The sequence below is a fragment of the Winogradskyella sp. genome (genome assembly GCF_045105575.1).
Lineage (GTDB): Bacteria > Bacteroidota > Bacteroidia > Flavobacteriales > Flavobacteriaceae > Winogradskyella.
In genome coordinates this window covers 57,672-173,014 of record NZ_JBGCDQ010000010.1, presented here as the reverse complement: position 1 = coordinate 173,014, position 115,343 = coordinate 57,672, and the positions used below count along the sequence as shown (strand labels likewise).

The following is a 115,343-nucleotide window of genomic DNA, read 5'->3' as shown; positions in this document are numbered from 1 at the left end:
GCATTTAAAACAATGTTTCTACTATCATATAATGCAGCTGCTTCTACGCCTACAGATCTTGAACCATCAAAACCAGCGGGTTTTAGAATATTTAAAAGACCATTTTCTATGGTTTTGGTATTAAAAATTTGATTATATCTTAAGCCAGTACCTATAAAAAGATAACGTGTAAGCATGTTTTTTAAGAAGATTGGCTCTAACAACAACTGATAATAGTTATATTCTTCTTCATTTCCTTCTTGGCTATCCCTTCCTAATCCATAGAATAATCTGGGATAGTTTTGAAATCGAATATTCCCTTCTATAACCCATTTTTCTTGATTAGTAAAAATCTCAAAGCCCGAAAATATTATAAATTGATTGTTTAAAGTATATCTAAGACTAATAGGCATGTTAGAAACTCTAGTTTCCTCACCACTACCATTAAATTTGAATAAGAATTTAGCACCAGTGCCAAAACCAAAATTAGTTTCTGGCGAATAGCTAACAATTGGTGCTAAAATAAACTTTGAAAGGTAACGTGTAGAATCTTTTTTAACCGCACTTTTGTTAGGGTAGAATGTAAAAAAATCTTTTACTTTTTTAAAACCCTGTGCTTCAACAGATGTAACTGAACTAAAGAAAATGGTAATAAGAAGTACTAAAATTTTAAACCTAAGCAATTTAGTCATAATAGAATTCGGGTCTGAACATCAAAATTAACACTATAGTATCTCAATTATTGATACACATATGTTTTTAATTGACTGAAATACTTTAAAAAATAATTTATAACACTTTACTTTAAACCACTAAGGACTAAAACTGGTAGCTTTGTACTGTGAAAATCCTTTTTCAAAATTATATCGTCTTCCCAAAGTTTCTTAAAAAAACCTCTTTTTCGTCTTACAACACACAATAAATCTGGAGAATTAGATTTATAATGCTCTAAAACAGCCTGAAACGTTGTTGGTCTTTCAGCTATTGTTGTATTTGTAATCATTTCTTTAAACTCATCAATAAGTTCAAAATCACCTTCGTTATGATAAGGTGTTTTTACCAAAAGTATATTAACAATAGCCTTAAACTGATTTTTTATAGCTTGCAATGGATATAATACACCTTCATTCTTAATAATGGCAGACTTTAAAGCTACCAAAACCTTAACAATAGGTTTGTAAACATAACCTTCTGGCACAATTAAAGCTGGTATCTGTGTACGTTTTACAATTTTCCCAGAGGTCTTTCCTAAATACACTTCATCTTTAATTGAGTTGGTTCTAGGTTCAAGAATAATTAAATCAACATTTAAAGCGTCACAAACTTTTTCGAGCGTATCGATTAGTTTTCCTTTAAAAGTCTTGGTAATAATCTCGACACCTTTAGTGTCTATAGAAGAAATATGCGATTCTAAAAATGACTTAGACTCACGTTCTAAAATATGATCTATTTTTATCATGGTACCTGCTTTGGTATAAACATTATATATTTGAACAACATATAATTTAGCACCAAATGCTTTTGCAAAATCTACTGCATATTGTAAATGCGATTGTGCGTTTTTTGAAGACCCAACAGGAACTAGTATCGTTTTCATAACTATGAATTTGAGAACAAAAATACACATTATAAATGATTCGTAAAGCAGAAGACATAGATATTGAAGCTATAATGAACCTAACAAAAGCTTGTGCTAAAACAATGATAGCCAAAGGTATTTACCAATGGAACGAGCATTATCCCAATCCATCAGCTTTTAAAAATGATATAAAACGACACGAACTCTATGTCTTAGAAATAGATGCCCAAATTGCTGGTACTATTGTTATTTCAACTTTTAAAGATGAAGAATACATTCCCATAAAATGGTTATCTGAGAATGAAAACAATATATACATTCATAGACTTGCTATTCATCCAGATTTCCAAAGAAAAGGCTATGCAAAACAGTTGATGGACTTTGCAGAACACTACGCTATAGAGAACAGCTACAGTTCTATAAGATTAGATACCTTTTCTCAGAACAAAAGAAACCGAAATTTTTACGAACTTCGTGGTTATAAACGCTTAGGAGATATTTATTTTCCTAAGCAAAGTGAATTTCCTTTTCATTGTTATGAATTAGTCCTTTGAACACAGCCATTACATTAAAACAAATTAACAAACTCGCCATACCAGCGTTAATTTCTGGTGTGTCTGAACCTATTTTGTCATTAACGGATTCTGCAATTATTGGCAATATGGATTTTAATGCTACTGAATCTTTAGCAGCTGTTGGTATTGTTGGTACATTTATGTCTATGCTTATTTGGGTTTTGGGCCAAACACGTAGTTCAATTTCATCTATTGTATCTCAATATGTAGGCGCTGATAATCTTGAAGCTGTAAAAAACTTACCAGCTCAAGCTATTTTCTTAATCACGTCTTTGAGTATCTTAATTATTCTAGCAACTTATCCTTTTGCTTCGCAAATTTTTCAATTTTATAATGCATCGGATACTATTCTAAATTATAGTGTAGATTACTATCAAATTAGAGTGTTTGGCTTCCCTTTTACTTTATTTACAATTGCTGTTTTCGGAACTTTTAGAGGTCTTCAAAACACCTATTATCCAATGCTAATTGCGATTGCTGGAGCTGCTTCAAATATTATCTTAGATATTATTTTTGTTTATGGTATTGCAGACTTAATTCCTGCAATGCATATTAAAGGCGCTGCTTATGCTAGTGTTATTGCTCAAGTTATCATGGCTTTACTTTCAGCTTATTATTTATTGAAAGAAACTGATATTCCGTTATTGGTTAAGTTCCCTTTTAATCCTGAAATAAAACGTTTTACTTTAATGATTCTCAATTTATTTATTAGAACTATTGCACTAAATGTAGCTTTATATTTCGGAACAAGCTTTGCTACCAAATACGGAACAAACTACATCGCTGCATACACTATTGCCATAAATCTTTGGTTTTTAGGCGCATTTTTAATTGATGGCTATGCAAGTGCTGGTAATATTTTATCAGGAAAACTTCTAGGAGCAAAAGACTATAAAAACCTAATTGATTTAAGCAATAAACTTATTAAATATGGAATTATCGTTGGTTTAATATTAAGTATGGTTGGTGCTCTATTTTATTATCCTTTGGGTCGTATGTTTAGTAATGATGCAAATGTTTTAAATGAGTTCTATAATGTCTTTTGGATTATACTTTTAATGCAGCCCTTATGCGCTTTAGCCTTTATATTCGATGGTGTTTTTAAAGGTCTCGGAAGAATGAAATACTTAAGAAACGTATTACTGTTTTCAACACTCTTAGTATTTATTCCTGTTGTATTTTGGACAGATGCTTTAGACTATAAACTTTATGGTATTTTCTTCGCTTTTACACTCTGGATTATTGCGCGTGGACTGCCATTAATAATAAAATTCAGAAAAACGTATAAACCCCTTGCCCAAAACACTTAAATTTGATGAATTAATTGGGTTAAATTATAAATATGGATATTCTTGGCTTTTTAGGAGGAAATGGCTTATTCCTAATCTTAGGGTTAGTACTTATTATTGTATATTTCTATAACCGAAACAAAAGACGTTAATGAGCAACATACGTATTACAAAACAGTTTTCTTTTGAAACAGGTCATGCACTTTATGGTTACGATGGTAAATGTAAAAATGTACATGGTCACAGTTACCGATTAGATGTCACAGTTATTGGCACACCAATTTCCGATAATACCAATGTGAAATTTGGAATGGTCATTGATTTTAGCGATTTAAAAAAAATCGTAAAGGAAGAGATTGTAAATGTTTTTGACCATGCTACTGTGTTTAATAAAAATACACCTCACGTTGAATTGGCTAAAGAATTAGCTGATAGAGGTCATGATATTATCTTAGTAAACTATCAACCAACAAGTGAAATGATGGTGATTGATTTTGCTAAAAAGATAAAGAAACGTTTACCTAACAACATAAAATTACATTCTTTAAAACTTCAAGAAACTGCTACCAGTTTTGCAGAGTGGTTTGCTAGTGATAATGATTAAATCCAATCACATAAAAATTCCCGAAGGAAAAAAAATATACTTCGCATCAGATAATCATCTAGGTGCACCAACAGTGGAAGCTTCTCGTCCTCGCGAAAAAAAATTCGTAGCTTGGTTAGACGAAGTAAAACACGATGCTGCAGCTATTTTTTTATTAGGCGATTTATTCGATTTTTGGTTTGAATATAAAACCGTTGTTCCAAAAGGATTTACTAGAACCTTAGGGAAACTAGCCGAAATCAGCGACTCTGGTATTCCTGTTCATTATTTTGTTGGCAATCACGATTTATGGATGAATGGTTATTTTGAAGAAGAACTCGGTATTCCAGTATATCATAAACCTCAAGAGTTTACCTTTAACGATACTTCATTTTTTATTGGTCATGGCGATGGTCTAGGTCCAGGTGACAAAGGTTATAAACGCATGAAAAAAGTCTTTATAAGTCCATTCTTTAAATGGTTATTTAAATGGGGGCATCCAGATATTGGTATGCGAATTGCGCAATATCTATCTGTTAAAAACAAACTGATCTCTGGAGATGATGATGCTAAATTCTTAGGTGAAGACAACGAATGGCTTGCGGTTTACAGTAAACGTAAACTAAAAGAAAAACATCGTGATTTCTTTATTTTTGGACATAGACACTTACCTCTAGAAATTGAATTGAATAAAAAATCCAAGTATATTAATCTCGGTGACTGGATTCAGTATTATACTTACGGTGTTTTTGATGGTGAAAATTTCGAATTAAAAGTCTTTCAAAAAGACTAATACTTCATTTACAGATTGTTGTTAAACCTTTATCATAATCTATAGTCTTATATAAAATCAACTTTATGAGAACCAACAAATTCAACCTAATATTTACTGCTCTTATATTACTTTTTTCATGCAATGACAATTCTTTAACTCCAGAAGATAATCCTGAAAGCAGTAAACCAAATATATTGCTCGTTATAGCAGATGATATGGGTTTAGACGCTACTCCTGGTTATAGTATAGGAAACATAAAACCAAATATGCCTAATTTACAAGGTATGATGACTTCTGGCATTAAATTCAACAACTTGTGGTCCAACCCAACATGTTCACCTACACGAGGTACTATTATCACAGGGAAATATGGCTTTAGAACGAATGTGACAGAAGCTGGAGATTTAATGCCAACTTCAGAAGTATCATTACAAAAATATTTAGATAATACTAATTCTGGATATGCACATGCCGTTGTGGGCAAGTGGCACATAGGTAATAACGATGTTAATCATCCAAATAGCATAGGTGTTGATTATTACGCAGGTAATTTAAGTGGTGGCCTACCATCTTATACAAATTGGAGTTTAATTGAAAACGGAGAAACAACAACGTCTGCAGAATATGCAACAACAAAATATACTGATTTAGCTATTGATTGGATTAATGACCAAACACAACCATGGTTTTTATGGTTAGCTTATAATGCAGCGCATACGCCATTTCATTTACCACCAAACGATTTACATTTTCAAGGTAATTTACCTTCTGACCAAGCGAGTATAGATGCTAACCCTTTACCATATTATTTAGCTATGCTCGAAGCTATGGATACAGAAATGGGTCGTTTAATTAGTTCTATGTCCCAAGAAGAAAGAGATAATACTGTCATTATTTTTATTGGAGATAACGGAACTCCTAATCAAGTGGCTCAAGAATACGCTAGCAATCGTGTTAAAGGGTCGTTATTTCAAGGAGGTGTGAATGTACCAATGGTTATTTCTGGTAAAAATGTGACAAGAGTCAATGCTATTGAAGATGCTTTAATTAACACCACAGATTTGTTTGCTACAATTTCTGAATTAGCGGGTAATTCAACTTCCGAAATCCATGATAGTAAAAGCTTCAAAGAGATGCTAACCAGTTCTAATGTAACAACAAGAGATTATGTATATGCAGAACGAGGTCCTGTTGGTGCGCAAGATTACACTATTAAAAACTCGACGCATAAATATATGTATCTCAATAATGGTACAGAACGTTTTTATGATTTAAGCGACAATCCGCTTGAAAGTCCAAGTCTTTTAAATGCTAATCAATTGCCATTGAGTGCAGAAAATAGTGCGATTATGGATGAGCTAATAGCAGAATTGAATAGTATTAGAAATTAAGTCTCTTCTTCTTTTTCATGTTCTGAAATATCTTGTTGTAAATCGAGTTCGCGTAATGACTTATTTTTAGCACCTATAATAACAACTATAATTAAGGTTATTGTACCACCAAGCATCACTGCCAAAGGTGCACCAAAAATTCGTGCTGCAATACCACTTTCTAAAGCACCCAATTCGTTAGAAGACCCAACAAACATAGAGTTAACAGCACCCACACGACCTCTCATGTTGTCTGGTGTTTTAAGTTGAAGAATGGTTTGACGCACAACCATAGAAATGCCATCAAAAACGCCTGAAAAGAAAAGTGCGAGAACACTTAACCAAAGTAATTTTGAAGCGCCAAAAACTATCATACACAATCCAAATCCAAAAATAGAAATGAGTAATTTTTTACCTGTGTTTTTGGTAATAGGAATGTATGTTGTCGCTAACATGGTAATAATACTACCTGAAGATAATGCTGCATTTAACAATCCAAAACCTCTGGGTCCTGCGTCTAAAATATCTTTTGCAAAAACGGCGAAAATAGCAACTGCGCCTCCAAATAAAACAGCAATCATATCTAAAGTTAAAGCACCTAAAATGACTTTATCATTGAACACAAAACTAAGACCTTCTTTTAGACTTTCCTTAACCGTTTCTTTAGCATCTTTATTTAAAATTGGTTTTTTATCAATTTGAAAAACCAAAACTAGTGCTAACATGACCAATAAAAATATAATACCAAGCGTATAATGTACACCTATCCAAGCAATTAAAAACCCACCACATAAAGCTCCAAAAACACTAGCACCTTTCCATGTACTACTGCTCCATGTCGCAGCATTTGGATATATTTTTTTAGGAACAAGCAAAGCAATTAATGAAAAAATTGTTGGCCCAAAAAAAGCTCTCAAAACACCACCAAAAAATACAAGACTATAAATACTGTATAAAATTGTAATAGTTTCCCATGAGGATTCTATGGTCTCTGATGTTAACCAAAACAATCCAAAACTTATGAAAGAAAATAATGTTATACACAGCATAAAAAGGTTTCGTTTTTCCTTTTTATCCACAATATGTCCTGCAAATGGTGCCAATAAAAAAGCAGGTAAAAATTCACAAAGACCAATAATTCCTAATGATAATGGGTCTTTTGTGAGTGCGTAAACTTGCCATTCAATAACCACAAATTGCATAGACCAACCAAAAACTAAAGCAAAACGTAATAATAAGAAGATGTTGAATTCCTTAATTCGCAGTGCTGCGTATGGATCATTTTTTGCCAAAGGTTAGCTGTTTATTAATTTAAACTCAACACGTCTATTCTCTTGTCGTCCTTCTTCAGTTTTATTATCTGAAATAGGTTTAGAGCTTCCAAATCCAAATGATTTAATTTTAAAAATGTCAAGACCTTGCGAAATTAAATAATCTGCCACAGCTTTTGCTCGTTGTTCAGATAATTCTTGATTTCTAGTTTCTAATCCTGTATTATCTGTGTGACCATAAATTTCAATTTTTAAATTTGTGTTTTCACTAAGATGGTTATAAAGTTGATCCAATTCTTCGATAGAAACTTCTAACAACTCAGCTTTGTCAAAATTGAATAATACATGTTTAAAAGAATAAACCTCATTAGTTTTAATGATTGGTTCTTCTACAATTTTGACTATTTCTTTTGCTTCTTCTTTTTCTATAGACTCTATTGAAATATCATCTATATAGTAGTATGCAAATTGATGTCTAGCCTTTGCTGTTCTTAAAATTTCTTGTACTTCAATCTTTTTATTACTATTAAAATTCCCTATTGAAAAATGAATCTCATAGCCTTCAGCTTCAAATTCTAATGAAACTTTCATCCAATTTTCTCTATCATTATAAAACGTTTCAGATTCTAAAGTATATAGTCGAAAACGATTTTCTGCATATTTTTGGGGTTTAATATACGTTTTAGAAATAGTTCTATAAGTTCTTTTTTTATTAGTTAAGAGAGAACCTTCTTCTTTATTTTTAACTGTAGTAAGTCCTAAAAACTCTTCTGTAAATAGTACTTCAATATTTTTTAGTGCATCTGTAGAATTTTCAGCCAAGCTTATATAAAACGTAAGTTTATACCTCTTTCCTAGCTGTAAAGGTTCTCTTAGTTTTCCTTGTATATATTCTCTGTAGTTATCTGGTGAAAAAAGATAAAACCCTGCATAAGACCTACCTTCCTTAGGTGTTTGAAATCCATTATAGTTTTTATAACCAACGGTTTCGCTACAAAAGCTAAAAAAATCTGTAGTTCCTAAATTGGGAATCGACCAGTCTTTTACATTACCAGCAAATCTTCCAATATGCCAAGGGCATCTATTATAGGCTTCAAAACTTGGATTTAATACTAGGTTTTGGCTCGTTGAAATAACACTGTAAAAAATGAAAAGAATTAATATTAGTTGTTTCATGTGGTATCAACGAAGAGGTAGTCAATTATATTTTATACCTATCAGGTTTTGAAACCCTACAGGATTGAATTAAGCTTTTATATCCTTCAACTTCAGCTGTAAACTCACATTACCATTCCAATGGTTTTCGTCTATAGAATATGCTGCGCTGAACAATTTTTTATCTTTTATGATGTCTATTTTGTCCCCTAATCCAAAACCAATACAGACAATTTTGTCATTAAAAGATTGTGTGGCTGTAAACCTAATATGCTTATCATCTTCACCAACACATTTTCCGTAACCTGTATCTTTTATGTTTTGCGACATAAAGGTTGGCGACATGTTAGCTGGTCCAAAAGGCGCGAATTGTTTTAAGATTCGCATTAATTTATCATTGATTTCCCCTAATTCTATTTTTAAATCAACTTTGAGTTCTCGCGTTAATGATTTTGGGTCTATGGTTTCTTTAACAACACTTTCAAACTTTGCCTTGAAGGCTTCATAATTTTCTGGAAGTAAAGTTAATCCTGCAGCATATTTATGGCCACCAAATTGTTCAATATATTCAGAACAGGCTTCCAACGCATTATAAACATCAAAACCTGAAACAGAACGTGCCGAAGCTGCTAGTTTGTCTCCACTTTTGGTAAACACTAAAGTTGGTCTATAATAGGTTTCTATTAAACGTGAAGCCACTATACCAATAACGCCTTTGTGCCAAGTCTCATCGTAAACAACGGTTGTAAATCCTTCTTTTTCGTTATTTTCTTCTATCTTATTTAAAGCTTCTTCAGTTATGCGTTTGTCAGTTTCTCGACGGTCTGTGTTAAATTGGTCGATATCTACGGCATATTCTGCTGCTAAATTAAAATCAGTTTCTGTTAAAAGTGTTACAGCATGGTTGCCATGCTTCATTCTGCCCGCTGCATTGATTCTAGGCGCGATTATAAAAACTACATCTGTAATCGTTAACTCATCCTTTTTAACTTCGGCAATTATGGCTTTCATTCCTGGTCTTGGATTGGTATTAATGACTTGTAAACCAAAATAAGCAAGTGCTCTATTTTCTTCTACAATAGGAACAATATCTGCACCTATCGCTGTGGCAACTAAATCTAAATATTCTACTAAATCTTCAACCGTTTGACCTTCATTTGAAGCTAATGCTGTAATGAGTTTAAAACCAACACCACAACCACACAATTCTTTAAAAGGATACTCACAATCGTCTCGTTTTGGGTCTAAAACCGCAACGGCTTCGGGTAATTTATCTCCTGGTCTGTGATGGTCGCAAATAATAAAATCTATGTCTTTTTTTTTAGCATAAGCGACTTTATCTATTGCCTTAACACCACAATCTAAAGCAATGATTAATGAAAAATCATTATCATCGGCAAAGTCAATGCCTTTGTAAGACACACCATAACCTTCGTCGTAACGATCAGGAATATAAGTTGCAACACTATCGATTCGTGTTTTTAAATAGGAAGACATTAAAGCCACAGAAGTAGTTCCATCGACATCGTAATCTCCATATACCAAAATGTTTTCACCATCTTCAATGGCCTTTTCGATTCGTGCAACGGCTTTATGCATGTCTTTCATTAAGAATGGATCATGAAGCTCATTAAAACTTGGTCTAAAGAATGTTTTGGCAGCTTCGTAAGTATCAATGCCTCGTTGTAACAACAAAGTCGCAACGATATCGTCTACTTGAAGTGCTTTTTTTAAGTCTTCAACTTTTGATGTTTCTGGTTTTGGTTTTAATGTCCAACGCATAAAAAAAAGCCCCTTTAATTAACTCGGTTTTTTTATTTAAATTAATATCTCATTAAATCTTCGATTTCCCAAAAGGGGAAAACTGTTCTACATCTAATCTCATCTTTTCGTCGCTATATGATAAATAATATTAGTTTCAACCTTAGCAAAACGTCTAAACATCTCCATAACTCCGCAGTATTTTTCAACAGAAAGGTTTACTGCACGTTCGCACTTTTTTTTATTTAAATCTGAACCGTAAAAATGGTAATCCACCACAACAGAATGGTAATATCGTGGATGCTCTTCTGTCAATTCTCCAGACACTTCTATTTTAAAATCATCTATTTCCTCTTTCATTTTATCTAATGTAGAAATCACGTCTAACGCAGAACAACCTGCCAAAGAGGATAACATCATTGCTTTAGGTGATAAGCCAAAACGTTCGTCTTGTCCTTCAATGTTTGTATCTATAATTACAGACTTTCCACTTGGATTATCAGATTCGAAGGTTAGTCCACCTTGCCAGTGTGTTGTGATTTTATCAGCCATGTAATTGAGTTTTGAAGTTATAAGTACTTAGAGTGCCTAAAGTTAAGAAGTTCTAGGTTTAAAAAGATTATAAAACTGTAAAGTTTAGTTGCAATGCGTGTGGACTTTAAGTACTTTAGACATTTATAACTTTTTAACTTAGAATATGGCATTAGTAACTCCGTTATCTGCAGAGCACGATTTAGAAACAAAAGAATTGGCTGAATTCTTTAATGAAACCCTTGGGTTTTGCCCAAATTCCGTTTTAACCATGCAGCGCAGACCTGCAATAAGTAAAGCATTTATTAACTTAAATAAAGCTGTAATGGCCAATGAAGGCAGAGTGACCTCAGCCTTAAAACGAATGATTGCTTGGGTAAGTAGTAATTCTACTGGTTGCAGATATTGCCAAGCACACGCGATTAGGGCTGCGGAACGTTATGGTGCAGAACAAGAACAACTCGATAATATTTGGGAATACAGAACACATCCTGCTTTTTCGGATGCAGAACGTGCTGCGCTCGATTTTAGCCTAGCCGCTTCACAGGTGCCAAATGCAGTAAATGCTGATATTAAAAAACGTTTATACAACCATTGGAATGAAGGCGAAATTGTAGAAATACTTGGCGTAATTTCATTATTTGGTTATTTAAACCGTTGGAATGATTCTATGGGAACTAATATTGAAGAAGGAGCTGTTGAAAGTGGAAACCAATATTTAGGAAAACATGGTTTTGAGGTTGGTAAGCATGACGGGAGTCAGTATTAATTTGTCATTCCTGTGAAGGCAGGAATCTTGATTATTAAATGAATTAGATTGAATCTCGCCATAAAAGGCGAGATTTTCCTTTTAAGGATAAAAGGGAAATTTACTGTCCTTTTTTTATTCCCGCACTTATGATACCTTGGTTTCAACAATAAAGTTAAAATCATTTTTTCATGTCTTAATAGGCACTAATTGAATGATTTACTTTAGCTCAAAAATAAAATCATAATGGAAATATTTAAATCTGCATCTGTAATTATAGCTTTGATAATTGGTGGTTGTTTCATTGTTTTCCTGATATGGATATTGGTTATGGTACATCAACTTAAGTCTATATCTAACCCAAAGATTGAAGCATTAGGTGATTTTTTTAGTAAGCTTCCTGTAAAGAAGTTTTTTGGTTTATTATCAAATAACACGATCAATAAAAATGAAAAGTAGTTTAATTTATGACCCTATTTCTGGTTCTGGTGGGTTTTTTACACTATCAATAACGTTTCTACTTTTTTCTGCAACTCAGAAACCACCAATTCCTCAAACCAAGGATTCTTGCTTCTCCAAAACCGATTAGTTGGTGATGGATGCGGAATAGGAAAATACTTTGGTAAATAGTCTTTGTAATCACCAACCGTTTCCGTTAGCGTTCGTTTTGCTTTATCTTTTAAATAATATTTCTGCGCATACGCACCAATTAATATTACCAATTCTACATTAGGCATTTTATCTAATAAAGCTTTGTGCCATTGCGGAGCACATTCTGGTCTTGGTGGTAAATCGCCTGTTTTTCCTTTTCCTGGATAACAGAATCCTATAGGTACAATGGCAAAATTTTCTGGATTATAGAATTGAGCTTCTGTAACATTCAACCATTTTCTTAGTTGTCGTCCACTTGGATCGTCCCAAGCTTTTCCCTTTTCGTGTGCTATTCTGCCAGGTGCTTGGCTTAATAACACAATCCTAGCATTTCTATGCGCACTTAGAATTGGCAGAGGTGCTAATGGCAAATGTGCCTTGCAGATGGTGCAGCTTCGAATCTCTTTAAGTAATTCTTCCATTATTGTTTAATCTATAAACAAAATATAGGCAATATTGTTTTTTAAAAAAACAATCACTTCTTCCCTCCAACCACAATAACAATTTCTCCTTTAGGTGGTTTACTGGTATAATGCTCTAAAACTTCTTTTGCTGTTCCTCTGATCGTTTCTTCGTAGAGTTTGGTTATTTCTCGCGATACTGAAACTTGTCGGTCTTCACCAAAATACTCGCAGAAATGCCCAAGCGTTTTAATTAATTTATGAGGAGATTCATAAAAAATAATGGTTCTAGTTTCTTCAGCTAGTAGTAATAACCTGGTTTGTCTTCCTTTTTTAACAGGAAGAAATCCTTCAAACACAAACTTATCGTTGGGTAGTCCACTATTAACCAAAGCTGGCACAAATGCTGTTGCACCTGGTAAACAATCCACTTCTATTTGGTTTTCTACACAAGCACGCACCAATAAAAATCCAGGATCTGAAATGGCAGGCGTACCAGCATCACTTATAACGGCAATTGCTAATCCTGCTTTTAGTTTTTCAATTAAACCATGTACTGTTTTATGCTCATTATGCATATGATGGCTTTGCATTTGGGTAGTGATTTCAAAATGCTTTAAAAGTTTTCCTGAAGTTCTGGTGTCTTCTGCCAAAATTAAATCCACCTCCTTTAAAACATCAACCGCTCTAAAGGTGATATCTTTTAAATTTCCTATTGGTGTTGGAACGAGGTAAAGTTTACTCATTACTATAATATCAATAAAAACTAATTAAACCTACCCTCAACAATCTCAATAAAACGCTCTTCGTATGCTTCTTTGCCTGTCCAATTATTATAATCTGGTTTTACCATTTCTATAATTAATTTTCGAGCGTCATCTAAAGAATGTATGGTATTAATTTGAGAAATTACGCGGTCGTAATCTTCATTTTTACCTTCAAACAAATGCTTAATAAAAGCCAATTTATCGTTGAGACCAATATTTAAACGCTTCCCTTTAAGCTTATCATTAAGTGATTTCTTTTGTGATACTGCTTCGCGTTTTTGAGCTTCTTCAATAGGTTCAAACTCCGGAATCTCTTCAAAGCCAGATGTAATCGTTTCAAACTCTAATGATGTTGATGTTTTTATTTCATTTGGTAAAGCCTTTTCTAAAAGCGTATCTACAGGCTCGGTTTCTTCTGGCATATGTGCTACCATATCCTTAATTTTCATCATTACAGGTTCCATGATACCATCATCTTCAATCTCATCTAAATTGACATAGGTTTTATCCTCCACTTCAATATTATCACTTACTTTATTATTAAAGGCCGTATCTAACATATCAAAAAACGAAGAATCATTACCTATAGTTGGCATATCATCTTCAAAATTTTCTTGTGCAAATTTTAGAACGGTTAATTTTTCATATAATTTAGCCACTTCCTCATGCAGTTTATTAACATCTTCTCTACCTGTTAGCTTTAGAACCCTATGTGCAATACTAACTAACTCTGATTCTAATTTCTTTATCATTTTGATCTCAATTTTTATGTTTTAAAATGACGCATTTTTAAGCGCTTCTTACTCTCAAAATTCAAAAGAAAAAATAAGTCTCTATTGGTATAAAAAGAGAATATTATTTCTTTCTGTGCTTTTCGTAAGTTTTACTTTTGATTTTTAATAAATTTGCGTGACCTTTATAAGAATCGAATATCGTATTCGATTTAGTGCTAAAATTACAAAATGTTTCTCGAAAATACAGTAAATCAGAAAGAACAATTTGGGTGGATTGAAGTCATCTGTGGATCGATGTTCTCGGGTAAGACCGAAGAACTCATTCGTCGTCTAAAACGTGCGCAATTTGCTAAACAAAAGGTGGAAATCTTTAAACCTTCTGTAGATGTGCGTTATGATGAAGACATGGTTGTTTCTCATGATGCTAACGAAATACGCTCCACTCCTGTACCTGCAGCTGCTAATATTCCTATTTTAGCAGATGGCTGCGACGTGGTTGGGATTGACGAGGCGCAATTTTTTGATGATGAAATTGTGCGCGTCTGTAACGACTTAGCCAACAAAGGTATTCGTGTTATTGTGGCTGGTTTAGATATGGATTTTAAAGGTAATCCATTTGGACCTATGCCAAATCTCATGGCTACAGCAGAGTATGTTACTAAAGTACATGCTGTTTGCACAAAAACTGGAAATTTAGCACAATACAGTTACAGAAAAGCACTAAGCGAAGAATTAGTATTACTCGGTGAAGTTGACGAATACGAACCGTTAAGTCGAGCAGCTTATTATAAATGTATGCATCGCGATAAAATAAGGCAACTCAAAGTAAATGAAGCGGAAGAAGTAGATGCTAAAGACCAAAATCAAAATGTCTAAAGCACAAGAAACTGTTCTGGAAATTGATTTGAGTGCGCTGACACATAACTTCAATTATTTAAAATCTAAATTACAACCACAGACCAAATTTTTAGCTGTGGTTAAGGCTTTTGCTTACGGAAGTGATGCGGTAGAAATTGCCAAACACCTCCAAAAGCTTAATGTAGATTATTTTGCTGTGGCTTATACCAAAGAAGGTGTTGCCTTAAGAGATGCTGGGATTAGGACTCCTATTTTGGTACTTCACCCGCAATCTATCAATTTTAAAACGCTTATTGACCGTTGTTTAGAACCTAGCCTCTACAGTGCTCATGTTTTAAACGAATTTATAAAAACTGCCGAAGGCCAATATCAAAAACACTATCCTGTTCATATAAAATTTAATACAGGCTTAAATCGTTTGGGTTTTGGAGAAAGTGATATTGATGCCATTGTTTCTAAACTCCAAAATACAAGCTCTGTTATTGCAAAGTCTTTATTTTCTCACTTGGCAGCAAGTGAAGATACTGCGGAATTAAACTTCACAAATTTTCAAATTGAGACCTTTAAAACGATTTCGGAAACATTTCAAAATAAAGTAAACTATCAACCTTGGTTGCACCTTTGTAATACATCTGGTGTTATAAATTATCCTGAAGCACATTTAGATATGGCGCGCTGTGGCATTGGTCTTTATGGTTTTGGAAATTCCGCTGATGAAGACCAAAATCTAAAACCGATAGCACGTTTAAAATCTCTTATTTCTCAAATTCACACGATTAAAAAAGATGAAACTGTAGGTTATAATAGAGCTTATAAAGCTGAAGGCATTGAACGAACAGCAACCATACCAATTGGTCACGCAGATGGTATCAATAGAATTTATGGTAACGGCAAAGGCTTTGTAGTTATAAATAAACATAAAGCACCAATTATTGGAAATGTTTGTATGGACATGATTATGGTTAACATTACCAATATAGATTGTAACGAAGGAGATGAAGTTATTATCTTTGATAACATTTATAAAGCCAGTGCCTTTGCTGAAGGTGCTAACACCATTTCATACGAAATTTTAACCTCTATTTCGCAACGTGTAACACGCAGCATTATATACTAAAAAGTATTTTTTTTATGTTTTGTGACTTTTTTAACTATATTGTATCCTATTAACACATTAACTAACTAATTAAAAACATTAAATCATGTTAAAAGAATTTAAAGATTTTATTATGACAGGCAACGTTATTGACTTTGCCGTTGCTGTAATTATGGCTGGTGCTCTTGGCGCCGTTATAAACGGTTTTGTTTCAAAAATTGCTATGCCACTCATAGGCCTAGTAACTGGGGGAAAAAGTTTCTCTGACATGTTCTGGACTCCAGGAGATGAAGTTTACGCTACAGTTGCCGCTGCTAAAGAAGCAGGTGTTGCTGCAGTAGAGTATGGTGCATGGATTGATACTATCGTTAGCTTGCTTGTAGTTGGACTTGTAATGTTTATGCTTGTAAAGGCTTATAACAAAACTAAAAAACCAGTAGAAGAGGCAGCTCCAGCAGGACCTTCTGAGCTTGATATCTTAATGGAAATCAGAGACTCATTAAAAAAATAAAACACGTATAGCATCATCGCTACACTATTATTTTTAACTAAACCCAGACTGTAAAGGTCTGGGTTTCTCTTTTTATGGTATTTATTATTGCATAACCAATAATTAATTGCCCTAATTTTTATCACATTTTTAAGACTTAATTCCTCCTTTACTTAAAGAAATACTATAATTTTAAACCCTTAAATAGTTTTGTTATGAAAGTAGCCATTGTAGGTGCAACAGGTTTAGTAGGTAGTGTAATGCTCAATGTTTTAGAAGAACGAAATTTTCCAGCTGATGAATTATTATTAGTGGCATCGGAACGTTCTGTAGGTAAAAAAATAAGCTTCAAAGGAAAGCAAATTGAAGTGATAAGTATTCCTGCTGCAATTAATGCGCGTCCAGATATAGCACTATTTTCTGCAGGTGGTAAAACATCTTTAGAATGGGCACCAAAATTTGCAGATGTTGGTACAACGGTTATTGATAATTCTTCGGCTTGGAGAATGGACCTATCTAAAAAATTAATTGTTCCAGAAATTAATGCAAAAGAACTTTCTAAAGACGATAAAATTATTGCCAATCCCAACTGTTCTACCATACAAATGGTAATGGCCTTAGCTCCGCTTCATGCTAAATATAAAATAAAACGTATTGTGGTTTCTACCTATCAATCCGTTTCAGGTACTGGTATTAAAGCGGTTGAACAAATGGAAAATGAAATTTTAGGTAAAGAAGGAGATATGGCTTATCCTTATCCTATTCATAAGAATGCCATTCCGCATTGCGATGTTTTTGAAGAGAACGGCTATACCAAAGAGGAAATGAAATTGGTTAGAGAAACTCAAAAAATATTGAATGATTCCACTATTGCGGTAACTGCTACTGCGGTAAGAATACCAACTGCTGGTGGACATAGCGAATCTATAAATGTAGCGTTTGAAAATGATTTTAATATCAAGGATGTTAAACAGTTACTAATGGACACAGATGGTGTCACTATACAAGATAATTTAGAAACGAACCTCTACCCAATGCCAATGTATGCTAATGGCAAGGACGATGTTTTTGTTGGTCGTATAAGACGCGATGCTTCGCAACCAAATACATTAAATATGTGGGTAGTTAGCGACAACCTAAGAAAAGGAGCTGCGACCAATACCATACAAATTGCGGAATATCTTATAAAACACAATTTGGTTTAACAAAATTAGAAGCAGTAATAAATAATTTCAAAAACAGCTATTAGCTCCACCTTGTTAGAGCAATGTTGTGGTATTTATAACCATCATCAATTCAATTTTTGAGAAGTTTTTTAAAACTTAACTAATTAACTACTCGCTAATGTTTTATATTTGAGAGAACTATTGTTTTATTTTCAAAAAAACTGTTTATGAAAAAAATACTTTTTGTTACTGCTGTACTTTCTATTTTTACCTCTTGTAAAAACGAAACTAAAACTTTGAATACAACGACTATAAATTATCCAGAAACTCAAAAGGTAGATACAACGGACACTTACTTTGGCGAAGTTGTACCAGATCCTTACCGTTGGTTAGAAGATGACCGAAGCGAAGCAACCGAAAGTTGGGTAAAATCTCAAAATGAAGTTACTTTTGGCTACCTAGACAACATTCCATATCGCAACGCTTTAAAAGAACGCTTAACAAAACTTTGGAATTATGAAAAAATGGGATCCCCTTTCGTTGAAGGAGATTACACCTATTTCTACAAAAATGATGGGTTACAAAACCAATATGTGATTTATAGATATAAAACAGGTGATGATCCGGATACTGCTGAAATATTCTTAGACCCTAATACATTTAAAGAAGATGGCACTATCTCATTGGGTGGCACTAGTTTTTCTAAAGATGGAAAAACTTTAGCTTACGCTATTTCTGAAGGAGGAAGCGACTGGAGAAAAATTTTAGTGATGAATACGGAAACTAAAGAAATTGTAGAAGACACCTTAGTCGACATTAAATTTAGTGGTATGTCTTGGTATAAAAACGAGGGTTTTTATTATTCTAGCTATGATAAACCTAAGGGTAGCGAATTATCTGCAAAAACCGATCAGCATAAAGTCTATTATCACAAATTAGGTACAAAACAAACTGAAGACGCCTTAATTTATGGTGGTACACCTCAAGAAAAACACCGTTATATCTATGGTGGTGTTACCGAAGATGATCGTTTTTTAGTGATTACACCTCGTGTATCCACTTCGGGCAATAAACTATATATAAAGGATTTAACAGTTTCTAATGCACCTTTAGTTGAAATACTTGGTCATACCGATTCTGATTCTAATATTATAGAAAATGTAGGTTCTAAGCTTTTCATTATGACGAACTTGAATGCACCTAACCAAAAAATTGTAACGGTAGATGCTTCAAATCCAAGCCCTGAAAATTGGGTAGATTTTATTCCTGAAACTAAAAATGTCTTAAGTCCATCCACTGGTGGAGGTTACTTTTTTGCCAAGTATATGGTTGATGCTGTTTCTAAAGTCTTGCAATACGATTATGAAGGAAAACTCATTAGAGAAGTTGAATTACCAGGTGTAGGAACTGCTGGTGGCTTCGGATCTAAGAAGAAAGAAAAAGTATTATACTATTCATTTGCTAATTATATCACTCCGGGAAGTATCTATAAATACGATATAGAAAAAGGCACTTCAGAATTATTCCGTAAACCAAGTATTGACTTTAATCCAGAAGATTACGAAAGCAAACAAGTCTTTTACAAATCTAAGGATGGCACCAAAGTACCTATGATAATTACGCACAAAAAAGGGTTAGAACTCAATGGAAAAAATCCAACCATTCTCTATGGTTATGGCGGATTTAACATCAGTCTAACACCAAGTTTTAGTATTGCTAATGCTGTTTGGATGGAACAAGGCGGCATTTATGCTGTACCAAACTTAAGAGGTGGTGGAGAATATGGAAAAGCGTGGCATGATGCAGGCACAAAACTTCAAAAACAAAATGTATTTGATGATTTTATTGCTGCGGCAGAATACCTAATTTCAGAAAATTTTACATCTTCAGATTACTTAGCGGTAAGAGGCGGGTCTAATGGAGGATTATTGGTCGGTGCAACAATGACGCAACGCCCAGATTTAATGAAAGTAGCCTTACCTGCTGTTGGAGTTTTAGATATGTTACGTTACCATACGTTTACCGCTGGTGCTGGTTGGGCTTACGATTATGGTACAGCAGAAGATAACAAAGAAATGTTTGATTATCTTAAGGGCTATTCGCCAGTTCATAATGTGAAAAAGGGAGTCGAATATCCTGCAACAATGGTCACCACTGGAGATCATGACGATCGTGTGGTACCAGCACACAGTTTTAAATTTGCGGCAGAATTACAAAGTAAACAAACAGGAAACAATCCTACCCTGATTAGAATAGAAACAGATGCAGGTCATGGAGCTGGGACTCCAGTAAGTAAAACCATAGAACAATATGCCGATATTTTTGGTTTTACACTTTATAATATGGGATTTAGCATATTACCGACCAAAATCGATGAAAAAGTAAAAGGATAATTATAATTAAGATTACTTTAAAAAGACTTGGAAATAACTAGTCGTAATATTTGCACCTATATCGCTTATCTACTTGTATTTTAAAATTAATAAATAGGCAAGATTTAAAGTTTTTAACCGTTTTTTACTCTTAAAATACAACTTCTTTAAATGAGCTTTTTTGTTATAATTCTAACAATAGTGCTATTTTAACAACCTATCACATTTAAATTAATAAAAAAAGCCTTAGATTTATCAACTATTCTTGACATTAAGGGTAGGGATTTTAAGGACTTAATTGTCTTATAAATGTGATATCTATTAGTGCAAATGAGAAAAAAATACGTTCTGTTTTTATTTCCTTTTTTGATTCTGTTTTGTTGCGATAAAGATGATGGCGTAACACCATTACTTATTGAGACAAACGCAGATGAAATAACAGTGGTTCAAAATTTAGAAAGTGAAATTTTCATCTTCGCAAATGATTTGTACATTCCTACAAGCGGTACACTCACCATAAGCAATCCTTCAAAAGGAAATGCTTTTATTATAGATCTTAACAATACACCCAATAATCCAAGTGACGATTTTATAAAATACATCCCTAATTCTAATACTGTTGGTACAGATAATTTTGAATATACCATATGCACTAATTCAGGTGATTGCGCCACAGAATCCGTAACGATTAATATTATCTCTAGCTCTAATGTACTGTTTGATTTAGAAGGAATGCCTTTTCAATCCCTTTCGGACTATGGTTTCTTTGTAGGAGATTTAAAAAATCTTGAACCCACATTTGGTGTGCTTCCTTACGACTTAAATTCTGCGCTATTTAGCGACTATTCTAAGAAAAAACGTTTTATCTGGATGCCCAATAATAGCAAAGCCACATTTGTTAGTGACGCTGAAATCTTAGATTTCCCAGTTGGCACCATCATCATAAAGAGCTTTTACTACGACAATGTATTACCAGCAAATAACACGCAAATTATAGAAACTAGACTCTTAATAAAAAAAGAAACTGGTTGGATTTTTGCAAATTACACATGGAACGCTGAACAATTAGATGCTACTTTAGATATGAATGGTAGTTTCGTAGATGTGCAATGGCAACAAAATAATGAAGTGAAATCTGTACAATATAGAATTCCATCAGGCGCAGAATGCCACACCTGCCATAAAGTAATGGAAGTCTCAAAACCGATTGGTCCTAAACCAAGAAATTTAAATTTAACCTATAACTACGATGATGGAGCTGACAACCAATTAGATAAGTGGGTCAGTATTGGTTATTTAGAAAACACACTTCCTGATAACATAGCAACAATGCCAAATTATTACGATACTGGTGAGTCGCTTGAAAATAGAGTACGAGCCTATGTAGATATTAACTGTGCACATTGCCACTCAGAAGAAACGCACTGTGCCTACAGACCATTACGCTTAGATTATTCTGATACAGACAACCTCACCAACATGGGTGTATGCGTCGATGCTGATACAGATCTTGGATTTGACCTTGGACATATTGTAGAACCTGGTGACGCCAGAAACTCAGTTTTGCACTATAGATTAAACTCTACGGAGACCTCAAATAGAATGCCTTTATTATCGCGATCCATTGTTCATGTAGAAGGCGTAGAACTTATAGAAGCATGGATCAACTCCTTAGACACAAATTGTAATTAAAATAATTAATATGAAAAAACTATTACTCCTTACTGTACTTTTTAACTTTATTTGTGCTTACAGCATCGCACAAGAGTTAAATCAATCAGCAAATTGGCCAAATACCCAATGGTCACTAACAGGAACTTACGACGTAGACCATCTCGATGAAGACCCAACAACCTCTGCAAACGGATCCTTCTCGTTTGATGATAACCTCGCAGGTGGTGCTTCAATAAATTATGTGGCCGCAGAGTCTCCGATTATTGATCTTAACGCTGCTTTTACGGCTAATGAAACTGAAATAACAGTAACTTTTCCATATGTACTTAATATTTTTCAGAATGAATCTTTACAGCTTCAATACTGGGATAGTGATGCTAGCGCATGGATAAACTGGGGAAATGTCCTTAATGATAACTCTTCGAGTCAAGTTGATTTTTGTGCTAGTACATCCACCAACCATACCAGCCCTGGTTTAGATATTACGTCTTTTACCAATTCGCAATTAACTGGTTTTAGATATAGAATTCATTACAATGACAATAGCTCATTTGGTTGGGGATTTTGCATTAATTCACCTTTAATTACGTCTTCCATGCCGCCTGCTTGTCCAAGTGTCAATGGGTTATCTATAAGTAATATTAATTCTTCAAGTGCTACGGTAAACTGGACGCCTGGTGGATCTGAAACCTCTTGGGAATTTGTAATTCAACTAACAACAGATGCAGTACCAACATCTGGAACGACTTTAAATATCAATTCTAATAACCTAAATGGACTCTCTCCTGAAACAAATTATACGGTTTATGTAAGAGCCAACTGTAATGCAGGTGGTTTTAGCAATTGGGAAAATGCAAGCTTTACCACAGGTGTTGATACGTCTGGTTTTCCTATAACCTTTACTGCAAATCCGATTAATACAACTGGTGCCTATGACATTGCTCTTGTGGATCTAAATGGCGACTTTTTAGACGATGTGGTTTCAGTAAGTGCTAGCAATATCAATGTACATTATCAAGTAGCTTCTGGTGGTTTTAATATGGCTAATATCGCAACACCAAATGCAGATTTTTCTCCAAACTGGAGTTTAGCTGCTGGTGATTTTGATCGTAATGGCTATAATGATTTAGTCTATGGAGGCGGATCTGGTGTTACCTTCATGCAAGCCAATGATACTGGTACAGGTTATACTGAAATTTCAGGACCAGACTACGTGTTTTCGCAACGTTCTAACTTCGTTGATATTAATAACGATGGTCACTTAGATGCCTTTGTTTGCCATGATGTGCAAGCCAATGTCTATTATATTAATGATGGCTCAGGAAACTTAAATTTCTTTCAAGGTCAAAGTCCTGGAGTCGTTCCAAATGGTTTAGGCTTAACACCTGGAGGTGGGAACTATGGTACGGTTTGGATTGATTATGATAATGACAGAGATATGGATTTATTCATAGCAAAATGTAGAGGTGGTTCTACAACCATTAGTACTAATGAATTATGGAGAAATGATGGTAATGGAGTATTTGTAAACGTTGCCGATAGTAATGGTTGGTACAACACTAATTATCCTGGTGTTGGACATGATAATTCGTCTAACCTCGGAGATAATGTACAAACATGGTCTTCTGCTTGGGCAGATTTTGATAACGATGGAGATATGGACGTCTATGTTGGTGCAAGTAGTGGTACTAATGGAGACTCAAAACTGATGCGAAATAATGGAGACGGTACGTTTACAGATGTTACCGCTGGTTCTGGAGTTTTAGCTGCACAAATGGGAATAGAAAATGCGCCTGCGGATTTTGACAATGACGGTTACATAGACGTTTTAACTAACGGAGATATTTTATTTAATAATGGAGATTTTACATTCACCAATTATTCAGCCAATATGCCACCAACAGGAGCTATTGGAGACACTAATAACGATGGTTTTTTAGATGTTTTTCGCAGTGGTAATATTCATTTAAATAATACCAACGCTAACAATTGGGTAAAGATTAATACCATCGGAACCCTAAGTAATATTAATGGTATTGGTGCTAGGATTGAAATAGAAACCGTGTTAGGTACTCAGATACGCGATGTAAGAAGTGGTGAAGGTTTTGAGTTTATGAGTTCTCTAACCACACACTTTGGTCTTGGTACATCTGCAAATATTGATAGCATCACTATTTATTGGCCATCTGGTACAGTCGATGTTATTGACAATCCAGCCGCAAATACAACTCACAATATTACAGAGGGTTCTGCACTTAGCGTTATCGATGAAACACTTGTTGATGTTAGTATATATCCTAATCCTGTTGGAAATGAACTCAACATTAAAACACAAACAAACGTTGTTGACAAAATTGCAACAATCTTTGATATCAACGGAAAACGTGTACTTAATATGAAACTGACTAACACCACTATAGATGTTTCGAGTTTAACAAGTGGTATCTATTTTTTAAGATTAGAATCTGAAGGAAAAATTATGAAACGAAAGTTTATAAAGAAATAAACGTATTATTCTAAATAGAGAAAACCGTTTGAGAAATCAAGCGGTTTTTTTGTTCCATTATATTTCGAAACATTATTTTTGTACCATGCTCCAAGTAAAAGACGTTTCATTCGGATATACGAAAACCAAAGTTTTAAAAGCCATTACCTTTAATGTTGAAGCTGGTAAAAACTTAGCTATTATTGGTGAAAGTGGCTCAGGAAAAAGTACCTTATTAAAACTAATTTATGGTGAACACGATTTAAAACAAGGTGAAATTTTTTGGAAAGACGAACAAATTCTCGGCCCAGAATACAACTTGGTTATCGGTTACGAATTTATGAAGTACGTTACCCAAGAATTCGATCTAATGCCTTACACTTCGGTGGAAGAAAACATTGGGAAATACTTATCGCGCTTTTATCCTGAAGAAAAACAAAAACGCACCCATGAACTTATTGCAGTTGTAGAACTTGAAGCTTTCGCCAAAACCAAAGTGAAAAACCTAAGTGGAGGTCAAAAACAACGTGTTGCTATTGCAAGAGCTTTAGCCAAAGCACCCGAAGTTTTATTATTAGACGAGCCCTTTAGCCATATTGATAATTTTCAAAAACAAGGCCTAAGACGTAATGTATTTAACTATTTAAAATCAAATAATATAGCATGCATCGTTGCCACACACGATAAACACGATGTACTCGGTTTTGCAGATGAAATGATTGTACTCAACCACTCTAAAATCATTGCGAAAGACACACCACAAAACCTGTATAACAATCCTCAAACGCCTTTAATAGCTTCGTTTTTTGACGAATTTAATGTCATTGAAAATCATGGTATTGTGTATGCACATCAAATTAAAATTGTTGAGCACTCTGATTTAAAAGCTGTTGTCAAAACTTCTTATTTTAATGGAAATTCTTGGTTGATTGAAGCAGAATATAATTCTGAATCTATTTTTATTGCGCATCGAGTAAATGTGCAAAAAAATGAACAAATCTTTTTTGATTTGGTCTAATTGACGAAGTGATGCCTTATGGTTGTATTATGGCTGGCGATTGGCAGAAGAATGCACCTTGGAAAAACAAAAGACGTCAAGATAAAAAGAAGAGACATTAAATTATTAATAAAAAGACCTCACAGGTTTTAAAAACCTGTGAGGTCTCATAAAATAGATTTTAATTTATACAGCATTCATATATACAAATCTATATGCCTATAAATCATTTATCAAACCGCTTCAAAAGCGCAGGCAAATAAAAGATATCCGTAATCAAAGCCACAGCAACCGTTACAGCACAAAGCAAACCAAAATCTCTAACCGAAGGAGTAGCACTAGAGGCAATGATTAAAAAGCCAGCCACTAGAGCAAACGTCGTAGAAAGCAAAGCACCACCTGTGTAGCGCATGGCGGAATTCATTCGTGTTTCTGGCGAACTTTGATCTCCTTTATGACTCCGTCTGTATTTATACACCAAATGAATGGTGTCGTCCATCGCAATACCCAACATGATTGGTGTAATCATCGCTGTAGTAACATCTAACGGAATGTTTAATAAATTCATTAAAATAGCCAAAATCGCTAAGGGCAAAATGTTCGGGATTAAAACTAAAAACGTAGTTCTCAAACTTTTTATAAAAACTAAAAGACATAAAAAGGCCACAAAAAAGGCAGCAAAAAAAGATTTAAACTGGGTTTCTAAAATGAAATTATTGAGCTGTGCAAAGACAACAGCAAAGCCATTTATTTTTAGTTTATAAACATCTGTATCTACAGAAGTATCAAAATCTTTTTGAATATCTACAATGAGTTTTTCGAGTTGCGACGTTCTAATTTCTTTAAAACTAATGGTAATTCCTGCAGAGGTAAAATCGTCCGAAAACAATTTAAAAAACCGATTCGCTTTATGATCAACTTCTAAGAAAGTTTCTTGAATTTTGGTTTCCGAGACATTACTTTGAAATAATACAGGCGAGCGTTTCTCTAAAAACGACTTAATATTTACTACGGAAACAGGTGTTTCTATTAAAGGGTTTTCTTTGAGCTTATTCTGAAAACGTTCTAAGTCTTTGATGGCATTAGCACTCAACATCTTTTGACCATCTATAGTTGAAATATTTAATTGCATCCGCGCACTTCCGTTTAAGTGACTTTCAATCAGTCGTAAATCTGTCTTTTCAGTTCCTGCTGCTAAAAGATCGAGAGAATTGGTATCGATTTTCACCTTAAAAATAGAAAATACACCAAACAGCAATACTAAAGTAAATACCGTAATAATACTCGTTTTATACTGCGATGTAAAACCATTCAGCCAGTCGATAAATTTGTGTTGCGAATAAGATTTTATATTTAAAACTGGTTTTGAAGCTTCAAAATTAAGGGTCATAAAACTAAACCCAATAATAGTGATGAGATACACCAAAATAAAACTAAGCACTAAACCTACGCAGGTAAAAATGCCCATATTTTTAAATGCTGGTAAAGGAGATAAATACAACGCAAAATAGCCGACAAACGTGGTCAACGTAGTGTAAAAACAGGGCATAAAACTCTTACGAATGGCCAAAGCTAATAATTCAACTTTAGACAGCATGTTATGGGTTAACCCTTCTTTATGATAAATGTTGATAATATGAACCGCATCACTCACACTATACACCATAAGAATGGTTGGAATAAGCATCGAAATCATGTTGAGTTCAAACCCAAACGAGGTAATAATGCCAAACAATAAGGTTAAAGGTATAGCAACCGACAATAGCGCAACGATAAGATAACGCTTGCTCGGCAGCATAAATAAAAGCATCAACGTAATTACCAAAACGGTTAGCACACCAAAAATTAAACTCTCTTTATAAATCCCCTTACTATAAGCTTCGTTTAAAACAGGAGGTCCTGTTAAATGATAATCTGGAAATTGCTGAGCTATGATCCCTCTTACCTCACCAGCAATTTCTTTTCTATTGATTTCTATAGAAGGAGTGGGAGTCAATTGAATATAAAAAAATAGATTTTTATAATCTTCTGAAACCAATTGAGAGGTAACGCTCGGTAATTTAGAAAACAGATTTTTTAGACCCTTTTCGCTGCGTTTAGAGTTGTATAAATTGTCAAAATTTATTTTGTTATTGGCATAAATAGGATACTGTGCTTTTGCTAAACTGAATGAGGTATTGACGTAAGGCAAGCTATCAACGCTACTATGTAATTTAAAAAGTTGCTCTATTTCAGTTTCATCTAGTGCATTTTCAACAGGAAACATGGCTACAAAGATTTCATCAGAACCGAATTTTTTCTGAAAATCAATATAGGCTTTATAACTAGGATCGTCCTCTAAAAACCAAATGGACAATGAGTTATCGACACTTAAATTTTTGAAGGTTTGGTACGCAGAAATAGCCATTAAAATTGCCAAAACAACACTGATGACCATTCTAAATTTTATAATGAACGCTATACTCTGGCGTAATTTTTTCATAACTTCGAAATGGCATAAGTTCCATAAGTTCCATGGTGACTTAAAGACATTCCTATATTAAGTTTTTTAGAATTATGGTAAAGTAACGGAATTCCAAATTCAGATTTTACAAGTTTTACTTCGTGTTTCAACACATCGTATTGTTTAGATACTTTTGAAATTAAAGCCTCTTTAAGACGTGCACTTTGATGTTTCACTTCGTTTGATTCTAAATGAATACCTACTGAAGTCATTGGTTTTATATCTAAACGCGCTTCCGAAAGGATATATTGCTGCGTCATTTCTGTGTTCAAATAACATACAAAGTCCTTAAATTGAACCATTCCTTTCAATCCATCAATGGTACATTCAAACCGTTTGGGATTATAAAAGCGGCTGGGTTGTAATTGTGTGAATAATTTGTAGGCTGCTTCCTTCATACTCCATAAGCGCCAAACCATTAAAAATGAGTTTTCAGCATCATGAATACATTGCTGTTCTTTTAGTGTGAATAGCTTCTCTAAAAAACGAGGACGTTGCCAGTTAGATTTTAAGCTTGCTTCTTTAATATCAACAATATCGTTACCTACCATTAGCTGGCGAGCTTTGTATTGATAATTTCCATAGCAGATTTTACATCGAGCATTTTTTCCATGTCTTCGTTTTCTAATCGAATATCAAATTCGTCTTCGATATCTAAAATAATATCCACAAGATTTGCTGAATTTATTTTTAAATCTTGCACAAAATCGGTGTCCTCAGACAAGGTTTTAAAAGCAGCTTCATCTTGAACATAAGGTGCAACAATGGTTTTTAATTTTGTGATTAATTCGTCGTTAGTCATAGTCTTTTTTTGAAATGTAAAGTTATAATTTTTCGTCTGAAATTTAGACCTCACAGGTTTTAAAAACCTTTGAGGTCTTCCAGCAATAAATAACACTTAAATAAAGTCGTCGATTTTTAGGTTGATCTAGAAAATGAATCTCGATATATTTTTCTTTGTTCTGTTTAAAAACAGCCTAAAGGACACTAATATTACAATTTAAATTTCTTAAAAATAACACAGGCATTCACATCTCCAAAACCAAAACTTGCCTTGGCAATAACGTCAAAATTCAAATCTATTTTTTCTGTTGGAATACATTTCGAATCTATCAAGCTTTCAATATCAGGATGCAAATCATCGCAATTTATATTTGGTGCTACAAATTGGTCTTTCAATTGAATTACACTAGCCACACATTCAATAGCACCTGCTGCTGCTAAACAGTGCCCAATCAACGATTTTGTTGAATTGATATATGGAAATTGATTGCCTTTTCTATTCAAAGCTTTTATCCAGTTCTCCATCTCTAAACCATCTTTTGAAGTTGCTGTTAAATGACCGTTAACCACTTCAATAGCATCTGGTTTTAAATTTGAATTTTCAATGGCATTTTTAATACAACGCTGTACTGCTTTTGCATTTGGTGCGGTTAATGTGCCTCCTTGACGCTGACCTCCTGAATTCACTTCACCACCTAAAACCTCAGCATAAATAGTAGCACCACGTTCTAAGGCGCTCTCAAGAGACTCTAAAACCAATGCTCCCGCTCCACTTCCTGGCACAAAACCACTGGCTGTAGCACTCATTGGTCGTGAACCTTGTTCTGGGTTATCATTGTGTTTATAGGTCATTACACGCATGGCGTCAAAACCTCCCCAAAGATAAGGACCATGATCACTACAACTGCCCACCAACATGCGTTTTGCTTTACCACTTTGAATGCGGTCGAATCCCATTAATAAGGCTTCCGTTCCAGTAGTACAAGCCGAAGAATTTGTAGTCACCTGATTGCCCAAACCTAACATACCACCAAGATAAGCCGAAATGCCACTTGCCATGGTTTGTACTACTACTGTGCTGCCTAAACGTTTCACTTGCTTATCATCTAACTTGTAAATGGCTTCTCTAAATTTTTCAACGCCAGAGGTTCCTGTTCCAAAAATTAGACCTGTATAGTAGTCTAATTCACTTTCAGAATTCATCTCAAAACCTGCATCTTTCCATGCGTCAATGCCTGCTATGCAACCGTATAAAATTCCTGAACTGTTAAACCCACGTAATTGTAAATCTGTAAAATATTCTGATTTTTTTTCGTCTGAAATATTTGGGATGCCTCCTATTTGGCATGAAAAATTCAGGTCTTTTAGTTGTTGATGGAATGTGATTCCTGATTTTCCAGCCTTTAAAGCTTGGGTAAAGTCTGCAACTCCAACTCCGTTTGGTGCGACTACTCCTAATCCTGTGATGACTACTCTTTTCAATACTTTTGAATTTAAGACCTCACAGGTTCTCAATCCCGATAGCGATCGCGGACTGTGAGGTCTTTATAGATTAAACTTTTATCATTCCTGAAATTTTTCCTCTTGCTACCAATTCTCCTTTTGCATTTAGCATCTTCACTTTACACTTTAACTTATTAAAACGAAAAACCTCTTTTTCTGAAATTACAGTCACTTTTTCATTTGGCAATACGGGCAAATAAAAATCCATTTGGTGTGATGTCAAAGCTATTTTTGGTTTTTTAGAATCCTTTTTTGGTTCCTGAGGGTAGTCGAAAGACAATTGGTCTTTTAACAAATAAATCCCTAAGCAGACCAAACCAATTTGAGCCATACATTCGGTGAGAATCACTCCAGGTGTTATTGGATTGTTTTTAAAATGACCTTCGTAAAACGATTCGTCTTTTTTGAATGTGTAATGGCCTGTGATTCCATTTTCTGAAATAGCATCGATACCTTCTACAAATAGAAAGGGTTTTTGATAGGGTAATTGTTTTATGATTTGTTGATTTGTCATATTAATTAAGACCTTTCGACTGCGCTCAAGGTGACATTTCGTTACTATTTTTTCTTAGGTTATTCTCACTTCAGACCGTTCAACTTTTGACTTCGACTACACTCAGCCACCAAAAAAACCTGAAAGATCTCGGTCTTTATTAAATTTCCTTAAGAAAGATGCTCACCACCATCCACAGGAATAACGGTTCCGGTAATCCAAGCGGCTTCGTCTTTACTTAATAAATAAACGGCATTTGCTACGTCTTCTGGTAAGGTTAAACGTTTATTCGGATTACGTTTTAAGGTGTGTTCTATAATTTTATCACTGCCAGGAATCATGCGTAATGACGATGTATCCGTAACACCTGCTTGTATGCAATTGGCTTTTATTCCGAACGATGCAAACTCTAACGCCATATTTCTAGTAATAGCTTCAAGCGTGACTTTTGCTGCTGAAACTGCAGCGTAATTTTGCCACGGTTTGGTATTGCCTTCACTTGTGAAACTTACAATTCTGGCATCGTCGGCAAATAGTTTGGTATCAAATAAAGCTTTGGTCCAATCGTATAGGCTAATCGCCATAGCATTTATGGTTAGGGCAAAATCATCATTTTTTAATACTGGATTTTCATCAGAAATCATGGGTTTTAAATTGCCTTTAGCAACGCTATGTACTAAAATTTTTATCCTATGATTTTCTCCAAAAAGGACTTTTAAGTCTTCAATAACAGCATCTCTTTTTTCAGGTTTAAAAGCATCTGTATTAAAACTCTTAAATTGAATATGCTCTTGTTTTATAATCTCAAATTCTGCTTGAATTTCGTCCTCTTGCATTCTAGAATTACGGTGAACAATGCAAATATTTAAACCGTGTTTGGCTAGCTTTTTAGCTGTAGCTAAGCCTAAGCCACTACTTCCACCGAGAATTAATGCCCATTCATTTTTATTTTGAAATTCTTTTATCATTTTTTTAGTTAGCAGACCTCACAGTCCGCGATTGCTATCGGGATTAAAAACCTGTGAGGTCTTAGTTCGTGATTTAATGAGATACTGAAACAAGTTCAGTATCACAAAACTTCTTTTTGTCACCACTCCAACAAAATCCGTTGTGCTGAAAAACCTGGGCCAAAACTGAGCATTATACCTTTATCTCCTTTTGGTAAATCTCTGTCCATAAAACGCTCCAACACGTATAATACAGTTGCGCTACTCATATTGCCATAGAGCCTTAAAACCTCTTTAGTATCGTCTATATTTTTACCCAAAGCACCAAATAAATCTTCAACGGTTTGCACTATTTTTTTTCCTCCAGGATGAAATACCAAATGGTCTATATCATCAATCGTTAAATCATTTTTTTCTAAAAATGGGTGGATAATTTTTGGGAAATGGTCCGCGATGGTTTGCGGTACGGTTTGGTCTAAAACCATTTGTAGTCCTGTATTTCTAAGTTTAAAACCCATCATATGCGTCGCATCAAAGAAATGATACATAGCTTCATCCTTAATTTCTGGCCCTTTTTCATCTTCGTAAGACGATAAAATAACACTGGCACAACCATCACCAAAAATCGCTGCACTCACAACATTTACCATAGAATAATCATCTAACTGAAAGGTCGACGTTGGCGATTCTACTGCGATAACTACGGCACGCTTATTAGGATTAGATTTCAAAAAATTCTTAGCGTATAAAATGCCAGACACTCCTGCTGCACAACCCATTTCCGTTACAGGAAGGCGTACAATATCTTGTTTCATTTTTAAGCTGTTAATCAAATACGCATCTAACGACGGAATCATAATCCCAGTACAACTTACAGTAATGATATAATCAATATCTGTAGGTTGCAACTTCGCTTTATCTAAAACTTTTAGCAAGCTTTTTTCAGCCAATTTGATAGATTCTCTGGTGTAAATATCATTTTTTTCCTCGAAAGAGGTATTTAAAAACACCTCTTCAGGATTCATAATAGAGTAGCGTCTATCAACTGCTGCGTTTTCAAAAATCTTCAGAACTTTGCGTTTAAAACGATCTTCTTGACCTTCTAACCACAATTCTACAAAAGGTAAAATATCTTTTGTTTCTCTCGTATATTGTGGTAATTGTTTTGCTACTGCTGTTATTTTTACTGCCATATTAATTTCCTGCGAAGGCAGGAATCTTTTTTAATTAATATAAAATTGTGGTGTGTTTTTATATACTTTTATAGTCTTCACTCTCAACTCTTAACTCTTAACTCTTAACTCTTAACTCTTAACTCTTAACTCTTAACTAAAAATAAGCCATTGGTATCGAAATGCCCATTTCCATTTGATTTGAAAATTTAAATTCAATGATTTTGACATCTTTTCTAAATCCTCTCGTTTAAACGCTCTTAAAATAGAGGTTAATCCATCTTGCACAATCATATCGTTTGAAATGGTAATACCTAATAGCTTAAACAAACCATAAGCAATGGCACTGCGTTGCAAATCATTGACCACAACACCTAAGGTAGCGTTTGTTGAAAGATTATCCAACAAGGCTAAGATTTCTTTTTCTTTAAAATGATGTAAAAACAACGTTGTCAGCGCAATATCGTAATCTGAATCTTTAAATTCTTGAGAAAAAATATCTTGATTTCTAAAACTCAATTCCGGATAATCAACAGATAATTCACCTGCGTAATCAATGGCGTCTTGGTTGGCATCGATACCTACAAGCTTAAATTTGAAATTGTTTTTACGTCCAAAATCCGCCACCAATCTCAAAACATCTCCATGACCACAACCCAAATCTATAATAGTATACGTTTTGTCTTTGGATTGGTTTTTAAGCAATTTTTGAATACCATCTAAGGTCACACGATTACCGCCTAGCCATTTGTTAATACTTCCTAACTTATCTAAAGTATCGCGCATCAACTCACCTTTTAGGGTGAAATCGTCCATGATTTCGGTTTTATTACTTCGATATGTCGTATTTATAAATAAGCTCAAATTTTGTTTTTTGTTTTTTTGCTAGACCTTTAAGGTTTTGACTTCGACTGCGCTTAGTCACAAAAAAAACCTGCTAGGTCTCAATTATTAATAATCATCGGTTTACCGTGCGTCATTTTTATAATGAAAGGCATCAAAAATGGAAACCATTTCAAGACCATCAGAAGTTTCGGTGCCAACCAATTTTGGCGAAACAAATAAGCAATAGTGTGTCCTGCTTTTAAACGCAAACCAAAGGTTTTTTTCCAGCGTTTGGTATATGTTTTTTCTAAGGCATCTCGTTTTTTGATTTTTCCTACAAGATAATCAATAATCGGTTCTGATGCTAATTGTGCGCTTCTAATTGCCATTCCCATTCCGTTTCCACATAAGGGATGAATCATTCCAGCGGTATCACCACACATAAGGATATGATTTTCTATTGGGTTTTTTGTTTCAAAAGAAATCTGACTAATCGTAAGCGGCTTTTCAAACTCTGATTTTGTGCTATTAAAAATAGCTTTTAATTCTGAATTTTTAAACAAAACTTCTTTTTGAAACGTCTCAATATCTTTATATTTTTTGAAGGCTTCAAAATCCGTGATATAACATAAATTAATATGATTATTTTCCACTTTTGAAACGCCACAATAGCCTCCTTTAAAATTATGAAGTGCGACTTTATTTTCAGGGAAATCTCCTGACACATGAATTTTTACACCTAAATATGGCGACTTCTTTTTTATAAATTCTCGTTTAAATTGTACATCTAAATTAGAACGCTTGCCAAAAGCACCAATAACAATTTTAGAATGAAACTGGTCATCGCCTTTTGTTTCAACTTGAAATATATCTGACTCAAAATCGACATTTGTTACCACATCTTGAAGTACAGTAACTCCATTTTTTAGAGCCAATTTATAGAGTTGTAAATCCATTTCGAAACGACTCATTCCGAAACCACCTAAAGGTAAATTTGCCTTGATGCTTTTGTTATTGTGTGTGGTTAATTCGAAATTTGAGATTTTTTTTGCACCAAATTCAAAAGGATTAAAACCTAAAAATTCTAAATATGGTAAGACTTCATTAGAGATGTATTCTCCACACACTTTATGCTTAGGATAGTTGTTTTTCTCAATAAGTAATACTTTAAATGAATTCTTTGCCAAATGAATAGCACTTGTTAATCCTGCTAAACCACCTCCAATAATGATTACATCGAAATTGTTAGCTGTCATTTAAAACTTCTGATAATGGATGACTTTGATTCTTACCGTTTTACTCATAACAAAACTGCTGCCACCAACATCAAAATCTCTTCGATTTATCTCAAAATTTGATGTGATTTTATAAGCTGTTTCAGTTTTTGAAACCGTAAGTTTTATATTGATAAGTTTGGTGATTCCTTTTATTTTAAGATTGGCTTTTACAGTATATTGATTATCGGATACTTTTGTCACCGATTCACTTTGTAACGTAATTGTAGGATGTTTTTCGACATTAAAATAGTCTTCTTCTAACAAATGTTCGTCACGGCTATCGATTCCTGTTTCTAACGACGCCACCTTTATTGAACCAGAGATACGTTCCAGCGTTGCGGTAGCTTCATTAAACTTGGTGGTTACCGAAAATGAATTAAAATATCCATCGACATCTATTCCTAAATTACTAATTTCAAAGTCAATACGCGATTTGTTTTGCGAAAACCCAGTTAAGGAAACGCAAACAAGAACAATTAAAAGGCAACATGTTTTCATAATATACATCTGTTGTGTGAAGTTAAGGCACAAATGATAAAGACGAAAAGTGTTTTAACGTTTTTCTAAAGAATTTCTAAAATTTCAAAATTTGTGTCTCTAAATGAGATGCGATCACCAACACGTTTTGATAGCAATAATTTAGCTATTGGTGTTGCTGCTGATATGGCATAAAACCTAGAATCTATTAGTTCAATTTCGCCAGCACTAATGGCAATAAAGTAGTTTGATTTTGTGGTTTTAACCACACTTCCTAAAGCCACTATTTGATGCTTTGAAAGCTTGTTAATCTTCTGAAGTATTTGTTGTTGTTTTTCAATTTCAGCTAATTGATGACCTGCCTTTTCACGTTCTAATTGCAACATGGCTCTGCCTGTTTCGTGTTTATCACCAGCACTACTTTTAGTTTCTGATTCTAGGGATTTTTGAATGTCTGAAATCATTGTTTTTACCACTAACAGTCTATTATCGATAAAATTTAAGCAGGCTTTGTATAACTCTTCTTTTATTATCATTTTTGAGCTTTTAAATCGAATTTACCATAAAATCGCATTTGATTAACAATCCACTGTTTTCTGTTCTGAATATAATTAGAAGCCGGATTTGCGCGATACACTCTTGGGTTTGGTAATATTGCCACAATTGCCGAAGCTTCATGAGCACTTAAATTAGCCGCTGATTTTTTAAACCAATAATTTGCTGCTTCCTCGGCTCCATAGATGCCATTTCCCATTTCAATACTATTTAAATATACTTCGAGAATTCTTTCCTTGCTCCATAGTGTTTCAATCAAGAATGTGAAGTATGTTTCTAAACCTTTTCGCAACCAGCTCCGTTTTGGCCATAAAAAGACATTTTTTGCGGTTTGTTGGCTGATTGTGCTTCCGCCTTTAAGTCGTTTTCCTTTTTTATTCTGCTCGTATGCTTTTTCAATAGCTTCTATATCAAAACCGTTATGGCTTAAAAATTTTTGGTCTTCACTGCAAATAACTGCCAATTGAATGTTTTTAGAAATTTTATCTATAGAAACCCAATTGTGTTTTAAGGTTTTATGTTTGTCGGTGCTTTCAAAATAGCGAATCACCATTAACGGTGTTATAGGAACAGGCACATATTTGAATAAGACGACTAAGCCGACCGAAAATACAATGAACCAAAACACTACTTTAGCTAAAAATCGAAAAATTCTTTTCATAAATTAAGCTACTAAATTGGCTAAATCTTTTCCGATGGTACTACCGATGGCGACTCCCATACCACCTAATCTTACTCCACAAAATACCTTATTACTTAATGGTTTTACTATCGGCTTTTTTTGTTTACCGACTCCCATAATACCAGACCAACGCTGGTCGATTTGAAACTTTGTTGTTTGTAAAATAGTTGTTTTAAGTAATTCTTCAAGCTTATTTTGAATAATTTCTGTTTGCGCTAATTGTGTGGTTTCTTCAGTCTTAAAATCGAGATTACGACCTCCACCAAGTAAAATTCTATTGTCTATATTTCTGAAATAATAATAGCCTTCGTCTAAGTGAAATGTGCCTTTGATGTGTAAATTATCAATCGGTTTTGTGATTAGCACTTGTGCTCTGGCAGGTTTTACATCTTCATTTAAAAGTTGAGAAGCAAAACCATTGGTGGCAATTAAAAGTTTTGTGGTCGAAAACTCAAAGGTGTTAGTTCTAACCTTTATCGTATTTGCATCTTCGGAGAATTCTTGAACAGCTGTATTATTCAAAATTTTAACACCCAACGATTGTACTTTGTGTAAAAGTGCCTCCATCATTTTACCTGTATCAATCTGACCTTCAAACTGGTTGAAACTATAGTTTGCTTTTATATTTTTAAATTTGAAACTATTCTCTTTTAATGAAAACACATCTGCTTTAAAAATTGGCTTTAGTAATTTGTTCATGGGTTCTTGTTGTGCTAAACAAGTCTCATAAAGTGCAGTATCGTCGTTTAAAAATAGTTCGTAGCCACCTAATTGCTGGTAATCCATTCTTTTATCACCAATAGTTTCACGAAGTAATTGCAAACCATTCATTCGATTTTGAACAAGTTCTAAAACCTCGTCTTCTGCGTGCGATTTTAAGTCGTCAATAATTTCGCTTAAACTACCAAAACAGGCAAAACCTGCGTTTTTTGTGCTTGCGCCTTGTGGAAGGATTCCTTTTTCAAGAATTAAAATTTTAGATTTAGGAAAGCGACGCTTCAATTGTAAAGCACAATTAAGTCCTACAATGCCACTGCCAACAATTGTAAAATCAACGTTAGTTAACCAAGTTTTTATTTCCCAATAGGATAGATTCATAGCATAAAAAAAGCTCCTTAGATTTAAGGAGCTTTTAAAGTATTAATTAAATTCTTATTCTACGATGATTTTCTTTGTCACTTTTTGAGCACCATCAGAAATCATCAACATATAAACTCCAGATTGTGCGTTATTAAGTTGAATGACTTCGTCAAATCTACCAACATTATTAAAACTTTGACCGTAAATTTTACGTCCTCTAATATCATATACATCAATTGAAATGGCTTCTCCCGATTGCGGATTAAAACCAATATTAAATTCGCCGTTATTAGGATTAGGATAAATAGTGAGCTCGCTTAGTTCATTATCTTCTATACTTAACGTTTCTGTACATATTTCTATTGACCAATTGTTTAGAGTCCCTGTATCGCCAGAAAAGAAATCTGCAATTAAAATCGTCCAATCTCCTTGCGCGTTTAATCCTGTAAATGCGGATAATGGTTCTACTGGATTATACGTATTACCTGCTCCCGTTAAAGCACAATCTATGGCTGCAGCACCATCTTCAAATTCGATAAGTATATCATCGTTGCTTGTGCAATTTCCTGACCATACATTAACCTGCGTAGTGCCATCTGGATGGGTTAATCTCACCAATAAATCTCCGACATAAGTATGACTGATATCTACATTGAACTTCACAGACTCTATAGTAACGTTATCAGGAACATTAAGTGTTCTTACTAAAGGAGGTCCATTTGCTGGCCCAGTTGTACCAGTACCATCCGCAATAGCTAAATTGACATTACTATCACTATACGTAGTACAATCTATGGTTACACCAATAGCAAAGTTATTACTATTGACATTAAAAAATATACTATTAGCCGCTTCTACCATAATTCTACAATTAGAAGAAGCTACATTTGGCACTGTAATATTGTGTGATCCGTCATTTGGTGTGTTTGATGCTAAAACGGTATCAAACGTTAAGCCTCCATCTGTAGATAGTAAAATGTTTACGTTAGCCTCATTGACATTATTGCCTGTTGTTCCTGCAACATCCCATGTTACGGTTTGTGTTGACCCTATATCCCAAGAAATTCCACTAGTGTTTTGTGACGTTACAATAAAAGGGCCTGCTGCTGCTCTTACGGTGGCTGTTAGCGCCACATCATCTGTCTGCCCTCCACGAGCATCATTATCTCTTACAGTTAGTCTATAATTTATATTTCGACTAACAGTGGCTAGTTTTTCCCAAGTGGTTGATATGCCACCACTTAAAATAATATCTGAAAGTCTCGGCACATAACGCACAGGATTTGATGTTCCTTCAAAAGATCTTACTAGAGGTCCTGACGATGTTGTTTCTGTAGGTAAGCCTGATGGTCCTAAATCATATTGCTCCCATGTATATGTTAATGTTGCTAATCCATCTGCGTCAGTGGAATTACTTCCATCTAATTTATAAGGTGTGCCTTGAGGAATATTAAAATTAGTACCTGAAGCAGCTGCGACAGGCTCAATATTTCCAGTAGGAGTTCTGTTAACTGGACAAGCACCAGTGCTTAACACGTGATTCCAAATACGATTTAAACTTCCTTGATGAAAATAAGCATCACTTCCTATTTGAATATTGTCAGAACCACAAATACCAGCATAAGCCATTATCGTAGAGCCACTACCTGGCTCATAAGCATTTGACGCTGATCTATTTCCACCTGCACAATTACCAACATTACCGTTAAAAGTGTGTGGAGCACCGAACTGATGTCCTAACTCGTGAGCTACAAAGTCAATATCGAAAGCATCGCCTACTGGAGATGAAATGCCTGTAACACCACTTGCTTTTTGATTCGTATTACAGGTGACACCTAAACCAGCTAAACCTCCTGCTCCAGTGCTAAAAGTATGACCTACATCATAGTTGGATGCACCTATGGTAGAATTTATAACACTTTGACTCTGTCCTATCAATACATTTGTAGAATCATTGTTAAACGGATCAGTAGTAGCGTTAGTAAATAATATACTTGAATTATTACCAACCAAAGTCATTGTTATGGATAAGTCTCTCTCAAAAACACTATTTACTCTAGTTATGGTTACAACTATTGCTGCTAAAGCTCCAGCAACTGTTCCACCATGGAAGGCGGCGTATTCACCAGTACAAGCAACTGCAAGACGATAGTCTCTTAACAAACCATCGTTTGCGTTTCTAGCCATAGAAATCGACTCTTCGTAGGCTCTATTCATTAAATCATTATCAATAACTCCACATTCGAAATCAAAATTTCTTGCTTTTAAGTTTTTCTTTGAATAAACAGTATAGATATCTCCGTCCTCTGAAAACGGATCGATAAATTGTGTACCACTAGAAGTGCCTAAAAACATAGCATGCAATCCTTTTGGAGTGATACTAAATCTAATTATTTCTGATGGATTATCAATACCCTGTCCTGCATAACTTCTAATGTTAGGGAACTGTTCTTGAAGCTCTGATTCCATTATTGAAGCTTCAAATACTCTAAATTTATTTAGTTTACCATCTGAATTTGGAAAAGAAATAACAGTGTTTCCTATATTTTCCCTGTTTCCGACATTTTGCAAAGCACTCTTTAAAGCATCAATATCTAGTTGAAAGTACTTTTCAGTTTTCAGTTCAATTTTTCTCGAAACTTGTTCCGTCCCTTTAGCTTTCATTTCGGAGACACTTGTCCATAATTCATTTGAATTTTGTGAATGTGTCGTTAAAGAGAAACACATTACGACAAATGTTGCCATTTGTATCAGGTAATTTTTAATCATAATTGTTGTTTTTATTCCTGCTAAAGTTAATACAATTATTCTGTGTAATCAAAAAAGTATGATGGGTCTATGTAAAGCGTCTTTAGATCGAAATTTTTAGAAACAAAAAACCCAAACTTTTCAGTTTGGGTTTATGAATTAATCTTCAGTTTCTTTCTTTATCACGAAGTCTTCCATAAACTTCGTCGTATAATTACCAGCTAAATAATCTGGATGTTCCATTAATTGTCTATGGAAAGGAATCGTCGTTTTAATACCTTCAATAACAAACTCATCTAAGGCACGTTTCATTTTATTAATAGCTTCTTCTCTTGTTTGTGCCGTAGTAATCAACTTTGCTATCATTGAATCATAATTTGGCGGAATGCTATAACCTGCATAAACGTGAGTATCTAAACGTACTCCGTGTCCTCCTGGCGCATGAAGCGTTGTGATTTTTCCTGGTGACGGTCTAAAATCATTAAAGGGATCTTCTGCATTAATTCTACATTCAATTGAGTGTAAATTTGGCGTGTAATTTTTACCTGAAATTGGCACTCCTGCAGCGACTAAGATTTGCTCGCGAATTAAATCGAAATCAATCACTTGTTCCGTAATAGGGTGTTCTACTTGAATACGCGTATTCATTTCCATGAAGTAAAAATTCCGATGTTTATCCACTAAAAATTCTACGGTTCCTGCCCCTTCATATTTAATGTATTCAGCAGCTTTTACAGCGGCTTTACCCATTTTTGCTCTTAACTTATCCGTCATAAAAGGAGACGGCACTTCTTCTGTTAATTTTTGATGACGTCTTTGAACAGAACAATCGCGTTCTGATAAGTGACAGGCTTTACCACGTGAATCACCAACAATTTGTATTTCAATATGACGAGGCTCTTCTATGAGCTTCTCCATATACATATCGTCATTTCCAAATGCCGCTTTAGATTCTGCACGAGCAGATTCCCAAGCATTTTGAAGATCTTCTGGTTTCCAAACGGCACGCATGCCTTTTCCTCCACCACCTGCAGAAGCCTTAAGCATTACAGGATATCCTGTTTCTTTAGCCACTTTTTTACAGTCTTCAAAATCTTCAATTATACCTTCACTTCCTGGAACACATGGCACTCCGGCTGCTTTCATTGTTGCTTTTGCATTGGCTTTATCACCCATTCGGTCTATCATCTCTTCAGATGCGCCAATGAATTTAATACCGTGCTCCTCACATATTTTTGAAAACTTAGCATTCTCAGATAAGAAACCGTAGCCAGGATGAATAGCGTCTGCATTTGTAATCTCAGCAGCAGCAATAATATTAGATATTTTTAAATAGGATAAATTACTTGGTGGTGGTCCAATACATACAGCTTCATCTGCAAATTTAACATGAAGACTTTCTGCATCTGCTGTAGAATAAACCGCTACCGTTTTGATACCCATTTCTTTACAGGTTCTAATAACTCTAAGCGCTATCTCACCTCTATTGGCAATTAGTATTTTTTTAAACATAACTTTTAGGTATTTAAAATTTCAAATTCCAAATTCCAATATATATGGAATTATGCTTTGGAATTTTAAATTTGGTTATGATGGATCTACCAAAAATAATGGTTGATCGAACTCAACAGGAGAAGAATCATCTACGAGTACTTTTACAATTTTACCAGAAATTTCTGATTCAATCTCGTTGAATAATTTCATAGCTTCTATAACACAAAGTACATCTCCCTCTTTAATATCGGTACCCACTTCAACAAAAACTGGCTTATCTGGTGATGGCTTGCGATAAAATGTACCAATTATTGGTGACTTTATAGTGATGTATTTTGAGTCTTCTGCATCCGCAGTTGCGGCAGCAGAAGTTTCTGCTGGTGCGCCTGCCTGAGGCATAGGAACTTGTTGCTGCATTACTGGAGCAGCCTGCATTGGCATTTGTTGCACAATAGTTGTATCGCTTTCTGAACCTGTTCTAATGGTAATTTTAATGTCGTCCATTTCTAACTTAACCTCACTTGCGCCAGATTTAGCTACAAATTTTATTAAGTTCTGAATTTCTTTTAAATCCATAATGTTTAGATTTTTGTTAGTTAGTTTATTGTTAGGAATTATAAGCCCATTTAAAATAAATAGAGCCCCAAGTAAATCCACCACCAAAGGCGGCAAATATTATTTTATCACCTTTTTTAAGTTGTGATTCGTAATCATATAATAGTAAAGGTAAAGTAGCTGAAGTGGTATTACCATACTTCTGGATGTTCATCATCACCTTGTCATCTTCTAAATTTATTCTCTTAGCCGTGGCATCAATAATACGCTTATTAGCTTGGTGCGCTGCCAGCCATTCAATATCATCATTAGTTAAATGGTTTCTTTGCATTATTTTTTCTGAGACATCCGCCATATTAAAAACGGCATTTTTAAAGACTGTTTTTCCATCTTGAAAAATATAATGTTTACCTTCATTAAAGGTTTCCTCCGTAATTGGATAAGACGACCCTCCATAAGTTGCTTGCAGAAACTCTCTTCCTTCTCCGTTACTTCTCAATAATTCGTCTTGTAAACCTAAACCTTCTTCGTTAGGCTCAAAAAGTACAGCGCCTGCTCCATCACCAAATATGATGCACGTTGCTCTGTCTTTATAATTAATAAAGGATGAATTTTTATCTGCTCCTATTAAGAGAATCTTTTTGTAGCGACCAGATTCTATGTATGCTGATGCTGTTGACATTCCGAAAAGAAAACTAGAACATGCTGCTTCTAAATCATATGAAAAGGCATTGACCGCACCAATTTGCGTTGCTGTATAAGCTGCGGTTGCAGCAGCTTTCATGTCTGGTGTTGCTGTACAAACAATAACCAAATCGATTTCTTTTGGATCTAAGTTTTTTTTCTGAATAAGGTCTTCGGCTGCTTTTATAGCTAGAAAAGAGGTGCCTTTTCCTTCTTCCTTAAGAATTCTACGTTCTTTTATACCTGTTCGGGATGTGATCCACTCATCGTTAGTTTCGACCATAGTTTCTAATACCTTGTTTGATAAAACAAAGTCAGGTACATAGCCTCCGACAGCTGTAATTGCCGCTGTGATTTTACTCATTCTTAGGGTTTAGATAATTAAAAGTATGCAAAATTGATAAAAACAACCCTGTTTTATTCAATTTTTGTCATTTTCTGGCAAATATTAACGCAAAGTAAGTGGTTTTTGCGCTATTCAAAAAATTATAACAAAAAAAACGCCCACAATGGAGCGTTTTCTTGTATGCATGCATAGTACTTATGCTACGTTTTCTTCTTCAACAGAGTTGTCAATCAATACTTGACCTCTGTAATATAATTTACCTTCGTGCCAATGTGCTCTATGGTATAAGTGTGGCTCACCAGTCGTTGGGCAAGTTGCTATTTGAGGTACAGAAGCTTTATAATGTGTTCTTCTTTTATCTCTTCTTGTTTTCGATATTTTACGTTTTGGATGTGCCATTTTAACTGTTATTTATCCGTTAATAGTTTTTTTAAATTATTCCAACGAGGATCAATGCCCTCAGATGATTCTGTTTTGTGGTCCTCACTAGGACTTAATTCTTCTAATTTTGAAAGTATATCTGACTGTAATGTACCGTCTTCAATGCCTGGATGAATTCGCTTTATTGGAACCGCCAAGATAATTAGCTCATAGATATATTGTGCCACATTGATTTCGTATTCGCCATGTGGTACAATTAATATGTCTTCATTATCATCGTTATACTCGTTTCCGAACTTTACAACGAGTTTAAAGTCGTCTTTAATACTTTGGTTGTAAGGTTCATTTGTGATATCGCAATTGAGGTTTATAATTCCTGTAGCCGAAAAATACAACTCTAAAAGGGTTGATTTTTTTTCGAATTTAAGATCAATGTTTACATCAACTGCATTGAATTCATCGTATTCAAAATGTGTTAAGAACGTATTATCAATTTGAAAATCAAAATGATGCTCTCCGACTTTTAATCCTACAAAAGGAATAATATAATCTTTTAATGCCTTCATTTCCCCATTCATTTTGAGCCTGCAAATATATAAATTTTTAATTACCCACAGCCTAGATATCAACAAATTTTGTTTATAACTATCGAGACATCTTTTTTAATGGGTTTTTACTATAGTGATTGTGTGCCCTTCTGTTTCTAAAAATTTGAATTGCAGTAAAAATAGCCTGTTTCAGTGAGCTTTCATCAGCTATACCTTGTCCAGCAATTTCATAAGCCGTACCATGATCTGGCGAAGTTCTTACCTTATCTAAACCTGCAGTATAATTAACACCTTGGCCAAAAGCAATGGTTTTAAAAGGTATTAAACCTTGATCGTGGTAAGATGCCATAATAGCGTCGAAATTCTTATAAGTATTAGAGCCAAAAAAGCTATCCGCAGAGTAAGGACCGTAAACTAAAGTACCATCGGCTTTTATTTTCTCTAAAGCTGGCTTTAAAACCATATCATCTTCGTTACCAATAACACCATTATCTCCAGCATGCGGATTAATTGCTAAAACTGCTACCTTTGGTTTTCTAATACCAAAATCTTGTTTTAAAGACTTTATCACTGTTGCTAGTTTTTCTTTTATAAGTTCCTCTGTAATAGCATTGGTAGCATCTTTCAAGGGCACGTGATCTGTTAAAAGACCAACACGTAATCCTTCTGAAACCATAAACATTAAGCTTTTACCATTTAGGGCTTGTGCTAAATAATCGGTATGTCCTGGAAATTTAAAAGTATCAGATTGAATATTATGTTTATTAATAGGTGCCGTAACCAAAACATCTATAGCATCTTCTTTTAGAGCGTTGGTTGCAGCTTCTAAAGATTTAATAGCATATTCGCCTATTTTAGTATCCTCTTTACCAAAATCTACATTTACAGCTTCGTTCCAGACATTAACGACATTAACTTTACCCAAAACAGCTTTATCCACTGAATCTATGTTGTGAAAATTAATTTTACTCTTAAAATGGTTCTTAAAAAACTGCATCGTTTTGCCTGATGCAAAAATAACTGGAGTGTTTAATTCTAAAGATCTTGGGTCTTCATAAGCTTTTATAATAATCTCAGGTCCAATACCATTGAGATCTCCTATTGATATTCCGACAAGGACAGATTCTTTTTGCTTCATAGGTACATACACGATTATGTTATAAAATTTTATTTGCGATTTATAATCGCTTCGCTACTTTAAAAATTATTTGATATAACTTTGCAATTTCAAATCTAGTAGAAGTTATGCATTTTAATGCTTGTTTTGATTTTAAACGCTTTTGTTTTCCTCAAATTTCATTACAAAGTTACAATGCTTAATTTAAGTTAACTAAATAAAGTACAATTTATGTTTACAGGTATTATTGAAGATCTTGGTATTATAAATAGAATAGTTAAAGACGGTGGCAATATTCATATTACCGTAAATACATCTTTAACAAACGAATTAAAAATTGACCAAAGCGTAGCGCACAATGGAGTTTGTTTGACCGTTGTTAACATAGATGGCTCAGAATATACCGTGACTGCCATCCAAGAAACCTTAGATAAAACCAATCTAGGAATGCTTAAAACTAAGGATACTGTTAATATAGAGCGTGCTATGAAACTTGGTGATCGCTTAGATGGCCATATTGTTCAAGGACACGTAGATCAAACGGCAAAGTGTATTGGTAATACCGTTAAGGATGGTAGTTGGATTTTCACTTTTGAATACGATAAAGCGTTAAACAACATAACTATTGAAAAAGGCTCTATTACTGTCAATGGAGTAAGTTTGACAGTCGTTAATTCGGAATTAAATTCTTTTTCAGTGGCAATTATACCCTATACTTATAACCATACGACTTTTAAAAATTTAGACATCGGCGATACGGTAAATCTAGAATTTGATGTAATTGGGAAATACGTAAAACGCCTGAACGATTTGCGACATTAAGCCGTTTTCTTGGAAAATTTATAGGTTTTGTAAATCCCATAGACCAATGCGGCCAAAAATAAAGCAATCACTCCTCCATCAATTGGGAGTCCTGGAGGCGGAGGCGGCATAGGCGGAGGCGGCGTATTTTGAGCTATAGCTCCGAAACCTATAAAAAAGCCTAAAATTGAGGTTACTATATTTTTATTGTGCATTCTACTAAATAAGGTGTAAAAGTATAAAAAAAAGTGGGCTGACAAAATTTATTTTATTAAAAAACATCTACCAAAGGCAAATTTTTCCGATGTAATACTTAAAATGTGATCAAATTTAGGAAAGAAACTCACATTTCTTACTAACGTTATTTACAAATATAATACTAATTACGGTTAAACTAAACATTAAAAACGTTCAAAACTTTAAATTAGTATTTCAATTGTTTTATTACCAAATAAGTTGAAAAATAAAAATGCTTCACGAAACCCTCGGGTTGTTCTCATAAAAAAATAATATAACCATAATTTTATCTCATTATAGCTCTTACGAATGGCGATAATAACCGTTATAAATGCGTATTATCTAATATTGTCTCAATAACTATTATAAAATGTGATTTAACATTACATTTGAGTTGGATGTATGCTTTTTTAAAATTGGTATTTATATACATAATAAGCAAATGTTCAATCTTTAACAGCCTTATGAATTTTAGCACAAAAAAAACTTTTATTTTTACAAAAACTTAGGCATCTCTTACTTTTTGATACATCAACTTTTAAGGAAAGTAAGCAGAGCCAGCACATTTTAAATGAAAATAAGCATTTCTCAGCCAACATTGTTTCCTTGGATAGGATATTTTAACATGATAAAAAACACTGATGTTTTTGTGTTTCTTGACAATGTTAAATTTAAAAAACAGACTTGGCATATGAGGAATCGTTTAAAATCTAGTTCTAAAATTGATGAAACTGAATTTTGGATTAGAATTCCCACCAAGTTACCAAAAACGGATACCTTAATAAAAGACGTTTTTATTGATAACAATCAAGATTGGAGACAAAAACATCTTGATAATTTTCAATATAACTATGGCAATAAATACGAAGACATTACATTTCTTAAGGAATTGTATGAAAAAGAATGGGACAAAATAGCCGATTTTAATATTGCATTTATTACAAAGTGCTGTGAGTTTTTAGAAATAAAAACGAAACTCGTGAGAGCCTCTGAAATTAATGTGAAAGGTAAAAAAAGCCATTTGGTATTAGATATTTGTAAACAAATGAATGCAAATACTCTAATCGCAAATAGCGGTTCTGAAAACTATTTAGATAAGGATAAACAGATTTTTGATAAGGAGGGTATTGAAATATCTTATCATAATTACAACGCCAAAAAATATAACCAACAAGGCGAACAATTTTTTAAAGATTTATCGGTATTAGATTTATTGTTTTCGGAAAACGAAAATTCAAAGCTATTTATTTAACCACCCAATATCAATTACACTTTTAACCCTATTCAGCACTATTTTATTTATCATTTTTTTGCAAGAAAAATGTGGTTCTTAGCAAATAACAAAAACTGTATGGGTTTTGTATAGTTGTTAACCACACATTATAGACGAAACGCAGATTATGCTTGATTTTAAGCAACGCTATGTTGTAAAAAAGAGTTAAATTTAAAATCAAGTTTTAAGGTGTTAAAAGTTTAATTTATAGAACTTATTAAGTATCGAACTAAATTCACCTCAGTATCATTTTTTCAATTACTATAGAATAAAAACATTTACCCAAAACTGATCTTTTATAATTAGATATATTGATCGTTAAAGTATTAAACATTAAGATTATTAAGACCCTATATGATGCATATAAATAACTACACAATTTCAAAAATCATCAAACCGAATACTTTAAAATTCTTTTCTGCTTTTATTGGTCTTATTTTTCTTTCGAGTTGCGCCTCATCCAAAAAGCTAAATTATTTCAATGACGAAGATAAAAATGAGCCCATTTTAAAACAAGATATTATTAATTACGCACCTACCGTTCAATATGGTGATATGCTCAATGTTAATGTCACCTCTATAGAACCTGAACTTGCCATACCCTTCAATATAATGGAAATTCAAGATAATCGAATGATTAGACAAATACCATATCTTGTCAATGCAGATGGTACTATTAATTTCCCTGTTCTGGGTAAAATTAAGGTAGACCAAATGACCACACAAGAAGTGACTCGTTTAATTCATGAGCGTCTGCTACCTTACTTAAAAGACCCGACAGTTACTGTACAGCTGATGAATTTTAAAGTATCTGTGCTAGGAGAAGTATCAAATCCTGGGAGTTTTACCATATTAAACGAGCGTATTAACATCCCAGAAGCACTGGCGTTAGCGGGAGACCTTACTATTTATGGCAAACGAAAAACTATAACACTAATTAGAGAGCAAAATAATACCCGTGAGTTTATACCCATTGATCTAACGGATAAATCCATTTTTAGTTCACCGTATTATTACTTATCTCAAAATGATATTCTTTACATAGAAAGTAATAAAACAAGAGTTAATTCTTCTAAAGTTGGGCCAAACACTTCGTTATTAGTGTCCTCACTATCTATTTTAATTTCATTAGCAGCTATTCTCATCAATTAAAATATAGATTTATGGATACACCTACCAATCATTCTCCTCTAACCAATGATAAAATGGATTTAAAAGATGCTATAAAAACCTATTTAGCGTATTGGAAATGGTTTGTGTTAGGCGTTGTATTATCCTTTATTGCTGCAAGCACTTATCTGTATTTTAAGGCATACAGTTATGAAGTTTCTTCTACAATTTTAATCAACGATAATAGTAACAGTAGCAACGGAAATTCTGAAATTTCTGTTTTTGAAGACTTAGGACTTTTTGCTGGTCCACAAACCTCTCTAGATACAGAAATTGGTGTCTTAAAATCAAAAACCTTAATTGAACGTGTTGTTAAGGAACTAGGGCTGAACATCACCTATTACATTAAGGATGACATTAAGTTTAAAGAACTTTATAAAGACGATATTCCAATAACAATTAATTTTTTCATGTCTGATGTCGACTTTAATAATCTAAGTCAGGTCTTTTTCTTTAAAGCGACGTCTGCTTCAGACTTTGTGCTATATGACGAAGACGAAAACATCTTATGTAAAGGTACGTTTGGCAACAAAACTAGTTGCGACTTTGGAGAATTTATAGTAACGCCAAAAGACATCAATGCCATTAAAAAAAATCAATCAATTCTCATTAAAATAGGTTCGATAGAAGAAGTCGCTATTGCCTATAAAAGGCGAATAAACATTACCGCAGATGGCCCGAAATCTAATCTTTTAACGTTGTCTTTAAAAGACGGGATTAAACTAAAAGCAAGAGAGGTTATAGATAGTTTAATAAGCTATTATAACCAAGATGCCATTGCATTTAAGACTGAAATGTCTCAGGATACTGATAAATTTATAAATAGCAGAATCGACGATATTTTAGTGGAACTCAATAGCTTTGACGAAGGTGTTGAAACCTATAAAGTAGATAACAAACTGAGTAATTTAGATTCTGAATCAAACCTAGTTTTACAATCCAATGCTTCAGTAGAAAACCAAATTGTAGAACTGTCATCACAGATAAGAATTATCAACTATCTCATTAACTATTTACAAAAAAATAAAAATGAAATCATTCCACCTAATATTGGTCAGGTTAACGAAAATGCCAATCAAAATGCCATACGATATAACAGCCTCTTACTAGATCGTAAACGGTTATTGAAAGGAGCGAACGAAGAAAACCCAACTATTATTAACCTAAATGAACAAATTGCAAGTTTAAGATCGAGTATAGAACAAAACCTTCAAAATACACGATCATCATTGTTGTTTTCATTAAACCAAGCAAGGTCTCAAGAAAACAGCCTCAACTCTAGGATAGCTGCTGTTCCAAAAAAGGAGCGAGACATGGCAGATATTCAAAGGCAACAAGAAATTTTTGAAACACTATACCTTTATTTGCTTCAAAAACGAGAAGAAAACTCCATCTCTTTGGCAGTTACCACACCTTATGCACGGATTATTGACAGAGCTTATGGAAGTTCATTACCGGTTTCTCCAAGCAAAAAAGTTGTTTTTATCATTGCGCTATTAGTGGGTTTAATCATTCCTTTTGTATTGGTTTACATTAAACTGATATTTGATGATAAAGTACATTCGCTTAAGACTATAGAAAACACTATTGATGCACCAATCCTTGGTATTATTCCAAAATCAACATCTAAACACAAAATCGTTAGTTTAGATAATAAACAGCGAGGTGCTTCAGAATCCTTTCGTCTGTTAAGGACAAATGTAAGTCACCTACTCCAACAGGAATCCGACAAAGGACAAACTATTTTTATCACTTCTACCATAAATAATGAAGGTAAAACGTTTGTTGCACTAAATTTAGCCACTTCATTTGTGCACTTAAATAAGCGTGTATTACTTATAGATGCTGATATTAGAAATCCTAAATCTGGAATTACGACACACATAAAGACCAAACAAAACGCTGGACTAGCAGAATTTTTAAATAATGAAAACGTACAACTTGCTGATCTTATAAAAAAAGATGAGCAAACAAATTTAGATATATTAAGCTCAGGGCAATTACCAAAAAACACACTCGAGTTTTTATCGAATGGAAAATTTGAAGCGCTTATGGCATTTGCCAAAAGTAATTACGATTATATCGTCGTTGATACCTCATCTGTAAACACAACCGCTGACACCTTATTACTCGGGCAATTAGCCGATGTTTTTATATATGTCGTAAGAGCTAATTATTTAAATCAGCAAATGCTCGAAATACCAAAAAAGTTGCATCAATCGAGTACTTTAAAAAATCTAACCGTGCTAATGAATTATGGCACTGGTTATGGAAAAACTCAGTTTTAATCCTTCAATAAAAGGGGTTTGAATGTTTTTTATTGAAGAAACCCAAGAGTGCCCTAAAAATTATTGTTGGTAAAACAGATAAATAGATATGAATTTTAAATTAAAATGTTACGTGCAGCGTTTCTTTTCGTCCATTCCGAATGGAGAAAAGTTAAACTATCTATTTCAAAAAAATATTACCAAAACACTTCCCGTATCTGATCCTAAATTTTTGTTTAAAGTAGAGATGGCCGTGAAACATCACGACAACTTTAAAGCCTTTAATAAGGTAGAGCATCCTAGTGATAATTATTACGAATTTGGTGCTGGTTGGGACTTAATCATACCGATTGCAGTATGTCATCTAGGCTATGATGTAGATGTTATTGATATTAGAAAACTACTTGTTAATGATCTTGTGGTAGACAGTATTGAACGTTTTAATAATTCTGAATCAAAATTTCCTTTAACGGTTGTAAAAAAGGAACCGATTAACAAAGACCTCTCAAATTTAAAGGAAGCACTAGGATTAAAATATCACGCACCTGTGGATGCTAGAGCTACAAAATACAGCGATAATCATTTTGATTTTTCGTCTTCAACATCAACTATGGAGCATATTCCACCTGATGATATTTTAAAGATTTTAAATGAAACTTATAGAATTATGAAAAAAGGAGGCATACTTTCTATGGATATCGATTATATAGATCATTGGGCTTATTTCGACTCTAGTATTTCATATTATAACTTCTTACAATATTCTCCTAAAGCGTGGGCAAAACTAAATCCAGACCTCAACTATCAAAACAGATTACGACATAAGGATTATATGGATATTATTGCTCAAACACCTTTTGAAGTTGTAAAAAACAACCCGAGATTACCCAACGACAATCAGAGCAAATCACTAAGAAATTTGTCACTTGCCGACCAATACAAAGATTATTCTTTTGAGGAATTAGAAATTACAGGAAGTGAAATTGTATTGCGAAAATAAACAGCTATTAAACCAACCGCTAAAAAAGCTGTAAAAGCCAGAATTAGCAAATTATTAAAGGGATTAAAAAAATTATTATGACAAAAAAAGAACAAATAGACAGAGATGGTTACATCCTAATAAAGAATGTATTTACTCCTCAGGAAGTTGATGTATTAAGACAAAAAGGTGTAGAAGATCAAAATCATGAAGGTGATTTATTGTCTTCAGATAAATTACACAGTGTATTAATGGATGAGCGTATCTTAAACATTTTTAAAGAGTGTTTAAACAGTGATAAATTATACTATTTCGCTGACAGTAATTTATCTGTGGACCGACCTGGTAAAGGTGGGTTTCATAAAGATTCTACTAACAGACATAAAAAAGATAGTAAAGAATTTACAGATGTTAATTACTCATTATTGAGAGCAGGAATCTATTTGCAGGATCATGCCAATTCGTCTAGAGGTCTTTGTCTTAGATCAGGATCGCATTTACATCAAAGTTGTGGTATTGGAAAAATAATTAATGTGAAAAGTGAAATCGGAGATGTGGTTATTTGGAAACTCAGCACCACACACTCAGCAAATGCACAAGTCATCTCAATGTTTCCTAACACATCCTTTCATCCCTTAATTGCTCGATTTGTACCAGATTTCTTAAAACAAGAAGCTGCGAGCCCAAGAGTTGTGCTGTTTATGTGCTTTGGTTTAAAAGACGACTACGCAAATGAATATATAGAATATCTTAAAACAAGGCAATATGCAGTTGATAGATGGGAAAAATCTCAATTATCTCAAGACAGAATTGCAAAAATGAATGCTTTAGGTGTCGACATTTATCAAGATTTCAACATCGATGAAATTGACCAAGATAAAGTCAACGTATTATACAAGCAGTTATAGTATTTACAATAAAACTCAAGTACTTGACTTTTATGAATTAAAAGCATTATGAAAATAAGATATATTAAATCTGCCTGTGTTGCTGTTGAAACTAAAGGTGTAAAAATATTAACAGATCCTTGGTTGGTTGATGGCGAATACTATGGTTCTTGGTGTCATTATCCAGAATTACAATTCGATCAAGATTACTTTGATGGTATGGATTATATCTATATTTCTCATATTCATCCAGATCATTTTAGTAAAAAAACATTTGAGCTTTTAAACAAAGAAATTCCTGTTCTTATTCATCAATATGCCAGCCCATTTTTAAAAATGAATATTGAGCGACTTGGTTTTAAAGTCACAGAATTGCCGCATAGCAAAAAAACAGAATTAATAAATGGTGTGACGATAGAAATTCTCGCTGCAGACAATTGTAATCCGGAGTTGTGTGCCAAATTTATGGGTTGTGGCATTGTTGAAACGAAGTTTAAATCCACACAAATCGATTCACTTGCCATAATTTCAGATGGCGAGCACAACGTTTTAAATCTAAATGATTGTCCTTACGATTTGGCCGAAGAAGCTGTTAGCGTTGTCCTAAAAAAATATAATAGCATCGATTTTTTACTCGTCGGTTATGGAGGTGCTGGTCCTTATCCGCAATGTTTTCATTTAACGGATGACGAAAGAGCACAAGCAGAAGCATCAAAAAAATTACAATTTTTATCGCAAGGCGAAAAGTATATAAAACTCATTAACCCTAATTTTTATATGCCATTTGCTGGTACCTATACGCTTGCTGGTTCTTTATCTGAATTACAAAACAAAAGAGGTGTCCCAGAACTTCATGAAGCGGTAAACCATTTTTTAGATTCAACAGTAATTAATCAAAAACAGTCTAAACCTGTGTTACTAAACACCTACGAATACTTTGATTTAATCACACAAACCCAGTCTAAAAGCTACATTCCTGTAAATAAAAAAGAAAAACAAACTTACATTACAAATGTTCTAAGCAAAAGAAAACTAGAATATGAATACGATGATGAGCCAGACATGGATGCTTTGTTAGACCTTGTTCCTGCAGCTAATAAACGAATGAATGCTAAGCGTGAAGAAATAAATTTTGTGTCAGATACCAGCGTTCTCGTGAAGCTAAAAGAAGCGCTTTATGTAAAACTGAATTTTGATGGTTCGGACTATGAAATCATAAAAAGTACAGAAGGAATAAGTGCCTTTGTAGAATATGACGTATCCTTAAAACTCTTAAATAGGATTTTAAAAGGTCCGAGATATGCGCATTGGAACAATGCAGAAATCGGTTCTCATATTAAATTTAGAAGAGTTCCAAATACATTTGAACGCGGACTATATCATGCCATGTGCTTTTTTCATGCTTAACCCATACCAACAAGCCAACAAATACGACTTCAGTTAATTCATTTTGTCGCTATTTGTTAATTTACAACTATTTATGAAAAGATTATCTGGTTTTCTGTTTTTCACCCTTTTTTGTGTCTCTTGTTCGCAGAAAGCAACGCATTTAGTGGAGGATTTTGAACCGTTATTAGCTAATGGAAATATTAATGTTGTCATAGAAATTCCGACAGGAACCAATGAGAAGTTTGAAGTTGAAAAAACAACCGGAACACTTCAACTTGAAACCTTAGAAAACGGTCAACCAAGACGCATTAATTACTTACCATATCCATTTAATTATGGCATGGTGCCAAGAACTCTATTGCCTAAAAAACTCGGAGGAGATGGAGATCCTTTAGATGTCTTTGTTTTAGGAAAGCCGATTGAAAAAGGAACTGTTATAGAGTGCAAATTAATTGGTGTACTTAAATTATTAGACAGAGGAGAACAAGATGATAAATTAATTGCTGTGAGTGAAGGCTCAATATTTTATCATATTAACGATCTTAAAACGCTAGATGAAGAATTTCCAGGAGTCTTAGACATTTCAAAAATTTGGTTTATAAATTATAAAGGAAAAGGAAAAATGCAGTTTAAAGGCTTTGGTGATACATCGGTATCAGATCATATTCTTAAAACTAGTATTACCGTATACAAACAATTACACAAAAAATAATTATTCAACATATGATAACATTTTTACAAGACTCAACATCAACAGTAGCACCTGAAACACCTGCCATTGGTTTAGAAGAATTTATTGATTTTAACTTAACCAACCCTATTGATATTCCATTAGGCAATTTTGTGCTCAATTTATTTCTCACCATTTTATTAACGGTAGCGACCTCTTTTTTGTATGCTAGATACGGAGATTCACTTTCTAACAGAAAAAGCTTTGCCAATAATTATCCATTAATTGGTATTGCTACATTTTTAATTATTTCAATTATTAAATCCTCTTTAGCCTTATCCTTAGGTTTAGTAGGAGCACTTTCTATTGTGCGTTTTAGGTCTGCAATTAAAGAACCCGAAGAATTAGCTTATATCTTTTTTACCATTGCCATTGCTTTAGGTTTTGGTGCTAACCAAATCTATGTCACTATTATAGGCTTCTTTGTTTTTGCAGCCTTTATAATTATAAAAAAGACAAAAGGTAAAAAACAGCGTTACGACTTAGTAAAATTTATCATTATAGAATCTAAAGAAGATGTAGATATTGTTACTAATATTTTAAAACCAAACGTTGAAAATCTTTCCTTAAAACGATTGGAAACTAATGATGGTTTAAATGAATATATTTTTAACGCAGAAATCACCTCTTTTGAAACCTTAACCATCTTAAGAAAAGGCATTCTAGAGAAAGACCCTAAAGCGAAGTTTGTATTAATGGATCAATCTGGATTGAATAATATATGATTCGCATTAAAAAGAACGATACAGGGTTAAATTCTATTCGAGGTGTCTTCAGAAAGAAGTACGTTTTGTTTGGTGCTCTAGTTTTTGGTTCGTTCGTATCTGGGTTTATTTTATTTCTTGCACTCTACCGATTTGGTGTATTAACAAAATTGCAAAGCATACTTTTTTAAATTTCTAAAATGAAAATTATAGCAAATAAGACTTTATTTAAAACATCTAAACTAATGGTGTTTTTAATTCTGTTGTTTTTCTTTATCGGAGGCATGCTTCTGGCTGCTTATGCTTCAAAGAACGCAAAAATGTCTTATTTAAGTTTAAATTCTGAATATATTAAAAAAACTGGGCTGGACTTTATTAGTAACGCTATTGAAGCCGATTCAGAAGGAATTGAAACCTATTACCTCGATGTTAAATTTAAAGAATGGCGAAAATTAGCCGATCAGAGAAATAGTGTTTGGAATTATACTAACATGATTAAGCATCGCCCTTTTCAATGGAATGATTCTATTGAAAAAGTAGAAATCAAAGGTAAAATACGTTTTCAAAATGAAGTGAAAAAAGTAAAACTGAAGTTGCTTGGTCTCAACTTTGATCATTTTGCTGAACCCAAAAAATGGTCCTTTAGAATTTCAATTAAAGGAGATAACACGCTAGATCGCCAAAAAAAATTCAACTTATTAATACCACGATCTCGAGGTTATGTCACTGATTTTGTAGGACAAAATTACCTTAAAGAACTAAACCTAATTGCTTTGCGAGTAAAACCAGTAAAGCTTGTGGTAAATGGAGATGATTTCGGAATTTATTACAAAGAAGAATTTTATGATAAACGCTTGGTAGAGCACAACAAATTTAGAGAATCTGCCATACTTCGTTTGACTAATTATGAAATTGATATCTCAGTAGGGAAATACGAAAAGTATAAAGCTATTATTGATAAATTTCAGAAGAAAATAGATTTGGTAAAACATAATAAAGCTGATATTTCAGAAATATTTGATATCGATAAAATGGCAGATAGGATGGCTTTAAGTCTGTTATTTGGCGATTACCATTCTCTTATAGATTTTAATCAGCGCTATTATTTAAACCCTTTTACAGCAAAATTAGAACCTCTAGGTAGAGAGTGGCAATTAACGCAATACGCTAATGAAACTAGTGTTTTTGAAACCATTAAACATATCAAAAACACCGAATACGCGTTATACAAAGCGTTATTTGAAAATAAATTGTTTTTACAAAGACTCAACGAAAGTATTAACAGGCTAGCGTCAGAATCTTTTCAAAAAAATATGGATGCTAATTATTTAGAATCAATTGAACACCTTAAAAAGACGCTCTATTCTGAATATGTATTTTTTGAAACTCCTTTAGCACTAATAAGTAAAAACGCAGAAGTCTTAAGAAGTAAAAGTGCTTGGCTAAATTCAAACATTGAAACTAAAACACACAAAACCTTAGATACCGTATTAAAATATGCCGAAATATCTAATGATACTATACTGATTAACACTTCCTTTTCTATAAAAGAACAACTTCATATTCCCTCTGGTTATAAAGTGCTTATTTCACCTGGTGTGAAAGTATTGTTTGAAGAAAACGGTCAAATTTTATCAGAATCACCTTTTATTGCCCTTGGTACAGCTCAAGATTCCATTCGGTTTGAGGCTAAAACACCTCATAATAACAACGGAGGCATTCTATTTTTAAACACTAAAGGATCTCAATTTAAATATGTAAAATTTAAGGGGCTCAGTAATTATAGTGATGCGTTTAGAACACTTCCAGGATCTGTGTGCTTTTACGAGTCTAGCGTTTCTTTTGATGATACCACTTTTGATACCAGCTATGGAGGCGATGATTTGCTTAATATTGTTAGGTCTGATTTTACTATTACGAACTCAAAGTTATTAAACTCTAAAGCAGATGCGCTCGATTCAGATTTTTCTAACGGCACTATAACCCATACGCTCTTTAAAAATATTGGAAATGATGCCATTGATGTTTCTGGCACAAAACTTAATTTATCTCATATCAACATCCATAAAATTGAAGACAAAGGCATTAGTGTTGGTGAGGATTCTCATATTACAGGTACAGATATTACCATTACTAACAGTAGTTTAGCACTAACAAGTAAGGATTTATCGACCTTACATTTAGATGGAGTACAAATTAATAATTGCGATGTAGTTTTTACAGTTTTTGAAAAGAAGTCTGAATATGGACCCGCTTTAATTAATTGCCAAAATACAACTTATACCAACTATAAAGAGGAATATTTAGTGCAGTTTAATAATACACTAATGATAAACTCAAAAGACATAAAAATTAAAGTTAAAGATGTAGAATCTCAATTATACGGAGCTATTTATGGAAAAAGCAGTAAATAATACCTATCGTTTTGAACGCAAAATTGTTGTAGACTCTCATTCTTATGATGATTTAATCTATATGTTTAAAGCTAGAGGGTTTTCAAAATTATTTCCAGAACGAAATATTTGCAATCTGTATTTAGATGACTTAAATCATAGTGCCTATTTTGATAATATTTTGGGTAATTCTAAACGTTTAAAACATCGTATTAGATGGTACGGTAATTTATTCGGAACCGTTAAAAAAATAACACTAGAACAAAAAATTAAACGCGGTAATGTGGGTTTAAAAAAGAATTTTAAAGTAGAAAAAGAATTCGATTTCTCACCAACACTAACCTTTAGTCAGCTTACCAAATTAGTAAGGCATGTGATACATGACTTAAGAGACAACATCTTTGTTGATATCCTGTATCCAGCTTCAATTAACACCTATACAAGATCTTACTACAGTGATGCTTTTAACAGGTTTAGAATTACTTTTGATAAGGACATCAAATACTATTCGTTTCAAAACCGCATCAAATTAGAAAAAACAGATCCAAGAATTATTATAGAAATAAAATATGATAACGAAAATGATCTCTTAGCTAGTCAGATTTTAGAGTTTTTCAACTTTAGATTGAGTAAAAATTCTAAATATGTAAATGGTGTAGAATGTACTAAATATTAGCATCTATTTCTTTAAAAGATAATTGCCAATAATGAGCATATCTAATCCTGTAGAAAAGAAACAACGAATAGCATCTTTTGGTGACTCTACAACAGGCTCTCCTTGAATATTAAAACTGGTATTTAAAACCACTGGCACACCTGTTTTGTCTCCTAAGTTTTTAATTAAATCGTAATATCTAGGATTTAATGCACGCGTTACGGTTTGTAAACGTGCACTACCATCAACATGTGTTACCGCTGAAATGAGTTCTCGTTTATCGGCTAAAACATGACACACTTTTAACATAAACGGAGTTTCCACATCGATATCAAAATAGTCGTTTTTAGCCTCTAAAATAGTTGAAGGAGCAAACGGACGAAAGGCCTCTCTAAATTTTACCTCAGCATTAATTTTTGTTTGCATCTCCGGAAAAGTTGGGTTGGCTAAAATACTTCGGTTACCGAGAGCTCTTGGCCCAATTTCCATTTTTCCTTGAAACCAGCCAATTATTTTACCTTCTTGTAATAAAGAAGCCGCCTTTTCAGAAATATCTTCTACGTATTCATAATTTAATTTTGAACGCTTTAATACCATTTCTATCTCTGCATTGCTATAAGACGTGCCAACATATGGATCTAAGTGCACAAAATTTCTTGGTTTATTAAAAATACCATTGTACAGATAATAAGCAGCTCCTATAGCTGTTCCGTTATCTCCAGCAGCTGGCATGACGTAGATATCTTTAAATTTACTTTCACGAATAATTCTTCCATTCATAACACTATTTAGTGCTACACCACCAGAAACCACTAAATAATCTTTCTTAGTTTTTTTATATAATACATCGCAAATTTCCAATACTCGGTCTTCTAGTACTTCCTGAAAAGCCGCTGCGATATCCATATGCCGCTGCGTAAATGCTTCCTTAGGTTTTCTGCGTTCCCCAAACTTTTTATAGAATTTTGGAGATAAACGTTCTAAACTTAAGCGCTGAAAATTAAAATAAGTTAAGTCGAAATGTAATTGGCCATTGTCATCTACCCAAACGAGTTTCGCAATCTCTTTTTTATATACCTCTGGATTACCCATTGGTGCCAAACCCATTGTTTTACCTTCATCATAATAAGGTTTAAACCCACAGAAATAAGTTACAGCAACATAAAATGAACCTAAAGAATTTGGAAAGAAACTTTCTCCCAAAACCTCTAACGTATTGTCAGTCCCTTGACCCAGCCATGTGGTTGCCCATTCTCCAGAACCATCGATGCCTAATAACGCTGCCTCTTTATAAGGAGATACAAAAAACGATCCTGGTGCATGGCAATTATGATGTGGAATAAAGTGAACTTTTGGGCCTTTCTTTTTTGAAACCCAAAACGTTTTATACCATTTCCAAAAATGGCGTTGTTTTTTTAAACCGTGCCCAATTTCGTTACTCAAAAACGCTCTAAGCGTACTGATGCTATTGATATGAAATGCCCAATAAAACAATTTTTTAGACGCGTTATGCAAAGGTTTTATAGAAACCGCAATATCATCTATATCGCTATAATTCAATTTTGCAATTTCAAGACAACGTTCTATTGCTTTATGCGGAAAAGCGGCTGTGTGTTTGTCTCTATTTAAGCGTTCTTCTTCTATTGCAACGATCAATTTACCGTCCACAACGATGCATGCTGTTGAATCGTGGTAGAAGTAATTCAATCCTAGAATAATCATGGTATGATCTTTAGTTTTAGACGCCAACTCTTAGCGAAGATATGCATTTACAACATGTGATGCCAATAAGGTTAATAGTAACTTTTATTAATAGAACCTTATTTAACATCTTTATTATAAAGTAAGGTCTTAATATCTACACTCAATTTTTCTGTAAATAATTCTGATCCCTTTTTATTAAGATGCTGCGAATTGAAGAAATAAGCCTTGTTAAAAGTTAATTCGTCCTCAGAATAATCTAAAAATGGCACATCGTATTTTCTAGAGACAGCTTCTAAATAATCGAACAAAACTTGTCGGTCTAAATCGAAGGGAATAAATTCATGATATACAGGTGTGTACACTAAGAATAAGTCAATGTTTTTACGTTTACATTCTATGATGTACTCCTCAAATAAATCGCATGTGGATTTAGCAATAGTGCTGTTTATACCGTTTTTATTCGTTTCTTTAAACTTATCGAAAGAACCATCCCAGGTTAGATCCTTTTGTATGTATCCTTTTTCTAAATTAGATGTTGCTATATGAACATTAACCGAAGAAAATATACCGTCTATAACTTCTAATGGCTTACCCGAATATTTAAACAGCGGTAAATTATAATCAATGAATGAAAATCCTTCATATTTTTTTGTCGTTTCCTTAACTTCATCAATACCTAAGTAAGGTGCAAAACGTATGTAATTGTATAATTCTCCTTCCGCTTTACGTAGCGAAGCAAAATCCATGGTTTGAATTATTATTTTAGGAACCGTATTCTTTTCCTCATAAAGATCGTATTGCAATTTTTGAATCACAAAATCATTGCCATCAATACCAAGATTATATGAATTTACATTTAAAACAGAATCGATAATCCTCGGTGACAACTGCAGATACGACTTAGAATTTCCGTTAATAATAAGATCTGCGTTGATACTGCCTGCATGAAGTCTTGTAATTTTATCAAAAATAACCATATTACTCTTTCGTAGTCCACTGGTTATGGCTTGGTCTAAAACCAAAAACAGCGCTAATAAAATGAGCCCTAGAATTATAATATTTATTAAAAACTTTTTCATTTGTTATCTAAAATTGAAAATAAATAAATTCTTGAGAACTACCAGACAAAACGACGATAGCTAAAACAACGACTGCGTATACAGACCATCTTAGTGCTTTAGATTTTTTATGGCTTAAATATGATAACGCATGCTGACCTTCTCTACCCATCCACTCCACAATTAAAAAGATAATAATTGAAGCTAGCGTTATAAAACACTCAAATTTAACACGAGATGAATTACTAAAATGAGGGACTTCAAAAATAGAGGATGAGAAAATAGTAGACATATAATCAACAGCATGTGTCATATTTTCCGCCCTAAAAAATATCCATGATAAAACAGTTAAGCTAAACGTTAGTAAAACTTGAGCGAACTCTTTTATACTAGGAAAAAAACGTCCTTGTGCTACCACATCTAAATTATTCCTGTTATTTTTTGTGAGCAATAATGGTAAAAAATAGATGGCATTTAAAGCTCCCCAGACTATAAATGTCCAATTAGCACCATGCCAAAAACCACTCACAATAAAAATGATAAATGTGTTTCTAATCTTCATCCATAAACCACCACGACTGCCTCCTAAGGGTATATACAAATAATCTCTAAACCAAGTAGATAACGAAATGTGCCATCGTCTCCAAAATTCTGCAATATCTCTAGAAAAATAGGGGAAGTTGAAATTCTGCATTAAATCAAAGCCAAAAAGCCTTGAGGTACCAATAGCAATATCAGAATAGCCTGAAAAATCCCCATAAATTTGAAACGTAAAAAATAAAGCACCTAATACCAGTGTACTCCCTGAAAAATCTGCGGAATCATTAAAAATTAAATTGGCATATTCTGCACAATTATCTGCAATGACCATCTTTTTGAAAAGTCCCCAAAGAATTTGCCGCATACCATCCGTAGCCAGCTGATAATTAAACGTGCGTTTTTTATAAAACTGCGGTAGTAAATGCTTAGCACGCTCAATAGGACCAGCTACCAATTGTGGAAAAAAACTAACGAAAGCAGCAAAGGCAACGACATCTTTAGTCGGCTCTAATTTTTGCTTGTAAACATCTATGGTATAACTCAATGTTTGAAACGTATAAAAACTGATACCAACAGGCAAAATAATATTAAGCGTATTGGCTTGAATTTCTGTTCCAAAAAATGAAAATGCAGAAGTAAAATTATCTAAAAAGAAATTATAGTATTTAAAAAAACCTAGAAATCCTAAGTTAACTAAAATGCTCGTCCATAATAACACCTTACGTTTAGATCCCTTCTTTTCTTTAGAAAGTGCCAAACCAACAACGTAATCTACTAAAGTACTAAATAAAATAAGTGATAGAAATCTCCAATCCCACCAACCATAGAAAACATAACTTGCTACTACAATTAACGCGTTTTGTAGCTTCAAGTTTTTATTTGCAACAAACCAGTAGAGCATAAAAACTATTGGTAAGAAAACCGCAAAATCAATGGAATTAAAGATCATATAGGGAGTCTATACTTTTACGTTTGTTCTAAGAATTGCTTTTCTTTTATTTTGTATTTTTCTCACCAAATCTTCTTTACGGCTTGCTAATTCTGTTGTTAGTATTTTCATCAGTATATGTACCATACTCATATGAATATCCTCTGAAATCTGCATGTCATTGATATTAGCATTTACAGTATGATGTGCTAGTTCTTTTAATTGACCTCCGTCAAAACCTGTCCAACCAATGGTTTGTCCACCGTTTTGGTTCACAAATTCAATAGCTTCAATAACATTTCTAGAATTACCGCTTCCGGAAATACCAATAATAACATCACCTGCATTGAAAAAATTCTTTAATTGTTCAACAAACACAAAATCATAACCTACGTCGTTAGCATAAGCAGTAATGGTTCCTAAATTATCGGTTAGTGGTATAATTTTAAATCGTTTTTCTAAGCCGTAACTCACTCCTTTATTGATGTCGCAGGCAAAATGAGATGCCGTTGCAGCGCTGCCACCATTACCACAAATAAAAATGTTGTTTCCATTTTCATAAGCTTCTAATAAAACGTTTGCACAATTCTCAATATCCCTTACATTGAGCTTGTTTAGTGTCATCGTTAGGTTTTCGATGTACTGGTTAATTTGGTTTTTCATGTTACATAAATTTTGAGTTATTAATAGCAATACTTATCTGTTGTAATGAATGACTTTTGTCCCTTCAAAATTGAATTTGAATTCGATCTCCTCTAGGTCCTTCATTGCATTTTTTACGTTTTGTTGATGTTCTTCTTTTACATAGAATAACAAAAATCCGCCTCCGCCTGCTCCTAACAGTTTCCCTCCAGTGGCTCCGTTTTTTATGCCTATGTTATAATAATGGTCTATTCTTTCATTAGATATTTTTGCAGCGAGTTCCTTTTTATACATCCAACCAGAATGTAATATGTCTCCCATAGCATCAATATTTCCTTTTTGCAATTCTCTTTTTAAATCTACAGAAAGTGCTACCATTTTATGCAAAGAATTCACCTTCTCTTGATCCTTTATAGTATTCTTTTTTTGCTCAATTAAAATTTCACTTGCCGACCTTGTTGTCCCTAAATAGAACAATAACAAATTATCTTCGAGTTGTTTAATTTTTTCTTGTTTCAAAATGACTTTTTCAACTGCAACGGTATCATCTTGATTAAATTTGATAAAATTTAATCCACCAATAGCACAGGCATATTGATCTTGTTTACCGATAGGTTCTTTTAGCTTATCTATCTCAACCTCACAAGCATATTTGGCAATATCCTCTAAAGACATGAAATTATTGTTATATGTGCTACAAAGTGTCGTTAAACCTGCTGCAAAGGATGAAGAAGAGCCTAAACCAGTACCAGATGGAATGTCTGCACTAGAATTAAAGTCTACACCAGAAATATTATAGTCTTTAAAAACTTGTTTGATGATTCTATGTTTTATATCGTCAACATTATCTACAAGCTCATTTTGAGAATACTTTAATAAATACTTATTGCCATGAAAATAAGGATGCATGGATAAATAAATGTATTTATTAATGGCAACACTTAATACAGAACCACCATGATTTAAATAATACTCTTTTAAATCGCTGCCTCCTCCTGCAAAACTTATCCGTAATGGTGTTCTTGTTATAATCATATTTAGTTCTTTGTTAGGATGTGATTTGTAGCCTCGTTGAGATTGTTAAACATATAATCTGGTTCTAAGTCACTAAATCGGTGCTTGTCATTTCCAGCATGGCCTGTTTTAAGCAAAATGGTATTGGTATTTGCGCTTTTACCAGCTTTAATATCTGTATATCTATCTCCTATAAACCAAGATGTATTTAAGTCTATATTATATTTTTCTGAAGCCTCTATAAGCATGCCTGGTTGTGGCTTGCGACAAGCGCATTCCATTTTTAAGGCTTTTACTTCTCCTTCAAAACCAGTTTCAGGATGATGAGGACAATAGAATAAATCATCTAAAAAGGCTCCTTCGTTTCCTAAAAGCGTATCCATTTTTTTATGAATCAGCTCTAACTCACTTAGGGTAATAAAACCTTTTGCAATAACTGGTTGGTTTGTAATGACAATGACGATATAATCTGATTTGTTAAGATTTTTAATCGCATCAATTACTCCTTCAATAAGTTCGAAATCGTCAATATGCCGAAGCTGATCGACTTCTTTATTAATGACTCCATCACGGTCTAGAAATACCGCTTTTTGTTTATGGCTTCTATTTAATCTGGCTACTTTTCCACTTACTAAATCCCCTTCCACTTTTGTAAAGCGCTTTGGTGTGCCCATATCCTTGATGTATTCTGTGGTTTTGTAAGCGTATAAGTTTTCCGATTTTATAACTTCTGGAAAAATGTGTTTTCCAAAATCAGTTGCTTCATCTTGTACAATGTAATTAAACACCTTTGGCGATAAAATGTACAAAGCCGCATTGACCATATTTGAATAATGCCAACCAGATTTATGTGGTTTAGACAAGAATGCTGTGACTTTATTACTGTCGTTGATTTCTATTAAATCACTATCGTAAGGATGATCGTTTGGATGGACCAAAAGGCTACCAACGGACTCTGAGTTTTCAGTATCGAAAGCGATAAATTTTTCTAAGTCAATATCCATTATCGTATCTCCATAAAACACCATAAATCGCTCATTTAAAACAGTTTCTAATTGTTTTACAGCTCCAGCTGTGCTCAATGGTTTATCCTCTATAACATGTGTGATATTGACACTAAATTTGCTTCCATCACCAAAATAATCGATAATCACTTGAGACAAATGACCAGAAAGCATGTAAATATCGGTAAGACCATAGCGTTTTGCAAGATCTACTTGGTGCTCTAATAATGGTTTTCCATTAATAACCACCATAGGTTTAGGAATCTCTTTGAGCCCTAATCTTGTGCCTTTTCCTCCTGCGATTATTACTAATTTCATGGTCTATTTAAAATCTAGGGTTAGAATGTATTGAATCGCCTTTCTTACAGCTTCGTTTGATGTTGTTGCGGCTTTCCATCCCAACGTGTTTATTTTAGTGAGATCGTAATTAAATTCTGGTACGTCGCCAATCCAGCCTCTATTTCCGCCTGTATAACGAATACTTGCCTCTAGTTTCATTTCTTCTATAACAAGCGCAGCGATATCTTTTACTTTGGTTCTGGAATTCACTCCAAGGTTGTAAATATTGATATTATCTGAAGTGTTATGCCAAACAAATAGAATCGCTTCAACAAGATCTTTCACATATAAATAAGGCTTGTACTGTTCTCCATCTCCTAAAACTTCGAGTTCCTTGTTGTTTTTATTGAGCTTTTTAATAAAATCGAAAATGACACCATGTGTTGCGCGTTCTCCTACCACGTTTGGAAATCTGACAATCCAAGCTTTAATACCATAATTTTCAACAAATGACGATATAAAAGCTTCACTCGCTAATTTACCAGCTCCGTAATGCGATACTGGTTTTAATGGCCCATAACCTTCGTGTAAAACATCTGCTGTATCTCCATAAATTGCAGACGTTGATGAAAATATAATCTCTTTGGTTTTGTGTTTTTTCATCATCTCTAAAACCTTGTACGTTGTCATAAACGTATGGTCTTTATCCACATTTGGATTGTCATGGCTTACTGCGATATCTGAATTTGCAGCTAAGTGAATAACGATATCAAAGTTTCCTTCGGTGAAAATAACATCGAGATAATCTGACAATAAATCTTCTTTTATAAACTTAAAGTTTTTATGGTGTAAGAGATGTTCAATATTATTCATTCGGCCTAATGACAAATTATCAATAACCGTAATTTTATTATCATTAATTAGGGCATCACAAAGGTGACTTCCTATAAAACCGGCTCCACCAGTTACTAATATTGATTTCATTTGTTTTTATTTATTATTTTTCAATAAGCATGGTATTCACTATCAATAATTTCTTTGATAATAACTTAAACTTGCTCATTTCACTTTCTAATTATTTGTTTCAATTTTTATTTCCTTTTTCCCTTTTAAACCACTTAATAGTTTACTACCAGCTAATTGTGATCTTGTTTGTACTGAAAGCATGGAAAACACTTTAAATGCCATAATACTGACACTTGCATAGATAGGATTCCATAAATATGGTACGTGTTTAAATCTTGCTTTAAAATTAAATTTCCAATGCAGTTCGTTTCGCGATTCTTCAATATCTAGTACTCTATAATTCACTAAATGTTCATCTATATTTGCAAAGAGACATTTGTTTCTTATTAATCTTAGCCAGAGTTCTAAATCTTCAGAACAGGTGAATTCTTCATTGTAAGCTCCAAATTTTTGCAAGACTTCCATTCTTAACATTATAGAGGGATGCGCCACACCTGTGGTAAACAAAAATGACTTTTTAATCCCTTTATGATCCGTTTTATATTTTCGTTTTGAAATGACATTATTATACTTGTCTATTAAAGTAAGGTTAGTCCCTAGCACATCTATATTTGGGTGCGCTTCTAAATATTTTACTTGTTTTTCAAACCTACTGAGCTCGCAAAAATCGTCACTGTCAATTCTTGCCATGTACTTACCAGTGGCGTATGAAATTCCTATATTTAAAGATTTTACAAACCCCATTTTTTCTTTATTCGCTATAATTTTAACCCGATCATCTTTAGATGTATGTGTTGTGATGAACTCTAAATTGACATCTCCAGGTTCAAAAACTAAGATTAACTCAAACGCTTTATAGGTTTGGTTTAAAACACTATCTATGCACTTGATAAAATTATCTTTATCCTCGTTATAGGTGGTCATTATTACACTAATCACTGGGCTCATATGCATTGGTCTTTAATTAAATATGGTTTGATAAGGGTAACCACCATGCGTGCCTAGCTCCAGAAAGATTTCAAGTTCAAAAAACAATAAAGCAGCTGCTAAAACACCAAGCTTTAAGGTTAAGTTTGTTTCATTTTTTATGTAAATAGGAAGCACTAAAACTTTGAGATAAACCAAGTAAAATGCCACTCTTGTAATGATGTGAAAATCTAAAGTGATTAAAAAGAAAACCGTACCGAAGAGGTAAATATTTGTTAATAATGGTCTATTAATTTTACTCTGGTTAATCGCTGTGTAGAGTCCGAAAACAACCCAAAACATAACAGCCAAACCGCTTCCCAATTTTTCAATAGCAACAACGTGTTTTGAATCGCCACCAAAACGTTCGCCATAAAAAGGAATAATAGAAATTAGGTTACCTAATATGTTTTGAAAAAGTCCTCTAGAATAAAACAAGAAACTCACTATAATCGCTGCACACCAAAGCCAGGATGGTAATGGTTTTCTGTACATAAAATAAACTGGCAACATTATTAAGGCGGAATAATGAAAGAGTACTCCTGCAGTAATCATTACAAAAGCATACTTGTAAATTTCACGCTTCTCTATAAATTGAATAGCGTATAAGAAAACTGCAATAGCAATTCCTTGCCTTACTTGGTCATTGATGAGAAAGATAAGCTCAAAAGCAAACACAAAGAAGATGCCTAATGCCAAAACCTTTTCTCTAATAAAGGTTATAAACAAAAAGGAAAACACAATAAAGCTAGAAACAAGCATAACGTATTTATAACCATCACTATAGCCTGAGAACAATTCATTTAGGAGATAAAAACCATATTCTAAGCGTGTATCTACACCGTTTCTGATGGTGCTAAAAAGATATGTATACGCTTCGTAGTCATTGCCTACATAATGCCTTAAGCCCACAAAAAGAAACACCACAAGAAATGATGCCACAATTAAAATGTGGTTACTATTTGATTTTATTCTCTCGCTCATAGCTGCGAAAAAAACACCAAATAGTAATGCTAAATTATATGCAATAAATGTAAAGCTCACCTATAAAATCTTCATGTTTAACGGGTTATAAAATCTTCAATTTGTTGTGGACTTTTTAATTCATCTAGTCCCCAATATTTGGTAACTACTTCCATTTGTTTATCTGTTATGGTCGCAGTATCTGTGCTAAATACTTTTAAAATTTCTTCTGTTTCAGCGTTCATCGTATCATTGTCCTTATTGTTTCTTTGATCAAATGCTCGGTTATCATTTTTATTAATGTTATAATCTATAGTTTGACCAATTATCATCTGTGGCTTTCCTAAAAATGTGATGTATCCAATATGCGTTCCTGCGCTATTTGAAATCGCATAATCAGACAACTTAATTATTGATTTTAAGCGCGATAAAAAATTAATATCGTGCACATGGCCTGCGGACACTATACGATACCCTTTATTTACGTATGATGCTACAAGGTCTTCGTTTAGCGCATCTCTCCAATAAAGGCAAACCAGTACAGTATCAAAATCTTGCTTTTTAGATTCTATATCATTAATTAATTCATCATTGTTAAAAGCGGTTTCAATATTCTTTATAGAGTGTGACGGAAATATGATAAGTGTTTTTCCTAGGCTTTGTTTCACCTTTTTAAAATCATCCGCAGATAATAAATCGTCTGCATAATTGATATAAGGCCCTATTTTTAAAACAGGTTTAGAAGTGACGTTGTTAATGTAGTTTTCTCGCGTTGCACTTAAGGTAATAATGTTGGCTGTGTTCCATTTAATAGCGTCTTGTTTCACCAAAGAGCCTAAAACTAAACCGTGTTCTATGTATGCATTAAGCGCTAAATTTTTCCTCATATATTTTTGTAACCAATAGCTTAAGCCATAAAAATTATTATCAATAACAAGGTCTGTTGGGTACAAAGGCAACTCTGCTATGACACTTTTATAATCGAAAATTGAAAGTTGACGTCGTCTTAAAAACTCATCCTTAGATTTACCATTTAGCAAGCGTAACACCCACACATAAAATAGATTTATGGGCTTACTTGATATGATGATTTTTTTAATTAGTTCTTTCATCAATTTTCGTTAATTAAGACTTGAAAATAAGTTCGCGTAATTGCGAAACATTGCGTCTTGGGTAAATTTTTTCTCGTACATTTTTAATGAGTTTTTACCCATCTCATCTAAATTATATTGACTTAAATTTTTAAATACTTGATACACGGCTTCTTCATTTGGCTCAATTAAAAAGCCATTATATTCGTTTTCTACCATTTCTGGAATGCCACCAACATTGGTTGAAATAATTGATAATCCCATTCGTAATGCTTCAATAATGGCTACAGGCAAACCTTCGTCATGGCTTGTAAGCATAAATCCGTTAGATTGCATTAAATAACTTGTAACATCGTTTACAAAGCCTTCAAAAAATATCTGCGTATCTAGATTATTATTCTTTACTAAATTTTCTAATCTGGCTTTTTCAGCTCCATCTCCTAAAAATGTGATGTTAAACTGTAGTTGTTCTTCCTTCGATAAACGATTAAACGCTCTTATAATAAGTTCTTGTCCCTTGCGCTTTGTTATAGAACCAGCACAATAAAAAGTGTATTTGGCAGGTAAAACGTTATGCTGATCTGCTGGTTTAATATCTGGCGTATTTCCGATACCATTATAAACATAGAATAACTTGTTTTGATCATAATCTAAATTAAGACGACCAAAACGTTCCATCGCATTTTTAGCAACAAAACCTAAGCGATCTATGCTAGCAATGACTTCTTTTTCAACCTCAACTAAATATTTGTAATAAGCTGTTTTTGCTAATTTTGGATAATAAATATGTAGCATTTTAAAACTGTCTCCATTAGAATGCATCACAAGCACCACTTTTGCTTTTGTGTTTTTTCGTTTTTGTAAATAGTGATAACAAGTTGATAACTCATGAAAGAAAAGTACATCTGCATCTGCTTGTGTTGACAAATAATAATCCACAATAGCTTCTTTCTTTTTCTCTGCTGATTTTAAATATTTTACGGTGAAATAGCTTGAATATGGAATCAGCTTTTTTAGAAAAATCTTTAAACTTTTCTTGGATGATTTTTTACTGAGATCCACATCTTTTTCATGAAACAAATCTGAACTGATTACAGAAAGATCAATGGATTGACTTTTAAAATAAGCGTCACTGTCTAAAAACGCACGCACCACTCTGCTGTCTCCATTTGGAGATGACAATCTTGGCGCAAATACTAAATCCACTTTCTTCATGATATCGGTTTAATTTGGGAATACACATTTTTTTTAACGTAGTAATACGACAACACAGAAGTGGCTAACTCAGAAACCAAAACAGCGACACAAATGCCATATAAATACCAAATATCAAAAAGGTACATGATTAGAATAAAAATGCCATAAACAATACCTGAACCGACAATAGCACGAGTGAAATACGTTTTAAGGTCAAACGCTAGTAAGGTTTGAACCGCATATGTATTATTTATAACTACAGGAATCACAGTAAATGATAAAATAACCAAAGCCGTTGCTGCCATCGGAATATCTTTACCGCTAATAAATTTAACAATGTAAGGAGCCGTTGGAATAACGATTAAAAGCAGTACTGCTTGTATGGCAAGATTGAGTTTGAAAATTTTTTGAATAAAACTCAAACTTTTTTCTTTCACAATTTTTGGAAAAACCGTCTGACTAATGAGCCCTATTGGGACTTTCATTAAACTCGTAATTTTTTCAGCGACATCGTAATAGGCAACAGCTTCAACACCAATAAATGGACCAATGATAATCTTATTCATCTTAACATACAGTTGCGACAGGTTAGAAAGAAATATTGGAGAGCTCTCTTTGAAATAGAATTTAAGTGTTGATACACTAGGAATAAAAAATTTCACTTTGTCTTTTTTGAAGATAATCATCATGGATATTAATCCCGAAAAAAGAGCTCCAATGCCATTGATAACAGGTACTAAAATATAATCTGATTGTTGTCGGATAAGCACAAAGATTAAAACCAAAAAGATTAATCGACTGCCAAGATTAATCAGCGTGATGTACTTCATTTTTTCTAAACCTTGAAAATACCAAATCGGAAAAATAAACTCATACAAGCAAAACCACATACTCAAGAAATACAACAATTTGTAATCACTAAAAAACGGTATGGTATAGATTAAAATTGTAATAATAAAAAGTGATACTATAAACAGCAGACCTTTTAAAATAAAGACACTGCTTACAATCTCTGATATTTTTGAAGGATTATCTCTATGAACACTGATATCTTTAGTTGCTGAAATATTAAACCCAAAACTGACCAAAATACCCAAATAAAGAACCACAGCTTGCGCATACACTACAACTCCCCAAGTTGTGTCACCGAGAACACCAAACAAATGCGGCAATGTAACTATAGGCACAAGTAATGTTATCATCTGCAAAACCGCCAAATAGGAGAAGTTGCTGACCAATACTTTGTACTTAATTAAGAGTTCCTTTAGTTGATTCATTTCTTGTTTTAGTCGTTATTTTTAATAAACGACATCTGCAATGCAGTTCCTTTTTCGAGATTAGTATTTACTTTTTTATTTAAAATAGCTTTGTAATGTTTTGGGTGCATTCCAAATCCTGGTCTTACGGAACGCACATTCTTTTCGGTTAATAATTCTCCTGCTTTTATATCTTCAACTACATATAAAGAGCGACTAAAATCTCTGCTTTTACGTTGCTTTTCGGTTAAGGTATAATCCACAATACCAATAGCACTTTCTGCTTCTCTCACAGCTTTTACCATCGCTGTAAATTCTTCTTCATCCATTGAAAATGAAGCATCTGCACCACCAACAGCATGATCTAGAATAAAATGTTTTTCAATGATTTTTGCACCCATTACCGTTGCAACTACTGGTACTGTGCTTCCCATAGTATGGTCTGATAATCCACTAATAACTCCATAGCGCTCTGCCAAATCTTTAACCATACACATATTAGCTTCGTCGATTGGAGCCGGATAGCTCGATGTACATTTTAATAAAGCAATATCCGTATTACCCATTCTTTTGCAAGCTTCTAGAGCTAATTCTATATCTTCTTCTTGTGCAATACCTGTAGAAATTATCACTGGTTTTCCTTTAGAAGCGATTAATTCTATTAGTGGAATATCTGTGATTTCAAAGGATGCTATTTTGTAAGCAGGTACATTTAAAGTTTCTAAAAACTCTACTGAAGTCGGGTCAAAAGGTGAAGAAAAACAAATTAAACCTTCTTGCTTGGCCACCTCCATAATCTCTTTGTGCCACTCCCAAGGTAAATGCGTTGTTTTATATAAATCGTGCAAATATTGGCCATCCCAAAGTGTGCCTTGTGTAATTTTAAAATCTTCGTTTTTAGAATCTAAGGTGATGGTGTCTGCTGTAAATGTTTGTAGTTTAATACAATTGGCACCTGCACGTTTTGCAGCTCTCACTGTTTCAATCGCCGTAGCAATACTCCCATTATGATTGGCAGACAATTCTGCAATAATGAATACTGGTGAATTTTTATCAATTGTATAGTTTTCTATTTTCATGTGTGTCTTATTCCTGCTTATTTTGTGTATTCTTCATAGCCTTTGTAGAATTTTTTGCCAATAACGTTTTGTCTGTTATCTGATAATTCTAATCCCAATGCATCTTCTATTGACCATATTAAATCTTCAAAACCAAAAAGGTGTCGGTACAACACGGTACTTGAAAACCTTGGGTTAATTTCGAAAATTTTAGGAGTGTTATCTTTTAATCTGAGTTGTACATTAACACTTCCAACTAAATTGAGTTTCACTGCTAACTTTTCTATCAATGCTGTGATAATTTCATGTTCCACTACTTCTCCATAACCACTATAACCTCCGTGAAGTTCTCTTTTAAAAATTTGAGATCTTATTTCGCCTTTACTACTTCTATAGAGTCCACAAGTAAATTCTCCATGTTTATCTGTGACATATTCTTGTACAACATAATCCTCAATATTAGTTCTGGTATAAAAGAAAAACTCATCCATCGTATTAATTTTATAGATGTCCTTGCTTCCAGATCCTGTTTTAGATTTTAAAATGATAGGAAATACTTCTATCGTTTCTATAGCCTTTGCCAAAGTCGTTTTTGGAAAAGGAAAACCTTCTATTCTTAAAAATTCAGCTGTTTTATATTTATCAAAACCGATTTCTAAAACTTGTGAAGAAGCCGTTATTAATTTTGCATTACCAATTTTTTCTTGAATATTATTTTCAGAAAAATAGCGTAATTCAGGTTCTGCGATTGGTATAACGATGTCAATGTTATGGTCCTTTATAAATGTCTTTAATTCGTTTAAATGCGCTGCATCATCTACACGTAAACCCACTGAAAAATTAGGGTAAATGAACTGTGCTGCATTTTTATCGGAAATATCGATGCCGTACAAATTTTTAACATAGGGTGATTTTAGTAATATCTTACCAAGGCTTTGTCCTATATCTCCTCCGCAACCTGTAACGAGTATGTTCAACGCTTTATTCATGACTGATTAGTTTCTCTTGTTAAAACTTTGGTTAAATACGTGATGTCTCTATCTTTTTGAGCAATTTCATTTAATAAGTTTTCAACATTGTAATCTGTTGAAAGCATCTGAAAACATCGGTTTTCAGTATTAATTATGCACCAAGATGCTTTTCCTCCTGTTTGTCTGGATTGCCCAACGGAACCTGGATTTATAAGCACACTATTCTTGTTTTTAATGGCAAACGCATAATGCGAATGGCCTATCAACACAAAATCGTGTGTTGTTGAATCACACTTGTTAATAATGTCTTGATCACAATCTGGATAGATATAAAAATCATTAGACCATGGACTGCCGTGAGACATTACTATTGAAACCTTATTTAATTGAACTGATTTTGTTTCAGGTAAATCCTTTAAAAAATCGAGCTGTTTTTGAGACAACTTATTGATAGCTTCTTGATGACCACTGCCATACTTTAATCGAATAGACTCAGCAATTTCAGGATTAGCCATTATATCTTCTAAAATGTATTCGTGGTTTCCTTTTATAAAATGGCAATGCCATTCAGAAAGTGCCTTCAAGATTTTGTCAGGATGGTAATAATAGCCCACGATATCTCCGAGTACTAGCAACTGCTCCACACCTTCAATCTTCGCCTGTTTTAAGACTTCGACCAAAGCATCATAATTGCCATGAATATCAGATATGACTGCTATTTTCATCCGTTTATTTTAATTGTTTCTAAAATGTCTTTTGCAACATCAATAGGTTGTTTTAATTGGTTTTCTTTTTGTAAATCTTTAAAATTTTCAACATCTGGAAAATCACTCTGTCGTAAACTTTTTTGCATACCTGTGTCCATTACTCCAGGATTTATATTAAAAAATCGATGTTGTTGATATTCACTTTCGGCCACATTAAAAAACATTTCAACAAACGCTTTCGATGCACAATACAAGGACCAGTTACTAATAGCACGTTTTGCCGCTCCCGAACTTATATTTACAAACGTTAATGAATTTGTATTATAATTTTTTAATAGATAATTTGTAATTACCATGGTTGATTTCACATTAACAGCAAGCGTTTTATCCATGGCACTTTCATCCAAATTCTCAATGCTAACAACAGGTTCTATAATGCTAGCGTTATTGATAAAATAGACTGATTCATCAGTAATTAAACCTTTTAAAGCTTCGAGTTTAAGACTTACATTATCTTGTGATAAATCCATTTCTAAAAAATGAAAACGTTTTGAACTGTATGCTTTTTGGTTCTCACTTAGACTTCGTGATAGAGATATGATAAAGCAAGTATCATCCTTAATTAAAACATCAACGAATGCTTCACCTAAACCTCTATTTGCTCCTGTTATGATGATTGTGTTCTTCATTATGTTTATAATACGGTATGCGTTTTATTAAGTTTTCCGTGTATTAATACATCTTTGTATGCTCCATTGAAAAGACATTGTTCTTTTAACCTGCCTTCTTTTACATATCCTGCATTTTCAATAATTTCATAAAGGTGTGGTCTTAAATCAAACGCGTAAGTGCACAGTTTATGAAAATTCAATTCTTTAAATGCCACTTGCTCTGTGAGCTCTAAAAAGAGCGTCCAATGTTTTGCGAAATGCGCTTGTTCTAATTCGGTATTCATTATAAATGAAATCTCAGCATTTTTATCTATCCAATTGATATGTACCAAACCTCCATAGCCAATACATACATCGTTTTCCATATATGAAAACAATAACTGACTTGGTTTTTCTTGTTCAAACAATTTGTTTACAACAGTATCGAAATAAACATCTTGATCTTTTTCTGTAAGTGGTTTTGGTTGTCTGAGATGGTAAATTTGCTCATTTCGCCATTTTAAAATAGCCATACGATCTTCATAACGAATAGGAACTATAGAGAACGTATCGCGAGAAAAAACTTGATTATTTAAAACGTTATAAGCTGTCATTTGTGTAATTAATTTAATCTCTTAAAACCTGAATGGCACACTGGTCCATCAAGCAAATCGTTTATATTTAAAGTATCAGATTCGCACTTTGCTATTGCCGTATATACCTCATCTAAAGCATTAAAATAGGATTCTAAATGCGCTTCCTTATGTTCTATACAGGCATAAAAATGCGTACTTGCTAAAAAGCCTTTTTTAAGCATTTGTTGTGTTATTAAGGTTTTATAAGCCGCTGCATTCTCACTATTAAAACCATAAGTAGTCATTGCTGAAATCCCAGACACAGTAATGTCTAAATTGTGATTTTCAGCTAGTTTTTTCCAGCCATCTTGCATTTTAGCTCCTATAGCCGTAATTGTTTTCCAAGACTCTACACGTTCCATGACTTTTAAAGTGGCAAGTGCCGCTGTTGGGCCAATACGTTCCGTCCAAAATGTACTACTGATAAAGGTGTTTTGAGCAGCTTCCATCACCGCTTTTGTGCCTATAACAGTGGTTAAGGCATAACCGTTGCCTATGGTTTTACCCATCATTATCATATCTGGATTTACATTGAATTTTTGGTAAATACCACCAAAAGTTTCTCTGAATCCTGAAGAACACTCATCGAAAATCAGTACAATATTTTTGCTCGTGGCCAAGGCTCTAACTTTCTCTAAAAAGTTATTCTCTGGACCGAAGTTTCGCATCACCTCCATTTTAATCACACCGATATTGTTATTTTCAACAATATCTACAAGCTCTTCATAATTGTTATAATGAAAAGGAAACACTGAATTTTTTAAGTTTTTTGGTACGCCTTTTGGACTTAAGCCAGGAATTAAATGAGAGGATAAATCGTCTCCTCCATTATGGTTTGCAGATAAATACCAATCGTGCCAACCATGATAGCCACAAATAGCCACATTATCTTTTCCAGATGCAGCTCGTGCAATTCTAATCGCAATTGAGTTGGCTTCACCTCCTGTACGTGCAAAACGCACCATATCTGCCCAAGGGTTCATTTCTACTAACTTTTCTGCCAGATAGACTTCTTCAGGGCAATTCAAAGTGCTCATGTTTCCCTTTTTTACCGTTTCCATAACAGCAGCATCTACCTCATCGTGTCCGTAACCAAGCGTATTGGTACCAATACCCATTATGGACATGTCGGTTAATTCTCTTCCGTCTAAATCCCAAACTTTACAGCCTTTAGATTTAGAAAAATATGACGGCCAATGTTCTGGTAAAAACATTTCTGGTCGCTTAGATAACAACATCGTTCCTCCAGGAATGAGTGTTTTTGCTTTTACATATAAGTCTTGCCCTTTACCCATTTGTATCTTTTTTTAATGACTTTAATAATCCTTCGTTTCTAATAATTTGACCGTTTATTTTAGTTAAATCATTTTCAATCATATAAGTAGTATAGTCTTGCCATGTTTTTTCTGTTCCTAATTTTTGAATTAGAAATTCCATTAATTCAAAATCTTCTGACTCATCAACCGTCATGCGAATGTTTGAATAATCTTTTTCGCATGGATAGTTTTTTCCCTTGAAGAGATGACCGCCTCTCACATCACTGTTATTAATGATGTAAGGTGTAACGTGTTCTAATTCCGACACCAATTTTGCATTTTTCCATGCCAATTCTAATGCTGAAAATTTAAACACTTCAACATCTTGCCCATCGGGAAAATGTTCTATTAATCCATTCGACACATAATCATAGTCATGGTTTTGAGCATACGTGATTATGTCATCGACCAGTATTGGATCTAGTAATGGACAATCGGACGTTACTCTTACAATCCAATCTGGTTTGTCGTTTTTTACAGCTTGATAAAAACGGTCTAAAACGTTTAATTCGGAACCTCTAAACGCACCTAAACCCCATTTTTTAGCGTTGTTGTAAATTACAGCATCTTCTTTATTGACTGTTGTTGCTACACAAATTTTATTGGCTTTTGTACACTTTTTTAAGCGTTCTAAATGTATTTGAAGTAATGTTTTACCATTAACTTCTTTCAAAACTTTACCTGGTAATCTGGTACTACCGATCCTTGCCTGGGTAACTATAATTGTTTTCAATTCCATAGCGAAGGGTTTAATAAATTAATATCTGCGACCTTAATTTTGTTGATGTCTTGAATCATTTCGTCTTTAATAGAATGATTTAGTACTTCAACGTTAGCTACCAATTGTTGTAAAGAATCGACACCAATAAGCACATTATCAATAGTGTTTTGCTGTAAGCAATAGTTTAATGCTAATTGTACAATTGACGTTTTACTACTTTTTGAAATAGTGGATAACTGTACCAGTTCCTTTTTTAAACTTTGAACTGTATTATTTTCAGAATCAACATCCTTAAAGAACAAACCTTGTAAAAGAGCGGATCTTGTGTGGATTATTTTGCCTTTTGCTTTTGCTTTTTCGAGAATGTCTCCACGTAAATTAGAATTATCAAAAAGGTTAAATGGTAGTTGAATGATATCAACTTCATCATTTAAAAGTACCTCTTCAATCTCATCATTTGTGTAAACAGAAACACCAATATGCTTAATTTTACCACTAGCTTTTAAATTGGTTAGTACACTGAAATTATGGCTGTTTGCTTCATAGCTTCCAAAGCTATGAAACAGTAAAGCATGCAATTGACCAACCTGCAATTCTGTTAAGTAAGTGTTGACTTTATCATTAATATCTAAGTCAAATTGATGTGGTAATTTGGTAATAACTTCAAACGATTTTTTAGGATTATTTTTATGAAACGAGCCTATAACGTCATGAGCATTTCCGTACGCTTCAGCAGAATCTAAAATACGAATACCGTTATCAAAAGCATAGCCTAAAATGTTATGACTATCTTCCATAGATACTTTGCCAATAGTATTATTAATACCATAAGCTAAACCCATTTGTACGGTTCCTAATATTAATTTATTGTTTAAAGTCTTTGACATGTAATGACATCCTTATTGAATTACTTAGTTTATTGTTATAAACACCATGATCCTTTTTTACTTCTTCTATTTTAAATCCTATATTCTTATAAAGCTTAAAAGCATTTACGTTATCTTCAATAACACCTAATTTTACTTTTAATAGTTTGATATTCTTAAAAGAATACTCTAATATTCTTAGTGTAGCTTCCTTTGCATAACCTTTTCCCCAATTCGTTTTATCGCCTATTAAAATCCCATAGTCACCTGTCTTGCTTTCTAAGTTTATTGGATCTATTTTTATGTTTCCAATATGTTTTTTTGAGGCTTTTAGATGAATGGCCCAAAAATAGGTTTCCTTATTATTTTGATCCTTTATATAAGATTTAAGCAATTCTAAAGTGTAATTTCCTCTTGTTTCTAAATACGTATTGACTTCAGCATCATTGATCCAATTGACATAAGTAGGTGTCGCATGTTCTGCTGACACCCTTTTAAATATTAACCGCTCTGATTCTAAATCAATATTTTTCACTGTAAAAGGTTTTAATTTCTTTGATAACTAACGCTTGTTCCGCTTCTGTTAATGTAGGAAACATTGGCAAGCTAATACAGTGTTTATAATAATTTTCGGCATTTGGAAAATCACCTTCTTTCCACCCAAACTCCCTATAATATGGCATTAAATGACAAGGGATGTAATGAATTTGTGCGTAAATGTTTTTACTTCTAAGGTGGTTGTATAAACCTAAGCGGTCTTCAACTTCTATAACATACAAGTGGTAGGCATGCCCTTCAATAACTCCAGATTGTCCTTTTATAAAAGGTTGCTCTAAAAAGGCATTTTTATATACGGATGCAATCTGTCTTCGTTTTTGAAGACCATCATTTGCTCTTTTTAACTGACTAGCACCTAAAGCTGCTTGAAAATCTGTAATACGGTAATTGTAACCCAGATTTTGCATCTCCATATACCAACCAGGATAATCTTCTATACCTCCAGCAAATTCAATAGAATTTGTGTAAGCATCGTTATTTTTTACAATACCGTGCGTTCTTAATTGTAATAATTTCTCATAAAGCGCTTTATCGTTAGTGGTAATCATACCGCCTTCGCCAGATGCTATATGCTTTACAGGATGAAATGAAAATATAGCTAAATCCGCGTAATTTCCATTACCACAGTTTTGTGTTTCACCTTTACTATTTTTGAAAAATCCGCCAGGAGAATGGCAAGAATCTTCAATAATCCAAAGATCAAATTCGTCTGCCAAAGCTCTAAAAGCTTCTAAATCATTGGCTCTACCAGCAAAATCTACAGGAATAATACCCTTGTAAGTTCCTTTTGGAGCACTTTCTAATAAGGCTCTTACTTTATTGATATCTAAAAGATAGGTCTCTGGGTCAATATCTGAAAACACCACCTCTCCACCACAATAGCGAATACAATTTGCTGAGGCAGCAAACGTAATTGGTGTCGTTATCACTTTTTCACTCGCTTTTAAACCTAAAGCCATAGCACAAAGATGTAAAGCAGCTGTTCCATTGGCTAATGCAACGGCATATGTACTGCCGACGTATTGTGCAAAATCAGTTTCGAACTCCGCTATTTTTGGACCTTGTGTTAAATAATCTGACTTTAAAGTCTCTACAACAATGTCAATGTCTTCTTGGGTCATATGTTGCCTTCCGTATGGTATTGCTTTCATAAGTTATGCTTCAAAATTAGGATCCACATGTTCTTTTATTAATGCTCTTAGAGAATCTACAGTTTCCCATTCAGTATTAGTGCCAGAATTATAGGCAAATCCTTGTGGTACTAATTTGGCTTTAAATTCTGTTGTGAAGTCATCGATATTCCACATTGGAGTCTGCGGTAAAATCACAAAATACTCACCAATATCGTAAGTGAAAAAAGCATCTGATGAGGTAATCATTTCCTCGTGAATCTTCTCACCTGGTCTGATTCCAATCACTTTGTGCTCGCAGTTTGGGCCAATGGCCTGAGCCACATCCATAATTTTATAAGATGGAATTTTAGGAATAAAAACCTCTCCTCCCCAAGCTGTCTTTAGAGCATGTAAAACCATATCTACTCCACCTTGCAGCGAAATATTAAATCGAGTCATTTCTTTTACCGTTATAGGCAACACACCTTCTGCTCTGTTTTTTAAGAAAAAAGGAATAACGGAACCATTAGAACCCATTACATTTCCATAACGTACCACTGAAAATTTAATGTTGTGCTGACCTCTAATGTTGTTAGCTGCAACAAACAATTTATCTGATGTTAATTTCGTAGCACCATAAAGATTAATTGGTGCACATGCTTTATCTGTAGACAATGCTACAACATGCTGAACTTTTGTTTGCAATGCGGCTTGAATCACATTTTCAGCACCACCTACATTGGTTTTTACACATTCATCTGGATTGTACTCTGCGATATGTACGTGCTTCATCGCAGCTGCATGGATCACATAATCGATACCAGAAAAAGCTCGGACTAACCGTTCTCTATCCCTAACATCTCCAATAAAATAGCGCATTTGAGGATATTTCGACACAGGAAAATCTTGCGCCATTTGATACTGTTTTTGTTCATCTCTTGAAAAAACAACCAAGCGTTTGACATCTGGCCACTTTTCTAAAATATTGGCGATAAGAGCTTTTCCTAAAGAACCTGTACCTCCTGTTATTAATACCGATTTGTTATTGAGCATTTTCCTAATTTTATTTTTTAAAATTTGCGTGAGCAGTGACTTTTAATCTCAATACCCTTTTAACTCTTACTTATAATGAGTTAATATGGTATTATTTGAAAAGAAGTCGTTTAACGAAGTTCGTAGTTCGTTTGTGTTTCAACTTTCAGGAAAGAATTTATAGATGCTATAGTACTTTGAAATTAGCTGTACGATAATTAACGCCAAAACAAATAATTAAGATATGAAACCCTACAAATAGAGAATTGCAAGTCGAAATAAAAATGATCCAAAAATTAATCCCATAACTCAAATAAGTATATAGCAATACTTCCATGAGGTTGTTATCAAATTTAAGGAATCTGTAGATGATTATGAGCTAAAGGGACACTACAAATCGCATACATCACTGGCTATTGTTCCTTTTTTAGCCCAATCACACTAAAAGTCGGGTAAAACACGCTAGAAAGATTCTGCTATAAGTTCAAAAGTATAAATTGTCAGATAAAAAACTCAAATCACTTGTTGTCAGTAATTTAACACAAAAATAAACTTTATTACCCAAGAGACTGTATCTCGTAGTGGCTTTGTATGGGCTTCTTTGGACTTTGTCTAGTTTTTTAGTTTGTCTATATGTGCTATATTACCTCTAAAGTAGTCATATTTTACCTCAACGGGTTATGGCTTTTGAAGTAAATTGATAAGGCTTAATTTGTAACTATTAATAAAATCATACTATCAATTGCAGATATCAATTCTGAAGAAAAGGCTCTTCATTATCATTCATTCAAACTTATTATTGTGTCATATGCTAACTTTATTTGAGATGAGCCATACTTTCGTTCTAAGCGCCTCATGGTAAAATGTGCTGTTGCCATGTTTTGAAAATGATCTACAAATACGTAATTTAAACTTCCACCTCCAATAGCTCCAACAACGGGAACTGCTTGCGCTAAAAACTTTTCGCTGATCAAAAGGCTAAGTCGTGTAGCTATGGTAGAAATAAAATTTCCAACAGCTGTAGTACCTAAGGCAGATGCTCCTTTCACTAAACTATCAAGACTCATTTTTATGCCAGTTGCAGACATCTGATTTAAAGCCGAATTTAAACCAATGCGTGTTGAGTAATAACTCGTTTCCATACCGTCATCATTTTCAGACCCACCACCAAATGCAAAAACCTCTAAACAAGCCATTTGGCCTTCCAAGATATAAATATCTTCACCTTCACTACGTGCAATATCCATAATAGTGCGCATTAAAAATTTAGTGGTTAAGGTAACTTCTGATGCAAAAATTGCAGTTCCGAAACCTGTTGTAGATCCAAAAAAACCACTTAAAGCACCTGTACTGGTTACGATACTTTTGTAGGTATTCTTTGAGGGCTTTTTAAATGTTTTATTCTTTTGAATCGTTAATAAATTGGCTTTAATAATGTTCAACAAAACTGTTTGTGTAATGCTTTGTATTTTAAGCAATACTTTTTCTGGTACGTATTTAGTTCCTGTTTCGACCGTATTGCCGATTTTATTGACATTACGAATTGCCCAACCTAAATTATGCATGGTAAATTTTGCCTTTTTTAAGGCTTCTAAGTCTTCTGGAGTTATGGACGTTTTTATTAGATTCAAAAAGATGTGATTTACGAATTTGTCGTTGCCGAAACGAAATTGTTACAGAAAGCGTAATTCTATACAAACAAAAAAACCTCGCGATTTCTCGAAAGGTTTTTATAAATTTTGTGGTCCCACATGGACTCGAACCATGGACCACCTGATTATGAGTCAGGTGCTCTAACCAACTGAGCTATAGGACCATTGACTAGTGTCAATCACTTTATTACTAAAGCGAGTGCAATATTACTACATATTTTAAAACTCTCAAAGCATTTTTATTCCTTTATCTCTTGGCATAGCTCTATTAAAACACCATTAGTAGATTTAGGATGCAAAAAGGCAATCAACTTATTATCAGCGCCTTTTTTGGGTGCTTTATGAATCATCGTAAAGCCTTCTTTGGTGAGGCGTTCTATTTCTTGTTCAATATCATTAACGGCAAATGCAATGTGGTGCACTCCCTCTCCTTTTTTATCTATAAATTTGGCTATTGGACTCTCTTCGCTGGTTGCCTGAAGCAATTCAATTTTATTCGGCCCACATTGAAAAAATGATGTTTTAACACCTTCACTCTCTACATCTTCAATTTTGTAATGTGCTTCTCCAAATAAAGCTTTAAAAAGATGATTAGAGTTTTCAATATCTTTTACCGCAATGCCAATATGTTCTATTTTTTTCATTTTATCCTGAATTTATTTCAGCATCTCATTATCTGAAACCCTTTGTTTCATTCCCCTAAAAAAGGAAATCTTTTTGTTCTTTAAAAACAGTTATAAATACTCAAAACCTTCAACCCAATTACACCATTACTTATTTTCTACTATCAAAAATAAGATAATCCTTAAATATCCTCTACTTTTGTCACCGATTAGTTATCATAATCATTATGGAAGAATTTACACAAAGACAAAAAAAAATAGGAGGCATACTCCAACAAGACTTAGCAGAGGTTTTACAAAAAGCAGCCTCTGATGGTGGTTTGCGAGGTGTTATTATCTCAGTTAGCAAAGTAAATGTTACTACAGATTTGTCTGTGGCTAAAGTATATCTTAGTATTTTTCCGAATAAAGAAGCGAAACCTTTATTAGAAGGCATAAAGTCTAACAAACCTTTGATAAGGCACGAATTGGCGCAACGCACACGTCACCAACTAAGACGCATGCCACAATTAGAGTTTTTTATTGACGACTCTTTAGAATATATTGATGGTATTGAACGTTCCTTAAAAGGTGAGGATAACCCAATCGAAAATCCAGATTTATTAGGCAAGCGCAAAAAGCATTAATTGAATTTCCCATTTTACATAGCAAAACGTTATCTGTTTTCTAAAAGCAGTAATAATGCTATTAATATAATGACATGGATTGCTTCTGGAGGAGTCATTATCGCTTCATCAGCACTATTTATTGTGCTTTCTGTTTTTGCAGGTCTCAAAGATTTTAGTCTTCAATTTTCCTCTTTTGTAGATCCTGATTTAAAATTAACACCAACCAAAGGGAAATCTTTTTTGTGGTCTGATTCTGAAAAAGCCACATTTTTAAAAATAGAAGGAATTGCTTCCTATTCTGAAATAATTGAAGAACGCATTATTATTAAATCCGAAAATAAAAACCTCATTGCCACACTTAAAGGTGTAGATAAGGCTTATTTAAATGTTACCAACATAGATACTATGGTAACTAAAGGGAGTTGGATTACTCCCAACAGTAACGAAGTAGTGTCAGGTTGGGGAATCTCTAATAATCTGTCCTTTGGTGTGCTCGATTATCTAAAACCACTTTCGCTTTATGTTCCCAAAGTTGGAAAAGGTCAAGCAAGTTCTTTAAAGGGCTACTATAATTCGGTTTATGTTAATAACGTTGGTCTATTTGAGATCAATGAAGAATTGAACAACAACTACGTTTTTTCGGATATTGAATTAGCAAGACAATTATTAAGTTATAAAGACGACCAATTGAGTGCTCTTGAACTTAAGTTGAAGCCTGGTTTAAATGAAGACGATGTTAGATCGCAACTCAAAAGCTCCTTCGGAAATAAATTCAACATAAAAAATAGAGCAGAACTAAATGATGCGTTATTCAAAATGTTGAATACCGAAAATCTTGCCATTTACCTTATTTTCACCTTAGTGATAATTATTGCATTATTCAATGTTATTGGTGCTATTATCATGATGATTTTAGACAAAAAGAAATCATTAAACACCTTATTCAATTTAGGAACAGAGACCCAAACCATTAAATCTATTTTCTTTTTACAAGGTAGTTTAATGACCGTAGTAAGCGGATTGATTGGAGTTACACTTGGCTTACTAATTGTGTTTTTACAACAGACGTTTGAATTGGTAATGTTAACACCAGATTTAGCTTATCCGGTTAGAATTAACTTTTTTAATGTGCTTGTTGTTTTGATTACTATTTTTGCCTTAGGAATTGTGGCTTCTAAAATTGCGTCGCAGCGGATTACTCGTGGGTTAATACAGAGTTAGATTCCGTTGATAAAGATTATTTTGACACGGATTCAATGTGAAAAATAAGACACTAATTTCACGAATTTACACTTGTCTCTGATCACAAATTTGTGACTTTGTACCTATGCTGTACACCTTCAAGCTATTGTAAAGAAAAAAATGAAAGATCAAACTATTAAAAGAATTCCCTTTTTGGAATTTGGGTTTTAGTTTTTTGGTGCTTTTTTTTATGAAAACTGATAATCCGGAAATGCCTCCAAAACGGCATCAAAAGCAGCGAAAACGTCTTTAGAATCGTCACTTGTTACCATTTTCATTCGGTATTCCTTAAAGTGTGGAATGCCTTTAAAGTAGTTGGTATAATGTCTTCTGGTTTCAAAAACACCTAACACTTCACCTTTCCAATCAATTGCCATTTGTAAATGACGTCTAGCAGCATCCACACGTTCGGCTAAAGAAATTGGTGCTAAATGCTCTCCTGTTTCAAAAAAGTGTTTTACTTGTTTAAAAAACCATGGGTTTCCAATGCTTGCGCGACCTATCATCGCTCCATCTAAACCATAACGATCTCGCATTTCTGCGGCACGTTCTGGTGTTGTAACGTCTCCGTTTCCAAATACAGGAATGTGCATTCGTGGGTTATTCTTTACGGCTGCAATAGGTTTCCAATCAGCATCACCTTTATACATTTGAGCTCTAGTTCTGCCATGTATGGAAATGGCTTTACAGCCTACATCTTGCAAGCGCTCTGCAACCTCAACAATTCTAATAGAACTATCGTCCCAACCCAACCTGGTTTTCACTGTTACTGGTAAATTGGTGCGTTTAACCATTTCGGCAGTCAGTTGCTCCATTAAACAGATATCTTTTAGAATACCTGCTCCTGCTCCTTTTGAAACTACCTTTTTAACAGGACAACCAAAATTGATGTCAATTATATCAGGATTAGATTTTTCAACAATATCGATGGTCTGCAGCATGCTTTCCATATTGGCTCCAAAAATTTGAATACCAACTGGTCGCTCTTTTTCGTAAATATCTAATTTCATAACGCTTTTTGCTGCATTACGAATTAAGCCTTCACTAGATACAAATTCTGTGTAAACTACGTCTGCGCCTTGTTCTTTGCACAATGCCCTAAATGGTGGATCGCTTACGTCTTCCATAGGTGCTAACAACAATGGAAAATCTGGTAATTCTATGTCGCCTATTTTAACCATTAATCGTCTCCTAACTCTGTTATTTTTTTCTCGTAAAGCTTCTTGCTTTCAACAACTGCAATGTTTAATTCTTGCATAATACCTTCAACACGATCTTCAATACTTTTCATTTGTCCGTTTATAGAGTCAAATGAATTAAGTGCAGCAGCAACTTCTAACGCTTTAACGACTTCAACGGCATCTTTATGTAATAGCCTAAGTTTACCTATAGCTTCCGAGGTGTTTGCTAATGTGATGTTATATTTCGTTTTTGCCTTAGTTATGGCTTTTAATAAGGTGTTTCTGCTTTTATCATCACTTAAGCTATTGGTTTGAGTTTCCATAGCTGTAAATAAATTCGACGCTTTAGTTTTTAAATCCTCGTATTCCTTGTTTAAATTGTTAACGCGCTTATCAACTTTTTCCCAATCGCCATAAACTTTTGCAAATTCCTTATCTTCATTTTTAGCATCTTCTAATGCAGATTTTAGTGCACTCAAAGATTCTAAACCCTGAGATACCTTTTTATTAGCACCTTCTTTTTTGTTCTCGAACGTAGATACTTGAGATTTAAACTTATCTTTTAATCGAATTAAATCTTCTGGACTTTTGTTTTTCCAGCACGAACTGAATACTAAAAACAAAGACACTACAGCAATTGATTTTCTAAACATAAATGTGGTACTTATATTAATTTGGCTGCAAATATACAATGAACCTAATAAACCTCAATAATTTAAGGTTTGTATTGTTTTAAGGGTCATTGCTAAGTCTAAGGGTTTGGAGTAGTTTTATAAAAAGTAGTCACTACCCAAAGCCCATAAAATCCTAAAAATAATTCTGCAACCGTTCCAAATTGATAACCAAACGTTGGTGTGCCATCTATAAACCAACTAAGCACACGTCCAAACCCTAAGCCTAGCATAAAAATGATATTAGTGACCAAAGCCAACTTTAAATAATTGGGTTTAAAAATGCCTAGGATCCATACTATTGAAAAGCCCAAATACAAACCCATAATCGCTTTGAAGAAATTATGTTCATCAACCGTATTTAAATGAATATCAAACTCAGAACTTGGGTTGAAACCGTAAACAAAAGACACAGGCACTACAATACATACTGAAATGATGAGGTGTATTTTAGTGATGATTTGTTGCTTTGTTAATGTCATGGTTCGTTAGCTAGACCTCACAGGTTTCCTTTACTAGCCGAAGCTTTAGCGTAGGTTATAAACCTGTGAGGTCTAAGCAAATTAATGTGAGATAAGTAAGTTTCTAGTGGCTGAGCGACGTCAAAGTCAAAACTTCACCTTAGTCTCTATCATTTCCTCACCACGTTTCACGGTAATATCTGCTTCATCTCCATTGTCAAAAACAGACAGTGCTCGCATATAACTCATCATGTCTGTGATGGTACTATCTCCTAATTTAAGCACTACATCACCTTTTTGTATGCCTGCATTAAAAGCTGGAGTATCTTCTCTTGTGCCATCTATTCGCATGCCTTTTCCGTCATATAAATAATCTGGTACCACTCCTAAGCCTACTTTAAAACGAGGCGCTTCCTCGCTTTCGTTTTTAGTTTTTCTGAAAGCTAATTCACCATTATCATCTAAATCCGTAATGATATCGAAGATGTAATCTGAAATCAAATTCATACCCTCGTAATTCAACTTGTCTGAATCATCACCTGGTTTATGATAATCTTCATGCTGACCTGTAAAAAAATGTAACACAGGTATATCAATTAAGTAAAACGACGTGTGATCGCTTGGTCCTACTCCACTTTCATTTTCAACAATTTTGAATTTATCATTATTCGCTTTTATCGTTTGTTTAAACATTGGCGACGTTCCTGTACCATAAACTGCCAAAGTGCTATCTGGTTTCATACGGCCAACCATATCCATATTAATCATATAATTGATAGATTCCGCTTCAATCGTTGGGTTTTTAGAAAAATAATTAGATCCTAATAAACCCATTTCTTCTCCCGAAAATGCCATAAACAAATAGTTGTTTCTGTCTTTAGTTTCAGATTGCTCATTTTTCACTTTTAAGCGGCTTGCTAAATTTAACATCACAGCAACTCCACTAGCATTATCATCTGCACCATTATGAATAGCTTTATCTTTTTCACGATATAACGACCCTTCGCCACCAAAGCCTAAATGGTCGTAATGTGCGCCAATAACGATGGTTGTTTTGGCATTATTATCTATAAACCCAATAACATTGTGGCCTGTAATAGTGCTGTCTGCGTTGGTCGTGAATTCAACTTCCTTATGAGGATCCGTTTTTGGTTTAAACGAAAAGGACTGTAAAAACCCTTCTGTGCCTTTCGGCTCAATTCCCATGGCTTCAAATCGTTTTACAATGTATTCCGACGCTAAAACTTCGCCTTGTGTTCCTGTTTGGCGCCCTTCTAATTTATCATCTGCTAAAAATGCAACATCATCTTTTATCTTATTTTCGGCAAGTTTAGGTTCATTTTTACAAGAAACGATTAATCCTAAAACAAATAAAAACAGCAGCTTTTTCATATCTCAATATCAATTTAATTAATTCGGTGAATTGGTGTTAGTCATTAAAGATAAGTTTAATTTAGAATGAAGAATGTATCTCATTTCATCTCTAAATCTTACTTTTGCACAAAATTAGGCATTAATCGCCATTTATTATAATTCTTAATTATGAACAAATTCATTGTTATCCTTATTCTTTTGGTTTCATTTTGGTCTTGTAAAAATGAAAATTCTAAAATCACAACACCTGAAACTACCGAAAGTGCAACTACGGTAAAAGATTCTTTAATTTATCCTGAAGAAGTGCATTTTAAATCTCTAAGACAAGTTACGTTTGGTGGAGATAATGCCGAAGCCTATTGGAGTTTTGATGATAAGCAACTGGTGTTTCAGTCTAATAACGAAAAATGGGGAGTGGGTTGCGACCAAATGTTTTTAATGAATGCGAACGAAACTTTTACAGACAGTATTGCACCTCCAATGCTTAGTACAGGCAAAGGAAGAACTACTTGTGCTTACTTTTTACCAGATAACAAACATATTATTTACGCCTCAACACATTTAGGTGACGAAAATTGCCCAGATACTCCATTACGTAAAAACGGAAAATACATTTGGCCAATTTATGATAGCTACGATATTTTTGTGGCTGATTTAGAAGGAAACATTGTAAAGCAACTCACTAATGAAATTGGTTATGATGCAGAACCAACGGTATCTCCAAAAGGTGATAAAATTGTATTTACGTCAACCAGAAGTGGTGATTTAGAATTATATACCATGAATATCGATGGTAGCGATGTCAAACAAATTACAAATGAATTGGGTTACGATGGAGGTGCGTTCTTTTCTCCAGATGGCACAAAACTCATCTTTAGATCATCGCGTCCTAAGACAGAAAAAGAGATAAAAGAGTATAAAGATTTATTGGCTGAAGGTTTAGTAGAACCGACGGAAATGGAACTTTATATCTGTAATGCAGATGGTTCAGACTTACGTCAACTCACCGATTTAGGAAATGCCAATTGGAGTCCATTTTTTCATCCTTCAGGAAATAAAATCTTATTCTCTTCAAATTTTGAAGCCGAACGTGGATTTCCTTTCAACTTGTATTTAATTGATATTGATGGAAAAAACTTAAAACGTGTAACGCATGGTGAAACGTTTGATGCCTTTCCTGTATTTTCTAATGATGGTAAATATTTAGCCTTTTCTTCTAACCGAAATAATGGTGGAGGGCGAGATACTAATTTGTTTATTGCTGAGTGGCAAGATTAGTTAATTTAAATCCTTAAGTCTTTCGCGTTCTTCAGCTGCTGTAGCACGCTCGTTGGTAGAGAGCTTTGTATTTCCAAAGCGGTAACGGAATCCAAGTTTGATAAATCTATTATCGGAATCCACAAAACTTGCACTAGATTGATCGCGATAACGCAATGACGAATCAGAGTCTTGATAATTAAAAAGATCTTCGACGGACAATGAGATAACCCCTTTTTTGTTCAATATCGTTTTAGTCACGCTAAATTCTGAAAATAACCGATCTTCAACCGTTTGTAGTTGTTGTACATTTTTACCCACCCAAGTTAATGTTAAGTTGATGTTTAAACTTTGATCTTCAAGAAAAGCCAAGCTGTTTTGTAAAACACTATAATTAGACCATTGACTCAATTCTACAAAACCATCACCAAAATTTGCTTCTTCTGTAATGTTATAAAAAGAGGTTACAAAATACAAGTTCCAAGTGCTTGTTGGGTAGTAATCGAAAGCAAAATCGAAACCAAAATCCACCTTATTATCTAAATTGGTCGGAGTAAAAGCGATAACATTTGTAATATTATTTTGTCTTGGCAGTTCTACAATATCACCATCATAATTCATGTAATACGCTTCAAACGTAAAATGTTCTAAAAAGTTAGTTCCTATTTTAAAATGATCTCTGTAAGTTGGTATTAAATTAGGGTTACCAAGGACTACGCTATTCTCATTCAAAAAGAAGGTGAATGGGTTTAAATCTGTATAACTTGGTCTGGTGATACTGCGTTTGTAAGTAACATATAAACTTACGTCTTCTAAAATTTGATGGGACAAACCTGCATTAGGAAACCAATCTAAATAATCTTGGGTATTGGTTTGGGCTAGGGTCAATGATTCTCCTTCAATATTACTTTGCTCCACTCTTAAACCCAAACTTAAATCCCATTTATCCCAAGATTTGGTATAATTAGAATAGGCAGCAAAAACGGTTTCGTCATATTTAAAAGCATCTGTATTATTAACATCTATAACTTCAGAAGCACCAATAATATCTACTTTAGTAATATTACTATCTGTGTTTATGTTTGAGTATTTTACACCTGCATCAAAACTAGAGGTTTCATTTATAGGTAAGGTATAATCTACTTTACCCGTTAAAATATGAGTATCTTGATTGGCAAGTGTATTAAATTCCGAACTATTATTAAACACATTATTTTGATTGAAGAAATTACTGAACACATTCTGATCGCGCTCGTAATCATAAATGGTATAATGTGCATTAAAAGTCAAAGCTGCACTATTTTCAAAATCGTGTCTAAAAATTAAGTCTGTACCAATATTAAATTTGTTGTCGCGTGATAAATTATCTGCGGTAAAACGGCCTAAAAAGTCTAAATCGTCATCTGTAATATCGGTATTATTTCTAATTTGATATTTATAGTATGGTGTATATAACCCTGTGCCTGTGAGGCTCAAGGTGTTTTTATCATCAATATAATAATCGAAATTAAGATTAAGGTTGTGGTTTTCGGACCAGGCGTTTCTGTTGACATTAGATTTCCAAATTTGTTCAATTTGATCGTTAGTATCAAAAAAATCAACCGTATCATCCTGATCTCTATTTATTTTCTGATTGGTGTAACTGTAATTCACATTAAGATTCACCTTATTATTTTTAAAATAATGGCTTGTTCCTGCATTATATCTGGGAAAGACTCCTTGTGTATAATTGGTAAACACACTACCTCTGTAACCTGTAACCAAATTTTTACTCATTATAATATTAATTACAGAACCTGAATCTGCATCATAACTTGCTGGAGGATTTGTAATCACCTCAACCGACTTAATACTATTAGCTGGCGAGCTTTCTAAAAGAGTTATCAATTCTTGAGACGTTAATTGCACACGTCGGTTATTAATAAAAACAGTAGCTGGCGCACTTTTAATATTTATACCACCATCTGAAACTATAATACCTGGTGTGCTTTTTAAAACACTTAGTGTTGAACCTTCGGTTAAAGCCGTGTTTTCTACATTAAAAATTAATCGGTCTGGCTTTCGGATAATGGTTGGCTTTTTACCAATAACGGTAACTTCATCCAAACTTTCCGGTGTTTCATTAAGTTGAACCGTCTGTAAATCTAAGTTGCCTCTTAAAATAATAATCTGTTCAAAATCTTCGAAACCAATAAAACTTACTTTAATAAAATAAGTTTCTGCAGGCAGATTGTTTATTTTAAAAATGCCTTTATCGTCTGTAGAAGTACCCTTCACAAAGCTATTGCCATCTTCAGCGAGCACAACAACATTGGCTAATACAATAGCATTACTATTTGCATCCACTACTTTACCAGACACAGAGAAATCTTGTGCAAATGCAGTAAAACACAGCGTAAGTAAAAATATACTTAAATAGTATGGTAGGCGGACCATCATAAATTTGGTTTGAATTGCAATATATAAATAGTTTTTAACTTAATGTTACGGTTTTTCCGCACTTCTTGGCACTTTGAAATATTTTTTTAGATTCTAATAAGCGCAAGAAAACCCTTATATTTGCATTGAAAATTTTGCCTTAGAAAAAGAAATGAAAAACATACGTAACTTTTGCATTATTGCACATATTGATCACGGAAAAAGCACCTTAGCCGATCGTTTATTAGATGTTACAGGTTCTGTAACTGCGCGCGAACAACAAGCGCAACTTTTGGATAGTATGGACTTGGAACGTGAACGTGGCATCACCATAAAGTCGCATGCTATACAAATGGATTATGAGTTTGAAGGTGAAAAATACGTACTCAATTTAATCGATACTCCTGGTCACGTTGATTTTTCTTATGAAGTATCGCGATCGATTGCCGCTTGTGAAGGTGCGCTTCTTATCGTTGATGCAGCGCAAAGTATTCAGGCACAAACCATTTCAAATTTATATTTAGCTCTTGAGAATGATTTAGAAATTATTCCGGTATTAAACAAAGTAGATTTACCAAGTGCAAATCCTGAAGAAGTTACAGACGATATCGTCGATCTTTTGGGTTGCGATCCAGAAGAAGTGATTCACGCTAGTGGAAAAACAGGCTTTGGAGTCGAGAATATTTTAAAGGCTATTATTGAACGTATTCCTGCTCCAAAAGGAGATGTTAATGCACCTTTACAAGCCTTAATTTTTGATTCGGTTTACAACACCTTTAGAGGTATTGAAACCTATTTTAGAGTTTTTGATGGTGAAATTAAAAAAGGACAAAAAATTAAATTCGTTGCCACAGGAAAAGAGTATTTTGCTGACGAAGTTGGCACATTAAAGTTAACGCAAGTTGCAAAACAAAGTGTAAAAGCAGGTGATGTTGGTTATTTAATAACAGGAATTAAGACAGCTAAAGAAGTAAAAGTTGGTGATACCATTACCGATTTTGCCAACCCAACAACCAATATTGTTGAAGGTTTTGAAGATGTAAAACCAATGGTTTTTGCTGGCATTTATCCTGTAGATACGGAAGACTATGAAGAGCTTCGTAATTCCATGGAAAAATTACAACTTAATGATGCCTCTTTGGTCTTTCAACCTGAAAGTTCTGCAGCCTTAGGTTTTGGGTTCCGTTGTGGATTCTTAGGTATGCTGCATATGGAAATTATCCAAGAACGATTAGAGCGCGAATTTGATATGACCGTTATTACAACCGTACCTAACGTATCGTATCATGCCTACACCAATAAAGAGCCAGATGTGCCTTTTATTGTGAATAACCCGAGTGATTTACCAGAACCAACAACCGTTAACCGTGTTGAAGAACCGTTTATAAAAGCGACGATTATTACCAAATCTGATTTTGTTGGTAATGTAATGAGCTTGTGTATTGAAAAACGAGGTATGATTATGAATCAGACCTATTTAACCACAGAACGTGTGGAGTTAATTTTTGAAATGCCACTAGCGGAAATTGTTTTCGATTTTTACGATCGTTTAAAAACCGTATCTAAAGGCTATGCCTCTTTCGATTATTCACCTATTGGCAAAAAAGTCTCTAAACTGGTGCGTTTAGACGTTCTCTTAAATGCACAACCTGTGGATGCACTTTCGGCTTTAATTCACGCTGATAACGCTCATCATATTGGTAAAAAAATGTGTGAAAAATTGAAGGAACTCATTCCAAGACAACAATTTGATATTCCTATTCAAGCTGCCATTGGTGCTAAAATTATTGCTCGTGAAACCGTCAAAGCATTACGTAAAGATGTTACGGCCAAATGTTATGGTGGTGATATTTCACGTAAGCGTAAGCTTTTAGAGAAGCAGAAAAAAGGTAAGAAACGTATGCGCCAAGTTGGTAATGTCGAAATTCCTCAACAGGCGTTTATGGCTGTTTTGAAGTTGAATGACTAACCCAATTTCTTTGAATCCTGATAGTATCGGGAAGGAATCTCATTAACGAGAACCTTAAAACTTCATCGTTAAACCAAATTCTTAAGCTAGAAAATAGATCTTAGTCACACTAAATCTGGCATACATTCTATATCACCTCACAAATTGATTTGCTCGCTTTTATGCTAAAACTGAAGTCGTTGCTGGGGTTTACTTAGAGATTCCTGCCTGCGCAGGAATATGTGATTCACTCACCAAAAAACAGCATATTCAGTGAATGAATTCACCAAAAAACACTATATTTGGTGAATTGAAAATGGTATTATGTTTAATAGAGTCTTAAAGTCACAAATAGAAAACCGTTTTGGTAGCGGTAAAGCTATTATACTTATTGGACCGAGACAAGTTGGAAAAACGACATTACTCCATTCTATTTTAGAACATCAACCTCATTTGTTTTTAGATGGTGATGATCCTACAATACGTGCGTTATTAAAATCACCAAACACAGAACAACTAAAATCTATTATTAGCGACAACACCACTGTGTTTATAGATGAAGCACAACGTATTCAAAACATAGGTTTAACCTTAAAACTAATTACCGACCAATTTAAAAACGTACAGCTTTTAGTGAGCGGCTCTTCTGCATTTGAACTCAAAAACTTAACTAATGAACCTTTAACTGGTAGAAAATGGCAATACTATTTATTTCCAATTTCCTGGGAAGAATTTGAAGCTAAATTAAGCTATGTAAAAGCTTATCAGCAATTAGAGCAACGCTTGTTATTTGGTATGTATCCAGATGTTTTAAATCATCTAGGTGATGAAATTGAACTATTAAAAACACTTACTGATAGTTATTTATACAAAGATATTTTGGCATTTAATAGCATTAAAAAACCAGAAGTTTTAGAAAAACTTTTACAAGCATTAGCCTACCAAACTGGCCAAGAAGTCAGTTATAACGAGCTGTCTCAACTTCTAGGTATTGATAAAAACACCGTAAATAGTTATATTGATATTCTTGAAAATAGTTATGTTATTTTTAGACTACCTAGTTTTAGTAAAAACCTTAGAAACGAGATTAAACGTAACCAGAAAATCTATTTCTACGATAATGGCATGAGAAACGCTATTCTTAATGACTTTAGACCTTTAGAATTAAGACAAGATAAAGGCGCACTGTGGGAAAATTTTTTAATTAGCGAACGCTTAAAATTAAATAGCTATCACAAAACATTAGCGCAATCGTATTTTTGGCGCACGACTTCACAACAAGAAATTGATTATATAGAAACAAAAGCTGGTGAACTTAATGCCTTCGAGTTTAAATGGAGTGCAAAATCAAAAGTTAAAATCCCTAAAACATTTGAAAAAACTTATAATACTAAGGTCGAAATTATTGATAGAGAGAATTTTACTGGCTTTTTGAACGTTACATGATGAATGTGTAAGTCATTTCTAATTTTTAAGGCTTTTTCCCGAAACTCCACGAGATATAAACAAAAAAACAGAAGCGATTAACTTCTGTTTTTTTAATATAACTTATGTCTGTTTACTAGTTACATGCGCTTCCTGCTGCCTCTACAGCTGCAATTACATCTGCAAAAGTTTCATCATCACCAAGATCAACAACTTGTTCTTCTCCGAAAACAGTAATAGTATATGTTCCGTCACCATTATCACAATATTCTGTAGAAAGACTAGTTCCTAAAAGATCAATGTTACAAGTCTGACAAGGATCAGATCCATTATCATTGTTGTCATCATCATCAGAACATGATGTAAAGCCTAAGGTTGCGATTACTGCGAAAGATAAAATAAGTTTTTTCATAATTAAATATTGAGATTTGTTAATTTGATGCAAAAGTGCATAATTTCTTACAATTAAAAAAAAAGAGTTGATTGAAAGTAATATTTATACGAAATCAATAATATTTTATCATAACTATAGTTAAAATCTTATTTTAACTGCCTGATTATCAAATAATTCATAACAATACTTTGCTAACTTATTTAATTATTTACGGCTTATTAAATAACTTTTAGTCATCATTAGCCACCTTTTCTACATCAAAAGGTTTTCCTAAATACACAAGTTTATGTTTTTCACCGACATCGTCAATATCCGTATTGTAAGACGAAATAATATGTAATTCACCATCATTACCCTTTAAAAACAAAGGAATCATATCTTTATTTTTATTAGTAATATCAATAAGACTCAAATAATGTTCTTTATTTTCTATATCAATCTCTTGAATAGAAGGGTAATTTCGGGTTACTTCAGCAAGCGTTGTATAATCATCTGTATGAGAAAACAGACCTTGTTTTGCATTATTATCAGGATTATTCATTTCCTCAGAAGTCACCAATCTAAATGAACCATTTTCACCAAACTGATCACTAAATTTATTAATAGCATATTTATTAATATCAGAATTTCCGGTCATTGCCATTAAATAACCCACATCATTTAATTCTATATTGTCCGATAAATTATCAGAATAAATATTAGTATTCAAGGCTTCAAGTCCTAGCTCATGTGCTTTGTCTATATTATTCTGATTACTATCAATCAGAACCACGTGCCTTCCGTTAGATTCTAAATAATGTCCAAGTAAACGCGATACTTTAGAAGCGCCTACAATTAAAATTCCGTTCGACCTTGTTAAAAACACACCAACCATTTTTGCAAATAAACGTGCTGTGGTTGCGTTTAATAAAACCGTTCCTAACACAATCATAAAAACCAGAGGAGTAATGTATTCCGCACCTTCCACTCCTTCTTTTATCAATTTACTTCCAAAAAGTGATGCGATACCTGCGGCAACAATACCTCTTGGCCCAACCCAGCTTATAAAAAGCTTTTCGTTAAGATTTAACTTAGAGCCTTGTGTGCTTAGAAATACAGCAATTGGTCTTATCACAAAAACAACAATGGCGAAAAGCGCAGCCGTTTTCCATGTGTAGAGTAACATTAAATCTTCGATATTGATATTCGCAGATAAAAGAATGAATAATATAGAAATTAATAAAACACTTAAAGATTCTTTAAAATAAAGTAACTCTTTAATATTATCTAACTTACTATTACCTAAAACCATTCCCATAACCACCACAGCTAATAAACCAGACTCATGAGCAAAGACTTCAGACTCGACAAAAACTAATAAAACCGTAGAAAGTGAAACAACATTAAGTAAATAGTGTGGAATAAACTTTTTGTTAATAGCAAACGCTAGAGCGTGCGCAAATGTGAACCCAAATGTGGTTCCGAATAAAACAATTTTACCAAACTCCATTAAGGCAGTTTTTGTAAAACCACTATCTCCTCCAACACTTATAAATTCGAACACCAAAACGGCCACCAAAGCTCCAATTGGGTCAATAAGAATGCCTTCCCATTTTAGTACCGTTGAAACATCTTTTTTAAGCGGAATGTTACGCAAAATAGGCGTAATTACTGTAGGGCCTGTTACAATGATTAAACCAGCAAATAAGAAAGATAAATCCCAACTAAGATTAAATGTAAAGTGTGCCACCACGCCTGCTCCAAAAAAGGTCACCGCAGAACCTAAAGTAATTAATTTTGTAATTACAGGACCCACATTTTTTATTTCAGATCGTTTTAAAGTTAAGCCACCTTCAAACAGAATAATACTGATGGCAAGCGACACAAAATAATAAAGACTGTCGCCAGGAAAAAGACCTTTTTCGCCATTCCAAATTGGTTCTATCCATTTTGTACCATCTTCGCTTAAAAACTCAGCAGCAATTGGTCCTACCAAAAGACCAATAAGAATTAAAGGTAATATTGCTGGGATTTTAAACTTCCAAGCGACCCATTGTGCTAATATCCCAAGTATAATAATTCCTGCTAATTCTAACATCTATCTACTTTTTTTGTGAAAATACTAAATAATACGTTTATAGTTCGTTTTTAGTAAATTTAGAAATTGAAACGTATCCTTTTAATCTGCCGTAAAAAATTGCAAAATTATAGACTTAGCAGTTGAAATGAAAATGAAATCTTTTATAAAACCATATCTTATTCTAATCTTGTTTCTCTTCCGCTTTATAATAAAGCTGTTTCAAACTTCGCTTTAATAAAGTAAATCGATACACTCCAACTATAAAAAATATGACACAAAATACTAAAGCTGTGAGTGCTAAATATTCAAAATTAGCAAAGGCCTTTAGCTGGTATAAAGCAATGCTTCCAAGTAATAAATACAATGATGATCTTACATAAGACAAAAGTGTGCGCTCATTAGCCAATCGCGTGCGTTCAATAGCTAAATAATCTCTTAAAATTATTTTTTGATCGGGTTCAAAATCGCGCCCAAATCGTAACAATCGCATTTTCTTTTTATGAGAAGTAAGTTTCATTAATCCTTGTATTTTTCTTTCTAAATGTAATTATTTTTAAAGCGAGTTTAAAACCCATTTCAAATATTTGTTAAATATCCATTAATTAATGCGGCTTTACCGCTTTTATTTTTAACACTTTTAGTAATTTGCAATATTGTCTGACAAAGTAAATTTATGCAATTATATCCTATTAATGCTGGTAATTTTAAACTCGATGGAGGAGCCATGTTTGGCGTGGTTCCAAAATCACTATGGACCAGAACCAACCCAGCAGACAACAACAATATGATAGATATTGCTACACGTTGTTTATTAATTGAAGATGACAATCGTTTGATTTTGATTGACACAGGAATGGGCAATAAACAAAGCGAAAAATTTTACGGTTATTATTTTCTTTATGGAGATGATAGTATGGACCGCTCTCTTGCTGCGCATGGGTTTCATCGTGATGATATTACCGATGTATTTATGACACATTTGCATTTCGATCATTGCGGAGGAAGTATAGAATGGAATAAAGATAGAACGGGTTACCAACCTGCTTTTAAAAATGCATATTTTTGGAGTAATCCTGCACATTGGAAATGGGCAACAGAACCTAACAGACGCGAAGTAGCCTCATTTTTAGAAGAAAACATATTACCAATGGAACAAAGCGGACAATTAAAGTTTACTGAGCTTCCTAAACAGCATATTTTAAAGGATTCAGCCTTAGGTTTTGATATTTTCTTTGCGAATGGTCATACCGACAAACAAATGATTCCTATGATAAAATACAAGGATAAAACCATTTGCTTTATGGCAGATTTATTGCCTACTGTTGGTCATTTACCCTTGCCTTTTGTAATGGGTTATGACACCAGACCTTTACTAACACTTGATGAAAAAGCGTTATTTTTGAATATGGCTGCAGATCAAAATTTCTATCTGTTTTTAGAACACGATGCACATCATGAAATTATAACCGTAAAGCACACTGAAAAAGGAGTGCGACTCAATGAAACATTTACAACAAAAACCCTTTTTAACTAATAATAAACACTTATGAAACTTAATTACAAATTAATCGCCTGTTTAGGATTTGCAGGAACCCTCTTTTTAGGCTGTGGTAGTACAGGTGAAATAATTTCTACACCAATTGAAAATATTGATAGATCTCCATTAAAAGTATCTGACTTAACAGATGCTGAAAAAGAAAACTGGGGACATTTGGACCTTTTAAAAGATACCATTCCTGGTATGAGCGTTGATAAAGCCTATACCGATATTATAAAAGACAGAAAGGGTAAAAAAGTTATCGTTGCTGTTATCGATTCTGGTATTGATATCGATCATGAAGATTTAGATGGAGTCCTTTGGACCAACAAAAAAGAAAAACCAAACAATGGTATCGACGATGACAAAAATGGTTATATCGATGATATTCATGGTTGGAACTTTTTAGGCGATGCCTACGATGAACAATTAGAATACACACGTTTAATAGCAAGTGGAAATACCTCTGACCCTCGTTATAATGAAGCGGTTGCTTTGTTAGAAAAAGAACGCGAACAATATTTAGGCACAAAAACAAGATACGAGCAAATTGCACAAGCAGTAAATGGTGCAGACGAAGCCTTAACAAAACATTTTGGAAAAAGTGATTACACCATGAAGGAAGTTAGTGCAATTAAAACTGAAGACGAAGCATTATCTCAAGCTATTCAAATTGCTAACCAAATGAATGGGAATGGCATTTCGCTATCTGAAGCAAAAGAGCAACTTAAAGATGGTTTAGAAAGTATTAATGAACGTTTAAACTTTCACTTTAATACAGATTTTTCTGGCCGTAAAACAACAGATGACATTAACGATCTTACAGATATTGGTTATGGTAATGGAAATGTGAAGCCTGTTAAAAAATCTGAATCTCATGGTACACACGTCGCTGGTATTATTGCCGCAGAACGTAACAACGGAAAAGGTGCTAATGGTGTGGCAAACAATGTAGAAATTATGTCTATTAGAGCGGTACCAAATGGAGATGAGTACGATAAAGATGTGGCTTTAGCCATTCGCTATGCGGTAGATAACGGAGCAAAAGTGATTAACGGTAGTTTCGGAAAATCGTTTTCACCACATTCAGAATGGGTACGAGATGCTATAAAATATGCTTCAGATAATGATGTGGTATTTGTACATGCAGCTGGTAACTCTAGCGAAAATATTGATTTAGCGCCAAATTTTCCTGACGATAATGTTGACTTTGTTGAAATATCAAATACCTACATTAGAGTTGGTTCTTTAACTTCTAAATACGGTTCTAACATTGTTTCTGGTTTTTCTAACTACGGAAAAAAGAACGTTGATGTTTTTGCACCAGGTTCTGCGATCTATTCTACATTCCCAGAAAATGAATATAAAAGTATCAGTGGTACGTCTATGGCTTCTCCTGCTGTAGCTGGTGTGGCCGCTTTAATCCGTTCTTATTATCCAAAACTAACAGCTGCACAAGTAAAGCAAGTGATTTTAGAATCTGGTTTACCGATTACAACAAAAGTGGTTGTTGGTGGTGATTCTTCTAACGTAAAATCATTTGCAGATTTATCTAAAACAGGTAAAATTGTAAACGCTTACAATGCTTTAATTATGGCTTCAAAATTATAGACGCTTGTCTATACTTTATTCATATATACTGAAATTAAGTTATTTAGGAATTCAAAAAAAAACCTAAGTAACTTAATTTCTTATTAACGACCTTTTGTCATCTAAATAAAAATCCAATGAAATATTATATTCTTAGCTTTCTATCCCTTTTTTTAATGACCTCTTGTGGTGCGACGCAACAACCTACAAAAGCGATTAAAACTTTGAATACCGTTACAAATGGGTATTGGCAACAGCATGCAGATTATGCTATGGAAATTGACATGGACGTCGATAATTATCAGTACAAAGGAAACCAAACACTCGTTTATACCAATAATTCTCCAGATGTACTTAACCGTGTGTATTACCATTTGTACTTTAATGCATTTCAGCCTAATAGTGAAATGGATGTGCGCTCAAGAACCATTGCAGATCCTGATGGACGCGTTGGCGACCGTATTAGTAAACTTCAACCTAATGAAATTGGTTACATAAAAGTCAATTCATTACAACAAAACGGGACAGCACTATCTTACGAAACTGTGGGTACTGTTTTAGAAGTGCAACTCAACCAAGCTATTCAACCTGGTGAAAAAGTCACTTTTAAGATGAATTTTGACGCGCAAGTCCCTATTCAAATTCGTCGTTCTGGTAGAGATAACAAAGAAGGTGTGGCTTTATCCATGTCGCAATGGTATCCTAAATTAGCAGAATACGATGATGAGGGCTGGCATGCAGATCCTTACATTGCAAGAGAATTTCATGGTGTTTGGGGAGATTTTGATGTAAAGCTTACCATAGATGCAGCTTATGTTGTTGGAGGTACTGGTTATCTTCAAGGCGAACCCGAACTAAAAAAAGGAAAGAAAACACATCATTTTAAAGCTCCGAATGTACACGATTTTACTTGGGCTGCAGATCCTGATTTTATTCATGATACGTTTGAAATGCCAAATGGTCCAAAACTTCATTTCTACTATAAAAAGGATTTAGACCAAAAATATCTTGATAATTGGAAAAAATTACAATCGGACACAGCACTTTTAATGGAATTTTTCAATACAAATATTGGTACCTATCCATATGAGCAATATTCAGTGATACAAGGTGGTGATGGAGGTATGGAATATGCCATGTGTACGCTTATTACAGGAAAGCGTGAATATGGAAGCTTATTAGGTGTAACAGCACACGAGTTGGCACATACCTGGTTTCAGTTTTTATTAGCGTCTAATGAATCTAAACACGAATGGATGGATGAAGGTTTTACAAGTTATATTTCAACTTTAGCCATGAATTCTTTAAGAGAAAATAAAAATCCTAACCCTTTAGCTAGAACGTATGCTGGTTATATTGCTTTAGCAAATTCTGGTGTTGAGCAACCCTTAACAACACACTCTGACCGTTATGCTACCAATAGAGTTTACGGAACTGCTGCCTACAGCAAAGGAGCCGTATTTTTAGCACAATTAGGCTACGTTATTGGAGACACTAATTTAGATAAAACCATTAAAAAGTACTTTGATGATTTTTCGTTTAAACATCCCAAACCATTCGATATAATTAGAACCGCAGAACGCATTACAGACTTTGAACTCGATTGGTATTTTATAGATTTTGCACAAACCACAAATACTATTGACTATAGCGTAAAAGCTGTTGAAGGTACATCCATTACTTTAGAGCGCGTTGGTTTAATGCCAATGCCTATTGATTTATCTGTCACTTACACAGATGGTTCTGAGGAAGAGTTTTATATTCCGTTACAAATGATGCGTGGAGAAAAACCCACCTCAGCAACCATGATTAAAGATTGGGCTTGGGCCATGCCAACTTACACTTTTAATGCTAAAAAAACTGTAAAATCTGTTGAAATTGATAGTTCTAAAATGATGGCAGATGTAGATCGTAAAAATAACGTGTTTACAAAATAGTAAAGACTAATAATATAAATCTAGTAAAACCGCATCCATTTGATGCGGTTTTCTATTTTTGTGGCATCTGATTACAACTCATGAACTTCAACTATTCAAAAAAAGATAAACTAAAAAGTAAAAAGCTCATTGAACGGCTTTTTACCGAAGGTAAAGCAGTTACCGCTTATCCGCTGAGGTTGGTGTATCTTAAAACTGAATTTGAAGATGGTTCGCAACTAAAAACTGGAGTTTCCGTAAGTAAGCGTCTACATAAAACAGCCGTTTCTAGAAACCGAATAAAACGCCTTCTTAGAGAAGCTTATAGACTTAATAAACCACTGTACTTTAACAATAGTTCCGTATCTTATGCGTTTATGATTTTATACCTTAGTAAAGATGGAACGACTTTTGATAAATTGAACCACAGTATGCAATTGTTGTTTAAAAAATTTTTAGCTCAAAACGAGTCATCACCAAAAAATTCAGATTCTAATACTTCTGACTAATGAAAAAAAGAATACTTATTCCTGTTTTAGCTTTAGTCGTGTTTTTTAGCACCACGGCTTTTAAAAACGATTTTTTTGAAATTGCGAAGCAAATAGAAATATTTACCACGCTTTTTAAGGAAATTAACATGAATTATGTGGATGATACCAATCCTGGTGATCTTATGGATACAGCCATTAAGAGCATGCTTCAAGATTTAGATCCGTATACCCAATTTTATAATGAGCAAGATGTTGAAGCCTCACGTATTAACAATGCAGGAGATTATACTGGTATTGGTGCAAAAGTTTTAACCTTAAAAGACAAATTAGTTATTGTTGAACCTTATAAAGATTATGCTTCCGATAAAGCCGGACTTAAAGCTGGTGACGAAATTATAAAAGTAGATAATGTTACGGTTGCCGATTTTAAAGATGACGCAGCTAACTTATTACAAGGAGCTGCTGGCACTGAAGTATCTGTAACTTACAAACGCCAAGGTAAAACCAATACGGTAAAAATTATTAGAGAATCTTTAGAGATTAAAGCCGTACCACACTACTCCATGGTAGATGAAAAAACGGGTTACGTCGTCCTTAGAAAATTTAATAACAAAGCCTCATCTGAAACTATTAGTGCTATTAAGGCACTTAAAAACCAAGGGGCAACACAATTAATTTTAGATTTGAGAGGAAATCCTGGAGGCCTATTAAACGAAGCGGTTAATATTACAAATATTTTTGTGCCAAAAGATCAACTCGTTGTAACTACAAAATCGAAAGTAAAAAAATATAACAAAACCTATTACACTAAGCGTGATGCTATTGATACAGAAATTCCATTAGTGGTTTTAATTGATGGTCGCAGTGCTTCGGCAAGTGAAATTGTTTCAGGAGCTTTACAAGACATGGATCGTGCTGTAGTAGTCGGTACACGTAGTTTTGGAAAAGGCCTTGTACAACGGCCTAAACCATTGACTTATGGTACGCAAATGAAAATTACCATATCTAGATATTATACTCCTTCTGGCCGTTGTATTCAAGCTTTAGATTATTGGAATCGTGATGAAAACGGAAAAGCCACAAGAACAAAGCAAGAAAATTACAATGCATTTAAAACCAAAAATGGACGCGATGTTTTTGATGGTGGTGGTGTACAACCCGATATTGAAGTTGAATTTTCTAAACAAACACCAATTACAAAAGCCATTTCTAACGAAAATCTAGTCTTCAACTTTGCAACTGATTATTATTACAATCATAAGGTTGAAGATTTAAAAAGCTTCAAGCTTTCAGACACGGACTTCAAAAAATTTAAAAGTTATTTAAATACGAACGGTTTTAATTTTAAAACTAAAACTGAAAAAGCATTAAATGATGCCATTAAAGTGGCGGAAGAAGAAGAACTTGATGCAATAATAAAATCTGAATATAAAGATCTAACAGACGCTTTACAGTCTTATAAATCTAATGCTATTGATGGCAATAAAACACAATTAAAAACATTACTTACAGACGAAATTATAAAACGTTATTTCTACAGTGAAGGTCTATACACCTATTACACTGCAAACAATGCTGAAATTAAAAAAGCCTTGAGTGTGCTCAATAATCCATCGCAATACGCGAGTATTTTGAGATAGAAAATTATTTTTTTTATATTTAACAACAAAATTGTTTTCTGTACGTAAGAAAATTATACCAAAATGAGACCCCTTATTATCTTTTTATGCCTGTGTTTCCAGCTCTCTTTTTCTCAAAAAGAATTGAAGCACGAAGTGTATTTTGAAACAGACAAACACGATATTCCAGAAACAGAGCACAGCCGATTATTACTCTTTTTATCTAAAATTGAAGATATTGATATCCAAAGAATATCTATCTATGGATTTACAGACGATAGAGGCAGTAATAATTACAATTTAGTATTGTCTCAAAACCGTGCAGAATCCATAAAAGAAGTATTTTCTAATAATGAATTTGATGAATCTGTTATTACTAATGTTGATGGTAAAGGTGAAATTTTAGTCAATCTAATTCGTGAAGATAATCTGAGTAAAATACGTGGTTTAAATCGAAAAGTAGAAATTATAGTCACACCTGTTTTTCCACCAAAACCTAAAGAAGAGGTGACTGAAAAAGTAAATACTGAAGATATCCTTAAAGGAGATTTAAAAGAAGGAGACAAAATTTTACTAGAAAACTTACTGTTTAGAACCGGTTATAGTTACTTAACCAAGGATTCTAAAGTGGTACTCGATAAAATTGCTGAGATCTTAGCAGAACGTACCAATATTTATTTTACGATTGAAGGCCACGTATGCTGCACACAAGGTAATAGAGATGCTGTAGATCGCAAAACCAAAAAGCGAAATCTCTCCGTAGCACGTGCAAAATACATCTATGATTATTTAGCTAAAAAAGGGGTAAAACATTACCGCATGAAATTTGTAGGTATGCGCAGAAAAATGCCGCTTGGTGGAGAACCAGAATTAGATAGACGTGTTGAAATATTGGTGACAAAAATTTACGATAAATAAAGATTTTAATTTAATATTTACGTTGAGCGCAACATGGCAATATGCGGAATACCATCTTCTAAATACGCTTCTCCTATTTCTATAAAATCTAAATTATTATAAAATTGTTTTAAATACGTCTGAGCAGAAATCTTAATAGTCGTTTCATTATAATATGTTTCTATAGCTTTTATTGAAGCATGCATTATAGTGTTTCCATATTTATAATGTCTTTCTTTTTGTAACACCACTACTCTACCAATACTTGCATTTTCAAAATAATCGCCTGGTTTAAAAATACGTGTGTAAGCCACTAATTTATCATTTTTATACCCTAATATATGAAGTGCTTTTTGATCCTTTCCATCAATATCTTGATAAACACAATCTTGCTCAACTACAAAAACTTCGCTTCTTAGTTGAAGTAAATCGTACAACTCTTGAGTTGTGAGTTCTTGGAATGATTTTGTTTTAATTTCTAACATGTAATAATGTGCTTTATTTACTTCTAAAATTTCTTAATGATTAACGACATATAATAATATAAATTCATGAGATTCCTTGCTAATAGCTATCGAGATTCAAAGGAATTTAATCTTGTACAATAACATCCTTAGCATCACATTTACCAAATTCTGGTTGAATATTGATATGATTTATTTCGTATTTATGAAAAATTAAATCTTCAATTTCTTTCAGAATAACATCAAATTCAGACAGAGAAATATCCTGTTTAAAATCGATATGTGCTTCTAAATGAATTTCTTGTTCATTAAGTTGCCAAATATGCACATGATGCACATTTTTAATAGCTTCTATGGTTTGTATGTCTTCAACAATAGCTTTTACTGAAGTCGCTTCAGGTGTAAATAACATTAATACTTTAAACGAATTTTTTAGCAAGTCCCAACCCATAACTATTAGATAAATGGCAATCGCAAAAGTAAGCACACTATCAATCCACCAAATTTGATAGAACTTCATCAATACACCACCAATTAAAACGGCTACACTAGCCATCATATCTGTTAAAAGATGAAGGTAAGCGCTTTTCATATTCATATTATCATCCGCATTTTGCTTCAATAATAAAACACTAAATCCATTGCCTAAAATGGCAATTAAAGATAACCAAATAACTAAGTTAGATGCTATTTCTTTGGGATTCTGAAAACGCTCTACAGCTTCAAAAATTAAAAGTATAGCGACAATAATTAACGTAGAAGCATTAATGAAAGCTGCTAAAATTTCGGCACGTTTATAACCAAAAGTACGTTTTAAGGACGCTTTTCGTTTCACAAGCTTATTAGCAATGTAACTAATAATTAAAGACACGACATCACTAAAATTATGAAGTGCATCACTCAACAACGCTAAACTACCTGAAATTAAGCCACCAAAAACCTGGGCAGCTGTAATTGCAATATTTAAAACAATAGAAATTAAAAGATTACGACCATTATGATCCTTGTGATAATGTGTATGGTTATGGGAATGTGAGTGACCCATTTTATATCAATTTATAATCGATATTTAACATGACATAGGGATCTTATCAACACGATTTTGATGACGTCCACCTTCAAACTTAGTTTGTAAAAATGTATCGACCATTTTAATGGCTTGCGGAATAGAGGTAAAACGTGCTGGAATACAAATAATATTAGCATTATTATGTAAACGCGTAAGTTCTGTAATTTCACTCGTCCAACAAACTCCTGCTCTCACATGTTGGTATTTGTTAGCTGTCATTGCTACACCATTTGCACTTCCACAAACTAAGATTCCAAAATCCACTTTTTTCTCTTCTACATCTTTAGCAACAGGATGCACAAAATCTGGATAATCCACACTATCTAATGTATCTGTACCGTAATTAGTAACAGTAATACCTTTAGCTTCTAAATGTGTTACGATAGCAAATTTATAATCTGGTCCTGCGTGATCGTTACCTATTGCAATTTTCATAATGATGTTATTATGTTGTTAGACCTCAAAGTTAATAATTGCTTATAACTAAGCATAATTTATAATAGTTTACTTATTGAAAAATTTTAGATTTAAATTACATGAGTTACGCATTTAAAAAGTATTGTTTATAAGTGACACTAAAAATGATAAGTACTTGTTCATAACTATTTGTAATTACTGAAAACTAAAATTAGGTTTATCCAGTTATTTTTCACAACCAAAATTGGAAGTTCTTAACCTAATTAGTTAGCACTTTTTTTAAATTTAGTTATTAAAGGTCGTGTCTATAGAAATGAACAGTATTTTACAAAAAACATATCATGTATTTCTATTAACAACATTTATTAACACCTGTTCATAGTTTTTAAATTTAACTTTAAAATGAAGTAGTTACCTGTAAATTTAATGTTAATTAAACTATTGTAAAATGTAAACTACGTAATATCAAAACAAAAACAAATAAAGTTATCGTAACTATTAACAGCCTATAATAAGCACCATTTATTTTTTTAAATTTTAAAAGAAAACTGATGATATGTATATATATGTTGATAAGTCTAAAATGAAACAAAAAAATAAAGAAGTCTAAAATTTTATAAGGCGTTTTTATTAATTTAACCTTCACTAAACACCATTAAAAAATTAAAACGTAACTTTGTGCTAAACTTAGTAATAAATTAACGTGGTCACTGAGCGTAGTCAAAGTGAAAATGTTGACCTCTCTTCGCTAAAATTAAGTTTTAAATAACATAGTTATTCCACACTTGTTCCATAAAAACAAAAGATTTTACAAGTGTATCTAGAATAACAAATACAATAATAGATTACAAATTAAATGACAAAAAAGAAACACAGGAAACCTTCAAACAATAAGATTTCCAACCTTACAAATACAATTCTTAGTATTTTAAAAAAAGACAGAAACCAAACTTATAATTACAAACAAATTGCTGCTAAACTTGGTGTTAACGATGCTAGTAGTCGCAATCAAATTATAAAAAAACTACAACAACTTAAAGCAAAACAAGAGATTGAAGAGGTTGATCGTGGTAAATTCAAAATCGTAATGAACAACGAATACCATACTGGTATTTTAGATTTAGCCGCTAAAGGAAATGGCTATATTATTTCAGACGATTTTGAAGACGATATTTTCGTAGCATCCAACAATATCAATAAAGCTTTAAATGGTGACGAAGTAGAATTCTACGCTTACAAAAGAAAACATCGTGGTAAGCAAGAAGGAGAAATTACCAACATTATAAAGCGTGCAAAAACGGAATATGTTGGTACCATTCAAATCCATGAGAAAAAGAACTTTGCTTTTGTAGTACCAGATAGCAATAAAATGTACACTGATATTTTTGTGCCTATTAATAAAATTAATAAAGCAGAAGATGGAGATAAAGTTTTAGTATCTCTTGAAGAATGGCCAGAAAAAGCAGATTCGCCTAACGGAAAAGTGATTAAAGTTTTAGGAAAACCAGGTGAACACAGTACCGAAATTCATTCCATTTTAGCAGAATATGGTTTACCAACTGAGTTTCCTCATGAGGTTGAAGAATTCGCCAATAAAATAGATACGTCTATTAAGCCTGAAGAAATCGCCAAACGACGCGATATGCGTAAAGATTTAACCTTTACCATAGATCCTAAGGATGCTAAAGATTTTGATGATGCCTTATCATTTAAAGTCTTAGATAATGGCTTATATGAGATCGGAATTCATATTGCAGACGTGTCACACTATTTACAACCAGGAACGATTTTAGATGATGAAGCTTACGAGCGTGCAACGTCTATTTATTTAGTAGATCGTGTGGTACCAATGTTACCAGAAATTTTATCTAATGGAGCTTGTTCATTACGTCCACACGAAGAAAAATATACCTTTTCTGCGGTGTTTCAAATGAATGATAAATGCGACATTAAAAATGAATGGTTCGGACGAACAGTCACCTATTCCGATGCACGTTTTGCTTATGAAGAAGCGCAGGCTATTATTGAAAATAATGCTAAAGTAAATGAAGTTGAAGTTTTAAAGCATCCAGAAAAAATAGATACTACAATACCGACTGAGGTTTCACTTACAGGTGTAGCATATCAAACTAGTGTTGAAGTGGCACAGGCGACGATAAAAATGAACCAACTTGCCAGAAAAATGCGTAATGCACGTATGCGAGATGGAGCTATTTCTTTTGATAAGGTTGAAGTAAAATTCGATTTAGATCAGGAAGCAAATCCAGTTGGAGTATTTTTTAAGACCTCTAAGGATGCTAATAAAATGATTGAAGAATTTATGTTATTAGCTAACAGAAAAGTATCTGAATTTATTGGTAAACAAAAGAAAACCTTTGTATATCGTGTACACGATGAACCAGACCAATCTAAATTAGCACAATTACAAACGGTTGTTGCGCGATTTGGTCATAAATTAAATTTTAATGATAAAGGCAGTATTGCGTCGTCTTTAAATAATTTATTGAAAGATGTTCAAGGAAAAAAAGAACAGAATTTAGTAGATACTTTAACGATTCGTACCATGTCTAAAGCCGAATATACGACTAAGAATATTGGTCATTACGGTTTAGCATTCGACTATTACAGTCATTTTACATCACCAATTCGTCGTTATCCAGATGTAATGGCACATCGTTTATTACAACAGTATTTAGATGGTGAAAAATCTGCTAACGAAGAAATTTACGAAGAAAAGTGTAAACACTCAAGTAACATGGAATATTTAGCCACCAGAGCTGAGCGCGATTCTATTAAATACATGCAGATTCGTTTTATGCAAGATCATCAAGATGAAAACTTTGTAGGAGTGATTTCTGGAGTGACCGATTGGGGAATTTATGTAGAAATAATTTCTAATAAATGCGAAGGTATGGTCAGTGTAAGAGATATGAAAGATGATCACTATCAGTTTGATCAAGATCAGTATGCTATGGTTGGTAATAAAACAGGAACCTCTTATCAACTTGGAGAAGAAGTTGTTGTAAAAGTGAAAAATGCGGATTTAACCAAGAAACATTTAGATTTTTATATGGTTGGAAAACCAGAATAAAATGACGAGATTTAAAATCAATTAAATAGAATGATTTATGGAGGATAAAAGTTGTAAAAAATGTGGATCCAATAAAGTAATTGAAAACTTAAGTATTGTGGATCATGGCCACATGAATGAGAAAAAACAGTTATCCATTCATATACAAACTACGGATCAACTATTTTTTAATAAATTTGAAAAAGGAAAGTTAAATGCCCATGTTTGTGGTTCATGCGGAAAAGTAGAATTATATGTTGCTAATCCGGATGAATTATGGCAGGCCTTTCAAAAACACCAAGCCTTATGATTTTAACCACAACCAACTCCATAGAAAACCATAAAATAATAGATTATCTAGGCATCGTTACAGGTGTTGCCATTAATAAAGATACTTTAGCGATGGGATTTAGCATGTCTAAATATTATACCAAAGTACAAAACAGTATTGAGGCGGTAAAAGAAGAAGCATTTCAAACGTTACAAGACAATGCAGCAAAGCTAAAGGCTAATGCAGTGGTTGGTATAAAAGTAGAAATTGAACTAACTGCAAGCAATTATGCGATGGTTTCTGTCACAGGAACTGCCGTAAAAGTAGCGGTTTAGTTTTTAAATAATAAAAGCATTTTCATGAAAATTAAGACAAAAGCAAGTGTATACATCTTCTTAATATTCCTTGTGACTTATTTGGTTTTAAGGTTTGGAATACAACTGATATTTCCAGAAATTAATACTTATGTACTAACGGCAATAGCAGCGTCAATTACCATTATAGCTTCACCAAAACGACGTATTGTAAGAAAACCATCCGGAAATGAAATTCATCTCAAATGGTTTTTTAGTGAAAGAATAATTGTTTTAAAATAAACACATGAAATATATACTCTTAATTGCAACATTAACCATTGGTTTTTTAAGTCATTCCCAAGAAGGAATAGAACGTGTCATTGGTGAATTTTCAACTGTAAAAGTGTTCGATTTAATTCAGCTTAAAATGATTGAATCTGATGAAAATAAAGTCACTATTTCAGGTAAAAACAGAAAAGATGTGGAGATCATTAATAAAAATGGCATCTTAAAAATCCGTATGAATCTCGAAGAAAGTTACGATGGTAACGATACGGTTGTTGTTTTACATTATACGTCAGTTGATGTTATTGATGCTAATGAAGGAGCTTTCGTCATAGTTAAAAATACTATTGACCAATACGAAATAGATTTAAGGGTACAAGAAGGAGCCGTTATTACAGCAAAGTTAAAAACAACCTATGCTAATATGAGAGCGGTAACTGGTGGTGAAATTAATACCACAGGAACATCTAAAAATCAAGATATTACTATTTATACAGGAGGTGTATTTAACGGTAAAGATTTTATTACAGAACAAACTGAAGTCGATATCAATGCAGCTGGTGAAGCGTATGTGCATGCTACAGAATCTGTAGATATTAGAATTAAAGCTGGAGGTGATGTTTATATTTATGGTAATCCAAAACAAGTAGAAGAAAACACCTTACTTGGTGGCACAATAAAACGCATGTAAATTCGGCTGAGTTTCTTACATTTGTGTAAACAGCAAGTTTTACATGTTAGACGATATCTTAACAGCTATTCCCTTCGGAATTATTTTAGCGTTTACCATTGGTCCTGTGTTTTTCGTTTTACTCGAAACCAGTGCAACCAAAGGGTTTACAAGTGCTATTATTTTCGATTTAGGTGTCATTTTCGCTGATATTGTTTTTATCCTCGTTATTTTTAAAAGTACAGATACGTTATTAGACAAAATAAAAGACGATCCAAAATTATTGGTTTTTGGTGGAGTTTTATTAGTTATTTACGGACTCATTAGTTTTGTAAAAACCTCCAAATCATTTCGTTCTATTGTTAGAGAACATCACAGAATTAATATTCCTAAAAAAAATTACGGAAAGTTATTTGTAAAAGGCTTTCTTCTTAATTTTATTAATATTGGAGTCCTTTTAGGTTGGTTAGGTTTTATAGTCATTGGTACCTCTATTACCACTTCAGAAAATGGGGTTTTCGTTTTTATTTCAACCATGCTTATCGCTTATTTTTTAACGGATCTTGTTAAAATAGCAGCAGCAAAACGCCTAAAAAATAAGTTAACACCAAGACGAATTTTTAAGACTAAAAAAATTGTAGCATTAGTAATTTTAGTCTTTGGTATTATACTGTTAAGTCAGGGTCTTTTTCCTGATTTGTATGAAAAGAGCAAGGAACAGATTGAACGGGTGAATCCTATTTAGAATAAGTTTATAAAATGAATTCTAAGATTTTAACTTTTCCATTGCGTATTGCTCTTATAATTTTAATATTTGGTGCTTTATTCAAAGTTATGCATTGGCCTTATGCGGCAATACTAATGTTTATTGGTAGTGTTTCTTTAGGTTTGTTATATGCGGTTCGTTTCCTTAAAAAACAACATAAAATAAAACTAGATTATGTGAAGTTTGCTCTAATTTCATTGTGGATAATCAACTACTTAGTAAATGCTTTTCACCTTGTTGCGTTACCTTATATTTTAGAAGCATTAATTATTATTTTGTTTGTTTGGTGGTTTATAGAAGAAGGCGTTTATTATTTATGTATAGGCCTAACAGTATCTGCACTATTTTTTGCTCTAATTTTTAAAATTCAACATTGGCCTTATGGAGCATTATTATTTACTATCGGAATTTTAATGCTAAATATGTTGTTGATTTTTGATTACTTTTTAATAGATAGAACAAAAGCAATTTTATAG

109 protein-coding genes, 1 tRNA gene and 1 pseudogene (1 of these 111 only partly in view) are annotated in these 115,343 nt (G+C 33.5%); 44 read left to right on the top strand and 67 right to left on the bottom strand.

Features of this window, described 5'->3' with window-relative positions:
- A protein-coding gene (locus AB8B52_RS03260; RefSeq protein ID WP_406025199.1) for a BamA/TamA family outer membrane protein crosses the window boundary here: on the bottom strand, positions 1-671 show its 5' portion. Its footprint begins 496 nt before the window's first position; the window shows 671 of its 1,167 coding nt (coding positions 1-671); its start codon is at positions 669-671; its stop codon lies off the left edge, out of view.
- 107 nt (positions 672-778) lie between these two features.
- Complete coding sequence (locus tag AB8B52_RS03255) at positions 779-1,576, bottom strand: universal stress protein (protein ID WP_406025197.1); 798 nt, start codon at positions 1,574-1,576, stop codon at positions 779-781.
- A gap of 35 nt (positions 1,577-1,611) precedes the next feature.
- Between AB8B52_RS03255 and AB8B52_RS03250 the strand changes: the two genes are divergently transcribed.
- The 5 genes from AB8B52_RS03250 (at position 1,612) to AB8B52_RS03230 (ending at position 6,171) form a co-directional block, all read left to right on the top strand.
- A complete protein-coding gene (locus AB8B52_RS03250) occupies positions 1,612-2,112 on the top strand; it encodes a GNAT family N-acetyltransferase (protein WP_406025195.1) in 501 nt (166 codons plus the stop codon).
- Positions 2,109-3,443 (top strand): MATE family efflux transporter, encoded by a 1,335-nt coding sequence (locus AB8B52_RS03245; protein ID WP_406025193.1) that lies wholly within the window; start codon positions 2,109-2,111, stop codon positions 3,441-3,443. Before AB8B52_RS03250 ends, AB8B52_RS03245 begins: the two co-directional genes overlap by 4 nt.
- Before the next feature lie 130 nt (positions 3,444-3,573).
- Positions 3,574-4,026 (top strand): 6-pyruvoyl trahydropterin synthase family protein, encoded by a 453-nt coding sequence (locus AB8B52_RS03240; protein ID WP_406025191.1) that lies wholly within the window; start codon positions 3,574-3,576, stop codon positions 4,024-4,026.
- A 10-nt stretch (positions 4,027-4,036) separates the two neighbouring features.
- Positions 4,037-4,798: a UDP-2,3-diacylglucosamine diphosphatase gene (locus AB8B52_RS03235; protein WP_406025203.1), complete on the top strand. Its 762-nt coding sequence runs from the start codon at positions 4,037-4,039 to the stop codon at positions 4,796-4,798.
- A 65-nt stretch (positions 4,799-4,863) separates the two neighbouring features.
- A complete protein-coding gene (locus AB8B52_RS03230) occupies positions 4,864-6,171 on the top strand; it encodes a sulfatase-like hydrolase/transferase (protein ID WP_406025189.1) in 1,308 nt (435 codons plus the stop codon).
- On the opposite strand, the gene AB8B52_RS03225 is transcribed toward AB8B52_RS03230, so the two are convergent.
- The 4 genes from AB8B52_RS03225 to AB8B52_RS03210 form a co-directional block, all read right to left on the bottom strand.
- Complete coding sequence (locus AB8B52_RS03225; protein ID WP_406025187.1) at positions 6,168-7,442, bottom strand: MFS transporter; 1,275 nt, start codon at positions 7,440-7,442, stop codon at positions 6,168-6,170. The genes AB8B52_RS03230 and AB8B52_RS03225 overlap by 4 nt on opposite strands.
- Positions 7,443-7,445: 3 nt before the next feature.
- A complete protein-coding gene (locus AB8B52_RS03220) occupies positions 7,446-8,597 on the bottom strand; it encodes an OmpA family protein (RefSeq protein ID WP_406025185.1) in 1,152 nt (383 codons plus the stop codon).
- A gap of 69 nt (positions 8,598-8,666) precedes the next feature.
- Positions 8,667-10,358, bottom strand: a complete 1,692-nt coding sequence (recJ, locus tag AB8B52_RS03215) for a single-stranded-DNA-specific exonuclease RecJ (RefSeq protein ID WP_406025183.1) — start codon at positions 10,356-10,358, stop codon at positions 8,667-8,669.
- A gap of 99 nt (positions 10,359-10,457) precedes the next feature.
- The gene (locus tag AB8B52_RS03210) at positions 10,458-10,889 is read right to left on the bottom strand and encodes an OsmC family protein (protein ID WP_406025181.1); all 432 of its coding nucleotides are present in this window, start codon (positions 10,887-10,889) and stop codon (positions 10,458-10,460) included.
- Between the two features lie 145 nt (positions 10,890-11,034).
- Between AB8B52_RS03210 and AB8B52_RS03205 the strand changes: the two genes are divergently transcribed.
- Positions 11,035-11,637: a carboxymuconolactone decarboxylase family protein gene (locus tag AB8B52_RS03205; protein ID WP_406025179.1), complete on the top strand. Its 603-nt coding sequence runs from the start codon at positions 11,035-11,037 to the stop codon at positions 11,635-11,637.
- 476 nt (positions 11,638-12,113) lie between these two features.
- On the opposite strand, the gene AB8B52_RS03200 is transcribed toward AB8B52_RS03205, so the two are convergent.
- The 3 genes from AB8B52_RS03200 to AB8B52_RS03190 are packed head-to-tail and all read right to left on the bottom strand — an operon-like array spanning position 12,114 to position 14,187.
- On the bottom strand, positions 12,114-12,689 hold the full coding sequence (locus AB8B52_RS03200) for a uracil-DNA glycosylase family protein (RefSeq protein ID WP_406025177.1): 576 nt from the start codon (positions 12,687-12,689) through the stop codon (positions 12,114-12,116).
- A gap of 53 nt (positions 12,690-12,742) precedes the next feature.
- A complete protein-coding gene (rsmI, locus tag AB8B52_RS03195; protein ID WP_406025175.1) occupies positions 12,743-13,414 on the bottom strand; it encodes a 16S rRNA (cytidine(1402)-2'-O)-methyltransferase in 672 nt (223 codons plus the stop codon).
- Positions 13,415-13,434: 20 nt separating this feature from the next.
- The gene (locus AB8B52_RS03190; RefSeq protein ID WP_406025173.1) at positions 13,435-14,187 is read right to left on the bottom strand and encodes a hypothetical protein; all 753 of its coding nucleotides are present in this window, start codon (positions 14,185-14,187) and stop codon (positions 13,435-13,437) included.
- 210 nt (positions 14,188-14,397) lie between these two features.
- Between AB8B52_RS03190 and AB8B52_RS03185 the strand changes: the two genes are divergently transcribed.
- From AB8B52_RS03185 to AB8B52_RS03145, 9 genes and pseudogenes are all read left to right on the top strand, one after another.
- Positions 14,398-15,045: a thymidine kinase gene (locus AB8B52_RS03185; protein WP_406025171.1), complete on the top strand. Its 648-nt coding sequence runs from the start codon at positions 14,398-14,400 to the stop codon at positions 15,043-15,045.
- Positions 15,038-16,144, top strand: coding sequence for an alanine racemase (gene alr / locus AB8B52_RS03180; protein ID WP_406025169.1), 1,107 nt, complete (start codon positions 15,038-15,040; stop codon positions 16,142-16,144). Before AB8B52_RS03185 ends, alr begins: the two co-directional genes overlap by 8 nt.
- 85 nt (positions 16,145-16,229) lie before the next feature.
- Positions 16,230-16,634, top strand: coding sequence for a large conductance mechanosensitive channel protein MscL (mscL, locus tag AB8B52_RS03175; RefSeq protein ID WP_406025167.1), 405 nt, complete (start codon positions 16,230-16,232; stop codon positions 16,632-16,634).
- A 194-nt stretch (positions 16,635-16,828) separates the two neighbouring features.
- Entirely contained in the window at positions 16,829-17,818 is a 990-nt protein-coding gene (locus AB8B52_RS03170) for an aspartate-semialdehyde dehydrogenase (RefSeq protein ID WP_406025165.1), read from the top strand.
- Between the two features lie 188 nt (positions 17,819-18,006).
- Positions 18,007-20,172 (top strand): prolyl oligopeptidase family protein, encoded by a 2,166-nt coding sequence (locus AB8B52_RS03165; protein WP_406025163.1) that lies wholly within the window; start codon positions 18,007-18,009, stop codon positions 20,170-20,172.
- A 309-nt stretch (positions 20,173-20,481) separates the two neighbouring features.
- Entirely contained in the window at positions 20,482-21,843 is a 1,362-nt protein-coding gene (locus AB8B52_RS03160) for an Ig-like domain-containing protein (protein WP_406025161.1), read from the top strand.
- A gap of 10 nt (positions 21,844-21,853) precedes the next feature.
- Positions 21,854-24,331, top strand: coding sequence for an FG-GAP-like repeat-containing protein (locus AB8B52_RS03155; RefSeq protein WP_406025159.1), 2,478 nt, complete (start codon positions 21,854-21,856; stop codon positions 24,329-24,331).
- A gap of 85 nt (positions 24,332-24,416) precedes the next feature.
- A complete protein-coding gene (locus AB8B52_RS03150) occupies positions 24,417-25,328 on the top strand; it encodes an ABC transporter ATP-binding protein (RefSeq protein WP_406025157.1) in 912 nt (303 codons plus the stop codon).
- Positions 25,319-25,429, top strand: a pseudogene (locus tag AB8B52_RS03145) (RtcB family protein); the annotation flags it as partial. The gene AB8B52_RS03150 and the pseudogene AB8B52_RS03145, both read left to right, overlap by 10 nt.
- A 104-nt stretch (positions 25,430-25,533) precedes the next feature.
- Here the strand turns inward: AB8B52_RS03145 and AB8B52_RS03140 are convergent.
- The 20 genes from AB8B52_RS03140 to pdxA all read right to left on the bottom strand — a co-directional run bounded on the left by AB8B52_RS03140 (position 25,534) and on the right by pdxA (position 45,498).
- A complete protein-coding gene (locus tag AB8B52_RS03140; RefSeq protein WP_406025155.1) occupies positions 25,534-27,789 on the bottom strand; it encodes an RND family transporter in 2,256 nt (751 codons plus the stop codon).
- Positions 27,786-28,361, bottom strand: a complete 576-nt coding sequence (locus tag AB8B52_RS03135) for a 4'-phosphopantetheinyl transferase superfamily protein (protein ID WP_406025153.1) — start codon at positions 28,359-28,361, stop codon at positions 27,786-27,788. The genes AB8B52_RS03140 and AB8B52_RS03135 overlap by 4 nt, the downstream gene beginning before the upstream one ends.
- A complete protein-coding gene (locus AB8B52_RS03130; protein ID WP_406025151.1) occupies positions 28,361-28,612 on the bottom strand; it encodes an acyl carrier protein in 252 nt (83 codons plus the stop codon). The genes AB8B52_RS03135 and AB8B52_RS03130 overlap by 1 nt, the downstream gene beginning before the upstream one ends.
- Positions 28,613-28,803: 191 nt before the next feature.
- Positions 28,804-30,075 (bottom strand): beta-ketoacyl-[acyl-carrier-protein] synthase family protein, encoded by a 1,272-nt coding sequence (locus AB8B52_RS03125; RefSeq protein WP_406025149.1) that lies wholly within the window; start codon positions 30,073-30,075, stop codon positions 28,804-28,806.
- 70 nt (positions 30,076-30,145) lie between these two features.
- A complete protein-coding gene (locus tag AB8B52_RS03120) occupies positions 30,146-30,610 on the bottom strand; it encodes a 3-hydroxyacyl-ACP dehydratase FabZ family protein (RefSeq protein WP_406025147.1) in 465 nt (154 codons plus the stop codon).
- Positions 30,611-30,759: 149 nt separating this feature from the next.
- Positions 30,760-31,557 carry an enoyl-ACP reductase gene (locus tag AB8B52_RS03115; protein WP_406025145.1) on the bottom strand — a complete coding sequence of 266 codons (798 nt, stop codon included), beginning with the start codon at positions 31,555-31,557 and terminating at the stop codon, positions 30,760-30,762.
- A 119-nt stretch (positions 31,558-31,676) separates the two neighbouring features.
- Positions 31,677-32,729, bottom strand: a complete 1,053-nt coding sequence (locus AB8B52_RS03110; RefSeq protein WP_406025143.1) for a type III polyketide synthase — start codon at positions 32,727-32,729, stop codon at positions 31,677-31,679.
- A 132-nt stretch (positions 32,730-32,861) separates the two neighbouring features.
- On the bottom strand, positions 32,862-33,524 hold the full coding sequence (locus AB8B52_RS03105) for a methyltransferase domain-containing protein (RefSeq protein WP_406025141.1): 663 nt from the start codon (positions 33,522-33,524) through the stop codon (positions 32,862-32,864).
- Between the two features lie 128 nt (positions 33,525-33,652).
- Complete coding sequence (locus AB8B52_RS03100; RefSeq protein ID WP_406025139.1) at positions 33,653-34,789, bottom strand: NAD(P)/FAD-dependent oxidoreductase; 1,137 nt, start codon at positions 34,787-34,789, stop codon at positions 33,653-33,655.
- The gene (locus AB8B52_RS03095; protein WP_406025137.1) at positions 34,790-35,308 is read right to left on the bottom strand and encodes a YceI family protein; all 519 of its coding nucleotides are present in this window, start codon (positions 35,306-35,308) and stop codon (positions 34,790-34,792) included.
- 65 nt (positions 35,309-35,373) lie between these two features.
- Entirely contained in the window at positions 35,374-35,823 is a 450-nt protein-coding gene (locus AB8B52_RS03090; RefSeq protein WP_406025135.1) for a 3-oxoacyl-ACP synthase, read from the bottom strand.
- The gene (gene mtgA, locus AB8B52_RS03085; RefSeq protein ID WP_406025133.1) at positions 35,820-36,503 is read right to left on the bottom strand and encodes a monofunctional biosynthetic peptidoglycan transglycosylase; all 684 of its coding nucleotides are present in this window, start codon (positions 36,501-36,503) and stop codon (positions 35,820-35,822) included. Before mtgA ends, AB8B52_RS03090 begins: the two co-directional genes overlap by 4 nt.
- A 3-nt stretch (positions 36,504-36,506) precedes the next feature.
- The gene (locus AB8B52_RS03080; protein WP_406025131.1) at positions 36,507-37,622 is read right to left on the bottom strand and encodes an NAD(P)/FAD-dependent oxidoreductase; all 1,116 of its coding nucleotides are present in this window, start codon (positions 37,620-37,622) and stop codon (positions 36,507-36,509) included.
- A gap of 54 nt (positions 37,623-37,676) precedes the next feature.
- The gene (locus AB8B52_RS03075) at positions 37,677-40,373 is read right to left on the bottom strand and encodes a reprolysin-like metallopeptidase (RefSeq protein ID WP_406025129.1); all 2,697 of its coding nucleotides are present in this window, start codon (positions 40,371-40,373) and stop codon (positions 37,677-37,679) included.
- 138 nt (positions 40,374-40,511) lie between these two features.
- Positions 40,512-41,864, bottom strand: coding sequence for an acetyl-CoA carboxylase biotin carboxylase subunit (gene accC, locus AB8B52_RS03070; RefSeq protein ID WP_406025127.1), 1,353 nt, complete (start codon positions 41,862-41,864; stop codon positions 40,512-40,514).
- Between the two features lie 75 nt (positions 41,865-41,939).
- On the bottom strand, positions 41,940-42,422 hold the full coding sequence (gene accB / locus AB8B52_RS03065) for an acetyl-CoA carboxylase biotin carboxyl carrier protein (protein ID WP_406025125.1): 483 nt from the start codon (positions 42,420-42,422) through the stop codon (positions 41,940-41,942).
- 31 nt (positions 42,423-42,453) lie between these two features.
- Positions 42,454-43,449 carry a beta-ketoacyl-ACP synthase III gene (locus AB8B52_RS03060; RefSeq protein ID WP_406025123.1) on the bottom strand — a complete coding sequence of 332 codons (996 nt, stop codon included), beginning with the start codon at positions 43,447-43,449 and terminating at the stop codon, positions 42,454-42,456.
- Positions 43,450-43,626: 177 nt separating this feature from the next.
- Entirely contained in the window at positions 43,627-43,830 is a 204-nt protein-coding gene (rpmF, locus tag AB8B52_RS03055) for a 50S ribosomal protein L32 (RefSeq protein WP_076619181.1), read from the bottom strand.
- 8 nt (positions 43,831-43,838) lie between these two features.
- On the bottom strand, positions 43,839-44,378 hold the full coding sequence (locus tag AB8B52_RS03050; RefSeq protein ID WP_406025121.1) for a YceD family protein: 540 nt from the start codon (positions 44,376-44,378) through the stop codon (positions 43,839-43,841).
- 79 nt (positions 44,379-44,457) lie between these two features.
- On the bottom strand, positions 44,458-45,498 hold the full coding sequence (gene pdxA, locus AB8B52_RS03045; RefSeq protein WP_406025119.1) for a 4-hydroxythreonine-4-phosphate dehydrogenase PdxA: 1,041 nt from the start codon (positions 45,496-45,498) through the stop codon (positions 44,458-44,460).
- 210 nt (positions 45,499-45,708) lie between these two features.
- Between pdxA and AB8B52_RS03040 the strand changes: the two genes are divergently transcribed.
- Complete coding sequence (locus AB8B52_RS03040; protein WP_406025117.1) at positions 45,709-46,299, top strand: riboflavin synthase; 591 nt, start codon at positions 45,709-45,711, stop codon at positions 46,297-46,299.
- Here the strand turns inward: AB8B52_RS03040 and AB8B52_RS03035 are convergent.
- Complete coding sequence (locus tag AB8B52_RS03035) at positions 46,296-46,538, bottom strand: PID-CTERM protein-sorting domain-containing protein (protein ID WP_406025115.1); 243 nt, start codon at positions 46,536-46,538, stop codon at positions 46,296-46,298. The two genes, AB8B52_RS03040 and AB8B52_RS03035, sit on opposite strands and share 4 nt — an antisense overlap.
- Before the next feature lie 548 nt (positions 46,539-47,086).
- On the opposite strand from AB8B52_RS03035, the gene AB8B52_RS03030 reads away from it, so the two are divergent.
- The 10 genes from AB8B52_RS03030 to AB8B52_RS02985 all read left to right on the top strand — a co-directional run bounded on the left by AB8B52_RS03030 (position 47,087) and on the right by AB8B52_RS02985 (position 58,983).
- Entirely contained in the window at positions 47,087-47,767 is a 681-nt protein-coding gene (locus tag AB8B52_RS03030; RefSeq protein WP_406025113.1) for a WbqC family protein, read from the top strand.
- 375 nt (positions 47,768-48,142) lie between these two features.
- Positions 48,143-48,940 carry a polysaccharide biosynthesis/export family protein gene (locus AB8B52_RS03025; protein WP_406025111.1) on the top strand — a complete coding sequence of 266 codons (798 nt, stop codon included), beginning with the start codon at positions 48,143-48,145 and terminating at the stop codon, positions 48,938-48,940.
- 11 nt (positions 48,941-48,951) lie between these two features.
- A complete protein-coding gene (locus AB8B52_RS03020; protein ID WP_406025109.1) occupies positions 48,952-51,246 on the top strand; it encodes a GumC family protein in 2,295 nt (764 codons plus the stop codon).
- Positions 51,247-51,334: 88 nt separating this feature from the next.
- The gene (locus AB8B52_RS03015) at positions 51,335-52,225 is read left to right on the top strand and encodes a class I SAM-dependent methyltransferase (RefSeq protein WP_406025107.1); all 891 of its coding nucleotides are present in this window, start codon (positions 51,335-51,337) and stop codon (positions 52,223-52,225) included.
- A 77-nt stretch (positions 52,226-52,302) separates the two neighbouring features.
- The gene (locus tag AB8B52_RS03010; RefSeq protein ID WP_406025105.1) at positions 52,303-53,112 is read left to right on the top strand and encodes a hypothetical protein; all 810 of its coding nucleotides are present in this window, start codon (positions 52,303-52,305) and stop codon (positions 53,110-53,112) included.
- Positions 53,113-53,160: 48 nt separating this feature from the next.
- Complete coding sequence (locus tag AB8B52_RS03005; RefSeq protein ID WP_406025103.1) at positions 53,161-54,498, top strand: MBL fold metallo-hydrolase; 1,338 nt, start codon at positions 53,161-53,163, stop codon at positions 54,496-54,498.
- 73 nt (positions 54,499-54,571) lie between these two features.
- Positions 54,572-55,192, top strand: coding sequence for an inorganic diphosphatase (locus AB8B52_RS03000; RefSeq protein ID WP_406025101.1), 621 nt, complete (start codon positions 54,572-54,574; stop codon positions 55,190-55,192).
- Positions 55,193-55,203: 11 nt separating this feature from the next.
- On the top strand, positions 55,204-55,935 hold the full coding sequence (locus AB8B52_RS02995) for a DUF4956 domain-containing protein (RefSeq protein WP_406025099.1): 732 nt from the start codon (positions 55,204-55,206) through the stop codon (positions 55,933-55,935).
- Between the two features lie 179 nt (positions 55,936-56,114).
- Entirely contained in the window at positions 56,115-58,328 is a 2,214-nt protein-coding gene (locus AB8B52_RS02990; protein WP_406025097.1) for a hypothetical protein, read from the top strand.
- A complete protein-coding gene (locus tag AB8B52_RS02985) occupies positions 58,309-58,983 on the top strand; it encodes a VTC domain-containing protein (RefSeq protein WP_406025095.1) in 675 nt (224 codons plus the stop codon). The genes AB8B52_RS02990 and AB8B52_RS02985 overlap by 20 nt, the downstream gene beginning before the upstream one ends.
- A gap of 3 nt (positions 58,984-58,986) precedes the next feature.
- On the opposite strand, the gene AB8B52_RS02980 is transcribed toward AB8B52_RS02985, so the two are convergent.
- From AB8B52_RS02980 to mce, 26 genes are all read right to left on the bottom strand, one after another.
- Positions 58,987-60,711, bottom strand: a complete 1,725-nt coding sequence (locus AB8B52_RS02980) for a carbamoyltransferase (RefSeq protein WP_406025093.1) — start codon at positions 60,709-60,711, stop codon at positions 58,987-58,989.
- Positions 60,712-60,782: 71 nt separating this feature from the next.
- On the bottom strand, positions 60,783-61,745 hold the full coding sequence (locus AB8B52_RS02975; protein WP_406025092.1) for a hypothetical protein: 963 nt from the start codon (positions 61,743-61,745) through the stop codon (positions 60,783-60,785).
- Positions 61,746-61,752: 7 nt separating this feature from the next.
- A complete protein-coding gene (locus tag AB8B52_RS02970; RefSeq protein ID WP_406025090.1) occupies positions 61,753-63,213 on the bottom strand; it encodes an MBOAT family O-acyltransferase in 1,461 nt (486 codons plus the stop codon).
- Between the two features lie 9 nt (positions 63,214-63,222).
- Positions 63,223-63,855, bottom strand: a complete 633-nt coding sequence (locus AB8B52_RS02965; RefSeq protein ID WP_406025088.1) for an SIS domain-containing protein — start codon at positions 63,853-63,855, stop codon at positions 63,223-63,225.
- Between the two features lie 33 nt (positions 63,856-63,888).
- Positions 63,889-64,869: a GHMP kinase gene (locus AB8B52_RS02960; RefSeq protein ID WP_406025086.1), complete on the bottom strand. Its 981-nt coding sequence runs from the start codon at positions 64,867-64,869 to the stop codon at positions 63,889-63,891.
- Between the two features lie 2 nt (positions 64,870-64,871).
- Positions 64,872-66,170, bottom strand: coding sequence for an HAD-IIIA family hydrolase (locus tag AB8B52_RS02955; RefSeq protein WP_406025084.1), 1,299 nt, complete (start codon positions 66,168-66,170; stop codon positions 64,872-64,874).
- 3 nt (positions 66,171-66,173) lie between these two features.
- Entirely contained in the window at positions 66,174-67,115 is a 942-nt protein-coding gene (locus AB8B52_RS02950) for an NAD-dependent epimerase/dehydratase family protein (protein ID WP_406025081.1), read from the bottom strand.
- 87 nt (positions 67,116-67,202) lie between these two features.
- A complete protein-coding gene (locus AB8B52_RS02945; protein ID WP_406025079.1) occupies positions 67,203-68,045 on the bottom strand; it encodes a glycosyltransferase in 843 nt (280 codons plus the stop codon).
- Positions 68,046-68,057: 12 nt separating this feature from the next.
- Entirely contained in the window at positions 68,058-69,047 is a 990-nt protein-coding gene (locus AB8B52_RS02940; protein WP_406025077.1) for an EpsG family protein, read from the bottom strand.
- Positions 69,048-69,124: 77 nt separating this feature from the next.
- On the bottom strand, positions 69,125-70,138 hold the full coding sequence (locus AB8B52_RS02935; protein ID WP_406025075.1) for a hypothetical protein: 1,014 nt from the start codon (positions 70,136-70,138) through the stop codon (positions 69,125-69,127).
- 9 nt (positions 70,139-70,147) lie between these two features.
- Positions 70,148-71,332 carry a glycosyltransferase family 4 protein gene (locus tag AB8B52_RS02930; protein WP_406025073.1) on the bottom strand — a complete coding sequence of 395 codons (1,185 nt, stop codon included), beginning with the start codon at positions 71,330-71,332 and terminating at the stop codon, positions 70,148-70,150.
- The gene (locus tag AB8B52_RS02925; RefSeq protein ID WP_406025071.1) at positions 71,329-72,591 is read right to left on the bottom strand and encodes an oligosaccharide flippase family protein; all 1,263 of its coding nucleotides are present in this window, start codon (positions 72,589-72,591) and stop codon (positions 71,329-71,331) included. The genes AB8B52_RS02930 and AB8B52_RS02925 overlap by 4 nt, the downstream gene beginning before the upstream one ends.
- Before the next feature lie 8 nt (positions 72,592-72,599).
- Positions 72,600-73,649, bottom strand: a complete 1,050-nt coding sequence (gene pseI / locus AB8B52_RS02920; RefSeq protein WP_406025068.1) for a pseudaminic acid synthase — start codon at positions 73,647-73,649, stop codon at positions 72,600-72,602.
- Between the two features lie 17 nt (positions 73,650-73,666).
- Positions 73,667-74,617, bottom strand: a complete 951-nt coding sequence (locus tag AB8B52_RS02915; RefSeq protein WP_406025066.1) for an ATP-grasp domain-containing protein — start codon at positions 74,615-74,617, stop codon at positions 73,667-73,669.
- A complete protein-coding gene (locus AB8B52_RS02910) occupies positions 74,614-75,324 on the bottom strand; it encodes a metallophosphoesterase family protein (protein ID WP_406025064.1) in 711 nt (236 codons plus the stop codon). The genes AB8B52_RS02915 and AB8B52_RS02910 overlap by 4 nt, the downstream gene beginning before the upstream one ends.
- A complete protein-coding gene (locus tag AB8B52_RS02905; protein WP_406025062.1) occupies positions 75,321-75,995 on the bottom strand; it encodes an SDR family NAD(P)-dependent oxidoreductase in 675 nt (224 codons plus the stop codon). The genes AB8B52_RS02910 and AB8B52_RS02905 overlap by 4 nt, the downstream gene beginning before the upstream one ends.
- 5 nt (positions 75,996-76,000) lie before the next feature.
- A complete protein-coding gene (locus tag AB8B52_RS02900) occupies positions 76,001-76,570 on the bottom strand; it encodes a GNAT family N-acetyltransferase (protein WP_406025060.1) in 570 nt (189 codons plus the stop codon).
- 8 nt (positions 76,571-76,578) lie between these two features.
- A complete protein-coding gene (locus tag AB8B52_RS02895; RefSeq protein WP_406025058.1) occupies positions 76,579-77,886 on the bottom strand; it encodes an aminotransferase class III-fold pyridoxal phosphate-dependent enzyme in 1,308 nt (435 codons plus the stop codon).
- Entirely contained in the window at positions 77,879-78,646 is a 768-nt protein-coding gene (locus tag AB8B52_RS02890; protein WP_406025056.1) for a cytidylyltransferase domain-containing protein, read from the bottom strand. Before AB8B52_RS02890 ends, AB8B52_RS02895 begins: the two co-directional genes overlap by 8 nt.
- On the bottom strand, positions 78,637-79,515 hold the full coding sequence (locus tag AB8B52_RS02885; RefSeq protein ID WP_406025054.1) for an aldo/keto reductase: 879 nt from the start codon (positions 79,513-79,515) through the stop codon (positions 78,637-78,639). The genes AB8B52_RS02890 and AB8B52_RS02885 overlap by 10 nt, the downstream gene beginning before the upstream one ends.
- Entirely contained in the window at positions 79,493-80,029 is a 537-nt protein-coding gene (locus AB8B52_RS02880) for a GNAT family N-acetyltransferase (RefSeq protein ID WP_406025052.1), read from the bottom strand. The genes AB8B52_RS02885 and AB8B52_RS02880 overlap by 23 nt, the downstream gene beginning before the upstream one ends.
- The gene (pseC, locus tag AB8B52_RS02875) at positions 80,016-81,203 is read right to left on the bottom strand and encodes a UDP-4-amino-4,6-dideoxy-N-acetyl-beta-L-altrosamine transaminase (RefSeq protein WP_406025050.1); all 1,188 of its coding nucleotides are present in this window, start codon (positions 81,201-81,203) and stop codon (positions 80,016-80,018) included. Before pseC ends, AB8B52_RS02880 begins: the two co-directional genes overlap by 14 nt.
- Positions 81,204-81,206: 3 nt before the next feature.
- On the bottom strand, positions 81,207-82,217 hold the full coding sequence (gene pseB / locus AB8B52_RS02870; protein ID WP_406025048.1) for a UDP-N-acetylglucosamine 4,6-dehydratase (inverting): 1,011 nt from the start codon (positions 82,215-82,217) through the stop codon (positions 81,207-81,209).
- A gap of 758 nt (positions 82,218-82,975) precedes the next feature.
- Positions 82,976-83,827 (bottom strand): EcsC family protein, encoded by an 852-nt coding sequence (locus AB8B52_RS02865; RefSeq protein WP_406025046.1) that lies wholly within the window; start codon positions 83,825-83,827, stop codon positions 82,976-82,978.
- Positions 83,828-83,938: 111 nt separating this feature from the next.
- Positions 83,939-84,012 (bottom strand) — tRNA-Ile (locus AB8B52_RS02860).
- A 75-nt stretch (positions 84,013-84,087) separates the two neighbouring features.
- Positions 84,088-84,492: a methylmalonyl-CoA epimerase gene (gene mce / locus AB8B52_RS02855; protein ID WP_406025044.1), complete on the bottom strand. Its 405-nt coding sequence runs from the start codon at positions 84,490-84,492 to the stop codon at positions 84,088-84,090.
- Positions 84,493-84,698: 206 nt separating this feature from the next.
- Between mce and rbfA the strand changes: the two genes are divergently transcribed.
- Together rbfA and AB8B52_RS02845 are read left to right on the top strand one after the other, a co-directional pair.
- Positions 84,699-85,097: a 30S ribosome-binding factor RbfA gene (gene rbfA / locus AB8B52_RS02850; RefSeq protein ID WP_406025042.1), complete on the top strand. Its 399-nt coding sequence runs from the start codon at positions 84,699-84,701 to the stop codon at positions 85,095-85,097.
- Complete coding sequence (locus AB8B52_RS02845; RefSeq protein ID WP_406025040.1) at positions 85,098-86,300, top strand: ABC transporter permease; 1,203 nt, start codon at positions 85,098-85,100, stop codon at positions 86,298-86,300.
- Positions 86,301-86,509: 209 nt separating this feature from the next.
- Here the strand turns inward: AB8B52_RS02845 and dusB are convergent, their stop codons facing one another.
- The 4 genes from dusB to AB8B52_RS02825 all read right to left on the bottom strand — a co-directional run bounded on the left by dusB (position 86,510) and on the right by AB8B52_RS02825 (position 90,026).
- Positions 86,510-87,502, bottom strand: a complete 993-nt coding sequence (gene dusB / locus AB8B52_RS02840) for a tRNA dihydrouridine synthase DusB (RefSeq protein WP_406025038.1) — start codon at positions 87,500-87,502, stop codon at positions 86,510-86,512.
- Positions 87,502-88,155, bottom strand: a complete 654-nt coding sequence (locus AB8B52_RS02835; protein ID WP_406025036.1) for a hypothetical protein — start codon at positions 88,153-88,155, stop codon at positions 87,502-87,504. Before AB8B52_RS02835 ends, dusB begins: the two co-directional genes overlap by 1 nt.
- 98 nt (positions 88,156-88,253) lie before the next feature.
- Positions 88,254-88,655: a DUF4345 domain-containing protein gene (locus AB8B52_RS02830; protein ID WP_406025034.1), complete on the bottom strand. Its 402-nt coding sequence runs from the start codon at positions 88,653-88,655 to the stop codon at positions 88,254-88,256.
- A gap of 126 nt (positions 88,656-88,781) precedes the next feature.
- Positions 88,782-90,026, bottom strand: coding sequence for a M28 family peptidase (locus AB8B52_RS02825; protein ID WP_406025032.1), 1,245 nt, complete (start codon positions 90,024-90,026; stop codon positions 88,782-88,784).
- Positions 90,027-90,176: 150 nt separating this feature from the next.
- On the opposite strand from AB8B52_RS02825, the gene AB8B52_RS02820 reads away from it, so the two are divergent.
- Positions 90,177-91,286, top strand: coding sequence for a TolB family protein (locus tag AB8B52_RS02820; RefSeq protein WP_406025030.1), 1,110 nt, complete (start codon positions 90,177-90,179; stop codon positions 91,284-91,286).
- Here AB8B52_RS02820 and AB8B52_RS02815 read toward each other — a convergent pair whose 3' ends face one another.
- Positions 91,287-93,704 (bottom strand): TonB-dependent receptor domain-containing protein, encoded by a 2,418-nt coding sequence (locus tag AB8B52_RS02815; RefSeq protein WP_406025028.1) that lies wholly within the window; start codon positions 93,702-93,704, stop codon positions 91,287-91,289.
- A gap of 151 nt (positions 93,705-93,855) precedes the next feature.
- Between AB8B52_RS02815 and lepA the strand changes: the two genes are divergently transcribed.
- Entirely contained in the window at positions 93,856-95,652 is a 1,797-nt protein-coding gene (gene lepA, locus AB8B52_RS02810; protein ID WP_406025026.1) for a translation elongation factor 4, read from the top strand.
- 303 nt (positions 95,653-95,955) lie between these two features.
- Positions 95,956-97,077 carry an ATP-binding protein gene (locus tag AB8B52_RS02805; RefSeq protein WP_406025024.1) on the top strand — a complete coding sequence of 374 codons (1,122 nt, stop codon included), beginning with the start codon at positions 95,956-95,958 and terminating at the stop codon, positions 97,075-97,077.
- 115 nt (positions 97,078-97,192) lie between these two features.
- On the opposite strand, the gene AB8B52_RS02800 is transcribed toward AB8B52_RS02805, so the two are convergent.
- The 3 genes from AB8B52_RS02800 to AB8B52_RS02790 all read right to left on the bottom strand — a co-directional run bounded on the left by AB8B52_RS02800 (position 97,193) and on the right by AB8B52_RS02790 (position 100,026).
- Positions 97,193-97,468, bottom strand: coding sequence for a hypothetical protein (locus AB8B52_RS02800; protein WP_406025022.1), 276 nt, complete (start codon positions 97,466-97,468; stop codon positions 97,193-97,195).
- Positions 97,469-97,679: 211 nt separating this feature from the next.
- Positions 97,680-99,527 (bottom strand): cation:proton antiporter, encoded by a 1,848-nt coding sequence (locus tag AB8B52_RS02795; RefSeq protein ID WP_406025020.1) that lies wholly within the window; start codon positions 99,525-99,527, stop codon positions 97,680-97,682.
- Positions 99,528-99,690: 163 nt separating this feature from the next.
- Positions 99,691-100,026 (bottom strand): DUF202 domain-containing protein, encoded by a 336-nt coding sequence (locus AB8B52_RS02790; RefSeq protein ID WP_406025018.1) that lies wholly within the window; start codon positions 100,024-100,026, stop codon positions 99,691-99,693.
- 156 nt (positions 100,027-100,182) lie between these two features.
- Between AB8B52_RS02790 and AB8B52_RS02785 the strand changes: the two genes are divergently transcribed.
- The 6 genes from AB8B52_RS02785 (at position 100,183) to AB8B52_RS02760 (ending at position 107,580) form a co-directional block, all read left to right on the top strand.
- Positions 100,183-101,043, top strand: a complete 861-nt coding sequence (locus tag AB8B52_RS02785; RefSeq protein ID WP_406025016.1) for an MBL fold metallo-hydrolase — start codon at positions 100,183-100,185, stop codon at positions 101,041-101,043.
- Positions 101,044-101,055: 12 nt separating this feature from the next.
- Positions 101,056-102,657: a S8 family peptidase gene (locus AB8B52_RS02780; RefSeq protein ID WP_406025014.1), complete on the top strand. Its 1,602-nt coding sequence runs from the start codon at positions 101,056-101,058 to the stop codon at positions 102,655-102,657.
- 116 nt (positions 102,658-102,773) lie between these two features.
- Positions 102,774-104,573, top strand: coding sequence for a M1 family metallopeptidase (locus tag AB8B52_RS02775; protein ID WP_406025013.1), 1,800 nt, complete (start codon positions 102,774-102,776; stop codon positions 104,571-104,573).
- A gap of 80 nt (positions 104,574-104,653) precedes the next feature.
- A complete protein-coding gene (rnpA, locus tag AB8B52_RS02770) occupies positions 104,654-105,061 on the top strand; it encodes a ribonuclease P protein component (RefSeq protein ID WP_406025011.1) in 408 nt (135 codons plus the stop codon).
- Positions 105,061-106,683 (top strand): S41 family peptidase, encoded by a 1,623-nt coding sequence (locus AB8B52_RS02765; protein WP_406025009.1) that lies wholly within the window; start codon positions 105,061-105,063, stop codon positions 106,681-106,683. The genes rnpA and AB8B52_RS02765 overlap by 1 nt, the downstream gene beginning before the upstream one ends.
- 123 nt (positions 106,684-106,806) lie before the next feature.
- On the top strand, positions 106,807-107,580 hold the full coding sequence (locus tag AB8B52_RS02760; RefSeq protein WP_406025007.1) for an OmpA family protein: 774 nt from the start codon (positions 106,807-106,809) through the stop codon (positions 107,578-107,580).
- A 17-nt stretch (positions 107,581-107,597) separates the two neighbouring features.
- Here AB8B52_RS02760 and AB8B52_RS02755 read toward each other — a convergent pair whose 3' ends face one another.
- From AB8B52_RS02755 to rpiB, 3 genes are all read right to left on the bottom strand, one after another.
- Positions 107,598-108,044: a GNAT family N-acetyltransferase gene (locus AB8B52_RS02755; protein ID WP_406025005.1), complete on the bottom strand. Its 447-nt coding sequence runs from the start codon at positions 108,042-108,044 to the stop codon at positions 107,598-107,600.
- 106 nt (positions 108,045-108,150) lie between these two features.
- Positions 108,151-109,068 carry a cation diffusion facilitator family transporter gene (locus AB8B52_RS02750; protein WP_406025003.1) on the bottom strand — a complete coding sequence of 306 codons (918 nt, stop codon included), beginning with the start codon at positions 109,066-109,068 and terminating at the stop codon, positions 108,151-108,153.
- A gap of 24 nt (positions 109,069-109,092) precedes the next feature.
- Positions 109,093-109,527: a ribose 5-phosphate isomerase B gene (rpiB, locus tag AB8B52_RS02745; protein ID WP_406025001.1), complete on the bottom strand. Its 435-nt coding sequence runs from the start codon at positions 109,525-109,527 to the stop codon at positions 109,093-109,095.
- An 838-nt stretch (positions 109,528-110,365) separates the two neighbouring features.
- Between rpiB and AB8B52_RS02740 the strand changes: the two genes are divergently transcribed.
- Genes AB8B52_RS02740 through AB8B52_RS02710 form a run of 7 tightly spaced genes read left to right on the top strand, consistent with a single transcriptional unit; the run spans position 110,366 to position 115,343 of the window.
- On the top strand, positions 110,366-112,600 hold the full coding sequence (locus AB8B52_RS02740) for a ribonuclease R family protein (protein ID WP_406024999.1): 2,235 nt from the start codon (positions 110,366-110,368) through the stop codon (positions 112,598-112,600).
- Between the two features lie 37 nt (positions 112,601-112,637).
- A complete protein-coding gene (locus AB8B52_RS02735; protein ID WP_406024997.1) occupies positions 112,638-112,889 on the top strand; it encodes a hypothetical protein in 252 nt (83 codons plus the stop codon).
- The gene (locus AB8B52_RS02730; protein ID WP_406024995.1) at positions 112,856-113,185 is read left to right on the top strand and encodes a YbjQ family protein; all 330 of its coding nucleotides are present in this window, start codon (positions 112,856-112,858) and stop codon (positions 113,183-113,185) included. The genes AB8B52_RS02735 and AB8B52_RS02730 overlap by 34 nt, the downstream gene beginning before the upstream one ends.
- A 24-nt stretch (positions 113,186-113,209) precedes the next feature.
- Positions 113,210-113,446: a hypothetical protein gene (locus tag AB8B52_RS02725; RefSeq protein WP_406024993.1), complete on the top strand. Its 237-nt coding sequence runs from the start codon at positions 113,210-113,212 to the stop codon at positions 113,444-113,446.
- A gap of 4 nt (positions 113,447-113,450) precedes the next feature.
- Positions 113,451-114,122, top strand: a complete 672-nt coding sequence (locus tag AB8B52_RS02720) for a head GIN domain-containing protein (protein WP_406024991.1) — start codon at positions 113,451-113,453, stop codon at positions 114,120-114,122.
- A gap of 43 nt (positions 114,123-114,165) precedes the next feature.
- Complete coding sequence (locus AB8B52_RS02715; RefSeq protein WP_406024989.1) at positions 114,166-114,846, top strand: LysE family translocator; 681 nt, start codon at positions 114,166-114,168, stop codon at positions 114,844-114,846.
- Between the two features lie 14 nt (positions 114,847-114,860).
- Complete coding sequence (locus AB8B52_RS02710) at positions 114,861-115,343, top strand: GldL-related protein (protein ID WP_406024987.1); 483 nt, start codon at positions 114,861-114,863, stop codon at positions 115,341-115,343.

What these genes read in the sequence shown, in the direction of transcription:
- AB8B52_RS03255 (WP_406025197.1), bottom strand. Translation starts at nt 1,576, where the DNA reads ATGAAAACGATACTAGTTCCTGTTGGGTCTTCAAAAAACGCACAATCG.
- AB8B52_RS03250 (WP_406025195.1), top strand. Translation starts at nt 1,612, where the DNA reads ATGATTCGTAAAGCAGAAGACATAGATATTGAAGCTATAATGAACCTA.
- AB8B52_RS03240 (WP_406025191.1), top strand. Translation starts at nt 3,574, where the DNA reads ATGAGCAACATACGTATTACAAAACAGTTTTCTTTTGAAACAGGTCAT.
- AB8B52_RS03230 (WP_406025189.1), top strand. Translation starts at nt 4,864, where the DNA reads ATGAGAACCAACAAATTCAACCTAATATTTACTGCTCTTATATTACTT.
- AB8B52_RS03220 (WP_406025185.1), bottom strand. Translation starts at nt 8,597, where the DNA reads ATGAAACAACTAATATTAATTCTTTTCATTTTTTACAGTGTTATTTCA.
- recJ (WP_406025183.1), bottom strand. Translation starts at nt 10,358, where the DNA reads ATGCGTTGGACATTAAAACCAAAACCAGAAACATCAAAAGTTGAAGAC.
- AB8B52_RS03210 (WP_406025181.1), bottom strand. Translation starts at nt 10,889, where the DNA reads ATGGCTGATAAAATCACAACACACTGGCAAGGTGGACTAACCTTCGAA.
- AB8B52_RS03205 (WP_406025179.1), top strand. Translation starts at nt 11,035, where the DNA reads ATGGCATTAGTAACTCCGTTATCTGCAGAGCACGATTTAGAAACAAAA.
- AB8B52_RS03200 (WP_406025177.1), bottom strand. Translation starts at nt 12,689, where the DNA reads ATGGAAGAATTACTTAAAGAGATTCGAAGCTGCACCATCTGCAAGGCA.
- rsmI (WP_406025175.1), bottom strand. Translation starts at nt 13,414, where the DNA reads ATGAGTAAACTTTACCTCGTTCCAACACCAATAGGAAATTTAAAAGAT.
- AB8B52_RS03190 (WP_406025173.1), bottom strand. Translation starts at nt 14,187, where the DNA reads ATGATAAAGAAATTAGAATCAGAGTTAGTTAGTATTGCACATAGGGTT.
- AB8B52_RS03185 (WP_406025171.1), top strand. Translation starts at nt 14,398, where the DNA reads ATGTTTCTCGAAAATACAGTAAATCAGAAAGAACAATTTGGGTGGATT.
- alr (WP_406025169.1), top strand. Translation starts at nt 15,038, where the DNA reads ATGTCTAAAGCACAAGAAACTGTTCTGGAAATTGATTTGAGTGCGCTG.
- mscL (WP_406025167.1), top strand. Translation starts at nt 16,230, where the DNA reads ATGTTAAAAGAATTTAAAGATTTTATTATGACAGGCAACGTTATTGAC.
- AB8B52_RS03170 (WP_406025165.1), top strand. Translation starts at nt 16,829, where the DNA reads ATGAAAGTAGCCATTGTAGGTGCAACAGGTTTAGTAGGTAGTGTAATG.
- AB8B52_RS03165 (WP_406025163.1), top strand. Translation starts at nt 18,007, where the DNA reads ATGAAAAAAATACTTTTTGTTACTGCTGTACTTTCTATTTTTACCTCT.
- AB8B52_RS03160 (WP_406025161.1), top strand. Translation starts at nt 20,482, where the DNA reads ATGAGAAAAAAATACGTTCTGTTTTTATTTCCTTTTTTGATTCTGTTT.
- AB8B52_RS03155 (WP_406025159.1), top strand. Translation starts at nt 21,854, where the DNA reads ATGAAAAAACTATTACTCCTTACTGTACTTTTTAACTTTATTTGTGCT.
- AB8B52_RS03150 (WP_406025157.1), top strand. Translation starts at nt 24,417, where the DNA reads ATGCTCCAAGTAAAAGACGTTTCATTCGGATATACGAAAACCAAAGTT.
- AB8B52_RS03140 (WP_406025155.1), bottom strand. Translation starts at nt 27,789, where the DNA reads ATGAAAAAATTACGCCAGAGTATAGCGTTCATTATAAAATTTAGAATG.
- AB8B52_RS03135 (WP_406025153.1), bottom strand. Translation starts at nt 28,361, where the DNA reads ATGGTAGGTAACGATATTGTTGATATTAAAGAAGCAAGCTTAAAATCT.
- AB8B52_RS03130 (WP_406025151.1), bottom strand. Translation starts at nt 28,612, where the DNA reads ATGACTAACGACGAATTAATCACAAAATTAAAAACCATTGTTGCACCT.
- AB8B52_RS03120 (WP_406025147.1), bottom strand. Translation starts at nt 30,610, where the DNA reads ATGACAAATCAACAAATCATAAAACAATTACCCTATCAAAAACCCTTT.
- AB8B52_RS03115 (WP_406025145.1), bottom strand. Translation starts at nt 31,557, where the DNA reads ATGATAAAAGAATTTCAAAATAAAAATGAATGGGCATTAATTCTCGGT.
- AB8B52_RS03110 (WP_406025143.1), bottom strand. Translation starts at nt 32,729, where the DNA reads ATGGCAGTAAAAATAACAGCAGTAGCAAAACAATTACCACAATATACG.
- AB8B52_RS03105 (WP_406025141.1), bottom strand. Translation starts at nt 33,524, where the DNA reads ATGGACGATTTCACCCTAAAAGGTGAGTTGATGCGCGATACTTTAGAT.
- AB8B52_RS03100 (WP_406025139.1), bottom strand. Translation starts at nt 34,789, where the DNA reads ATGACAGCTAACAATTTCGATGTAATCATTATTGGAGGTGGTTTAGCA.
- AB8B52_RS03095 (WP_406025137.1), bottom strand. Translation starts at nt 35,308, where the DNA reads ATGAAAACATGTTGCCTTTTAATTGTTCTTGTTTGCGTTTCCTTAACT.
- AB8B52_RS03090 (WP_406025135.1), bottom strand. Translation starts at nt 35,823, where the DNA reads ATGATAATAAAAGAAGAGTTATACAAAGCCTGCTTAAATTTTATCGAT.
- mtgA (WP_406025133.1), bottom strand. Translation starts at nt 36,503, where the DNA reads ATGAAAAGAATTTTTCGATTTTTAGCTAAAGTAGTGTTTTGGTTCATT.
- AB8B52_RS03080 (WP_406025131.1), bottom strand. Translation starts at nt 37,622, where the DNA reads ATGAATCTATCCTATTGGGAAATAAAAACTTGGTTAACTAACGTTGAT.
- AB8B52_RS03075 (WP_406025129.1), bottom strand. Translation starts at nt 40,373, where the DNA reads ATGATTAAAAATTACCTGATACAAATGGCAACATTTGTCGTAATGTGT.
- accC (WP_406025127.1), bottom strand. Translation starts at nt 41,864, where the DNA reads ATGTTTAAAAAAATACTAATTGCCAATAGAGGTGAGATAGCGCTTAGA.
- accB (WP_406025125.1), bottom strand. Translation starts at nt 42,422, where the DNA reads ATGGATTTAAAAGAAATTCAGAACTTAATAAAATTTGTAGCTAAATCT.
- AB8B52_RS03060 (WP_406025123.1), bottom strand. Translation starts at nt 43,449, where the DNA reads ATGAGTAAAATCACAGCGGCAATTACAGCTGTCGGAGGCTATGTACCT.
- rpmF (WP_076619181.1), bottom strand. Translation starts at nt 43,830, where the DNA reads ATGGCACATCCAAAACGTAAAATATCGAAAACAAGAAGAGATAAAAGA.
- AB8B52_RS03050 (WP_406025121.1), bottom strand. Translation starts at nt 44,378, where the DNA reads ATGAAGGCATTAAAAGATTATATTATTCCTTTTGTAGGATTAAAAGTC.
- pdxA (WP_406025119.1), bottom strand. Translation starts at nt 45,498, where the DNA reads ATGAAGCAAAAAGAATCTGTCCTTGTCGGAATATCAATAGGAGATCTC.
- AB8B52_RS03040 (WP_406025117.1), top strand. Translation starts at nt 45,709, where the DNA reads ATGTTTACAGGTATTATTGAAGATCTTGGTATTATAAATAGAATAGTT.
- AB8B52_RS03030 (WP_406025113.1), top strand. Translation starts at nt 47,087, where the DNA reads ATGAAAATAAGCATTTCTCAGCCAACATTGTTTCCTTGGATAGGATAT.
- AB8B52_RS03025 (WP_406025111.1), top strand. Translation starts at nt 48,143, where the DNA reads ATGATGCATATAAATAACTACACAATTTCAAAAATCATCAAACCGAAT.
- AB8B52_RS03020 (WP_406025109.1), top strand. Translation starts at nt 48,952, where the DNA reads ATGGATACACCTACCAATCATTCTCCTCTAACCAATGATAAAATGGAT.
- AB8B52_RS03015 (WP_406025107.1), top strand. Translation starts at nt 51,335, where the DNA reads ATGAATTTTAAATTAAAATGTTACGTGCAGCGTTTCTTTTCGTCCATT.
- AB8B52_RS03010 (WP_406025105.1), top strand. Translation starts at nt 52,303, where the DNA reads ATGACAAAAAAAGAACAAATAGACAGAGATGGTTACATCCTAATAAAG.
- AB8B52_RS03005 (WP_406025103.1), top strand. Translation starts at nt 53,161, where the DNA reads ATGAAAATAAGATATATTAAATCTGCCTGTGTTGCTGTTGAAACTAAA.
- AB8B52_RS03000 (WP_406025101.1), top strand. Translation starts at nt 54,572, where the DNA reads ATGAAAAGATTATCTGGTTTTCTGTTTTTCACCCTTTTTTGTGTCTCT.
- AB8B52_RS02995 (WP_406025099.1), top strand. Translation starts at nt 55,204, where the DNA reads ATGATAACATTTTTACAAGACTCAACATCAACAGTAGCACCTGAAACA.
- AB8B52_RS02990 (WP_406025097.1), top strand. Translation starts at nt 56,115, where the DNA reads ATGAAAATTATAGCAAATAAGACTTTATTTAAAACATCTAAACTAATG.
- AB8B52_RS02985 (WP_406025095.1), top strand. Translation starts at nt 58,309, where the DNA reads ATGGAAAAAGCAGTAAATAATACCTATCGTTTTGAACGCAAAATTGTT.
- AB8B52_RS02975 (WP_406025092.1), bottom strand. Translation starts at nt 61,745, where the DNA reads ATGAAAAAGTTTTTAATAAATATTATAATTCTAGGGCTCATTTTATTA.
- AB8B52_RS02970 (WP_406025090.1), bottom strand. Translation starts at nt 63,213, where the DNA reads ATGATCTTTAATTCCATTGATTTTGCGGTTTTCTTACCAATAGTTTTT.
- AB8B52_RS02965 (WP_406025088.1), bottom strand. Translation starts at nt 63,855, where the DNA reads ATGAAAAACCAAATTAACCAGTACATCGAAAACCTAACGATGACACTA.
- AB8B52_RS02960 (WP_406025086.1), bottom strand. Translation starts at nt 64,869, where the DNA reads ATGATTATAACAAGAACACCATTACGGATAAGTTTTGCAGGAGGAGGC.
- AB8B52_RS02955 (WP_406025084.1), bottom strand. Translation starts at nt 66,170, where the DNA reads ATGAAATTAGTAATAATCGCAGGAGGAAAAGGCACAAGATTAGGGCTC.
- AB8B52_RS02950 (WP_406025081.1), bottom strand. Translation starts at nt 67,115, where the DNA reads ATGAAATCAATATTAGTAACTGGTGGAGCCGGTTTTATAGGAAGTCAC.
- AB8B52_RS02945 (WP_406025079.1), bottom strand. Translation starts at nt 68,045, where the DNA reads ATGAGCCCAGTGATTAGTGTAATAATGACCACCTATAACGAGGATAAA.
- AB8B52_RS02940 (WP_406025077.1), bottom strand. Translation starts at nt 69,047, where the DNA reads ATGAGCGAGAGAATAAAATCAAATAGTAACCACATTTTAATTGTGGCA.
- AB8B52_RS02935 (WP_406025075.1), bottom strand. Translation starts at nt 70,138, where the DNA reads ATGAAAGAACTAATTAAAAAAATCATCATATCAAGTAAGCCCATAAAT.
- AB8B52_RS02930 (WP_406025073.1), bottom strand. Translation starts at nt 71,332, where the DNA reads ATGAAGAAAGTGGATTTAGTATTTGCGCCAAGATTGTCATCTCCAAAT.
- AB8B52_RS02925 (WP_406025071.1), bottom strand. Translation starts at nt 72,591, where the DNA reads ATGAATCAACTAAAGGAACTCTTAATTAAGTACAAAGTATTGGTCAGC.
- pseI (WP_406025068.1), bottom strand. Translation starts at nt 73,649, where the DNA reads ATGAAAATAGAAAACTATACAATTGATAAAAATTCACCAGTATTCATT.
- AB8B52_RS02915 (WP_406025066.1), bottom strand. Translation starts at nt 74,617, where the DNA reads ATGAATAAAGCGTTGAACATACTCGTTACAGGTTGCGGAGGAGATATA.
- AB8B52_RS02910 (WP_406025064.1), bottom strand. Translation starts at nt 75,324, where the DNA reads ATGAAAATAGCAGTCATATCTGATATTCATGGCAATTATGATGCTTTG.
- AB8B52_RS02905 (WP_406025062.1), bottom strand. Translation starts at nt 75,995, where the DNA reads ATGAAGAACACAATCATCATAACAGGAGCAAATAGAGGTTTAGGTGAA.
- AB8B52_RS02900 (WP_406025060.1), bottom strand. Translation starts at nt 76,570, where the DNA reads ATGACAGCTTATAACGTTTTAAATAATCAAGTTTTTTCTCGCGATACG.
- AB8B52_RS02895 (WP_406025058.1), bottom strand. Translation starts at nt 77,886, where the DNA reads ATGGGTAAAGGGCAAGACTTATATGTAAAAGCAAAAACACTCATTCCT.
- AB8B52_RS02890 (WP_406025056.1), bottom strand. Translation starts at nt 78,646, where the DNA reads ATGGAATTGAAAACAATTATAGTTACCCAGGCAAGGATCGGTAGTACC.
- AB8B52_RS02885 (WP_406025054.1), bottom strand. Translation starts at nt 79,515, where the DNA reads ATGTCAAAGACTTTAAACAATAAATTAATATTAGGAACCGTACAAATG.
- pseC (WP_406025050.1), bottom strand. Translation starts at nt 81,203, where the DNA reads ATGAAAGCAATACCATACGGAAGGCAACATATGACCCAAGAAGACATT.
- pseB (WP_406025048.1), bottom strand. Translation starts at nt 82,217, where the DNA reads ATGCTCAATAACAAATCGGTATTAATAACAGGAGGTACAGGTTCTTTA.
- mce (WP_406025044.1), bottom strand. Translation starts at nt 84,492, where the DNA reads ATGAAAAAAATAGAACATATTGGCATTGCGGTAAAAGATATTGAAAAC.
- rbfA (WP_406025042.1), top strand. Translation starts at nt 84,699, where the DNA reads ATGGAAGAATTTACACAAAGACAAAAAAAAATAGGAGGCATACTCCAA.
- dusB (WP_406025038.1), bottom strand. Translation starts at nt 87,502, where the DNA reads ATGGTTAAAATAGGCGACATAGAATTACCAGATTTTCCATTGTTGTTA.
- AB8B52_RS02835 (WP_406025036.1), bottom strand. Translation starts at nt 88,155, where the DNA reads ATGTTTAGAAAATCAATTGCTGTAGTGTCTTTGTTTTTAGTATTCAGT.
- AB8B52_RS02830 (WP_406025034.1), bottom strand. Translation starts at nt 88,655, where the DNA reads ATGACATTAACAAAGCAACAAATCATCACTAAAATACACCTCATCATT.
- AB8B52_RS02825 (WP_406025032.1), bottom strand. Translation starts at nt 90,026, where the DNA reads ATGAAAAAGCTGCTGTTTTTATTTGTTTTAGGATTAATCGTTTCTTGT.
- AB8B52_RS02820 (WP_406025030.1), top strand. Translation starts at nt 90,177, where the DNA reads ATGAACAAATTCATTGTTATCCTTATTCTTTTGGTTTCATTTTGGTCT.
- AB8B52_RS02815 (WP_406025028.1), bottom strand. Translation starts at nt 93,704, where the DNA reads ATGATGGTCCGCCTACCATACTATTTAAGTATATTTTTACTTACGCTG.
- lepA (WP_406025026.1), top strand. Translation starts at nt 93,856, where the DNA reads ATGAAAAACATACGTAACTTTTGCATTATTGCACATATTGATCACGGA.
- AB8B52_RS02805 (WP_406025024.1), top strand. Translation starts at nt 95,956, where the DNA reads ATGTTTAATAGAGTCTTAAAGTCACAAATAGAAAACCGTTTTGGTAGC.
- AB8B52_RS02800 (WP_406025022.1), bottom strand. Translation starts at nt 97,468, where the DNA reads ATGAAAAAACTTATTTTATCTTTCGCAGTAATCGCAACCTTAGGCTTT.
- AB8B52_RS02795 (WP_406025020.1), bottom strand. Translation starts at nt 99,527, where the DNA reads ATGTTAGAATTAGCAGGAATTATTATACTTGGGATATTAGCACAATGG.
- AB8B52_RS02790 (WP_406025018.1), bottom strand. Translation starts at nt 100,026, where the DNA reads ATGAAACTTACTTCTCATAAAAAGAAAATGCGATTGTTACGATTTGGG.
- AB8B52_RS02785 (WP_406025016.1), top strand. Translation starts at nt 100,183, where the DNA reads ATGCAATTATATCCTATTAATGCTGGTAATTTTAAACTCGATGGAGGA.
- AB8B52_RS02780 (WP_406025014.1), top strand. Translation starts at nt 101,056, where the DNA reads ATGAAACTTAATTACAAATTAATCGCCTGTTTAGGATTTGCAGGAACC.
- AB8B52_RS02775 (WP_406025013.1), top strand. Translation starts at nt 102,774, where the DNA reads ATGAAATATTATATTCTTAGCTTTCTATCCCTTTTTTTAATGACCTCT.
- rnpA (WP_406025011.1), top strand. Translation starts at nt 104,654, where the DNA reads ATGAACTTCAACTATTCAAAAAAAGATAAACTAAAAAGTAAAAAGCTC.
- AB8B52_RS02765 (WP_406025009.1), top strand. Translation starts at nt 105,061, where the DNA reads ATGAAAAAAAGAATACTTATTCCTGTTTTAGCTTTAGTCGTGTTTTTT.
- AB8B52_RS02755 (WP_406025005.1), bottom strand. Translation starts at nt 108,044, where the DNA reads ATGTTAGAAATTAAAACAAAATCATTCCAAGAACTCACAACTCAAGAG.
- AB8B52_RS02750 (WP_406025003.1), bottom strand. Translation starts at nt 109,068, where the DNA reads ATGGGTCACTCACATTCCCATAACCATACACATTATCACAAGGATCAT.
- rpiB (WP_406025001.1), bottom strand. Translation starts at nt 109,527, where the DNA reads ATGAAAATTGCAATAGGTAACGATCACGCAGGACCAGATTATAAATTT.
- AB8B52_RS02740 (WP_406024999.1), top strand. Translation starts at nt 110,366, where the DNA reads ATGACAAAAAAGAAACACAGGAAACCTTCAAACAATAAGATTTCCAAC.
- AB8B52_RS02735 (WP_406024997.1), top strand. Translation starts at nt 112,638, where the DNA reads ATGGAGGATAAAAGTTGTAAAAAATGTGGATCCAATAAAGTAATTGAA.
- AB8B52_RS02730 (WP_406024995.1), top strand. Translation starts at nt 112,856, where the DNA reads ATGGCAGGCCTTTCAAAAACACCAAGCCTTATGATTTTAACCACAACC.
- AB8B52_RS02725 (WP_406024993.1), top strand. Translation starts at nt 113,210, where the DNA reads ATGAAAATTAAGACAAAAGCAAGTGTATACATCTTCTTAATATTCCTT.
- AB8B52_RS02720 (WP_406024991.1), top strand. Translation starts at nt 113,451, where the DNA reads ATGAAATATATACTCTTAATTGCAACATTAACCATTGGTTTTTTAAGT.
- AB8B52_RS02715 (WP_406024989.1), top strand. Translation starts at nt 114,166, where the DNA reads ATGTTAGACGATATCTTAACAGCTATTCCCTTCGGAATTATTTTAGCG.
- AB8B52_RS02710 (WP_406024987.1), top strand. Translation starts at nt 114,861, where the DNA reads ATGAATTCTAAGATTTTAACTTTTCCATTGCGTATTGCTCTTATAATT.